Source organism: Roseivirga thermotolerans, assembly GCF_014653175.1.
GTDB classification, from domain to species: domain Bacteria; phylum Bacteroidota; class Bacteroidia; order Cytophagales; family Cyclobacteriaceae; genus Roseivirga; species Roseivirga thermotolerans.
Window position 1 is genome coordinate 1 of sequence record NZ_BNAG01000001.1, and the last position, 115343, is coordinate 115343.

Here is a 115343-nt window from a genome sequence, read left to right on the forward strand (position 1 = left end):
TCGCTGCCGGCATCGGCTGTTGTGCTGGCGGTGGGCTGGGTGATGGCTGTTTCATCGTCTCCGTTCACAAAGCCTGCATAGCTGATGCTCAGGGCTGGGTTTTCCTCGCCATAGGTTTTGGACTTGTGATCGGCTGTGGCTGTCAAGGTGGCCTTTTCGATGGTCAGGGTTCCGTTGACTGTTGCCAGCGTGTAGTTGTCTGCTGAACCTCCGCTTAGGCTGATGGCGTAGGCACCTACATCACTGCTAGCATCGGCTGTTGTGCTGGCGATGGGTTGGGTGATGGCTGTTTCATCATCTCCGTTCACAAAGCCTGTGTAGCTGATGGTGAGGGCTGGATTTTCATCGCCATAGGTTTTGGACTTGTCATCGGCTGTAGCCGTTAAAGTGGCTTTTTCGATGATCAGGGTTCCGTTCACTGTTGAGAGTGAATAGTTATTGGCTGATCCGCCCGATAGTACGATATCATAAACCCCTACATTGCTTGTCTCATCTGCTGTTGTTGAAGCTGTTGGCTCGGTTGCAACAGCAGTTTCATCATCCCCATTAACAAAGCCTGCATAGGTTATGGTAAAGGCCGGGTTGGCTTCGCCATAAGTTTTGCTCTTGTCATCGGCCGTAGCGGTGAGGGTAGCTTTCTCGATGGTGAGTGTTCCGTTCACTGTTACCAGCGTGTAGTTGTCGGCTGCGCCTCCGTTCAGGGTGATGGCATAAGTACCCGCATCGCTGCTGGCATCGGCTGTTGTACTGGCGGTGGGTTGGGTGATGGCTGTTTCGTCATCCCCGTTCACAAAGCCTGCATAGCTGATGCTGAGGGCTGGGTTGGCTTCACCGTAGGTCTTACTCTTGTCTTCAGCTGTGGCTGTCAAAGTAGCCTTGTTCACGGTCAGCGAACCGTTATTGCCGATCAGTGAATAGTTGTCGGCCGAGCCTCCACTTAATGTGATATCGTAAGTACCCACTTCTGAGGTGGCATCGGCTGTTGTGCTGGCGGTGGGCTGGGTGATGGCTGTTTCATCGTCTCCGTTCACAAAACCTGTGTAGCTGATGCTCAGGGTTGGATTTTCCTCACCATAGGTTTTGGACTTATCATCGGCTGTGGCGGTGAGAGTGGCCTTGTTTACGGTCAATACCTGAGTAACGTCAGTGGCCGCTGAGTAGCTATCATTGCCTGCCTGTGAGGCGGTAATGGTGGTTTCTCCTGCTCCTACTATCCTTACTGTACTGCCACTTACGGTGGCTACATTGGTATTGGAACTGGTGTAGGTCACCGTAAGGTTCGAGCTGGCTGTGCCGGTCAGCTCAAAGTCTTCATCACCATAGGTCTTAGCTTCCAGTACATTGAATGTAATGCTTTGGGCAATTTTGCTCACAGGGCCTTGCAGGCTACTTTCCTGAGCTGTGCCGAACAATTGCCCATCGCTTGGGGTCACTTCGAAGCTGATGTATTTACCTACATGGTCACTCGTCAGCGCATAGGTGTTGCTGGTGGCCCCGTTGATGGCTGCCTTATTATTGCCATTTGCATCATCGGCCATATACCATTGGTAAGTTGAACCACTTTCCGGGTCATTGTCTCCATCACTGAAGGTGTAGGTACCGGTCAAGGTTTGGCCAACGATCAGATCACCGGTAATCTCTACATCGGTAACTGTGGGGGCTACATTCGGAATAACCGATGAGCCGGTGATTTCGAAGGTGAATGGGTTTTCATCTAAATCATTATTGGCAATGGTAACCGTAGCTGATTTGCTGCCTTCAGTTGATGGATCGAAGGTAACATCGAAATACGTGTAGTCTGCAGCATCGATGCTCGATGCTGGTTGAAGGGCCACAGTGAAGTCGGCTGCATCTGTTCCCGAAATGGTCACTTTTGGATCATTGGTCAGGTTCAACACTTTAGTGCCTTCATTCTTTATGGCAAAAGTCTTAGTAGCATCACCTGACTCAGGGTCTACTGTTCCAAAATCGGTAGTTTCTCCAGCAACTGTTATTTCAGTGCTTCCAGCACTTTTGGAGTCCTCTGCTTCAATAATAGTGAGATTACAGGTGCCGAAACAGGTAAGCGACAGGGCTACTGCCAGTGCATCTCCTGATCCAGATTCTACACCTGTAAAAGCAGCTCCTCCACCTTGTTTGTCAAAGGAACCAGAGCCCGATTTTTGCAGTGAATAATTTAAAGACTGATCTGCCGCTTTATACTCCAGTAGGAGAACATCTCCTACGGCATAACCACTTCCAAATGCACTTAAGGTACCATCTGAAAATTTCTCCCCTGTAGTACTTATATAGCCATATTCATTGGTTTGCTGCCCAATGTCGTGTGCTAGATCACCAAATATCTCTCCGTTGTCTTTTACCCGCACCAATCCCAAAGAAATACCCTTGGAACCTGGGAAAATTGTCAACGATTCAATCTGAATTTTCATACTATAATCATAAGCAGGGTCTATGATCATATTGGTAAGGAAAATTCTTGGCTGGAAATCGAATCCTGCCGTGGCCGTAGCACCACCTGAAACAAACTGGTAATCGATCTCGCAGTTTTCTCCACCTTCCAGTGCATCGCAGGTAACAGGCAAACAGTCCTGACAAATTTCAGAGTCCTCTATATTAGTATCGGTATTAATGAATACAAAACCATCAGTAGAACCGGAATGGTCTGGGTTACTCACCGCTATACTTCCTGAATTACCGGCACCGACCACTGCGGTCAATTCGGTATCTGAAACCACATTGAAGCTAGTGGCTGCCACTCCACCAAAAGTCACCCCGGTTACTCCGGTGAAGCCCGTACCTGTGAGGGTCATGGTTCCTCCTTCTATGCCACGGGCCTGGTTAAATGCAGTAATCACAGGGGTTCCATAGCTTGCCAGTTGCAGAGCAGACTCTACTGCCGATCCGGCATGATAGGCATCAGATGGAGTAACTTCAAATGAAATGTACTTATTGGCATCGGCAACGGTGAGGCTATATTGATTAGAGGTTGCTCCCGCAATGGCCACTTTGCCAGTACCTCCCGCATCGTCAGCACGATACCATTTAAAAGTACTTCCTACCTCGGCATCGTTCTCATCATCATTAAAGTCGTAAGTTCCGGTAATTACCTGACCTATTTCCAGTGTACCTGAAATAGCTACATTGGTTGCATTAGGTGCATTGTTGATGGGGCCTTGCAGGGAGCTTTCTACCGCCACCCCGGCATACTTGCCATCGTTCGGTGTCACTTCAAAACTGAGGAACTTGTTGGTATCATCTATGGTAGTGGTATAGGTTTGAGCGGTTGCTCCGGCAATGGCTGTCTTGCCTGTTCCTGAAGCATCTTCCGATCTGTACCATTTAAAGGTGGTGCCACTTTCTGCATCATTATCAGGGTCAGTATAATTGTAGGTTCCTGAAAGCATTTCACCCACCTGAAGTTCTCCACTGAATACCACATTGCTGGCTACCGCCAACTGGTTGAGCGTTATGGTTACTCCTGTTGCATCATCGGCCAGATGATTGGAAGCCAGGTCACTGATGTTACCAGTGGTAGCCTCGTAAGTGATCACGAGTTCCAGAATGGCGGTACTTAGGTCATCAAAGCTGAGTATGAGTTGGTTATCACCCGCTGTGCCGTCTGAAATGGACGTTACGCTATAACTCTTATTGTCTTCGGCAGCCACGGTAAAGTTGCTGTTAGCGGCACCTGCCACTTCTACCACTTCACTGAAAGTGAGGGTAATTTGTGTGTCAGAATCTTTTGTAGCGCTCACCAAGGTTGGTAATGTTGCATCGTAGGTCAGGCTCAATTGGGTGGCCGAATTATTGAAGTTACCGGCAGCATCTGCTGCAATACTATGGGCTACATCTACAGTTACTTCCCCGTCACCATCGGGCGTAATGGTAGCGGTATAAGTAGTACCTGAACCACTGAAGTTACTGGCCGAGCCATTGCCTACACTAATATCATCCACTGTGAATCCGGTCACTGCTTCATCAAAGGCGAAGGTAGCTGTAAAAGCAGCATTGATTGGGTCATTGGCCGAAGTAGTAATGGTCAATGAAGGCGAAACGATATCGTTGAAAATACTAAACTGCGTGGCCGAAGTGTTGCCATTGCCCGCAGCATCTGTGGCTACATCAGCAACTATATCTACTGTTACGTTTCCATGGTTATTACCATTAATGGTGGCCGTATAGGTTGTTCCCGAACCACTGAATGAACCCGAAGCAATGGTTCCATTGCTCAATTGAAGGTCTGATGCTTCAAAGCCTGTCACGCTTTCACTAAAGGTGATGGTCACATCAAACTGACCTAAGACAGGCCCCGTAGAGCTGCTGCTGATTGTGACTGTAGGAACAGCTGTATCCACTCTTACATCGGCCTGGCCAGTATAGGATCCATTCAGTGAGGCATTATTACCGGCAGCATCAGCAATCACTCCTCCATTTAGCTCTATATTCCCCACAGTAACTCCATTGCTATCAGAGTCCCCGGCCAAAGTGGTATACCTAAATGTTAGGGTGGTGGTACCCGAACCACTTAAATAAGTAGCTGTCTTGTTCTGGCCTCCCATGGCGATGTTGATTGAAGGAGTTCCTCCGGAAGTTTCAACCACCACTGCTTCATCAAATTCTACGGTAATATCCATGTTCTGATTAAGGCCATAAGTTTTGCCTACAATGGAACCGGAAACTCTTGATGGTGCCGTTTCATCATTCGTAATGCTGAGTTGTGTGGCAGCACTGTTGTTATTACCCGCTGCATCAATGGCCTTGTTGGCGGCAACATCTATAGTAACTGCACCATCGGCAGCCGGAGTTATGGTGGCCGTGTAAACGCTGGCACTCGAAGTTTGGAAGTTACTGGCTGCACCGTTACCGACAGTGATATCGCCCACTTCAAAACCGGTTACATCTTCAGAGAAAGTAAAAGTGGCTGTAAACGCTCCGCTTTGTGGGTTATTGGCATCACTTGAGATCGTTACGGTAGGAGTTGTTTCATCATTGGTTAAACTCAATTGCGTGGCAGCAGTATTGTTATTACCGACAGCATCGGACGCTTTATCTGCTGCTACATTTATCGTTACCTCTCCATCGGCTGCCGGTGTTATGGTGGCTGTATACACGCTGGCACTGGTGGTCTGGAAATTACTGGCAGCTCCATTACCAACTGTGATATCGTCAATCGCAAAGCCTGTTACGTCTTCAGAGAAGGTAAAGGTTGCGGTGAATGCTCCACTTTGAGGATTGGATGCATTACTGCTAATAGTGACCGTTGGAGAAATATTATCGGCTTGCACAGTATAGCTTTCCTCGGTGCCAGGCGCCAAGTCGAGTAAGGCTTCTCCATCGGTTTGAGTACCCTCAAAGATATCTATCTTAAGATCGAAGGCACTATGGCTTCCGGAGTTGTAGCCTGTAAAAATCACGTGGCCATCTGCATAATTACCACTAGTAGAAGAGGAAAATGCATGGCTACCGCTACCCGAAAAATTCGTCAAAACTATACTGTAGGTCTCGCCTTGAGTAAGCTGTGGTGGATCAGACAATTGTATGGTTTGTCCTGCCGCATCGGTACTGGCCGTGAATTCTACGGTTTCAGTTTTAAGTACAGTTGAACCTCCTGCGCTCTCATCACCACTGTGAATTTCCAGCGTTACCGTTCCTGCAAAACCGTGTTGTCCTGCTTCTGGAAACAAAGTAAAGGCCGTTAGGAAATTGTTGGTGGTGGCTGTAAAAGTCTGCCCTAATTTTGACTGGTTGAGATAATCATTCACCCCAGTCTGCTGAATGGTAGCGACTCCATTACTATAGCCAATTCCTGTAATATTGTTGGTGCCTGCTGTTCCATCGATACCTTTCACCTTCAGGCTCAATGTGCCATCCACATTATTCAAATTGTTAACCGTTACATCGTAAATGCTGGCATCTACTGCGTTTACCGAAGAGACCGCTCCACCTGCTGTTGAGCTGAGGGTAAAATCATCGGCACTGACATTGCGAACATTTTCGCTGAAAGTGACCCTGAAAACAGGTTCGGTACCGGCATTGACATTCGCAGTACCAGGTGTTTGCCTGGCTATGGACTGAACGGTAATTGCTGCTGGCACCTCATAAGCTGCACTTTCTACGGCATCTCCGGTATCAGTTCCATCCGAGGGGGTTACTTCGAAGCTAATGAACTTGCCACCATCGGCTAGAGTCAGGGTATAGGTGGTACCTGTTGCCCCAGCTATAGCTGCCTTATTGGTTCCGGATGCATCGTCTGCCCTATACCATTTAAAAGAAGACCCACTTTCGGTATCCGATTGAGGGTCGCTAAAATCATAGGTACCTGTCAATTGCTGACCTACGTTCAATGTCCCGGTAATGTCAACATTACTGGCTACCGGAGGATTAGAGATGGTGTATGTTTCATCAGTGGCAGGCAATGTGCTACCAAGTGCTTCACTCGGGCCAGAAGAAACAAAGAGTTTGAAATATAAATCTGCACTTGAAAGAGCGGATGCCTGATAAAGAATTCCGCCTGAATAACCAGCCCCTACCTGTGCCGAAAATCCTATACTGTTCGATGGAGCTCCCGGAATATTGACCCTCAGAGTATAGGTTGTTCCGGCCGTTACACTTGGTGGACTACTGAATGAATAGGTCACCTCAGTCTGTGCGGAAGTAATTTGTATGTTTTCAGTAGCTAACACTGTTCCTCCGTAACCTTCACCTGAGATTAGCTCTAATGTACCCGCTCCACTGTAACTATGACCTGAGCCTTTTTTTAATACCACATCTAACAAAAGACCAGAGTTATTGGGCCTGAAAGACTGACCAAAAACCGGTGAGTCCGTAATCTGGAGATCAGCCGTAGAGTTGGCGTCTAATTGGGATGGGATTTTAGCAATATTGTTGCTTCCTGATGCATCTACCCCTTTCAGGTCAAGATTGATAGTTCCGATAGAGTTAGTAATGCCCGTGACTTTTATATCATAAACGCTTGAAGAAACAGCTGTAACTGAAGACACTGTGCCATCTGCTGCGGCAGTTCCGCTCAAAACAAAATCATCAGTACTGACATAGCGCACATCGTCACTGAAGGTCACTCTGAAAGTCACTTCATCTTCGCTTGTGGTGGCATCCGATGGTGTTTGACGTACAATTGAGGACACTTTCACAATTTCGAAAACCGGACTACTCTCTACCGGAGTACCTGCCTCAGTACCATCATTAGGGGTTACCTCAAAGCTGATGTATTTACCATCGTCATCGGCTACCAGGGTATATGTTTGGGCCGTGGCTCCTGCAATGGCCACTTTTCCGGTTCCTGAGGCATCATCGGACCTGTACCATTTGAATGTGGAACCACTTTCCGCATCACTGTCATCATCGGCATAGGTATAATTGCCTGTTAGTTGCTCCCCTAAAGCGAAAGTACCAGAAATACTTACATTGCTGGCTGTGGGAGCAGCATTTGGGACTACCGGAGCTTCCAGCACTATATTATTGAATATAGCTCCTTCAATACCGGGGACGCCACCATCAAAAAAGCCAGCTGTTTTCTGTCGTATTCTTACTTCATCGACATTTTCAAAGATGCTTGAACTCAAGGTAATACCAGTATTTACGCTTGACTTTGAAATAGATACTTCTTCGCTTACTACCTGGCTTCCATCTAAAAATCCCAGTATTTCTATATTGGCAATGTAATCATAGGTTTCTTGTATATCCAGACTGGCCAATTTAAACTCTGTTCCATTGTCGGTAGCAAATACAAACCATTGTCCATTCGCGCCATCCCCGGCATTTGATACATAGCCTAAACCATCTACCGCAGCATTACCGGCAATAACACTTCCATGTGCAAAACCTCTATTGAGGCTTGAACTAATACCTGTTAATGAAGCAAAAACTGTTCCTGTACCATCATCCGTTATTTTAAGGGTGACATCACCAAAGTCGACCGTAGATTTTTGAACTACTCCGTCCGTATCGTAACCACCAGAAAACTCATCGGTTGGAAAACTTAGGGTATTGGGTACGAATGCATCAACATCACCTGCCAGCGTTGGTGCAGGAGCTGTACCATTAGTCTCTACAGCCCAGCCTTCATTGGGAGGCTTAGGGGAGTCCATGGGGTTGCTGTAAATGAGTTGGTTGCTACTGTTTAGTATCTCCCAAGATGACCCGTTTTTACGAATGAGATAGGCGGAAGATGTAATGGGGTTGTCATCACAATCGAAGCTTGAATAATATGTAGAGCTCCCTGAACTCTGATAGATAATATTCGCATTACTATCTCCACCATTATTAACAGATACCATATTTTCTTGAGCCAACAAAAGCCCATAAAACATTACCAAACAAAATAGAATCAAACCTATCCTCAACATTCTAATAATCATTAGGTTACATATTGAAATTCACAGCTACCAAAGCAGGTTACGCTTAGCAACAAATAAAGAGATTCTCCATTTTCTGGAGTCGTAATGGTAAAGGCGGGGCCACTCCCTTGTGGAACAAATGCAGGAGTGCCCGCTTTCTGAACAGCATAACTAAGTTTATTATTAGGTGCGTCATATTCAATCAATATGGTATCTCCCACGCCATAAGCAGCACCAAACGCGGTCAGCGCATTATTACTAAACTTTTCTCCTGTTGTAGATAAAAAGCCATACTCATTGACATTGGCACCAATGTCATGTGCCATGTCGCTAGGCAAAGTCCCTAAACCTATAGAGATTCCTTTAGACCCAGGGAATATGGTTAGGCCATCAATTCGAATTTTAATACTATATACCTGATTGGGATCATTTAACTCAGGTCCTATAAAAATTCTAGGTGTAAAGTCGAAACCAGCCTTTGCCACTAAGGTACCATCACTCCATCTTATTGCCGTTTGACATTGAGTTCCGGTATATAAGGAAACACAAGAACATACATCATCCGCTAGGCAAGTGCCTTTTCCATTACATGCATTTGCATCATCTGCGAGCGTACCAAAGCACCTTAAAGAATTACATTCAATATTAAGAGCCCTAACAAAAAACCTAAAAGGGCCATTGGAATCATTACTTTCAATAATCACTTCTGCAAAGGCCAATCCGAAACTGTGACTTGTATAATTGATCGTAAGATTAGCCGATTCATTAGGTGCCAAAGTTCCTTCAGCATTAGTGGTTATCTCAAAAAAGTTCCTGTCGTCATCGAGTCTAATTTCCGAAATCACCAGATCAGAATTACCGGTATTAGTAAGCACAAAGGTTCTTTCAATCTGATTTTCATTCACTGAAACCGTCTTATTGTAGGTAATACCGAAATCGGTAAAGTTGGCTTGGCTTACAGTTCTAGAACCAGATGCAATAGATGCATTATTTCCTGCCAACTCTAGCTGAGGCTGAAACTCTTCTGTAAATGGAATTAGGAATACCGTGAAAACAAGGAGTTTATGTAGGATTTTCTTTTGGTTGGAAGACATGGCTGGCCTTGATTTTATAACTCACAATTTGCTGATTGCTAAAAGCTCAGATAAAAAAATGTGCGTGAACAGCAGATTTTTGGGCGTGAATGTGGTTCATTGGTGGTTCACGGTTTATTGTTCAAAGTTTGAAAGCTGGAGCTGCGAGCGGGGAGCATGAAGACGCAAGCAAGAGGCTGGCGGGGTCAAGAGCCGTTACTGCACCGCCAATACAAGGGAGTTGTGTTCGAAGTTTAAGATTTAAGGCTTAAAATAAAGACTCGCATCAATTACCTGTCATTGGTCAGTCTACTAATTCAAGCTCGCATTCACCAAAACAAGTCAGGCTCAGCATTAAATGAAGAGATTTCCCTGGCCTGGCTATTAGCCCGGTAAATGCTTCTCCTTGTGGAAGAAACTCATGAGTACCAGCCTTTTTTACAGCAAAACTCAGCTTGTTTTGAGGAAGGTCATATATAATGAGCACAACATCTCCTTCACCGTAGCCAATGCCGTAATCACTATGTACTCCGTTACTATATAATCGCCCTGAAGATAGATAACCATACTCTCTGTCTATCTGACCAATATCATGAGCTAAATCTCCTGGCGGAGAAGAACCAACACCAATAGACACTTCAGTATCTTGGAACAAAGACAACTTATTTATGGCGACTTTAATTCGATAGACTTCATTCGGATCAGTTAGTTCTGGCCCTATTGTTATTCTCGGAGAAAAATCATGACCAGCCTGCACCAGCGTATTACCATCGTTCCAGCGTATTGGTGTTTGACAGTTTGTACCCGCATATAACGGAGCACAAGAGCACGTATTTTGGCCAATGCAAGTTCCAAAAGAATTACACACGGTTGGGTCACTAGGTAATTTTCCAAAACATTTGGTCGAATTACACTCTACATTTTTGGCTCTAATAAAGAATCGGAAAGATCCGTTGGGATCGTTACTTTCAATAACTACTTCTGCGAAAGCCAATCCAAATGCCCTACTATTAAAATTAATGACCAGCTCGGCCGATTCATTGGGAGATAGTGTTCCCACTGCGCTAGTTGTAATGTCAAAAAAGTTTTGTTCATCTTCCAGCCTTATTTCTGAAATTACAAGATTGCTGCTTCCACCATTGACGAGCACAAACGTCCTACTTAACTGCGTATAATCTACGGAGGCCGTTCTGTTGAATACAGTCCCAAAATCGGTATAGTTATCGGCACTAAAAGAGGAGTTGTTAGCCGCAATAGTCAGGAAGTTACCATAGACTTCTAACCGCCCATCCACTTTGGTTTCAACCAATGGAATCAGCAGGGTTATTAAAAACAGTAGTTTTGGAAGGTGTGTTCTTCTACTGATACGCATAATGTTTTAAAATTTATTGTTTAATAAAAATGCCCAAGTGTTGTTGGGCGTATTCAGAATTGTGCGCGAGTGGCAGATTTTTGGGCGTGAATGTGGTTCATTGGTGGTTCATGGTCTATTGAAAGCTGGAGCGGGAAGACGGAAGACGGAAGCATGGAGTTGGGAGCTGGGAGCGGGCTGCTGATAAGCAAGACCAATTGCAGCGAAGAGCCTCCAATAAAGTTGATGTGGAATGTGTGGGGCTAGGGGTGGAATGAGACGGAAGCGAGAAGACAGAAGACAGAAGACGGAAGACGGGACTATGAAGCTGGAAGCCAGGAGTTGGAAGCCAGGAGCCGGAAACAACCAGCAGTCACCAATAGTTGGAAAATGAAAACTCCAGAGATACGATTCCTCTCAAAACGGAGACAAATTCTCAATAGCCTAAATGGCTCCTAAGCTTTATTTTTAAACATCACTTGAAGACCTAATTCGACCGAGAAAAGCACCCCACAAGTTCTACATCTGGAGATTCAAAAAGCTGTCGCGGAGTAATAATGGTTTCTTCAATTGGTGTGCGCTTGATCTCCGGAACTGACCCCGGAAGCTGTATTTCAGGTTGAACGGAACTTGCCATGAGTTGATCATCCAAAATAAGCTCGGGAGATTCAGTTAATGGCTCTACATGAATGGGATAACCAGCATTTTTTAAACACATAGCTACCAAGGTAGAACAGGCAATCATATCTTTTTGGTGCCCTTCACTGTATTCGTTAATGAGTAAAGTAATCGCCACAATGACCGACTCAGCAATAAACCTATTTGGAATTTTATCCAGAATAATCTTTCGGATTTCTCCATCCTTATAACGCATGGAGCAAATCACTGCCAACATCCAGGCTGTTGAATAGGAATATTTAATTGAACCATCATAGTAAAAATCGCTAATGGCTTTGTTGATTGTGTCAGTATCCAAATCACCTTTCCTTCGGTATACATAGAGTTTAGCCACCGAGTCTGCATTCAATGTCGATTCCAAAGTAGCTGCACCTATGCCATGACTTCCGGCCTGAACAACACAATCCATCACTTTTGGAAAGGTATTCTTGCCAAAATTAATATCTACATGCCCCCAAATAGCTGCATGATATATATTTCTGTAATTCTGCCCTTCTTTACCAGGATCAAACCAAGGAATAAGGTAAACCAGCAAATAGAATGCGGCTTTCTCTGCACCGTCCTCCTCCCAGGTTTTGAAAAATTTATCTAAACTAAAGTCGAAATTCTCAAAAATGAGAATGTCCCCTATTTGTAAATCACTTTTACTCATTGGTTGCATAGCATATTGATTTATAGTGGCCTAATTCATTGCAATAATCTTATCAAGCAGCCCGTCATCCGAAACAAAATCTAAAATAATCGTACCTACTCTCTTTTTTCCCCATTCAGGCAAACGCTCTTTTAGCCGATTGTTCATCCCTCCTTTGCCAATAGCAGTGGCCCTGGGGTTATTTAAATCTGGGGCACCTGGAGAGGTACCACTGGTAAAATTCCAGTACCAAACATTAGTACTCCCTTTGGCTGCCTCATTCAACAGTTTTTCAATATTATTCCATTTTTCATCATATCCATTGAAATACGCCACTTTGTAACAATCCTGAACCCTAATCTTGTTAGGTGCCGTTTCTGAAGGAGCATCATCATTCAACGAAAAGATGCTATCCCCTTTCCATCCATAGTAGGCTGGTATACCCAATTTACCCTCGAACCTACGAACAAGCACAATCTTGCCCCTAACTTCTTGCAGATTGGGGATAGTGTCTGCCACGTACCAACGGTTACCTGCCCCATGCATGTAGTGTTCAAGAGTGACTTCAAAACTGCGCGTGTTGCCTTCATCTTTACAGGCATCGATTTCCCAAAATTTAGGATCGTCCTTACACTCTCTTTTAACCCCCATTACAATGGTCTCACTCGGATTTTCTACCAGGAAATCTATACACTGCTGCACAACATCTCCGAAATTGATCTTTTGATATACAGATCCATGATGTATGGTGAACACATTGTTGAGATGTCTGCATCGGATATCCAGAAACCTCACGCCCAAAATGAGCTGAGCAGCTATCGACAACTCCTGGCATTGGGTCATAAAACCTCCGAAAAGAGCACATGAGTCATGGGTGCCGGGCATATTAATTTCCGACAATTTCCTGCTTCCGTTAATCCTGGACATCCAATTGGCGTTTGGGAAGCTAGCTATTGCAACAGTTTGATGCTCCTTACAAGCACCAGCCAATTTCACTCCGTTAAATGAATAATTAATAGCTAGGTGTTTGGTATGACCAGGGCTCGGGTCGCCAAACAACTTATTGGAAGCTGCTATCCTTGTCTCACCCTTATCAACCAACTGTTGAACCTTTTCAGTTACCACCAAAGCTGCATTTTTTGTCCCGTAAGCGGCCGATATAATTTTCACTTTGCTCATATCTGTGATTGAAAGGTGTCAGGAAAAATTTACACGTTGACCTTCTTTACAGGCCACCGCTTTCGTTTGTCCGTTGACCGTATAAACAGCTCCAAAATGTTTACTGTGACCTGGGCAGGGGTCATTAAACATATGGTTATCAACTTCCAAACTATCCCCAGAACGGGTAATCAGCTTTTGAACCTTTGAGGTTACATCAAAGGTTTTGGTAGCTTCGCCATAGGCACCATAGCAAGCACCAATTATACTAATTGAATTCATATTGTGTGTGTTTACTGCTTTGCACAGTTTAAAATTGAAAAACACCCGGATACTGAATGGTTAAAGGTGCACCAACTCGCTAGAAATGTGCGCCAACTACTTGATTATGTGCGCCAAAAAGGTCGAAGGGAGGGCAAAACCACATTAGAGAGTTTGCAAGCGGTGTATCAGGTTGTCTTTGTAGGATTTACCCAAGGGCACCTCTTCTCCATTTATTGCAATGGTAAACTGAGAAAGGTCTATATCTTCTACCTTTTTAATGTTTACGATGTGGGAACGATGGGTTTGTACAAACTCTTGAGGATTAAGCTTATCGGCCAACTCTTTGAGTGACTGACGAATGACAAACTTCTTGTTTTCTGTATGTAGTATGCAATACTTGTCTTCTACCGAAACCCATAGTATGTCTGTAATCATAAGTTTAACCAGCTTATTTCTCTCTTTTACAAAAAAGAAGTCTTTTGCCAACACCACATGCCTGTTGTCTTCAAAGACATCTTCTTCGTGAGAAGTGGTATAAGCTCTAAGGGTAGCCAATTCCATACTTCTTTCGAGCTGCACCGGGTCAAAAGGCTTAATAAGGTAAGCGCTGGGCACGGTTTCTTTGGCCTTATTGAAGGTATCTTTATCGTCATAGGAAGTAATAAAAATAACCGGGGTGGGTCTCTCGGCCTGAAAAATTCGAGCTAAGTCTATCCCCGACATCTCTCCTTCAATATTTATATCTAACAAAACCAGATCCGGCTGCTTGCTCCTAAAAAATTTGAGCGCTTTCTGACCTTCTTCTGCAATGCCAATGGTCTGATACCCCAACTCATCCACAAACATCTCGAGAGTGTCGGCATAATTGGGTTCATCTTCTACGATGAGTATATTCATTTTTACTTGGTATAAGGCCTGGGATTAAAACTAAGGTTATTTTTCATAGTCACAAGTCATTTCACTCGGTTTAGGCCAGTCTTCTATGAATTGCGGCCGGCATTACCGGAAAGGTCAAGACCACTCTGGTCCCCGAGCCTTCTTTACTTTCTATTTTTACTGAACCTTTATTCAGATGCATAAATTCAACACAAAGCTTTAGTCCCAGGCCAAAACCTTTCTCTCCTTTAGTTCCCAGTTGGCTGGATGACTCCCCTCTCAATACCCGATCCATTTGATGTGAAGGCATTCCCAACCCATTGTCAGAGACCATGATATCTACCTTATTTAAAGTAGTCGCGCTTGAAAATACCACCTTGCCTCTTTCCGGGCTAAACTTAATGGCATTGCTAAGCACATTGCGTAAAACGGTGCAAGAGGTGTTTACGTCCACATAGACATTTACATCCTCTACCTCATTGACAACATCTATTGATTTGCTTTGAGCCAGTGATTGGAAAAGAGCTATATTTTCATCGATTAGCTGTTTAATGCTGACCTGCCCAGGAGTATACGGAATACCATCCGTTTGTGACGCTGCCCAGCTAAGCAGGTTATTGAGTAAGTGATTTAACTGGTCTATGGACTGATCAATTTTACCACCTATTTCGAGCAGTTTTTCCTGCTTATCTTTTTTTATAAAATACTCCAACTTACGGCCAATACCTTGCAGGGCTACCATAGGACTTCTAAGGTCGTGAGCAATTATAGAAAAGAACTTATCTTTTGTTTTGTTAAGGGACTCCAACTCTGCCTTTTGGCTTTTGGCCAATTGATAAGCTGCTGTGAGCTCATTCTTGCGTTTTCTTAGCAAGAGAAACATGGAAGAAATTAGCAAAACCATGGCTACTAAAACCAACGAAGCAAGCGTAATTCGCCAGTTTCGTTGCTTTTCCGATATTAAAGCCCTGTTGGTTTCTGCTATAATCTTTTCTTTTTCCAGCGCGTCAAATTTGGCTTGTTGCTCCAATAGCTGATAGTCTTTTTGCTTTTTAAGTAAGTTGCGCTCTAGAATATTCTGCTGGGTTTGGGCGTTCAGGGCTTGTTCAAAATCACCAATACGTTTGTAGTAATCAACGGCCAATTCATAGGCAAGCATTTCTGTTTCGGGCATTGGGTATTCCTGCACTATAGCTAGAACTCTCAGCAACTGATCTTCAGCTAAATTTACGTTGCCCTTAGCCAATTCTAACCTATGCTTTAACAAGGTCCCTTGAGCCTGTGCCTCCAAAAACATTTGTTCTGAAGCCATTTCCAAACCTCTTTCCAATGCCTTCTCTCCATCGTTTAACAACCCTTGGGTAATAAAACAATCGGCTAATTGAATCCACAAAGAAGTTTGATCGTATTCTAATCCTAGTTTGCCAATTAGTTCAAGAGACTTTTCCGTGTAGAGCTTTGCCTTAGATGACTGTCCGCTTTTATTATAACTCCTACCAAGGTTACTGAACGCAAAAGCAAGCCGCAACTCATTACCTAATTTCAGGCATAGGGCAATTTCTTCCTGATAGAAAGTTTCTGCCCTATCATAGTCTCCAATATCCCGGTATCCTCCCGCCAAACTATGAAGCGATTGAAGCTCCTTTTCTTTGTCATTAATGGCTCTTGAAAGGTTCAGAGCCGTTAAATGATTTTGGATTACTCGGTCATGAGCATTTATTCTATTATAAACTGATGCTTCTTTATTCAGGCTTGACCAAATTCTGGCTGAATCGCCAATACTTTCTGAATAAATTTGAGCCTTCTCAAAATGATAAATGGCCGAATCCGGACTCACAAAATTGATGAAGTAGTCACCAAGGGAGAGATGCACATCTGCCAGGTTTTCAAGGCCAAAATCGAGGCTATTCCTTTGGGCCAATAGCTTCTCTAGCTTACGCGCAACCTGCCCGGCCTTTTCTGGCTCAAAAAATTCTGAGTGTACCTGAAGTTGCAACCGGTAAAGAGCTATTCGCTGGTTTTGAGAAAGCGGCAAGCTTCGAATTTCCGACTCCAACGAATCTAAAAGAGACCTTGCATTTGCCGGATTGAGCAGTATTAATGAAGGAGCATATTCTGTAGCAAAACTAAGTCTTTTGACACCTCTAGCTTCCAAAGCATACCGACTCCAAAACTCCTCCCAACCGGCAGTGGTAGAAGACTGTTGTGCGATACAATTTTTGCAACAGACTATGATGAACACACCAAACACCCATTGCCTCAATACTTTGCAGACATATTGATTATTTAAATTATCGAAAACCCGCACAACTAGTAACTCCAAATCAAAGATAAGCATTATGGCAATACTTGGTCTTCAACACAATATTCATTAGGCACTATCCAAACGTCTCTCCACTCCTTTGGCCTGAGATGGAAAACCAAGAACAAAGCATGTACCTTTGCCTGGCTCGCTGGTCACACTAATGGTTCCCTTATTTTGGTCTACAAATTCTTTAGTAAGCTTTAGCCCTAGCCCAAACCCTCTTTCACCCATTGACCCAAATGTACTGAAGGCACTATTGCCAAATAATGATTGAAGTTTAGCCTTTTCCATTCCCACACCTTCATCTTTTATGGTGAGCTTAACACCCGTGGTTTGTTCTTCCGCAAAAACTGTTATTGTTCCCCCCTCCAAGCTGAACTTTATAGCATTACTCAGGAGGTTCCTCACAATAGCAGATATTGTATTTCTATCCGCAAAGATCAATGCCTCTTTTTTCGAATGCTCAACCGTTATGCCTTTCGATTCCATTAAGCCCATATACAATTCGATATTTTCATTAACTACTTCCACTAAATCGATCCGCTCAGGCTTATAGGGCACCCCTTCTGTTTGAGAAGCAGCCCAATGCAGCAGGTTATTGAGTAGATGGTTCAACTGGTCTATTGATCGATCGATTTTCCCACCCATCTCGAGTATCTTCTCTTGCTTTTCTTTACGAATGAAATATTCCAGCTTTTGGCCTACACCCTGAAGGGCAATCATGGGGCTGCGCAAATCGTGAGCAATTATGGAAAAGAACTTGTCTTTGCTGGCATTTAGTTCTTCCAGCTTGTGGTTCTGAAGACTGATCTTACGGTTGTTTTTTCTAATCTGTATAAACAACAGAAGTACTATAACTAAAAATACAGCCACTACAATCAGTCCAATGAGGTAGAGTTTTTGCCTTTCTTTCTCTGCGGCCTGTTTGAGCAAAAGTCCCTCTATTTCTCGCTCCTTCTGGGCGGTTTTATATTGTGTTTCCAGCTCAACCACCTGCTTGGCTTGCTCTTCTTCGAACAACGTTTCCAGATAGTTTATATACAGGTTATAGTAGTGAGTGGCTTTCACATACTTGCCCATGTCTTGATAACTGTCGGCAATGATTTTGGTAGCATCAACTTTATAAGTGAGAATGTTCATTTCTTCGGCCAGAGCCAATGCTTCCAGGGCTCGGTCTACAGCCTCAGAGTACCTACCGAGGTCCCAGTCGAGCCGAGCAATGTTGTTAAGCGTGTTAATGCGGGTACTTTCATCGGGAGCCATTTGCAAAGCCCGCTCATACAAGTCGAGGCACTTTTCATATTCTTTAGTAGCAAAATACAGCTCTCCGAGATCGTTGAAATTACTGGCGGCTACTCCTTCCAAATTAGCGGCCTGGCAAATGTCTAGTGATTGCAGCAGCAATTTTTCGGCTATCTGATGCTCTTCCTTCTGGTAATAGACCACTCCGAGCCGGTTGAGCGTAGCAGCAACTCCTAGCGTATCCTGAGCGGCTTCACAAATCTCCAGTGCCTTTTCCAGGTTTTCCAAGGCCGGGTTAAGGTTTTCTGCTGCCCGGTATATTTCTCCCAACACCCTAAAGTATCGACCATGAAATTTAGGTTCGAGGGTGAGTTCCGGAGTATTTGCCGTGCTCAAAAATAAATCCACAGCAACAGAGTACTCGCCCAAGTAGTAATGTCCTACTCCTTTATAAAAGTTACGCTTAGCATAAGATAAACCGCTTGCCGCCTGCTCACCGCCTTTCCAGTTTTCCAGAACCACTATGGAAGAATCGTATTTACCCAGAGAAAATAAACTGGCTCCGAGCCACAACCTTGCTTCATTTTCCAGAGCACCCCTGCCCAACTCACGGGCATTTTCAATCAGAATTTCGCTTACCGATCTGGCTTGTTGTGGATCCGCATCCACCATTAGTTTTACTCTGGCCAGCTCAAGTTGCAACAACTCCACAGTGGTGGCTTGTCTGGCTCTGTGCAGGGCGTCCTGGCCGCTCAGGGAAAAAGAGAGACACAAGAGGAGAGTTAAAATCACTCCTTTGCACATTTCATAAGTAAAACATTTTAGCATTTTGGAATCCGAAGATTTCAGAGAGCTGTATTCAAAAAAATAGAATTAACGCTAACAGCCAACACATTAACCTAAAGGCAGATAGACCGAAAAAGTTGTTCCCTCAGAGACTCTTGAAGTTACTTCAAACCTACCTCTATTCAAATTTATAAATTCTTTGCTAAGTCGCAGCCCCAAGCCAAAGCCTTTCTCTCCCCTAACCCCAGCGGGAGAAATAAGCCTCTGCCCATTGAGTACTTCTCTAATTTTTTCATCAGACATGCCTACTCCCTGATCTTTCACCTGAAGTAATAGCATTTTATCAGCCTGCATAGACCTGCACCAAATGGTGCTGCCTTCCGGGCTAAATTTAATGGCATTGCTTAGCAAGTTTCTGACCACGGTGGCCATAGTGTTTACATCTACATAGGCCAGCGCTTCCTCACTCACCTCGTTCATCACCTCTATTTCTTTACTGATTGCCAGCGATTCATAAAGACGAATAGTCTCTTGCACCATTTCATAAAGAGACACTTTTTCCGGATGGTAAGGAATACTTCCTTTTTGAGTGGTTGCCCAATTCAGCAAGTTATTGAGCAGATGGTTTATATGATCGGTAGAGTTATCGATTTTGGTGCCCAGCTCCAGGAGTTTCTCCTGTCTGTTTTTGCGAATGTAGTACTCCAGTTTCTGCCCAACACCTTGAAGGGCTACCATAGGACTTCTCAAGTCGTGAGCGATGATGGAGAAAAACTTGTCTTTAGTCTCGTTGGCTTCTTGCAAAGCTTTGGTGCGCTCCTCCACGGTTTTTTCAAGCAGTAGTTTTTGTTCTTCGAGCAAACTCAGCTTAAACCTCTCCTTTTCTATTTCCTGCTGCCTGAGTTCTTTGCGCATACGCCTGATTCTATCGGCCAGGGCAAGCGAAAGCAGGGTAACTTCCATGGCACCACCTAGTTCTACAGCAGTTAGTGTAAAAAAATTGGTGGGCAAAAGTCCGGCTCCATGAATGGTTCGGATGAGCACACCCAAAATGTAAGGCACCCAGGCAATGATATAAAAGAGAGCCGGCTTAAACCCCTTTCGGTATACGAATATACCTGCAACCAAAAGTGTTGGAAAGGAGAGCAACACCAACCACCTGGCAAAACCGTAAATTGGGTTAACACCAAACAGAGCACAAAGAACAGACATGAGTAAGCTCAAGCCACATATGAGCCACAGAAGTCGGTCCATTGAGCGACTAAAACTAGCTACATTGAGAAACTCTGCCGCAAAGCGACTGGAGAATGCCATGCTGATTCCGGCAAATAGTACATATAGGTTTCCGTCTATACCCTCATGCTGAGGCCACAGGTACTGCTCTCCAAGTCCATTGGTCGAAACCGTGGTGAGCATAGCAAAGGTGGTAGAGAATACATAGAGTAGATATACCCTGTCTTTGAGCGAAAGGTAGATGAAGAAGTTATAGAGAATCATGACTACCATTAGCCCATAAAAACTACCCAGCAAAAGACTTCTAAGGTCAGTATCGCCTTGAAAGGCAAGTGTCTGTTGGTTGAGATAGGGTTCTTCAAAAGGCCCTATCGCAGTATAGGAAGTATCTTGCTGAACCTGAACTATAGAGTTTTGGGCAGGCGTTGGCTCAGAACCAGCCGATGCAAAATTTGGAAACGCCAGACACAGAAGAATGAAAAAAGGTAATGTGCTTTTAAAAAATGGGCTGGTACAGCTCATAACAGCCTTAAGTTAAATAAAAAACCCCGACCGGAGCCGGGGTTTATTGTTCGATTTATGATGATCACACACTAGCCCAAGACTTTTGCCCCGGCTCGTATGGAAGACATCCTTCGTATTTTACCGGAATGGGGTCATACGGCATAACCTCTTCCCCTACCAGTTCGCTGGTAAAGTAACTATAGAATGTAGAATCTACCACATTGGTAACGAAGTGGGTTTCTAAAAACTCATCGGTTTTTTCTCCCGGGTCGTTGAATGTACTTCTATAGCGTTTTAGTATATCCGGATTCTCATCGTACTTTTTAAAGTACTCGTTAATGGCCGCTGTTATTTGCTCGGTAGTGGCTTTGTTAAACTTCACATCCTGATTGGCATCGAAGTTCTTTACAAATACAGCCATTCCCCTTCTAAAGTAATCCGCCTCCTTATCAGTATTCAAAACAGATAAGGCCTGGTCGATATGGTTGGCAACTCCTGCCTCTGTTGCTCCCGGAGTTTCTGTTTTAGGACATATGCCTTCACATATTTTCTCCAATTGAGCCGCTTCTTCAGGGGTAAGCAACACAGGCACCCAATCTACCTTGGGCTGAGGAGAACAACTTTGCAGAGCACCAAACAGTAAACTGCTAGAAAACAGAGCTGCTGATCCAAAACCTATATTTTTTAGTGCTTCTCTTCTTTCCATGGTTTAAAGTTTTCCTTTTTTCAATTGATCTACTGCATAATTGGCTGCTCTTGCGGTAAAAGCCATGTAAGTAAGCGATGGGTTTACGCAAGAGGCCGAGGTCATAAATGCTCCGTCTGTCATGAACACGTTTTTACAAGCGTGCACCTGGTTCCATTTATTGGTTACTGAGGTCTTCGGATCTCTACCCATTCGGGCAGTACCCATTTCGTGAATACCCAAGCCCATGTTAGGCCCATTATCATACGTATACACGTTTTTGAAACCTGCAGCTTCAAGCATTTCGGCTCCTGCTGCGGCCATGTCTTTACGCATTTCGTATTCGTTTTCATGGAAGTTGCCGGCATCAAACCTCATTTGAGGTAGTCCCCACTGATCCAGGTTGTCATAATCCAGATACATGTAGTTCTTATGCTGCGGAAGCACCTCTCCAAAGCCCATAAAGCCCATGGTCCAGCCTCCTGGCTCCATCAAAGCATCTTTAATGTTGCCACCTACACGGCCTACTCTCATTTCGGCAATGTTACGACCCCATCCTTCTCTTGAAGCAGACCCTTGATAACCGTAGCCTCGCACAAAGTTTTTCATATTGGAGCTACCACCAAGATTTCGGAAGCGAGGAATGTAAATACCATTTGCTCTTCTTCCCTTGTAGTATTTGTCTTCGAACCCTTCTACTCTGGCACCGGCTCCAACTCCCAGGTGGTGATCCATTATATTATGTCCTAGTTCGCCACTATCGTTGCCGAGTCCGTTGGGGAAGCGCAACGACTTAGACTGTAGCAATATACCTGCCGAGGCAATGGCCGAAGCACAAAGGAAAATTACCTTGGCGTAGTATTCGGTAGACTCTTTGGTGTTCTGGTCTATGGCGCGAACGCCAATGGCTTTTCCGGTGCTGTCGTCATACATCACCTCATGCACTATAGCATCGGTCATTACCGTAGCATTGCCTGTGGCCACAGCAGCCGGCAGGGTAGAAGAAAGGCTGGAGAAATAACCTCCATAAGGGCACCCTCTCATGCATCGGTCTCTAAAAAGGCATTGGCTTCTCTGGCCCGGGTTTTTATGATCGGGATAGGCCTGATTTAACGGTTGGGTGAGGTGTGCGGTTCGGCCAATGGTTACCCAACGGTTGTTCCACTTACTCTCTACAGCTTTTTGGAAGTGCTGCTCTACGCAGTTCATTTCCATTGGGGGTAAAAACTGTCCGTCAGGCAACTGCTTAAACCCTCTGTTTTCGCCACTTACTCCTATGTACTTTTCCACATAGTCGTACCATGGTTTAATATCTGCGTATCGTACAGGCCAGTCTACCCCGAAGCCATCTTTGAGGTTGGCTTCAAAGTCTATATCGCTCCAGCGATAACTCTGGCGTCCCCATGTAATTGATCGTCCACCAAGGTGATAACCTCGCATCCAGTCGAAGCGGGTATCTTCCTGATAAGGGTGTTCACTGTCCTTCACAAAAAAATGCCTATGGGCTTCAGCGGTGGTGTATCCGGTACGGTTTTGTTTCGGATAGTCTTTTTCAATCACCTCTCTGGGTGTTCTGCCTCTGTTGGGCAAGTCCCAGGTGTCCATAGTAGCAGTATGATAGTCCTTAATGTGCTCAATCTTGCGGCCACGCTCAAGAACCAGTGTTTTCAGGCCGTTTTCGCTCAGCTCTTTGGCTGCCCAGCCTCCACTAATTCCTGAACCCACCACAATAGCATCGTAGGTTCTCTCCTGCTTTGCTCGTAGGTTTAAATTCATCGAATTACTCTTTAGAATGTCAACTAATTTTTCATACAATCCAGCGCGAAAGTGGATAGACGAGTAATATAGGGAGAATGGATTAAAAAAAATAGAATGGTGGTATCTCAGGTGAGATTTGCAGGAGAAGAGGCAATGAAAAAGCCCTGCGAAGTGGCAGGGCTTGAGTTCTTTTAATATTCGTCTTCGTTAAAGAAGAAATCTTCTTTGGTAGGATAATCTGGCCAAATCTCTTCTATGTTCTCGTACGGTTGGCCGTCATCTTCGAGCTCTTGCAGGTTTTCTACCACCTCTAAAGGAGCCCCTGAACGAATCGAAAAATCGATCAATTCATCTTTTGTGGCCGGCCAAGGTGCATCCTCCAAATATGATGCTAATTCTAGTGTCCAGTACATCTCTCTTTTTTTTATTGGCGTGCAAAAGAATAGAATAAAAATTTAAAATTCAAACGCTAACCGTCAATTTTTCAGAATACCATGATAATCAGCCAAATAGATACCCTAAGAGGCTTTTTTTGCATCTTTAAGCTGACTAAGTAAAGTTCTTTTTATGGCTACTTTCTCTTTTTGGTCGGCCAACTTTCGGTCTAGCAGTGAATCTAGCCCACTGGCTGTATTGAATTTGACCACGTTTTCTTCAAAAGTTTTCAGCTCGGTGGTATCTCTGTAAAGCAGGTCTTGTAAAAGCTTAATTCTCAAGCTTTCTCTCTCACCTTCGTTCATTCCTTTACGCGCCTTCTTATTTAACAGGCGGTCTAAGAACTGCTTCTCACCGATAAGCATGGTTAGCTTTCTATATTCAGTTTGAAGTTTTTTATTGGCCTCCTTTCCCGGAAAACCAATCGACTTCCACTCCCCCTGAATTTTTCTAAGTTCAACTTTAGGCACCAGCTCTTCACTATGCTGTCTCAACCTTTCCACAAGTGCCTCTTTGAGTTTTCGGCTCTCTTCCGGTGACTGCCCCGACTGCTGCTTTGCTTTTCTCAGAGAATCTTTCAAGAGCTTTTGAAATTTCTCCCAAAAAGCGGAGTGACTGTCGGGCTTAATCTTACCCAGTTCTTTCCATCTCTTTTTTAAATCTCCATGCACCGCCCGAAGCTTATGAGCTGGCGTTTCAGCAAGCTGCTTGGCAGCCTGATTCAGAAAAGCCTCATAGTCAGCCTCTTTTTCGATCATCATTTTCTCCAAATCGGCATAAAAGGCTGCCCTACGATCAAAGAAATTGCCTACCAACTGTTTAAACTCCCCCTCAATTCGTTCGCGGTGTTCTACTTCTACAGCTCCGGTTTTCATCCACCGCTGCTGCACATCCTTAATAGCCTCGGTAGCCGACTTCCATTCGTGGCTGGCCGCAACCACCCTAAGCTCCTCCAACAGAGCTGTTTTAATCTGTAAATTTTTATGCCGGTTTTGAGCAATGTATTCATTAAGTTCAGTCTCCAACTGTTCCAGCGCATGGTACAGTGCTTCAAAGTCGCCCAGTGCATCTACATTGCCAAGGCTCTCTTTCAGGTTAATTACCTTTATTAAGAATGAGCCTTTGTTGGCATGCTCCTCCACTTTAGACTTTACATCTTCTACCTCGCTAACAATGGCTTCAAACTTTTGTGTGAAGTATTGTATGGTTGCCTCTTCGCTTTCCTTAACTGTTCCTATCTCTCTTTCAGGAAAATCAAGGAAGCTCTTTCTGTAAACCTTTCCGTCTTTTATGTAACCGTATTCCACTTGAGATAACTATGGTACTTTAAAGTGGCCGAAAATAAGTAAATCAATCAAGAGCACTTCTATCGAGCTTAATTTTTAGCATATTTGAGCCAAAATTTCACACTATGAGTGACCAAAAGATCATCTTTTCAATGGCGGGAGTCAGCAAAATCTATCCGCCTCAGAAACAAGTTCTTAAAAATATATATCTGTCTTTTTTCTACGGTGCCAAAATTGGCGTACTCGGTTTAAACGGAGCCGGAAAGTCTTCTCTGCTGCGGATAATTGCCGGAGTAGATAAAAACTACCAGGGCGAAGTAGTCTTCTCGCCCGGATATACCGTGGGCATGTTGGAGCAAGAGCCACAGCTAGACCCGGAAAAAACGGTAAAGCAAGTGGTAGAAGAAGGTGCCGGTGAAGTGATAAAACTGCTTCAGGAGTTTGAAGAAATTAATTTGAAGTTTGCCGACCCAGCGGTTTTGGCCGATGGTGATGCCATGAATAAGCTTATTGAAGACCAGGGACGGGTACAAGAGCTACTGGATCAGCACAATGCCTGGGATCTGGATTCACGACTGGAGAGGGCTATGGATGCGCTGCGCACACCTCCGGCCGATGCCAAAATTGCCAACCTCTCTGGAGGAGAAAAACGAAGGGTGGCCCTTTGCAGGCTGCTTATTCAGGAGCCGGATGTTCTCCTGCTCGATGAGCCAACCAACCACCTCGATGCCGAATCGGTTCACTGGCTAGAGCAACATCTCAAGCAATACAAAGGAACAGTGATAGCGGTAACCCACGACCGTTACTTCCTCGATAACGTAGCGGGCTGGATTCTTGAGCTTGACAGGGGTGAGGGTATTCCATGGGAAGGCAACTACTCTTCCTGGTTGGAACAGAAGCAGAAGCGTTTGGCCGATGAGGAGAAAACAGAATCTAAGCGACAAAAAACCCTTCAGCGCGAGCTCGAATGGGTACGTATGTCTCCCAAAGGTCGCCAGGCCAAGGCCAAAGCCCGATTGAGTGCCTATGACAAACTGGTGAGCCAAGAAGGACGCGAAAAAGAAGAAAAACTGGAGCTTTACATTCCTCCGGGGCCCCGACTGGGTGCTAAGGTTATCGATGCCAAGGGAGTGAGCAAAGCGTTTGGCGATAAGCTGCTTTATGAAAACCTGGACTTCTCGTTGCCTCAAGGGGGAATTGTGGGAATAATTGGCCCCAACGGTGCAGGTAAAACCACACTATTCAATATGATCACCGGTAAAATTGAGCCGGATAGTGGCACTTTCGAAGTGGGCCCAACAGTAGAAATAGCCTATGTAGATCAGGAGCATACCAAGCTGGACCCCAACAAAACTGTGTGGGAGGTGATTTCTGAAGGCAACGAACTTATTAATCTTGGTGGAAAACAAATTAATTCGAGAGCCTATGTGAGTCGCTTTAATTTTGGCGGAAACGACCAAAACAAGAAGATTTCGGAACTTTCCGGAGGTATGCGCAACCGGGTGCACCTGGCATTAACCTTAAAGCAGGGTGCAAATTTATTGCTGCTAGATGAGCCAACTAACGATTTGGACGTTAATACTTTGAGAGCCCTGGAAGAGGGCTTGGAAAACTTTGGCGGATGTGCCGTAATTATTTCGCACGACCGTTGGTTCCTGGATCGTATTTGTACGCACATTCTAGCCTTTGAGGGCAACTCACAGGTTTACTGGTTTGAAGGCTCTTATACCGAGTATGAAGAAAACCGTAAAAAACGCATGGGCGATACTGAACCAAAGCGCATTCGCTACAAAAAGCTAGGCTAAATTGAAAAAAAGTATCAGAATAGTTAATTTATCAACCATGAAAGGATTTAAAAAACTCATGGCCTGCATGGTTATTTGTGCCGCTTTTGGAGCAAATGATCTGGCCGCTCAAATAACCCCGATAGACTACATTAGTGGGGCCGGTCGCTTTACCATAAGAAGCCGGGTTCCTATGAACATCATGATTCCATATGAACCACACCTGTATATGGATGAGCGCATGACTAAAATTGAGTTACTGGATGGCACAATGATAGAAGGCTTCTATAAATACAATGTAGAAAACGAAACCTTGGAGCACGCCAGCTCAGAACAGATTTACAGTCTGAAAGAAGTAAAGCGCTTTTGGTTTTTGCAATCGGGCGATAAGCCGGAAGAGGCCTTTGTAAACATTAGGTTGGTTTGGCCAAAGAGTGAGTATGGAGGGTTCTTTAAAACAGTAAAGAGCTCTGAATACGTATGGATAAAGTACTACCTGGAATTTAAACCAAGAGACTATGATCCGGTAATGGACATGGGTAACCCATACGACAGGGTAGAAATGGCCAACGAGTTCTATATTAATCTGAACGATGTGTGGACGGCCGTTCCTCAAACCAAAGGAGACTTTTTTAAACTTATGGCTCCCTATGCCGATGAGGCTCCCCTGAAGAAGTTCATGCGTAAAAACAAGATAAAACTCACCGAAGCCGAAGACCTCGGTAAGGTGATCAACTGGGTGGCTAAAAATGGAAAGTAATTTCCTGCTTTAGGTCAGGGTGGAGACTCAAAGCCACAGGACAATTGAGCCCTATTTCTTTGATCCATGAGCGATCTTCATCACTGACCGCACAATTATCCCAATAAAAATCTACTCTTAAGGCGGCTATTCTTCGCGGATTAGCCGCCATTATTTTTTGTGTAGCCAGGTGCATACCGCTCATATCCCATCCTTTCTTTTCACCTGCAATGGCCATAACGGTCATCATACAAGCGCCCAGAGCCGCAGCCACAGTGTCGGTTGGAGAAAAAGTCTCTCCTTTTCCGTTGTTATCTAGGGGAGCATCGGTGTGAAAAGTGTTCTTAGATTGAAGGTGTACTGAAGAGGTTCTAAGCCCTCCTTCATATTTGGTCTCAACTGTTTTCATAAACTATCGACAATAATTTTTCGTTACTTTAGCAACATTTCAAAGCCAGCTTCTAACTGATGCGCAACATACAAAAAGTCTTTCTTCTTCTGGTGACAATTTCCCTGAGCCATTTGGCCATTGGGCAACAGATACAACAGTTTATAGACGAGGATTACGAAACAGAAAATGTTTTCGGCATTGTGAAAGCAACTAATGGCGGACTCATTAGTGGGTTTTACTTCAGGCACTCCAGTTTTTTAGGCAATAATAATCTCTCGCACTGGGGCATTGAAATGGTGAATATTAAACATCCGCGAGAAGCCAAGCAAACCACTTTTACAGGAAGCTCCTATGTGTTTGGTAAGTCAAATTACTTCGTAAGCCTTCGGCCAACTTATGGAAGAGAAAAAATATTATTCAAAAAAGCCCCGCAGCAAGGAGCCCGTGTAACAGCTCTGGTGGCTGGTGGTCCTGCCATTGGTATGGAAATACCGTATTACATTGAGATAAGCCAAAACCAAAAAGAACAATACGACCCTCACAATAACCAACACGCCATTCCATTTATAGTAGGCAGTGCAGGCCCCTTCCGCGGCCTTGGCCAGACCAAATTTGTTTTAGGGCTACATGCCAAAGCCTCCCTCACCTTCGAAACCAATTCCACCAAAAAGAGAGTATTTGGTTTTGAAATGGGCTTTACTGCCGATGTTTATACCCGCGAAATAGAAATACTTCCGTTGGCCGACAACCAAAGCGTATACACAGCCGCCTTTATTGCCATCTATTTTGGTAAGAGAAGATAGTAGAGCACTCTCTTTTTATTTGGAACCTTTGCCTTACCTTTGTGTTCATATAGTCGGAGGAACGCCAGATGATTGAATTACCTGTAGTATCGAAACCCGCTGAAAATAAAAGGAGAAAGCCAGACTGGCTAAGGGTTAAGCTGCCTATTGGCCCTGAATATGCCAAAGTGCGCAAGCTGGTAGATAACCATAAACTGCACACCATTTGTGAAAGTGGAAACTGCCCAAACATGGGCGAGTGTTGGGGAGCCGGCACAGCCACTTTTATGATATTGGGTAATGTATGTACTCGTTCATGTACATTTTGCGCAGTAGCTACCGGTAGACCGCCTGAATACGATGCAGAGGAGCCTAAGCGGGTAGCAGAAGCCATTAAACTAATGGGAGTAAAGCATGCGGTGATCACATCGGTAAACCGCGATGAGCTGAAAGACCGTGGGGCAGAAATTTGGTATCAAACCGTGGTTGAAACCAAAAAACTAAGTCCGGAAACCACTATCGAAACGCTTATCCCCGATGTAAAAGGCAATTGGGATGCGCTATACCGAATGATTGATGGAGGTCAGGAGGTGGTTTCACACAATATGGAAACGGTGAAAGAACTGTATCGTCCGGTGCGACCACAAGCCAAATACGACAGAAGCCTGGAAGAGCTCAGAAGAATAAAGGAATATGGCAAGCGCTCAAAGTCAGGAGCTATGCTAGGACTGGGTGAAACCGATGAGCAGGTGTTCCGCCTAATGGACGATTTGGTAGAAGTAGGTCTCGATGTGCTCACCCTGGGCCAATACTTACAACCTACCAAGCGCCACCATGAAGTAATCGAGTATGTACACCCCGATAAATTTGCTTTCTTCAAAGAAGAGGGTGAAAAAAGAGGAATCAAGTACGTAGAGTCTGGCCCATTAGTAAGATCATCTTACCATGCAGAAAGACACGTGCATGTGTAGATGAGACAATTGACAACCGAATACAGCGCCAGGGTTACTTACTTAATGTATTTCTGAATCTTGCCTCCATTTGTGTCTTCACAAATGGTTGTTAAAAGACGCTGTGAGGTCACAGCTTGTGGCTAGAACACTGGAGCGATTTAAATGAAACCCTATACAAAGTATTGAGATATTAAGAAGCCGCTATTCTGCGGCTTTTTTTGTATTCAGAAATGGAATGAACCACACTTGAATGGCCCATCAATTGGATTAGCTCATGGATAAGAAAGAAAATAATTTGCAATACATAGAATTACAATGTATTATTGTTCTATGTATTCAAGAGAACTATTAAAAGGCATACTCAAACCTATTATTCTCAAGCTGCTTGCAGATAATGGAAAAATGTATGGTTATGAGATTGTACAGCACGTAAAGGCGAGTTCCGAAGGCAAAATACTCATTAAAGAAGGTTCACTTTATCCCAGCTTACATGCGCTGACCAAGGAAGGTTATCTACAAACAGAGTCCGTGAATGTGGGCAACAGGATCAGGAAATACTACAGTCTTACGGAGAAAGGTAAGACTGTAGTAAGCCCTGCCATTCAGGAAGTAATAGACTTTCAGAGCACTCTGGCCCTATTGTTCGGTAAATCTAAAACAGCATTATCATGACCGGGCCTCATGTAAACTACATCAAAGCCTACCTGAAATCTAAAGGCTTTACCGATCTGGAATTGATGGACGATTTGACCGATCATTTGGCAACGGAGATTGAATTCTCTATGGACAGCGAAAAGCTGGATTTTGAGACGAGTTTTGAAAGAGCCAAACAAAAACTTCTTCCAGACTCTCCCTACCAACTCGAAAGAGATTTAAAGATTTTAACCACCCCAAAACACAATATTATGATTAAGAAAATAGCTTATATAGGAGGATACCTGAGTGCCATGTGTCTAATGCTGGCCTTACTTTTAGGATCGCTAACATATCACGAAAAGATCAACTCCAACCTCAGTCGAGAATTAGCACAGTCGCAAAACGAACTTTCCATGATATTAGAAGATGAAGTGGACAGGACAGCAAATTACATCTCATATATGAAAGAAATGGAGATGTCCCAAATAGCGGTTATTCAAAACCTTGCTGCCGTACAAGCCTTAATCGTAGCCGCCATTGCCCTGTTCAGCATTACCTATTTACCTTATAGGTTCTACAACAGCTATCAGCGCAGCCAGTTGGAGTTGAATTCGCTCTGAGTAATATGATCTTATTGAACTCTGAACTCAATGAACCATGAACATATATTACTATTCAGCCTAACCTACCTCCCTTACCGATTCTTCAACGGTTACCAGAAAAGCGAGATGAAACTTACGGCATAAAAAAAGCTGTCCCAAATTCTCCGGACAGCCTTTCTGATATCTAATTTCTATTATCTAAAATCTCTATTAAGCCATTGCTTCCTCTTCCTGATAATCAGAAACAGGAATACAGCTACACATTAGGTTTCTGTCGCCATAGGCTGAATCGATTCTACCCACTGTTGGCCAGAACTTAGCCTCTTTTACATACTCTGCCGGATATACAGCCTTCTCTCTGGAGTAAGGCTTTTCCCACTGGCCTTCTAACACCATGCTGGCCGTGTGAGGTGCGTTCTTCAACACGTTTTGCTCTTCATCGGCCAAACCATCGGCAATTTCTCTAATTTCCTGACGAATACTGAGCATAGCTTCACAGAATCTGTCCAGTTCTACTTTAGACTCAGACTCGGTTGGCTCAATCATCACTGTACCAGCTACAGGAAATGAAACGGTTGGCGCATGGAAGCCATAGTCCATCAGGCGCTTGGCAATGTCTTCTACCTCTATCTTCTGGTTTTTAAATTCTCTGCAATCCACTATCATTTCGTGGGCACATCGGCCTTTGCTACCTGCGTAAAGGATCTTAAACTCCTTCTCAAGTTTAGCTTTAATGTAGTTGGCATTCAATATGGCCAATTTGGTAGCATTGGTTAAACCTTCGGCTCCCATCATGGCAATGTAGGCATAAGAAATAACCAAAATACTGGCACTACCCCATGGCGCTGCCGACACTGCAGTTATGGCCTGATCGCCACCGGTTTCTACCACCGGATTGCCCGGCAAGAAAGGCGCAAGGTGAGCCGCTACTCCAATGGGGCCCATTCCGGGGCCACCACCACCGTGAGGGATACAGAATGTCTTGTGCAGGTTGAGGTGACATACATCGGCACCAATAATACCAGGACTGGTAAGTCCCACCTGGGCATTCATGTTGGCACCATCCATATACACTTGCCCTCCATGCTCATGAATTAGCGCACAGATATCTTTGATACTTTCTTCAAACACTCCGTGGGTAGAAGGATAGGTAACCATTAGGCAGGCAAGGTTTTGGCTATGCTGCTCTACCTTGGCTTTCAGGTCGTCCAAATCAATATTTCCACGTTCATCACAAGCCACAATTACCACTTTCATACCTGCCATGACAGCCGAAGCCGGATTGGTTCCATGTGCAGAAGAAGGAATAATGGCAATATTTCTGTGCCCCTCTCCTCTACTCTCATGGTATGCTCGAATTACCATTAGGCCGGCATACTCTCCTTGCGCTCCTGAATTTGGCTGAAGCGAAACATCGGCAAAACCAGTGATTTCAGACAGCCAGTCTACCAGATCGTTGAACATCATGTGATAACCTCTGGTCTGATAAGTGGGTGCAAAGGGGTGTATATCTCCAAACTCTGGCCAGGTTACCGCCACCATTTCAGTAGTGGCATTGAGTTTCATGGTGCAAGAGCCCAGAGAAATCATGGAATGAACGAGCGACAAGTCTTTGTTTTCCAGTCGCTTAATATATCGAAGCATCTCGTGCTCAGAGTGGTATTGATTAAATACCGGGTGGGTCATAAAATCGGAAGTACGCTCCAGTTCTTTAGGAAGTTCAACTTCCAGATTGGCAGCCTCGCCATCTAAATCGAAAGCCATTACCTGTCCGGTGGCCTCTGCAAACACCTCTAAAATCACCTGTACATCTTCCACTCGGGTAGTTTCATCTACAGCAATTCCTATATCACCATCTTCAAAATATCTGAAGTTGGCCTGGTTTACTTCTGCAATGGTTCTGATTTTCTCTGAGAGCGAAGACTCACATTCAATTCTAAGGGTATCGAAATAGAACTCATTGAGTTGTTTGAAGCCCAAAGACTGCAAGCCCTTGTCTAAAAGCTTGGCAAAGCCATGAATTTTAAAGGCAATGTGCTTAATACCTTTAGAACCATGGTATACGCCATACATACCGGCCATTACGGCCAGTAGCACCTGGGCCGTACAAATGTTAGAGGTGGCCTTTTCTCTTCTAATATGCTGCTCGCGGGTCTGCAAAGCCATACGGTAGGCTTTATTGCCCTGGCTATCTACAGAAACCCCGATAATTCTACCCGGAATATGACGCTTAAACTCATCGCGTGTGGCAATATAAGCTGCATGAGGGCCACCATAACCCATAGGGACACCAAAACGCTGAGAAGTACCTACCACTGCATCGGCTCCCATTTCGCCCGGAGGTGTAAGCAGAGCCAAAGACATAAGATCTGCAGCCACTGTAACAAATACGTTGTTTTCGTGAGCCGACTCTATGAATGACCGATAGTTGAGTACTTTTCCGTCACCCGCAGGGTACTGAATCAACACCCCGAACAAGTCGTCACGGGTAATATCTAACTCGCTGAGCTTTCCTACCTCCAGCTGAATACCAACCGGAACCGATCGGGTTTTGAGCACATTGATGGTCTGCGGGAAAGTATTTTCATCGACAAAGAAGGTAGTAGCCTCTTTCTTATTTTTCTTACGCTGGCCGGCAAACATAAACATAGCCTCGGCCGCTGCAGTTGCTTCATCGAGCAAGGAAGCATTGGCAATTTCCATTCCGGTCAGGTCCATTACCATGGTTTGGAAATTGATGAGGGCCTCTAGTCTTCCCTGGGCTATTTCTGCCTGATATGGAGTGTAGGCTGTGTACCATCCCGGGTTTTCCAGAATATTGCGCTGAATAACTCCCGGAACAATGGTATTGTAATACCCCATACCGATGTATGACTTAAACATCTTGTTTTGGGCGGCAATATGTCTCAGGTCTTTCAGGAATTGAAATTCAGACTTAGGTAGGGGCAGATTCAAAGGTTCTTTCATTCTAATTCCTGCCGGCACTGTTTCATCGATCAGTGCATCCAGGCTAGGCGCACCCACCACCTTGAGCATTTCAGCAATCTCTTGCTCATCAGGCCCATTGTGGCGGTCTTCAAACCTTTGAGTCTTTCTTAAATCAATTTTTGTCATATCTCCAGTTCTAGTTCGATTTACTTCCTTGTAAATGTGCTGCAAATGTAAGCTACAACCCTCTGATTTCCTTACATATCAAAGGCAAAAAAAGCCGACCAAATACATAAGTCATGCAGGCTAGGTTTTAAAAAAACATTAGCTTTAGCCCTCTAAAAAAATGTAACCTAAAATTGTTTAGATAATGAGGAAATTAAAACTGTCCTTGTTCGGACTTTTAGTTTTGGGCCTAATTGCTAATGCCCAAGACAAAACAGCCGTGAAGTATGCCAACACCATCACGCCTGAAGATATGAGAAGCAAGCTTTCCATTTTAGCTTCTGACGAGTTTGGCGGTAGAGAAACCGGTACCGAGGGGCAAAAGAAAGCTTCCAGGTTTTTGGAGGAGTTCTACCAAAGAATTGGCCTTGAGGGCCCAGCCAATGGCACATACCGACAAAAATTTGATATGTACCAGTCTGACTGGTCTGATGTATACATCAAAACCCGGTCGGGCAAAAAAGCCAACGGAAAAGACATTATCTTTTTAGGCTATGCCAACATGGCCAAAGAGGAGAAGCTCGATGCCGTTTATGTAGGAAAGAAAACCGACTTTGCCGGAATGGACCTTAATGGAAAAGCTGTAGTAGCTATGGCCGGAGACAGAGCCACCGTAGGCAAGTTGATAGAAGCGGGCGCCAAAGCCGTAATGATGATGGCCAACGATGACGATCAGTTTACTCAAACTCTGCCAAGACAGGCCAGAGCGTTTATGATGGGCCGTCTGAGGTTTGACAAAGAATACAAAGGCGACCCAAGCATGACCTTTTACCTGACTCAGGCCATTGCAGCCGATATGTTCAAGGCTTCTATAGAAGACCTTAATGCCAATGCAGAAACCCCTGAAAAAATTAAAACAGGAACCGTAAGAGTTTTTGCTAAAGAGAAAATCAACACCATCAATACCGAAAACATGGTAGCCTTTTTGGAAGGTACCGATTTAAAAGATGAGGTGTTGGTGATATCTTCTCACTACGATCACATTGGCCAGAATGAGGATGGCACAGTGATTAATAATGGTGCCGATGATGATGGCTCAGGAACTACCGGTGTAATGGAGATTGCCGAAGCATTTGCTCAGGCTGCCAAAGAAGGCCACAGACCAAGAAGAAGCATTCTTTTCCTTAACGTAACGGGTGAAGAAAAAGGACTTTTGGGATCTGCTTATTATGCTGACAATCCGTTGTTCCCATTAGAAAACACGGTGAACAACCTGAATATAGACATGATTGGAAGAATTGATCCAGAGCACGAAAAGTCAGGCAATCGCGACTATGTATACGTAATCGGTTCTGAAAAACTATCGAGCCACTTGAAGGTGATCTCTGAGTTTGCCAATATTACATATACCAACCTGGATCTGGACTATCGTTATGACGATCCGAACGACAGAAACCGTTTCTACTATCGTTCCGACCACTACAACTTTGCCAAAAAAGGTATTCCAATTATCTTCTACTTTAACGGAACACATGCGGACTACCACAGACCAACCGACACTGTCGATAAAATTGCCTTCGATGTAATGGCGAAAAGAGCTCAGTTGGTATTCCATACCGCGTGGATTCTGGCCAACAGAGACCAAAGAACTCCGGTTGATCGTGAAGACGATATGGACTACGGTTCGAGAGACTAAGAATTAAGTACAGAAAGGGCCGTTTCGGAGCCTGCATGGGTACTTCTCACCGCATTTGGGTACTGAGAATAACCATAAGCTTTCGAAACAGCCCTTTTTTATTGGTATTACCCCAGACCCACCTCTAAATCCTCCCCTTATGAAAAACACCCTGCATATACTGAACGGAGATAGTACTCTTTCCATTTTTAACCAATGTTCAATTGCCGGAGACACCTTTGTATGGAGAGAAGTATTGGCTGAAGGACCGGTGAGCCACTTGATAGGATCAGACGCTTTTTGGTTGGAAAGAGAAGCGTTTATGACCAGCTTCTTTGAGCTAAAACCTAACCAATATAGAGAGGAAGTAAAGGCTCCATTTGAACAAATGGCCTCTCAAATTACCCACTATGAAGAAGTTGTGCTCTGGTTTGAATATGATTTGTTTTGTCAAATCAACATGTTGGCACTTATTGAGTGGCTGGGACAAAGGCGTGAAGCCGGACAGACTATTTCACTGGTTTGTGCAGGAAAAGTACCGGGCGAAGATCAACTGAAAGGGCTTGGCCAGTTAAACCCTGAGCATTATAATGAGCTGTTCAATAGCCGACTAAAACTCAATACCCGTGAGTTTGTGTTTGCAGCCGATGTATTTAAACTCTATTGCTCTCCACAGCACAATGAACTCTTTACTTACATTATTCTGCCTTCGCAGGAATTCCCCTATCTCTCAGAGGCCCTACAGGCACACTTCAGGCGATTTCCCTACCAGTCCATTGGACTGAACGAGATTGAACAGCAGATAATACGCCTCGCTCCTCAGTGCCAGTCGCAGCACCAGTTGGTGGGCAAATTGCTTCAATGGCAAACCACCTATGGCTTTGGCGACTCACAGTATTTTAGCTATCTCAATTACCTGTCTTCACTTTTTGAATCGACAGAGCCTCTAAAACTAAAAACAGAGCCCGAATTGAGCTCTGCTATAAATAAGCTTAATCGTAGTTCAGCCCTTGGTGGCACCTCATTAAATGATTGGATCTACGACCCGCAAGCAGAAGAACTGCTTAGCGCACCTTAGTATCGAGCCGTACCCGGCCATCATTGATTCTAATTTCTACATCGGCACTGCCTCCCGGCAACGACAAGCGCACCCGATTATCGGTTTCTTCTTGTACCGTAAAGCCCATGCCTGAGTTTACGCGGCCATCGTCTTTGCTAATGAGAAACTTTCCTCCCCCACTTAGCACGGTAAACTCTATATTGGCATCATCAGACCGAATGTCATATACGCCATTGTCGGCTAGGGTGGTTTCTAACGAAACATTCCCATCTTCTATGACAATTTCCAGTTCCGTAAAGGCTGCATTCCTAATGTCGAGGTCGCCATCCTCGCTATTGGCGTAAAAGCGCCCTGTTCCACCGGCCAATCGCAAGTCGCCATCTTCCAGACGCACATCTATATTGCTGCTTTTTGTATCGTAAATATCAATATCGCCATCCTCACTGCTTATGCTAATGGCCCCGTGTATACTTTTAATAATGTAGTCATCATCTTCGCCCCGCACACGCAGCGAACCATTGCTTGGCATTTCTATCACTATTTCGTATTCGGTACGAAAAGAGCCCATGCTAAAAGACACCGAACCAGAGCGTCTTTCTTCAATAAACAGATCACCTCCTTTTTCTTCTACTTCAACGCTAAACCTTCTTCGGCCGGAACGGATGCCATTCACCTGTTCAAACCGATCTATTTTCACGTGCACATCGCTTCTGTCGGTACCTGTAATCCGAACATCAGCATCTGACGAAACCAGGTGCACCGTTCCGTTGGCACCGAGGGCATAAACTTGATCCAGATGAAATTCGCCTTCTTTCTGGGCTTGAAGGTTATTAGTGGCCAGCAGCATCAGTACTATTCCACAAATACTAAACAGTTGTTTCATGCTATTTTGAGTTTGAGTTGAATGCTGAATTTAGCAAAATCCAACCACAGTAGCACTTCTACCGCTTTCTTCTGCCTCTCTTTTTGGGTTTCGAAGGGTTGGAAAACTTCTTCTTCTTTTCGTGAAAAGCCCCCTGAAACGTAGGATCCATCTTCTTTCTGTAAGTATCTAAAGCGCGGGCTATTTCCTGTTGCTCAGCAAAAGGAGTCTTTTCAATGGTTACTTGCGGAGGTATAGCAGCCCGTGGAATGTCTTGCCGAATGATCTTCTCAATTCTGGGCACATGTACCATTTCTATTTCATTGGCAAATGTAATCGCCTGCCCTTCTTGTTCGGCCCTTCCCGTTCGGCCAATGCGATGCACATAATCTTCATAAATAAGAGGCAGGTCGAAATTAATGACGTGAGACACCATTGAAATGTCCATTCCTCTAGCGGTAACATCGGTAGAAACCAACACGCGTATATCGCCTTCTTTAAACTCATTTACGGCATTGATCCTGCTATTCTGCCCTTTGTTGGCATGCACAACGCGTACGGGGCCAAGCTCCTTTCGTTCAATATACTTGGCAATGTTATCGGCACTCGACTTGGTTTTCACAAAAACAATGACCCGCGAGAAGTCGGGGCTCTCCAAAAAATGAATGAGCAAATTGATTTTTGTTTTGAAGTTGGGCACCTCATAGAGTACCTGATCTATGGTTTCGGCCACCGTGGCCTGAGGAGCCACTTCAATGCGCTCAGGAAATTCCAAAAATTCCTCGGTGAGTTTCACTACCTTATCGGCCATGGTAGCCGAAAACAACATGTTCTGCCGTTTGCGCGGAACCACCTCCAGTATTCTCCTGATCTGAGGTAGAAAACCCATGTCCATCATTTTATCGGCCTCATCCAGAATGAGAGTCTTTATACCCTTCGGCACTATATGCCCTTTGGAATAGATATCCAGAAAACGACCGGGGGTGCTGATGAGCACATCGACCCCTTTTTCCACTTCTTCAATCTGTGTCTTAGGCCCAACACCCCCATACAGGGCTGCCATTCTGAGGTCGGTATATTTGGCCAAAGCGCTAAAACTTTCAGCTATTTGTAAAACCAGCTCACGGGTAGGTGCAAGAATAAGAGCTCGTGGATGCTCTCCCTGAGCATATTTAACTTTCATTACCAGGGGCGCAACAAAAGCCAGGGTCTTTCCCGTGCCCGTTTGAGCAATACCAAACAAATCGTGTCCGGCCAGAGCCACAGGAATTACCTTAGACTGAATTTCTGTTGGTTTTTCAAACCCCAGGTCATCAATGGCGTTAAGTATTTGTCGATTTAACTTAAGGTCGTCAAATAAATGAGTTTCTGCTGCCATTTTCAGTCGATTCGTATTTGTTTTGCTCTGCAATTACGCTAAAAAACCCCAACTAAATAAAAAGCTTATGGCCTCTACCTTACTACTCAACGGAACCCTGGTAAATGAAGGAAAGATTTTTGAAGCGGATATTCTTATAGCCAACGGGCGAATAGAGCGGATTGGCAAGGACCTTCAGCATGTAGCGGCCGACCAAACCATTGACGCCACCGGCCTGCACATATTGCCGGGGCTTATCGATGATCAGGTGCATTTTCGCGAACCTGGCCTTACCCACAAAGCAGAAATTTATACTGAATCGCGTGCGGCTGTTGCCGGTGGTATTACCTCTTTTATGGAAATGCCCAACACCGTACCCAATACGCTGACACAAGAATTACTACAGCACAAATACGACATTGCCGCCAGAAACAGTATTGCCAATTATAGCTTTTTTATGGGTGCCTCTAACGACAATATCGATGAGGTACTCAAAACCAATCCTAAAAATGTTTGCGGAGTAAAGATTTTCATGGGTTCTTCTACAGGCAATATGCTGGTAGACAACCAAAAAACGCTGGAACATATCTTCAGCAACTCGCCCACGCTAATTGCCACACACTGCGAGTCTGAAGAAATTATAAGGGCCAACACGGCCAAAGCCCGGGAGCAGTATGGTGAGCAGGTACCCATGCACATGCACCCGGTAATTCGGAATGAAGAGGCTTGCTACGCTTCTTCATCGGCTGCCATAGCATTAGCCAAAAAGACAGGAGCGCGCTTGCATATTCTGCATATTTCTACCGGCAAAGAAACATTACAGTTCGACAATAGCATTCCGCTCAAAGAGAAGAAAATTACGGCAGAGGCCTGTGTACACCATTTGTGGTTTACAGACGCTGATTATGCGGAAAAGGGCAGCCTGATTAAGTGGAACCCGGCCGTAAAAACAGCTACAGACAGAGAAATGATTAGGAAAGCGGTGAATGAAAACCGCATAGATGTATTGGCCACAGACCATGCTCCTCACACTTTGGAAGAAAAGCAAAACAGCTACTTTTCAGCTCCTTCGGGTGGTCCTTTGGTGCAACATAACCTACCCGCTTTGCTAGACTTATACCATCAGGGAGTCTTCAGTCTGGAAAAGATAGTGGAGAAATCGGCCCATGCGGTAGCCGAATTGTTTGAGATAACGAACAGGGGCTACATTAGAGAAGGCTATCAGGCCGACCTTGTGGTGGTTAACCTGAACAAAGCCTGGGAGGTTCACCCATCGAACCTGCTGTATAAATGTGGCTGGTCGCCCTTCGAAGGCCACCAATTTAAAGCCAGTGTAGAAAAGACTTTTGTAAACGGACACCTGGTGTATAGTGACGGACAGGTAATTGAAGGCACTACGGGAGAAAGACTTTTATTTTCTCGATAATTTCAAAAGAGGTTATTTGCAAATTCGCATCTAACACTTACTTTTGCAGACCCAAACACCTACGGTGTTTAAACGGTGGTTGTAGTTCAGTTGGTTAGAACGCCTGATTGTGGTTCAGGAGGTCGTGGGTTCGAGTCCCATCTTCCACCCTTAAAAGCCAGTTACGCAAGTAGCTGGCTTTTTTTGTTTGCAGAAACATTTTTCATTTTGGAGATAGAAACAAACTCAATACACCAACCCATCAAAAGCTCTACGGCAACCTTGCTTTAATCCCCTTTGACTTCAGGTGTATATGCATCATCCTTCCCTACCGCTTTTTCGAAAATTTAAAGCTTCTTTGAACTATATGTACGTACATATAGTTTGATGACTATTACTTGAAAGAAAAGAAAAATGGAAACAGCAACTAAAACATTGTGGAAAATTGATCCAACGCATAGCGAGGTTCAGTTTAAAGTAAAACACCTGGTTATTTCAACCGTAACTGGGCAATTCAACCGTTTTGAAGGCAGCCTTGAGGCTGAGTCTGACGATTTTGATGGCGCCACTGCGGGGTTCACTCTGGAAACCACCAGCGTAGACACCAACCAATCCGATCGGGACAATCACCTAAAAAGTGTCGACTTCTTTGATGCAGAAAAATTCCCTCACATTACGTTTAAGGGCTCTTTGAAAAAAGTAGCCGATAACCAATACAAACTGGCCGGACCACTCACCATCAAGGGCATTACCAAAGAAGTGGAGCTCGATGTGGAACATGGAGGCACTATGGTAGACGGTTACGGACAAACCAAGGCCGGATTCGAGATTAGCGGATCTATTGACCGAAAAGAGTTTGGTTTAACCTGGAGCATGGTTACTGAGGCCGGTGGTGTAGTAGTTGGCGATCGGGTAAAGCTTCAGCTAAACATTCAGCTTACTCAAGCCTAAACACCTATGCTAGTCAATAAGCTACTGCCCTGCTCCCAACTTTTGGGACGGGGCTTTTCTATAGCCCCTTTAACACTGCCTGCCTTCTAAGCCCAACAGCCCCTGCTTGGTCTCTTGCAGATCGCTGGGGCTATGTTTATATCGCTTTATGCGACTAAAGGCATTGAACACTCCCTGATCGTTGAGTCGTACAATTCGCTCCGAATTAACAATGCACACAGATGCCACTGCCGGATCGATAGGCCGCAGGCCGCGAAGAGCCACGTTAGTAGATTCTCCATTGCAGTTGGAAAATAGTAGCAGGTTGGCCGAAAGGTTTTCCACTTCAAATTGGGCATGCTCACCAATGGTGCCAACATGCAATATTTCAGCGCAATTGTTTTTGAGCTTCAGGATATCGAACCTTTCCGGGCAAATAAATATGGTAGACTTAAACGAATTCTTCTGAATGTCTCCGTTGTAGCTCAGACTGGCTTGCATTATGTGGTTTTCACAACCTAACTCGATGGACTCAAACACCTCGTTGTGTTCAATGACCAGCGAATTAATGGCAGAGGCACCAATTGTCACCGACTTGGCCTGAACAGACTTCTTTACTTCGAACTGAAGCACCTCCGTCTGCTTTACAGACAGATGTCTAAAATCGCAGGCTCGAAGACTAAGCTTCCCAATTTTGGAACCTGAAAAACTCAGGTCGCCTGAAAAACGACAATTGCGAAAGCTCAACTCCTGGAAAACACTGTCTCTGAAATGAATGTCGTATGGAAAATGTAGACCCTCAAGCTTTACCTTGTCCACGAGCCGCACCGGGTATTGCGATATACGAAACTCCAGATCTTCACCTTTCAGTATTTTGAGAAATTGTCTGCTATTGATGGTCCTCATGCCAATGCCTTTTGCAACAAAAACAATGCCCCATAATTAGTCGGTCTGCCCGGACTTGACAATACCTAAATCTGGGTATATGTAGAAATAGCCCTTCTTTTGGGTCAAAGGTGTTGCAAGCAATTGTAATAAGCAACTTTTCCTTTCATCACACATATCGGACATTATGCGGAATTTAAGGGCTATATACTTGATTTTGTGCGCTTTAAATATTTCCTTCGTGTCGTTCCCTAATTCAGCGAACTTCTTGTAAAATTTAGTTTACTCACTAAAAACCAGACTTAACGAATGAAGACAACCTATGCATTGTCGCATGTAATAGAATATGACCCCACTGAAAAGACGCTCCTTGAGGAGATAAAAAAATGGGTCGACTCTAATATGATGATGATGGACAATAGGTTTATCTGGAAGGTGGGTCTTGCCACCAGTGAGGACATTGTAAAAGTTGCCGGTAAGGTACGGAGCGATTATGAATGTAAGCACTTTAAATACTGGCGTTGCGAATCTTTCCGGCTGGCTATACATACCCTGAGCAAGCTCACCAAGTATCCGTTCATTTTTAAGTCGAATCTTAACCAATATTCAGGCAAGGGTGTATATATATTCGTATACAAAGCCCCATGCCCTTCAAAAAATCTCTTTTATCACACGCTTCACTATTAGACTTTTTCTGATTTCCTTATCTTCATAAGGCAATGAACGAAGAGTTAGAGCACTTTTTTGAACAACCACTGAGCGAGCAGATTGAATATTTGTATAGAAATGGTGCCTTTCAATTGGCCATTCGTTACTATGGCTACAAAGTAAATCTCTATTTGCTGGAAAACATCTTTGTGGAAGTGTTCTACAATCACAAACTAGACCGCATAGAAAGCATTCAACCGTTAGACTACCAGCATTCGCGTATGAAGTTTTATGCCGATCAGATACAGATTGGAAGTTTGCTAAAGGCCTAGTAAACTTTTATGAATTTGAAGCACCTGTGGTATTACAAGTGCATTTCCCGAATTGTCTATCAGATAGTCGGCCAGTTTTTTCCGCTGAGCATCCCCCACCTGTCTCTCCATAATATCTTCTACCTGTTGCCTGTTGCGCTGTTCGTCTCTGAGTAACACACGTTCCAGCCGTACCGCCCTAGGTGCCATTACGCAAATGGTCTGATCCAACTGCTTGTAGCTCTCTGTTTCAAAAAGTAGTGCCGCTTCTTTGAGCACATAAGGCACCGACTGATAACCAGCCGCCCATTGATCGAAGTCCTGAGCCACAGCCGGGTGTACCAAACTATTGAGTATGGCCAGTTCTTGAGGGTTGGAGAATACTCTTGAAGCCAAATAGCTTCTATTCAATTCGCCATTTGGCAAATAACTCTCCGCACCAAAGGCTTCAGCAATGCCCTGTCTCAGGGTATCGCTCTCTATCATCAATTGTTTACCCCGATCGTCTGCATAATACACCGGCACACCCAACAGTTGAAACATTTTGGTCACGGTAGATTTTCCGGAACCTATGCCCCCGGTAATACCAATTAAGCGTGGCTTATTCATTTCGGGTTACTTTCACTGTTTGTGGCTCGGCACTCACCTGACGGTATGCCTTGTTCAAAACCTGTATTCTCAAGCGAATGGTAGAATCTGCCGACATTTCCCGATACCTGGCCTGTACCGTCATTGGCAATGAATCGGTGGCATCAAACGCTGTTTCGGGTACTTTAAAACGAACCCTTACTTTTTGAGGGCTTGGGCCATAACCCTGCGGAAATCCTCTTGTCTCAACAGCAAGCTCTGAGTCCATAGATAGCATGCGCACAACCAGAAAACTCACTTGTACCGAATTGGTAGAGGCCTCTACCCATTCCGGTAGTTGTGGCAGGTCTATATCATCTTCAAAGTCGGCCGAAACATCATCAATTGCTTTTCTGAGCCAAAGGGTATCCCCAATTTCTTCCAGAGCAGACTGTGGGCCTGTGAGCGTAATGGTAGACGGAGTCAAGACCATGTCTGAGCTCCTAATGTAGTTTTCGTTGAGCGATACAGCGGCCGTATCGTATTGCACAAAAACCTCACGGGTTACCTTCCGCTCTATTTTATAGCGTAGCGTATCACTTAAAAAATAGTTGACAGAAAGGGGCTCCAGTTCGGGCATAATTTCCGAGCGCAAACCGGCTGTGAGCAAATAGCCCGATTCTGTAGGGCGATCTATCCGAATTTGAACCGGCTTCATTTTGAAACCGAATGAACGCGTCATTAAATCCCAGCCTCCACCGGAAACCTCTATGGGAATTCGCGTAGGCAGGGGTTCTGTGGCTATGTATTGTGTTTGGTCGTATTCAATGGCCACTGGATAGTTGATCCTGGTTACGTAATCGTTCTTATTCAGGGCGTTGAAAAACCAAAAGGTGGTAGACAGCGCAAAGCATATCAGTACCACCTTTATTTTTTCGTCTTTCGTGCTCGGAGCGTTGAAAGACCTTCTGAGCTTATCGAGTATGTCTTCAGCCTTGCTCAAGACTATGCTTTTTCATTGGCTCTTTTACTAGCTTCTAAAGAAATGGAAGATTTCTCGAAAGTGATTTTCACTCCTTTATCTACCTCTAGTGTCACCGTATCGTCAGTAAGGGCATAAACCTTACCGTGCATACCTCCAATGGTCACTATGTTATCTCCCTTTTTTATCTCATTGATAAAATTCTTCTGATCTTTTTGCTTTTTCTGTTGCGGACGGATCATGAAGAAATAAAAAACAAGAGCAATTCCACCAAACAATACCAACTGCTGAATCCATCCACCACCTTGTGGAGCCGGTTGCTGTACTAAAATATTATGTATCATATTCTTTTAAGGATTATGGCACCGGAATGGCATTGGTTTCCACGAAACCTCTCAGGCTCAAACGAACCTGCCGTGGGTTAGTGTTGGCCACTACGGTAATTACCGGGCTCTGCTGCCCTGATTTTCCCTTGCTATCAAAGCGCACTACAATTTCTCCTGTACCTCCCGGAGGAATAGGCTCTTTGGTATGGTTAGGTACTGTACAACCGCAAGAGGCCGAAGTACTCTGAATTTGAAGATCTTCTGTGCCATTGTTAGTAAACTTGAAGGTATAGTTTACTACCTCGCCCTGCTTAATGGTTCCAAAATTATATACTGTGGTTTCCCAATCGAAAGAGGCATTGGAAGCCAGGTTGTTTTCTATGCCCTGGGCCGATCCGTTGGTATTTGGAGTAGATACCACCCCTCTGGACACGTTGCCATTTTCCAACTGATTCACCCTTCTTTCCAGATTGGCCAATCGCTTTTCCATTTCGGAATTTCCACAGCCGGACAGCAACAGTAAGAATGCCCCCAGGCTTAGAATAGAAACTTTAGTTTTCATGTGTAATCGTTTTAGTTTTTATTGATATAACGAAACTGAGTAAACTGAATTCCTGCTTCCTCCAACGTCACTGGTTTACTCTCAGGTTCTTTGATTATGCTTTTTCACCAGACTTAATCTGACCTATCAGGTCATCGACATCGGTCAGTAGTTGTTCGGCCTTTTTACGGGCATCAGAAACCACCTTCTTACCTTCTTCTTTGGCCGAAGAAGACACTTCTACCTTGCCATTGATAAGGTCTTCAAGCAAGTCTTCAAGCTGCTTTTTGTACTTATCTAACTGGTAGCTCAACTTGTCTCTGGTGTTGGAGCCCTTATCTGGAGCATATAAGATTCCAAGGATTGCTCCTGTGGCCGCTCCTAATACGAATGCTAATAAATTGCTCGACCCTCTATTCATACTATTTATTGTCTAATAATCCTCTTCCTGATTTTTTCAAGACCCCTTGCTCTTTTAGTTCGTTGGAAATCACATCCAGAATGCCATTTACGAACTGTTTGCTCTTTGGGGTACTATAATTTTTCGAAAGCTCAATATACTCATTAATGGTCACCTTAACAGGTATATTTCTGAAATTCAGCATTTCAGCAATGGCCATTTTCAGAATAATTTGATCGGTATTGGCTAAACGATCTACCTCCCAATTTTTAGTTTTGGCGGCAATCATTTGAGCATATTCCTCCTCGTTTTCTACTGTGCAATCGAGTATTTTCTCAAAAAACTCTTTGTCTTCCTCCCAGTTATTGGAGAAATCGGGTAAATCGAACCCTTTCGGATCTGAATCTTCTTCAACGTCCCGGATAGAACGGGTAACGAGACTCCTGACAATAGGTTTATTTTCTTTCCAGTGAATGTCTTTTTCTTCAAAAAACGACAGTATCACTTCTGCTTTAAACACCAGGTCTTTGATCAGGTGATCTACCACAGCTTTATCATCTTCGAAAGTCGGATTGGCGGTTCTTCTATACTCGCCAAAGGTTTCGTCTTTCTTAACGATTTCCTTATACCAGTTTTTGTAGTTGTCTTCTTCCTCCTCCCAGGAGATGTTTCGCTTTACCAGAGCCACCTGCACCTTGGAGCTATTTCGAAAGAAGTCGATCACCTTGTTTTTGGCAAGGTTAAAATCGCCACTTAACAGCCTTTCGGGTGAGAGCTTCTGTTTCTTATCGGCTTCCACTTTACTGTGGTCGGACCAGGTAACTAGCAAACTGATAATCCATAGAAAGTAATCGACCAAAGACTCTGCATCTATGATCATATCTTTCTTTAGTCTTTCCAGATCTTTGCGCGAATTTTCCAGATAGTTCTTATGAGCCAATTCTACCACCCGCTCTACTTCTGCAGAAAATGTTTCGGAAGTATTGAGTGGCGAACCGTATACTTTGTGCCTTAGCAAGCTCTTGGCTTGTTTGGCATCGGCCTTTAGTTTCACCTTGTCTTGTGGCTCCATAGAGTTGAGGTCTGGTTGAAAGGCCTCCTCTATTTCTGCTAAGCCAATGTTGTAATTGGCTTCTTTACATTGACCCAGAGCGAACAAGGTCTGCATTACTTTGACTCTAAGAGATCTCCTGTTGAGCATTTCAGAATGTATGAGAACGTTAAAATAAACAGCAGTGAATGGTTTTTCCAACCACTCACTGATTAATTAAAATGAAAGTTTTACGTTTCCTACGTCAGCAATTCGTTTTTCGGCTATTCTCATAGCGGCTTGCTGGGTAGGAATTCCTTCGTTTTCAGCAAGGCTAAAAATATTCAGGGTAGTGTCGTATATCTTCTCTGTCCAGCTGTAGGCTTGCTCTTTATTGTAAGCACCCTTTAGCTCGGAAGAAATATTTATAATTCCCCCTGCGTTGATCACAAAATCAGGAGCATAAACTATTCCCTTATCTACCAGCATGTGGCCGTGTTTAACCTCATCTTTCAACTGGTTGTTGGCAGCCCCTGCAATTACCTGCGCTTTTAGTCGGCCAATGGTTTCATCATTAATAGTGGCTCCCATGGCACAGGGCGCATAAATATCCACATCAAGATCGTAGATTTCGTCCATGCCCACAACTTGTGCTCCTTGTTCTTTGGCTATTTTAGCAAGCCTGGCTTCATTAATATCGGTTATAAAAACCTGAGCATTTTCTTTTACCAGATGCTCTACCAGATACATGCCTACCTGGCCTACTCCCTGAACAGAGACTTTTTTGCCATTCAGTGAGTCTGAACCGAATGCCCTTTTGGCTGCGGCCTTCATACCCATGTATACACCATAGGCTGTTACAGGCGATGGGTCTCCGCTTCCGCCCATTTCTACGGGCAAACCAGTAACGTGAGGAGTTTCCATATGGATGTACTCCATGTCGCTGGTTTTCATGTTCATGTCTTCAGCGGTAATGTATTTACCGTTGAGGCTATTCACAAACTTTCCAAACCTGCGAAGGAATGCTTCGTTTTTCAGTTGCTTCGGATCGCCAATGATTACGGCTTTTCCTCCTCCCAAATTGAGGCCGGAAACAGCCGCTTTGTATGTCATTCCTCTGGAAAGCCTAAGCACATCTATCACTGCTTCTTCTTCTGAGGCGTAGTTCCAGAAACGTGTTCCTCCCAGTGCAGGTCCCAGAACTGTATTGTGAATTCCAATGATGGCTTTCAGACCGGTAGCTTCATCGTTGCAAAACACCACTTGCTCGTGGCCCATACCAGCTACCTCTTCAAAAATTGAGACACTTTTGGTTTTACCCTCGGCCTTAACTTCTTCCATTACGTTCATAATATAGTTTACTTTATATTTGCCGCGGCTCCAACGAAATTGGATCACAGACCGCAAAAGTAACCAAAAGATCGACATCTTCTAAGGATAATGACGATGGCGGCAACCTTTAGCAAAGCACTGCTGTTTAGAATATCGTGAAAGAACTTAAGCACCTCAACAAATACCTTCTCAAGTACAAATGGCTACTCATACTTGGGTTTATTTTTTTGGTTATCTCCAATTATTTTGGTGTATGGCCGGCTAAAGTAGTACGTTATGCTATAGACTATGTGACCGATAGTTTTAGGGTATATCGTTTGTTCGAAGGTTCCGGACTCAGCGAATCGGTGTTCGATAAACTTGAGGTGGGAGTGCTTATTCTGGGTGGAATAATGATTTTAATGGCCTTTTTGAGAGGCTTTTTCCTCTTTTTGGTCAGGCAAACGATCATTGTAATGTCTCGGAAAATCGAGTATGACCTGAAAAACGAGGTTTTCGAGCAGTATCAGAACCTTCCACTAAGCTTTTACCGAAAGAATAATACGGGCGATTTAATGAACCGCATCTCTGAAGATGTGAGCCAGGTAAGAATGTATCTTGGTCCGGGCATTATGTATGGCATTAACCTACTGGTGCTGTTCCCAATGGTGATTTATGAGATGCTCAGAGTGAACGTGGAGCTTACGATTTATGCTCTTCTTCCGTTGCCTGTACTTTCATTGAGCATTTACTTTGTAAACAATGTCATCAACAAACGATCGGAAAAGATTCAGGAAAGTCTTTCCGACCTTTCTACCTCGGTGCAGGAAGCTTTTTCGGGCATTCGGGTACTCAAGGCTTTTGTACGAGAGAAAGACTCGGCTGCCAAATTTGCCAACGAGAGCGAAAAGTATAAACACCGTTCGCTAAAGCTCACTTTCGTCAACGCTCTTTTTTTTCCGCTCATAATGGCGCTCATTGGCCTTAGCGTTTTGCTGACTATTTATATTGGTGGAACCAAGGTTATTCAGGGGGAGATAACTTACGGCAATATTGCGGAGTTTGTGATTTATGTAAACATGCTCACCTGGCCGGTGACTGCTCTCGGTTGGATAACCAGCATTAATCAGCGGGCTGCTGCATCACAAAAACGAATCAATCAGTTTTTGCAGGAAACCAACCACATTCAAAGTACCGAAAACCTCCAACGCGACATTAAGGGAGATGTAAGCTTCGATAATGTGAGCTTTGTATATCCTGACTCGGGTATCCGGGCATTACAAAACGTTTCGTTCGATGTAAAGGCGGGACAATCTATCGCTATTATTGGCACTACGGGGTCAGGAAAAAGCACCATTGCTAACCTGATGCTGCGTTTGTACGATAGCTCATCAGGATCTATTACCATAGATGGGAAGGACATTAGGGCGTACAACATTTCCAATATGCGTGATCAAATGGGCTATGTTCCGCAAGATGTATTCCTGTTTTCTGACACTATTCAGAACAACATTGCTTTTGGCAGTAACAGTATTAGCTACGAGCAGGTGGTGCAGGCGGCCAAGGATGCTGATTTGTACGATAACATTACGGACTTTCCGAAAGGGTTGCAAACCATGTTGGGGGAGCGAGGCATAACCCTTTCCGGTGGGCAAAAGCAGAGGGCATCCATTGCCAGGGCCATAGTGCGCAACCCAAAGATTCTCATCTTAGACGATGCCCTCTCGGCCGTTGACACCAATACTGAAAACACCATCTTGAACAGCCTTTCGCGTATAATGAAGGGCCGAACTACGGTAATCATTTCTCACAGGGTATCTTCGGCCAAGCTGGCCGATAAGATCATTGTGCTAGACGATGGCAAAATCATAGAGCAAGGCACAAATGAGTCTTTACTGGCCTTGAATGGCGTTTATAAAGAGCTTTACGATAAGCAGCTTAAAGAAAAAGAATCGGTTGAATAGGCCATTGGCCATGCAAACCCTATAAACTCGTGACCTGAGGCTTTTGGTGGGCTATACCCCACTCTCCGGAGCAATGTGCTTGTTACTGTTTAACCGGCATATCGATTAGCAACAGGTTTTCTGACACGTACTGCTCCACGGTAAAATTCTGAAGCTCCAGCCCATTGTCTTTTGCTGTAGCTTTAATATTTCCTTCAATTGTAGAGGGGCTGGGCATAACCACATTATGGGCACTAATGGAAGCCCGCACCGCATTTGTGGCAGGGATGGTCATTCGCTGATAGTGCTCCGGAATGTCTGAGGCCCCTTCGTTTAGCTTCACCCCAATAAACATTTTCAACTCGCCTTCGGCAAGGGTAGTATCCTGATAGTGTACTATGGTGAGTATTCCGGATATGCTGCCCGACTCCACATAACCTCTTGCTTCAACAAAAGCAGCCTCTATCTCCGGGCTGTCGCCCTCGCCCTTAAAGGGGGTTCCTACCAGATGGTAATCGGCTACAGACTCTACGCTATATTCTACTGAATTGAGCCCTCCAAGGTATAGATAGAGTGAAACAACCGCTACAAAAGCAACTAATCCAATTACAATCTTTGTTTTTCTATTCATGGCGTAACTACCTCTTTGTATTGCATATTATACAGGCGGGCATAGAACCCACCTTTATCTAATAGTTCCTGATGTTTACCAATTTCTTTAATCTCACCTTTATCGAGTACAATAATTTTATCGGCACCCTGAATGGTCGATAATCGGTGAGCAATAACTATGGCTGTGCGACCTTTCATTAGCACCTCTATGGCCCGTTGAATCATCTCTTCCGTCTCAGTATCTACAGAAGATGTGGCTTCGTCTAGCACAATTATTTTGGGGTCATAAACCATTGCCCTAACAAAGGAAATAAGCTGTCTTTGCCCTACAGAGAGGGTAGAACCTCTTTCCATCACATTGTAATCGTAGCCTCCGGGTAGCCTTTCAATTATTTTCTTAACCCCAACCAAATCAGCCGCTTCGGCAATCTTGGCATCGCTTATATCGGGGTTACCGAGCGTAATGTTCTGTCTTATGGTGTCTGAAAAGAGAAAAACGTCTTGTTGAACAACCCCAATATGACTCCTCAGCGCACTCAGGTCATATTCTTCCAGGTTGACGCCATCAATGGCGATTTCTCCTTTGTTTATTTCATAGAAGCGCGAAAGCAGGTTAATCACAGAAGACTTTCCGGCTCCGGTGGCACCAACCAGGGCCACGGTTTCGCCCTCTTTCACCTCAAAAGAGATGTCTTTCAATACATAATCTTCGTCATTGTATGCAAACCATACATTCCTAAAGCTTACCTCTCCCCGAATCTCTCTGGGAGCATGTGCCCCTTCATTGGTCATGTGCTCATTATTATCGAGCAAATCGAAAATTCGGTTGGAGCTAACAATACCCATTTGCAGCGTATTGAAGCGGTCGGCAATCATACGTATGGGTCTAAAAAACATCTGAATGTACATAATGAAAGCAATGATAACCCCAGGTCCGGCACTGGTGTTGACCAATATACCTCTGGCTCCGTACCAAACGGCCATTCCTATGGCAATAGCCTGAATAATTTCGGCCACCGGAAAGTAAATAGAATAGTATAGTACAGAACGAATATGGGCCTTTCGATGCTCGGCATTAATGGTTTTGAACTTATCCATTTCGCGCTTTTCGGCATTAAATATCTGCACTATATTCATTCCTGTTACATGCTCTTGCACAAAGGAGTTGAGATTGGACACGGCATTGCGCACCTCATTGAAAGTAACTTTGATCTTCTCTTTGAAAACATAGGTGCTAAAAATCAGTAAGGGCAATGTGGAAAGGCTAACCAGGGTTAGGCGCCAATCGAGATAAAACATAAACCCTATAAGGAATACCAATTGCAACAGGTCTCCGATAAGTGCGGCCAGACCCTCACTAAATACATTGGAAAGTGTTTCTATATCTGACACATTTCGCGTAACCAGCCGGCCAATAGGTGTTTTATCGAAAAACTTTAGTTTTAGCCTGATGAGGTGATTGTATAGCTTTACGCGGATATCTTTAATGATTACCTGCCCTACCCAGCCAGATAAGTAGGTATGTGAATACTGCACAATGGCCAACACAATAAGGTGACCAATAAGAATGGTGATCATAAACACCAAACCATCGTAGTCGCCATTGGGTACATAATTATCAATAGCCCTTTGCACAATCATGGGCCTGATGGGCGTGAGAATGGCCAGAAATACGGTTAGAAAAACCAGTAAATAGAACTGCTTAATGTAGGGCTGTGCATACTGAAACAGGCGCTTAAGCACCTTAAAGTCTACAACATTTCCACTTTTTACCTTGGCCTGATCTTTTTCCAATGCTACAAATAGATATGGTTTGGATAGTTTACCTCCGAAAGGTATAGTCCATGCGGAGGAGCTGCTTTACCAGCCTTTGTGCGGTTTTTCGCTGCAATGATACTAACAAAATCTTCTATGGTAAGTTTCTTTCTACCTACTTCGAGCAAGGTACCCACCAGTGCCCTTACCATTCCGCGCAAAAACCTGTTTGCCCTAACGTTAAAAACCAATTGATCGTTCTGAAAATACCACAAGGCTTTAAATACCTCGCATTCAAAATGATTCACTTCTGTTTTTACACGGCTAAAACTTTCAAAATCCTGCCGACCCAACAGCTTATGAGCCGCCTCGTTCATTAAGTCTACATCGAGCGGACGAGAATAAAAATAGCTTTGTCCTCGTAGAAAAGGATTCTTTTTCTGATGAATAAAATAGTGGTACCCCCTTACCTCGGCATCGAATCGTGCATGGGCATCTTCTCTAACCGGCCGACAAGCGGCAATGGCTATGTCATCCGGCAAAACAGCATTTAGTTTATAGGCCAGCTGATCGGGCGGTAGCTGAGAAGACGTATCGAAATGCGCTACCTGAAAATGGGCATGAACACCTGCATCGGTTCGGCCACTGCCTGTAATGACTGTTTCCTGACCCAGTATTCTGGTTAGCCCTTCTTCTATTTCCTGCTGAACAGAATGGGCGTTTTGCTGGCGTTGCCAGCCATGGTAGTTTGCACCATGGTAAGAAAGTTCAAGAAAGTATCTCAATGCTCTTCTATCGGCAGCCTAACAGCGCCTCTTACTCTTTGTGGTTAACACTTTTCGTAAATAATAGCGGCTCCCTGCCCTACACCAATACACATGGTGGCCAGTCCGTACTTTACATTATTTCTCTTCTGCATTTCATGCAGTAGGGTAGCTGAAATTCTTGTTCCACTGGCTCCCAGAGGGTGTCCAATAGCAATTGACCCTCCATTTACATTGACCTTTTCAGGATCTAAGCCCAGCTCTTGCATGCAGGGAATAGATTGCGCTGCAAAAGCCTCATTCAACTCAATTAAATCCAGATCGTTTACGGTTAACCCAGCTCGTTTCAGTGCTTTTTGTGTAGCCGGAATGGGCCCGACACCCATTATATGTGGCGAAACACCGGCAATAGCCACCGCGGCTACTCTGGCCATTGGCTTAAGGTTAAACTGCTTTAGTGTGGCTTCGTTGACCATCAATGCTGCGGCCGCACCATCGTTAATTCCCGATGCATTTCCGGCTGTCACCGTACCGCCTTCTTTGAACGCTGGTCGCAAACCGGCCAATTTTTCTAACGAAGAAAGCCTGGGCTGTTCATCTTTGACAAACACAATCGGGTCGGACTTTCGTTGTGGCACTTCTACCGGCACAATTTCCTGAGCAAACTTTCCGGCTTCGTATGCCGCCTGGTATTTTAATTGAGAGCCGTGCGAGAACTCATCTTGTGCTTCGCGGCTAATCCCCCATTGCTCAGCCACATTTTCGGCTGTTTCTCCCATGGCAAAAGGGTAATGCAACTTGGCCAATTTGGGGTTTATAAACCTCCAGCCAATAGAGGTATCGTATATTTCGGCATTTCTGCCGTAGGCTGTTTCCGACTTGCCCATGACAAAGGGGGCACGTGTCATGCTTTCTACACCTCCGGCAATATAGGCCTGTCCTTCACCCAAAAGCAGGCCTCTGCTAGCATCCATAATAGACTGAAGACCCGAGGCACACAGGCGGTTAACTGTTACTCCACCCACCTCAAGGGGTAGACCAGCCAGCAATGCAGCCATACGGGCTACGTTCCGATTATCTTCTCCGGCCTGATTGGCGGCTCCAAAAATCACATCTTCTATGAGAGATATGTCGAACGATGGGTTTCGGTCTACCAGCGCCTTAATGACATGCGCTGCCAGGTCATCGGGCCGAACACTGGCCAATGAGCCTCCGAATTTTCCAATGGGTGTTCTTACTATATCGACTATATATGCTGATTCCATGGTGAGCTATATGAATTAGGGTGTTTGAATTTCGAATTGATATGCGAATTAACCGAATTTAGACCAAGCTGAAAAAGGCACGACCTTAAATCGTACATCTAACACTCACAATCGTAAATCGGTTTACTATATTTGCACCCAAATCAAGAAATCATGATTCAGCGTATACAAACACTCTTTTTGCTAGGTGTAGCCATCTTAATGGGAATAACCAATATCTACTATTTGTGGGGAGAAAAAACTGCCGATAACCAAACTGTGGCTATACTTACCACATTGAAAATGAAAGTAGTAGACACCGCAGGCACGCTGAACGATTTTTCTGACGACACCATTGTGAGAGAAGACTCTACCTGGTATTTGATGGCGCTAACCATTGCCGCCTCGCTGGTAGCCATATTTTCAATTTTGCAGTTTAAAAATAGACTGAACCAAATGAAACTGGGGGCTTTAAATGCCCTGATAATGGCCGCTACTCTTGGACTTAGCTACTATAAAATTTATCAGTATGAGGGTCTAATTGAAGGGCAGGGAGCCATTTCACTGGGATTTTACCTGCCGGCTGGAGCCATGTTCATGAATATTATTGCCAATCGCTTTATCCGCAAAGATGAAAAACTGGTAAAGAGTGTGGATAGAATAAGGTAGCTAACCTTTCTTTTCCTATTACTTTCTTAACCTCTCTCAATTTCCTAAGAATTGCTTCGCTTGCATTCACACCGGAGTTGACAAAGCTTTTCAGCACAAAGAGAATCGCTAGAATAAAAAACCACAATGGCTACGAGTGTTAAGAGCTCATTCATGGTTTATTGGTTATAAATTCATTTAAAATTGGCTCACAACAGAGGGCTTTAAAAACCAAAAAGGAGCCTCTGATATTCAAAAGCTCCTTTTTAGATGATAAGTTTTTTGCCTATTAATTAATCTCTATCAATTCAATCTTAAAGTTCAGGTTCTCGTTAGGGTAGATTTTACCTGCCCCAGCATTTCTATAGGCCAATACAGATGGAATGTAAAAGTCTCCCTCACCACCTTCTTTTAACAAATAGGTAGAAAGCTGAAAGCCCGGAATAATATCGGCATAGCCCAACTGAAACTCCAACGGTTTGTAGTCTCTTTGCGGGTTATAGATGTTTTTGTCTTTGGCTAATGACTCAATATTGGTATCGAGCAGCTCTCCACTAAAACGGTATAGTTTATAGTTCACCTTCACCCTTTCTCCCTGTTTGGGCAATTCGCCTGTTCCTTCGGTGGTTATGATGTACCGGATGCCGCTCTGCGATTTCTGAGCCTGTAGTCCTTTAGTACTGAGGTGGTGATCTATTTTTGCCCCGTCTATTTGTAGCTGCGCCTCGGCATCATAGGGCTCTACATCTTCATTGCATGCCATGGTACCCGTCAACACCAGGGTAACCATTATTCCTTTTATCCATTTCATAGGCTCTATTTTATTCTGTTACTATTCAACCCTAGCAATGACACGGCCTACAAGCGTTGAGTTGGAATAGACTTGCCACAAAACACCCGACAAGCCCAGAAACCTTATGGCTACTTTAAAACTGTCAGCCTGTCACCCTTTTTTGCTTGGTACGGCATTTGATTTTGCGGGGACTGAAACAAAAACTGACAAAACGTTATGCAAGAGAAAGGTACAATCTCGATACATACCGAGAACATATTTCCCATCATTAAGAAGTTCTTATACTCCGATCATGAAATATTTCTGAGAGAGCTGGTATCGAACGCAGTAGATGCTACACAAAAAATCAGGCGTTTGGCTTCGCTGGGAGAGTTCAAGGGAGAGCTGGGACAAACCCGGGTGGAAGTAGCTGTGAACAAAAAGAAAAAGACCATTACCATTAGCGATAGTGGTATTGGTATGACAGCCGAAGAAATCAAGAAATACATTAACCAAATCGCATTTTCAGGAGCCACCGAGTTTGTTGAAAAATTTAAAGATGCCGGGGATGCCAAAGAGATCATTGGTAAGTTTGGTTTGGGTTTTTACTCGGCCTTTATGGTTGCCGATAAGGTGGAGATTGATACCTTGAGTTATCAGGATGGAGCCGCTCCTGCTAAGTGGATTTGCGATGGTAGCACTGAGTTTGAAATTAAAGAAGGAAAGCGAAAAGAAAGAGGAACCACCGTTACACTGCACGTGAACAAGGACTCCGAAGAGTTTTTAGAAGACCACAGAATTCAGCAAATACTCGACAAGTATGCCAAGTTCTTACCGGTTGAGGTGAAGTTCGGTGAAAAAGAAGACTCGATTGAGGACGGTGAAGACAAAGACGGTAAGAAAAAGTGGAAGACCGTTAAAAAAGACAACATCATTAACAACACCGAGCCCATTTGGACCAAGTCTCCCTCAGACCTCACCGATGATGACTACCTGAAGTTCTACAAAGAGCTCTATCCATTCTCGGAAGATCCGTTGTTCTGGATTCACCTCAATGTAGACTACCCCTTTGAGCTCACCGGAATACTTTATTTCCCAAAAATCAAAAACGATTTCGAGCTACAGAAAAACAAAATACAGCTCTACTCTCGTCAGGTCTTCATTACCGATGAGGTGAAAGATGTGGTTCCTGAGTTTCTTATGCTCTTGCACGGAATCATAGATTCTCCTGACATTCCGCTCAACGTTTCAAGAAGCTACCTGCAATCTGACGGCAACGTGAAGAAAATCAACACCTACATTACCAAAAAGGTGGCCGACAAACTGGGTGAACTCTTTAAGAAAGAAAGAGAATCGTATGAGAAAAAGTGGGACGACATTGGCCTGTTTGTTAAGTATGGAATGATCTCGGAAGAAAAATTCTATGACAAGGCCAACGACTTTGCTCTTGTGAAAAACACGGAAGGCAAGTATTTCACCCTAAAGGAGTATGAAAAACACATAGAGGCCAACCAAACCGACAAAGACAAGAATAAGGTGTGGCTTTACTCCAACAATCCGGCTAAGCAAGATGCATTTATAGCGGCCGCACGAGACAAAGGCTATGATGTTTTGGTATTCGACACGCCAATTGACAGCCACTTCATTAACCATATGGAAATGAAGCTGGACAAGACACAGATTAAACGGGTAGATGCAGACAACCTGAACAAGCTCATCGACAAAGACGAAAAGCGGGAACTGGTGCTTACCGATGAGCAAAAGGAAAGTCTAAAAGGAGTCTTTACCAAAGCCATTGGCAAAGACAACTTTAAGGTAGAAGTAGAAGCACTTTCGCCAGACGATGCTCCGGTAACCATTACCATGTCTGAGTTTATGCGCAGAATGAAGGAAATGCAAGCCACCGGAGGCGGAGGGTTCAATATGTTTGGCAGCATGCCCGACACCTACGATGTCACAGTGAACGGCAACCATAAACTGGCCGATAAAATTTTAAAATCGGTAGCCGATGAAACTAAGGAAGGTCTTGCCAAGCAAGCGGTTGACTTAGCCATGTTGTCTCAAGGTCTACTAGAAGGCAAAGCCTTAACCGATTTTATTAAAAGAAGCACAGAGTTACTGGGTAAGTAACAGAGCCATATAATTCAACTCAATGCCACACCTTGTCAGGTGTGGCATTTTTGTTTTCTACAATTAGAACTAAATTCAAGAAGCGTTCATCATAATCTTAAACACGTGGTCATGAAAAGGTCAATTTCAATTCTACTCTTCTTTATCTCCTGCGTAGCCTTTTCCCAAAGTGCTAAAATCACTGTAAAGCAGGAAGGGTTTGGAGAGAATCACCAACTCCGACTCATCATCAACGGAAAAATGCTTGAAGTAAATCCTAATGGTGAGCTCATCTATTCAGGTGAAATAGACCTATCTAAGCCGGTTTATGGTATGGTTATTAACCCTGAAAGTAAATATTCAGGGTTTTATGTAGAGCATGGAGCTACTGAAGTTATTGTAAAGAAAAAGGGATTTCCATCGTCATTGGAGGTACCTGGTTCCAATTCACATGCCATCTACTCTTCTATTGCCCATGCTAAAAATGAAAAAGACTTTCTCACCAATACTTTGGCCAATATTGAAAACCCGGTAGCCTTAGACATATTCAACCAAAGGTTCAGATTTGAAAAACTCAGCCTGGAAGAATTGAAACAGGTTTATAATTCAGCTCCTGAAAAGCACAAAGATCTGTTGGCCGACTTGAGCGCATTTATAAACACTGCCGGGTTGAAAAAAGCAGAAGTTGGCGGCCAAATCATAGACTTTGAAGGACAAGATCAGCACGGAAAAACCTACTCTACCAAGCAATACAGAGGTAAATACTTACTTCTCGACTTCGCTTCCACCGGCTGCGGTCCCTGCTGGGCAGGCTATCCCGATATGCAAGTGCAAACCTCCGAGTATGATAATTTGCAAGTGATCACCTACAATCAGGACAATGCCATTGAAGGCTGGAACAAGCTGGCAGAACAAAGAGGCATTAAGCTACCTTGGCCTGTTTTATGGAAGGCAGAGAACAAGTTGGAAATCTTTGAACTCTATAATGTAGAAGGATGGCCTTTGCACTATTTAATTTCTCCGGATGGCGAAATTCTGGAGTCGTGGTATGGGTCTGGGGGTGATAGACTGGAGAAGATGCTTGCTAAGTATATTAAGGATTAACAACCGACCGCCAGCGAACACCAACGTCCCTGAAAGAACAATACACGGGTTCAATAGATGTAATATCTCTTGAATTAAAACGTCATTCAGAACTTACCTAAAAAGCATAACCTATTGACTAACAGTCAATTAAAATCTTAAAATAAATTCAGGGTGACGAAACAGGTTAAATGGCATACTCCTTGGCTAATGGTCGGTGAACTTTTAACTTGATTCCATGCTTCGCAACATGTTCATGCTAGCCTGGCGCAATGCAATTCGCCACAAGCAATTCGCTATTCTCAATATACTTGGCCTAACCATAGGCATTACCGGCACAGTAATTATTGCGCTATATGTCATGAACCAGTATAGCTATGACAATTTCCATAGCAAAGGAGACAGAATTTATAGGGTTAACCAGCCCATGATCTGGGGCGATTGGAATGAACCATTTGCTTCTACAGGTCCTAACTTAGCCATAGCCCTAAGGGCTGATGTTCCCGAATTTAAAGAGGTAACCCGGGTGCATACCCCGGGCGAAATGGCTGTTAGCTATCTGCCCGAAGGTGGCAATCCCATCTCATTCACAGAAAGCAGAGCTTTTGTGGCCGAACAGAATTTCTTTGAAATATTCGACTTTAAAGCCAAGACGGGAAGTTTAGAAACAGCTTTGGAGGTTCCCGGCAACGTGGTGATCACTCAAGAAACAGCCACTAAATATTTCGGCACAGAGGAAGCCATTGGCAAAACGCTTTTGATAAATCAGGGCACAGACAGCTTTGCTTTCAGGGTAGCTGCTGTATTAGAAGACATTCCTACCAACTCGCATATTCAGTTCAACATGCTACTTTCCATGGCCTCTTTCGATGATATAGAGCAAAGACAGCACCAATGGATTTGGACCACCTTTGTCACTTACGGACTAGTGGCAGAGGGGGTAGATATCGATAAACTGGAAGCCAAGATTCAATCTATTCCTCCAAAATGGGCAGAACAAGAGATACAGAATATCTTTGGGCAGAGCTACGTAGAATACATCAAAGACAGAACCTGGACACTCGAGCTTCAGCCATTAAGTGAGGTTTATTTGTACTCCCCGCCATCTGGCAACCGTATTGGCCCCAGTGGAAACATACTTTACATCCAGATTTTTTCTGCGGTAGGCGGCCTTATCTTACTCCTTTGCAGTATTAATTTTATGAACCTCTCCACTGCCAAATCGGCAAACCGAGCTAAGGAAGTGGGCATTAGAAAGGTATTGGGATCGGAAAAAAGGGCCCTCGTTCAGCAGTTCATCTTCGAATCAATTCTCTATGTTACGGTTAGTACCGTAATAGCCCTGGTTGTTACCGAAATATCTCTGGATGCTTTCAACCTGATAGCCAACACAGAATTGAGCCTTTATCGATACGCCACCAACCCTGCGGCCATCGGGTTAATTGCTGCTTTTGTGGTACTACTGGGCATAGCTGCCGGAAGTTATCCGGCCTTTTATCTTTCTTCCTTCAGCCCCATTAAAGTACTCAAAGGAAAATTAAGCTCCGGCTTTAAAGGAAGCATGCTGAGAAACACTCTAGTAGTGGTTCAGTTCACTATTTCCGTAGCGCTAATTATAGCCACCTTCTTTGTTCAGAAACAGCTCAACTTTGTTTTGAATATGAACTTGGGGTTCAATACCGAAAACATATTGCAAGTCCATAATATGGAAATGCTAACCAACGAGCAGCAGCAAACGCTGCAAGCCATGCTTGCTACCAATCCTGCTTTTGAACAGGTGGGAATTTCTGACCTTATTCCGCCTAATGTTTGGAACGAAGACAAGTACAAAGCATATGGCCCGGATACCGAGTCGGTAACACTCAACAGAATAAGATGTAATGAAGAGTATATCGATCTACTGGGCTTAAATTTTCTGGAAGGCAGAAATTTCGATAAGACCAGAGGCACAGACCAATACAAAGTAATATTGAATGAAGAGGCCGTTAAAGTTCTGGGGTGGGAATATCCCGTCAATCCTGAAAACTCTCCGGTAGGCCAATACATTACTTTTCCCAACAGCAATGAGGCGCTCTTTGAGGTAATTGGTATAGTCGAAAACTTTAACCACAACAGTGTACGCTATGAAATAGGCCCATTGCTACTCATTCATCAGGAAAATGATATCATGTGGAAACACAGCAATAACTACCTTTCCATTAGGTTGAACGGTGGGGCGATAGCCAGTAAAGCATCACTGGAAAGTAGCCTTAAGAACATTGAAGCAAGTGTGAAGGAAGTAGACGCTGCCATTCCGTTCGAATACTCATTTATGGATCAGATGTTTGAGGCAAACTTTAGAACAGAGCAGAGAATGGGGCAGGTTTTGAACATCTTTACCGCAATGGCCTTAACCATTGCTTGTCTGGGTCTATTTGGGCTCTCGGCTTTTGCTGCTGAACAAAGAAAAAAGGAACTAGGCATTAGAAAAGTACTGGGAGCCACTGCCAGACAAATCATAGCCTCTTTTACCAAAGAGTTCTCCATCCTGATCGTTCTTTCTATTGTTATAGCCAGCCCATTGGCCTATTTTTTCACAAAGAACTGGCTGTCTAACTTTGCCTACCAAACATCAATTGAAGTATGGGTGTTTATTCTGGTGGGGGGCGTATCCATAGTCATCGCATGGTTGACCATTGGCGTACACTCACTTAATGCGGCCAGGCAGAACCCTTCTGAAGTACTGCGCGATGAATAAATAGCTACGGCTGAGACTACGATGCCTTAGCTTGTTCTCTACTATACTTCCAACGTCTATGAGACCACAGATAATCGGCCGGATGGCGTCTTATGCTTGCTTCCAACATCCGGGTATACGTTTCGATAATTTTAGGATCATCACCATAGGGAGGTTTGGCTATCATTCGGAAGGTAAGAGAATAGTACCCTCGCTTCACCCTGTGTGTCTCCGCAAAAAATACCGGATACCCAACGGCTCTGGCAATTTTTTCGGCCCCAACATAAAAGGCCGATTCCTGGTTGAGGAAATTGACCCATTTTTTTTCAGTGCTTTTACTGGGTATCTGATCACCAATGATACCAATGACACGGGCTTCATTTTTTCGTTTCAGAATCTCTCTGATAGCTGAGTCTTTAGGAATGGGTTGGCCTCCGTGGCGTGTTCGCAACTGAAACATAATACGCTCATAGCGCTCGTTCTGAATGGGTTTGTAGAGAAACTCCATGGGTACGTTCAGCTGACTGACAATGGCATGTGCAGGCCACTCCCAGTTGCAGGTATGGCCGGAAAGAAGAATAATTGGCTGGCCGGCATCGAGCAAACTTTTTAACTCATGAGGGTTTGTAATGTGAAAGTGCTTTTCCCAGTCGGCCTTTGAAAAGCGGTAGGCAATGATTGATTCTGCAAACACCTCCATAAACTGATAGTAAAAGGCTTTGGCCGTAGCTTCTACCTGCTCTCTGCTGTATTCCGGAAAAGAGTTGCTGATGTTGGTGCGGATAACCTCGCCTCGGTACCTGGAAATATAATAGGCAAAATGAGCGGCTAGTCTAAACCAAAAGTAAATCCAACGGGCGGGAAACAGAGATACTATCCGTATGAGTGTCATTGATGATTAAAAATTGAAATAAGTGAACGGCTTTGCCGGGCATTTAGTTCGTAATGCTTTTATAGCCTAAGTGGCCGCAAAGATAGGCCAATAGCCTTTACAAAGGGCCACCAAAAAGCCAAAGAACAACCTCTTTGAACTCCCTTCTCCAGAACTGCTCGTTGTGCTCCCCTTCAGGCACCAGTTTACTCTTAAGCTGGCGCGAATAGCCTTTTTCATCAAGAAGCCTCAGCATTCGCTGAAAGCTATCGACCATTTGAGGCCCTTCTTTACCTCCCATGAGCAAATACAGTCTGGCTCCGCCCTGCAGTTCACCGGAATCCACCTGAATAAAGGGGCCTTCGCCCCACCAATAACTTGGCGACAAGATACCGGCTTTACCAAACACCTGAGGGTACTCAAAAATGGCATAGTGAGAAATGAGCCCTCCAAGCGAACTGCCAATAATGGCCGTGTTTTGCGGATTGTTTATGGTTCGATAGGTCTGGTCTATGTAGGGCTTCACTGTATGCACTATAAAATCCATGTAAGGTTTCCCTTCGGCCTTGCCATATTTGGGGTGATCCCAGGCGGTTAATTCATGAATTCTGTTGGCCTGACCATTGTCTATACCCACCACAATAAAGCTCATCCTTTTTTCGGCATAGAGCTCATTTAAAATTTCGTCTACTCCCCACTCTCCTACAAATGAGGTGGTGTCATCGAAAAGATTCTGACCATCGTGCATGTAAAGCACTGGATAGCGGTCGTTGGTAGTTTCATAATCGGGTGGAAGGTAAATGCGCACCTGCCGTTCTCTCTCAAGACCTTCTATAGTAAATACCGAATCGACTACATGTACATTGGCGGCTGCCGTAGAGGTGCTCTGCTGAGCATTGACCGAGATGGCCAGTGTTGTCATTAGTAGTGCTGTAAGTATTTTCATGATCTGAGTTTAACCTAAAAATTGATCACGAAAGTAAGGATAATCTAAAGAATGCACTCAAAAATCGTTATGGCTCTTACTTGTATATTCTACCCTTCTTCTGGTCTGAGAAAGTGAGGCTTTATATTCATCAGGCAGAGTTGCGCTCTGCCTGATGCTAAACTAGTAGTTGATCTTTATGCCGGCTCCAAACTTCATGTCGCTATCATAGTGGGTTGAAAGAGACAAGTATTTTGACAGTATGTAAGAGGCTCCAACAGCATACTCCAAATCGGTATTCCACATACCCCACAACCTTACTCTGGGGGTTAGGGGCAAATCATCTCTTAAAAACTGTACTCTTAACTTCCCTGTATGGTCTATCCTTACGTCTGACTCTATGAACCAGGGAAGGGTATATAGAACTCCTACACAAAGCACATTTCTCTCATTCTTTGTATTCTCCTGACCAAATAAGTTTTGGTCAGTTTCATGAGCATCTCTACTCCTTCCGTCCCACCCTATGTATGGCATTACAAACTGAGCACTGCCTACATATCGGCCAAAGTGCACTTCTGACTCGTAGCCTTTTTCATTGTTGATCCCAAGCCTCCACTCGCCAGAGAAACTCCAGCGTGTATTTGAAAAGGACACTTCACCATCGCTACCGTTGGTTTCCAAGCCAACTTCTCCACCCATATAAAACCTGCGATCGTCTTTATACACTTTCCTTAAGGCTTTACGTGGGTTGGTAAATTGAGGGTTGGGATTTGGAGTATCATAGGTAAAGATTCTGCCCATACCGGACATCATATGATAGAGGATATGACAATGAAAATACCAGTCACCATATTCTTCTGAGGCATGAAACTCAATGGTATCGGTTTCCATTGGCATCACGTCTAAAACCGTTTTGAGAGGAGCGTATTCACCCTGGCCGTTCAGTAGCCTGAAAAAGTGTCCGTGAAGGTGCATGGGATGTCTCATCATGGAGTTATTGTAAATCACAATTCTTAGGTTCTCCCCCTTTCGAATCAAGATTTTATCAGCTTCCGAAACTGTCTTATTATCGATGGTCCATACATACCTGTTCATATTGCCCGTAAGCTCAAACCTTAGCTCTCTGGTGGTTCCTTTTGGAAGCGTTGTTTCCACTGGCGACTTTAACATGGCGTAATTCAGGGTTACCAATGGCTCGGTGGCATCCATTACCTCCGGATACATGACACTATTCATGTCCATTTGCTGAAGGCTCATGTCCATTCCCATATCGTTCATTTTACCCCCCATAGTCATCATGGAATTCATCATAGACATCCCCTCAAAGTAGCGAAGCCTTGGTAACTCGTCTCCTTTTATTCTTTCGCCCTTGCCCAGCCAAAGTGAAGTGCTATTTGTTCGATCTTCAGAAGTGGCTTTTACTTCAAACTTCCCCTCGGCAGGAACAACTACTTTCACATCATAGGTTTCTGAAACCGCCACTATCAGCCTATCGACCAGAACCGGTTCAACATCTGCTCCATCGCTGGCAACCACTATCAATTGGCCTCCCGAATAGTCTATCCAAAAATATGTCGATGAACTGCCATTGATTATCCTAAGCCTGACGGTATCTCCCGGGTTAAACTCCGCTTCGTCCCATGGTCTTCCGTTTACCAAAAGCTTGTCGTAGTAGACATCGCTCACATCCATTGCCAGCATTCTCTTGGTTTCATTCATCAGCTTAGTGCCCGCTTTGCCAGCTACAATGGCCTCTGAATAGCTTTGAACTGCCCCTTTTTTTATTCCATACCAATCAGTCGCCTGATGCAATGATCGCTCTACCTGAATGGGATTTTCATCCGTCCAGTCAGATAGCAACATGGTGTATTCCGAGGCTACAGCTTCACCTCTTTTATGAATGATAAATGCCCCGTACATTCCTACCTGCTCCTGGAGCATAGTATGGGAATGATACCAATAGGTACCTGATTGTACGATTGGAAAACGGAAGACGTGCTTACCCATTGGTTTGATGGGCGTGGTGGTAAGATAAGGCACTCCATCTTGTTCGTTGGGAAGAATAAGCCCATGCCAATGAATTGATGTTTCGTGGTGCATTTTGTTGTAAACATGGATTTCAGCCGTATCTCCTTCCGTAAAATACAGTGTTGGTGCCGGCAGCTGACCGTTTATTGCAATGGCCTTGCGCGCCTTGCCTGTATAATTAACCAGTGTATCGCTTACCACAAGGTCATACTTTACCACTCTTTGGGCCAGCGCACAATAGGCCGTTATAGTGCCTAGAATAATGAGAAAGAATCGTTTCATCTTCTTTTCAATTATTTCCGGTTAATTCCACTTTTCCGCAAGACAGCATTTGTTTGCCGTAAAATGGATTTCTTATCGTGTTAGACTCACTGACCCAGTACCACTTCTTCATAGGACAATAGATGTAGTAATGAGCTTCCTTAAAGGACTGGTCTCCCTGCAGATACTGCCAAAAGCTTTCAGAGAGCTTTGCAAACTCTGCTCTTTGTGCTTCCAGTTTTTTTTCTTCCTTAATCTTACCCAACGACACCATGATGGTGGAAACCCTGCTTTTTTGGTCGTCCACTACGGTCATTGTCTCAAAAGACTTCAAAAGCGCGGAAGCTGAAACAGACGACTTTTTTGCATCACCATCTACCAAAGAGTTCTTTAAGCCCACATACTGCCCAAAGACCTCACTTGTGGTTTGTGCTAAAAGGCTGCCCCAACTCAGGGCAGCCAATAGCATTATTGCCAAGGTTTTCATGCATTAGTTTTTAATTGCTCTGCGGCATAACCAGCATCTTTAACAGCCTTGGTAATTTGATCTGCAGTTAAACCATTGGCCTTAACTGTTAGTACTTTATTGGGGTTTTTTAGATCAACCTCCCAATTGTCTGCTCCGGCTACCTCATCTAAAAATGGGGTTACTTTGGCCAAGCATCCTGTACATTTGATTGTTGAATTGAATTTTAGAGTTTCCATTATTTGAGTTTTTAACTTTTGTGTAAAATTATTTTAAAGTGAGCGCCAGCAGCTTACATGATTGCCGACTAGTATTTCAGAATTAGAGATAGGAAATGGTGAGTTCGTCTGTCACGGCAAGACCTGAGCATGGAAGCACAAATCCACTGTTTAACATTTCATCGGTTAAGGCATAGTTCTCGTTCATCACTAGCTTGCCAGAAACCAATTTGACCCTGCAGGTTCCGCACATGGCCTCCTTGCATGAGTATGGAAGCTCAATTCCTGCATTGAGTATCGCATTGAGCACCAATTGATTTTTGGGTATGGTGATTTGCTCACTGCCGTTTTCTTTGATTATGGTAACCCTGGCGACTCCCTCATTGATAGGTGCCGTGGTGGTGTTAAAAGCACTGAAAGACTCTTGATAAATCTGGGACGGATCAACTCCCAAGTCGTTCAGGCTTAAACAAGCACTCTCCATCATTCCCTGCGGACCGCATAGGTATACTGCCGAAAAAGATGGGACATCACCTAGCGCCTCTACTAAAACCTCTGCATTAACTCGCCCTTTCTTTGCTCCCAAAAGGTTTTCTGAAGCAAGTGTTTCGAGTAAATGAATAACCTCAAACTGACCGGATGACTCTTTGGCCAGCCGTTGAAGCTGATCCAGAAATATGATTGACTGCTCGTTCTTATTGGCATAAATCAGCTTGATTGACTTCTCTGGTTTAGTTTTCAAGACCGACTTAATCATGGAGAAAAGAGGGGTAATACCGCTTCCCCCGGCAATAAAAAGCAAGCCACCAGAGTGCTCCGCATCTTCTTTTAAAGCAAAGCGCCCCATAGGTTGACTCGTCTCCAGAAGCATTTCAGGCTTGAGGTTTTCTACCAATTGGGTAGAAAGGCGACCATTAGCCACTCTCTTTATGGTAATGGCCGGAAAGTCATCGACTCCCGGAGTTGAGGAGAAGGAATAAGACCTGCTTATTACTTCGCCAAGTACCTGAGCAGACACATTAATGAACTGCCCGGGTTTATAGTGGTCTATCCAGGGGTCTGGCTCAAGCACCACAGTTATGGCATCGGGTGTCTCTCTGATCACCCTCCGCACTTTAATTTGCTTGTTCATGAAAATTAACTCCGGCTATATTCTGGCACGCTTAAGACGCAGGCTGTTGGCTACAACCGAGACAGAACTAAAGGCCATTGCGGCTCCGGCAATCATAGGGTCCAGTAAAAATCCGTTGACCGGAAAAAGCACCCCAGCGGCCAAAGGAATACCAATCAGGTTATAGATAAAGGCCCAAAAGAGGTTTTGACGGATTCCTGAAACAGTACTTCGCGATAACCTTATGGCCTTAGGTATAGAGTTGAGGTCGGAAGTTATTAAGGTCATCTTTGCAACGTCCATCGCTATGTCAGATCCTTTTCCCATGGCTATGCTCACATCGGCCTGAGCCAGTGCGTGAGAGTCATTAATGCCATCGCCCACCATCGCCACAATTTTACCTTCCTCTTGCAGTTTTTGGGTAAATGCGGCTTTGTCGGATGGCAGCACTTCTGCTTTGAACTGCGACAGCCCCACTTCTTTAGCCACTGCGGTTGCCGTTTGCAGGTTGTCTCCTGTGAGCATATACACCTCAATGCCCATTTTTTGAAGCGTAGAAATAGCCTCTTTGGAGGTGGCTTTAATTTTATCGGCTATAGAAATGATTGCCAATACTCTATCCGTATTGGCAAAATACACTACCGTGTTGGCGGTCTTCTGCCATTCTTCGGCCTGACGGGAAAGCTCCGAAGCCAATTCAATTCTATTTTCCTCTAAGAGTCTCTTATTGCCTATAAAGTAGCTCTTGCCTTCATGAACACCTTTTACTCCACGGCCGGTAAGACTTTCAAAATAATCGATGGAAGTACTCTTAACTCCTTGTCCTTTCAACTTGCCCACTACGGCTTCGGCCAAGGGGTGCTCGCTTTGCATTTCCAAACTCAACAGAATCTCCTGATATGCCAGGGCGAAGTTTTCCTGTTGCCATTTTAAGCCATTAACCTCGGGTCTGCCTTCCGTAATGGTACCTGTCTTATCTAAGATCACGGCATTTACTTTGTGCCCCAGTTCAAGGCTTTCGGCATCCTTAATTAAAATATTGTTTTCAGCGCCTTTGCCCACACCAACCATTATGGCCGTTGGAGTTGCTAGCCCAAGGGCACAAGGGCAGGCAATAACCAACACCGACACAGACGACAGCAAAGCATAGGTAAAGGCATTGTCGCCTCCTAAAACCATCCACACCACAAAAGTGATTATCGAAATGGCAATCACAATAGGCACAAAAATGCCCGCAATTTTATCCACCAGCTTTTGAACGGGCGCTTTGCTCCCCTGGGCTTCCTGAACCATTCTGATGATTCCTGCCAGCACGGTGTCTCCGCCCACCTTTTTGGCCACCATCTGAAAGCTACCTTTCTGGTTTACGGTGCCGGCAAACACTTCAGCATCAACCGATTTGCTCACAGGAACAGACTCCCCCGTAATCATGCTCTCATCAACATAGGATTGACCGGAAGAGACTACACCATCTACCGGAATTTTCTCACCGGGTTTAACCATCAATATAAATCCCTCTTTAACAGCCGATATGGGTATTTCTACCTCCTCTCCTTCAACAATGGCTTTGACGGTTTTAGGCTGTAGCCCCATTAATTTCTTTATGGCTGAAGATGTATTTGATTTGGCCTTTTCTTCCAGCAGTTTGCCTAAAGAAATAAAGGTGATGATAACCACTGCTGCTTCATAGTATACATGGGCGTGTATGCCCCGTTGATGCCAGAAATCGGGGAAAAAAGTATTGAATACACTAAATATAAAGGCTATTGATGTGCTAAGAGCCACAAGCGTATCCATATTGGCCATGCCGTGCTTGGCCTGTTTCCATGCCGTGCTAAAGAAACTTCGGCCAATATAAAACAGCACAATGGCCGATAGAGGCATAGAAATCCATTTACCCGGCTCCCATTCCATGAAAAACATTCCGATAACAAAAACAGGAGCCGTTAGCAATGCAGACCAGATGAACCGACTCTTTATTTTTTTGTAATGCCTCATTTGCTCATCGGCCTGTGCCTGAGAAGCATCTTCTGTATCTACAATAAGGTCGTAGCCAATTTCCTGGACAGAACTCCTTAAATTTTCTACAGTTGCCTGCTCAGGGTTGAATTCGGCCCAGGCAGTTTGGGTAGCAAAGTTTACCCCAGCCTTCATAACTCCCGGTGTGTTTGCCAGCATAGACTCCACACTCACCGCACAGGCGGCACAGGTCATACCGGTTACGGGAAAAGTCTGTTTTACAATGTTTGCATTTACAGATAACCTTGCCTCTGTGTTCTGCTTAATTGATTGTTCCATTTTGAGTTTTTGTTTCAAAATTAGGAAGTGATACCCTCCTCTTCTTTACAAGATTACAGGCTAACATTATAGGTTTTCCGGTATGCGCCTTCTGTTCAACCTAAATTGAGAAGGACTGATACCGGTTACACTCTTGAATTGGTTAGAAAGATGCTGGGGACTGCTGAACCCTGTTCGGAAAGCTATCACTTCCAAGGTCTCCTCTGAATAAACCAGTAGTTCCCTAACTTTATCTACCCGACTAACGATGTAGTACCTCTCTAAAGTAATTCCTTCGTAGCGACTAAATACTTCAGCCAGCGAATCATAGTTTTTATGAAACCTCAATGACAAGAACTCCGAAAGTTTTATGGAAGACAAAGCCCCTGAATTTTGCTCTATCAGGCTTTTAATAGCTTCCTTGAGCTGCCTGAGGAGGCTCGTAGTTCGATCTTCCAAAAGCTCAAAACCAAGAGGTTTAAGAAGCTCCTTTATGGTCACCAGGCCTTCGGCAGGCAGTGGTTTTTCCAGCTCAACCTGACCAAGGCTCACCTTATTCACCCTAAAACCCCGGATCTCCAGCAGGTCGCGAATGGTGGTAATGCACCTGTTGCACACCATGCCTTTTATGTATATGCATTCCTGATCCATGATGTTAAAAAATAACTTTAGGCAAATATCCCTTTCTCGGCACATTCACCTGTTACATTATAATCAGGAAGTGTTACAAGATTTAGATCTGATCTAAAGGGTTCCTTTTTTGAATATCGTGAGTAGCCTTAAAAGCCGTTGGGGTTAGCCCGGTCACTTTTTTGAATTGACTCGACAGGTGTGCAACACTGCTATAACCAAGTTTATAGGCTATTTCCTTCACCGATAACTCATCGTAAAACAAGTGCTCCTTTACCTTCTCCACTTTCTGGCGGATTATATATTGCTCTAGCGTAATACCCACAACAGTAGAGAAAAGGTGGCTCAGGTACGCGTAGTCAACGCCAAGCTTCTCTGAGAGAAAATCGGACCAATTGGTTTTGAGATCGAACTCATCTTTGTGATGAATTACTTCAATGATAAGGGTTTTGGCTTTTTCGAGAAGTACACTCTTCTCATCACCTATTAACTCAAACCCCTTCTTTTTCAGCTTATCGTTAAGCTCCAAAAGCTCGGCTTCAGATATCGGTGCAGGCAACTTCACTTCTCCCAACGATACTGACATGGGCGTTATAGACATTGACTCAAAAACAGCCTCTACTGCAAGAATGCAGCGCCTGCAGACCATGTTTTTAATAAAAACCGATGTTTGTGTTCTCATGCCTATAAACCTGAAAAAGTTAACTAATTATTCTGTGAAAACACCACCTCTCAAAAACCCCGCTCCCATTTGCTAGCCTCCTGCTTACGCTTCATTTCTCCGGACGCTATCATCTCGGCAAGCCGGGGATTCTGTTCAGTGGCTTTTGAGGTAAGGTGCCAGTAACCGCAGACCTGACATTCGTAAACGTTCTGTGGCCCTTCATGCGGAAGAAATCCTTTGTAAATGTGTTGATCGATCAAGGCTGTTTCGGCCAAATCTTGAGACATATACTGATATTTACCGCTGCTGCAAGACATTGTGTAAAGTAAAGCATAGAATAGCGGAATTGGTTTGAAGCTTTGAACAAAAATTCATTCTTTTAACCAGCACCACAACCCATCTCATGAATTACCAACTGAACGAAATAGCCAAACTCACAGCCGATTTCATCAATACCACCGATAGGCACGTATTCCTAACAGGCAAAGCGGGAACAGGAAAAACCACCTTCCTCAAACATATCGTTCAGCATACACACAAGAAAACCATTGTGGCAGCTCCCACGGGAATTGCCGCCATCAATGCGCAGGGAGTTACCCTACATTCTCTTTTGCAACTTCCGTTTGGTGCATTTATTCCCGAAAGGGTGGTTCCACCTGATGTGAACACCCAATTCACCACACTGTACAATCTGTTTTCTAATCTGAGGTTCAATAGCTCCAAAAGGCAGCTCATTCGAGAAATGGAACTACTCATCATTGATGAAGTAAGTATGCTCCGTGCCGATTTGCTCGACTGCATAGACCACATGCTTCGCTACCTGAGAAAACGAAAGGATGTGCCCTTTGGAGGAGCTCAAATTCTTTTCATTGGCGACCTGCTTCAACTGCCTCCTGTGGTAAAAGACGATGAGTGGAACATCTTGAAGAGCTACTACAACTCCAGCTACTTTTTTGAAGCCAAGGCCCTTTCTGCGGCATCTCTAATTCATGTCGAATTGGAGAAAATCTATCGTCAAAGCGATGATCAGTTCATTGCTATTCTCAACCGATTTAGGGAGAACAAACAAACCAGAGAAGATATTGAATTCCTGAATCAGTATTACAAGCCGGAGATGAACGAAGCGGAAGCTGATGGCTACATTCACCTCACCACACACAACCGCAAAGCTGATAATATCAACTCCGAACGACTGCGGGCCTTAGACTCCAAAAGCTATTCCTTTCACGCAGAAATTGTCAACGACTTTCCGGAAAATTCTTACCCCATTCCGGAAGAGTTGGTCTTGAAAGAAGGAGCTCAGGTCATGTTCATTAAGAATGACCCAAGCGGTGAAGGCCAGTTTTTCAATGGAAAAATCGGTCATGTTTCTCACCTGTCTTCAGGAACTATAAAAGTGAAATTCAGCAATGGAGAGGAAGTAGATGTTCCGCAATATACCTGGGAGAACAAGCGATATTCCCTGAACAAAGACACCAACGAGATTGATGAGAAAGTTCTGGGAAGTTTCACTCACTTTCCACTCAAACTGGCCTGGGCTGTTACTGTGCACAAAAGTCAGGGACTTACCTTCGAAAAAGCCATTTTGGATCTTTCGGGGGCTTTTACCCAAGGTCAGGTCTATGTGGCCCTTTCCAGGCTAACTTCTTTAGACGGGCTGGTACTTTCATCCAAAATACCGACCGATGGTTTCGATATTTCCAGTTCCATGCGAGAGTTTTCGGCTGCCAAGCCTTCTCTCGATGAACTTTCAAGCAGACTTTCGCAAGACCGAAATAAGTACCTGTTCCAGCTCATCTCCCAGCATTTCGATTTTCAGGAGGTGGTCAGGAGTTTCCGAAGCCATATTTCCAGCTTCGATAAGCAGGAAAACCGTTCGCTCAAGCAGCAATTTCTGGAGTGGACCAATCAGTTGACAGACCCCATCTTCCCGCTCGAAAAAGTAGGCAAGAGTTTTCAGAGTCAAGCCTACTCGATCATCCATCAGGAACAAGACATTCAACAGCTTTCCGAACGTGTTAAAAAGGCCAAGGACTATTTCACTCCTATTCTAATGACGACCTATGATGCCATAAAGGAGCACGACAAAAACCTGAAGGATAAGACCAGGCTCAAAACCTACAGAAAGGAATTGAAGGAACTCTCCGAATTGCTCTTCAACAAGCAAATGGCCTTGTTAAGGGCCGGCCTGTATATTCAGTTTTTGGCCGAAGGCAAAACCCTCACTAAGCAAGATGTTCAGGATGTGCTGAAGGAACTGATTATACCCAAAACGGAAAAGAAGAAAGACAAAACACCCACCGCTGAAATCAGCTTTGCCTTATATAAAGAGGGTAAAACTGTGGAAGAAATCGCTAAGGAAAGAGGCTTTGTAACCTCCACTATTGAAGGCCATCTCTGCAAATACATAGAAACAGGAGATGTAAAAGCCACTGACCTGATTGAGGAAGAAAAGCTCAAAAACATCCTCAGCCTCATCACCCCAGAAACCACCAGCCTCACCGAAATCAAAAGCCAACTAGGCGATGAATACACTTATGGAGATGTGAGAGTGGCCATGACGGAGTGGAAGAGAATCAGGGTTAAGGATTAAACGTCATTCTGGGATTTTCCTTCCAACTTCAAAAAAGAAAAGAAAAATATCCGGAATCTTATTTAGTATCATAAAGCCAATCAGCCATTAGTACGGAACAAAAAAGCCCTTACATTTGTAATCCTTTTGCAAACGGCAAAATTGAAACTTATGGGGCCGACTGGAATTGACAGTAGGTGTAATGCAAGTGTAAGCATGCAGGGAGTTGTTAGTATTTCCCTTAAATAAAACTTTCATCATTTTAATTGGCGAAAGACAATACGCCCTTGCTGCCTAATCAGATTTAGATAGCAATGTGTCTCTCTCACCCCTCGTTCTGCCGGGTGGGAATATGAGACATCATCATGCAGAACTAGCGTAAGTGGATGTCGCGACACTTGCGTGAAATTAATCGCGGATAAGGTTTGGATTAGGGTGGTTGCTGTCCTTAACAAACTCGAAAACTAATCAGCAAATAAGCATGTAGAAGGCACTTAGTGTTCCTTATCTGGACGAGGGTTCGAATCCCTCCGGCTCCACCATAAAAAGAGGCCACACTTGTGGTCTTTTTTATTGTCCGATTTAGGGTTTTGAGAACCCGGGCAGAGGGCTTGAAACCTTATGGTTCGTTAGAGGATATACGGCATGCTTGTGCGTATGAGCCATCCACCGGTTCACATTTCCCCTCCGAAGCTTCGACATAGGCGGTCTTTTAAGTTTCCCATCTTGAGCGCAGCCGAAAGATCGGCCAAGCCTTCTTATTGGGCAGATCCCTCTGCTTCGGTCGGGATGGAAAACAAAGAACCCGCCTTTGTAAACTCCGGGCTCTTGGCAGTTCCTTGTTACTTTTTCCTCAAACTTTAAACTTTGAACTCTGAACATGTAACTCAAATTTATATCTTGCGGCAATGGAAAAATTCGTTGTCTCGGCAAGGAAGTACAGACCGGTTGGTTTTGAGGAAGTTGTGGGTCAGGAGCACATCACTACTACCCTAAAAAACGCAATTGATAATGAGCAACTGGCTCAAGCACTACTCTTTTGTGGTCCCAGAGGGGTTGGAAAAACCACCTGCGCCAGAATTGTAGCCAGACTCATCAACGAACAGTCTATAGATAATCCCCTATTAGGCAACGATTCCTTTAATATCTATGAACTCGATGCGGCCTCCAACAACTCGGTAGACGATATCCGAAACCTGATCGATCAGGTGCGTTATCCTCCGCAGCAGGGCAAATTCAAGGTCTACATCATAGATGAGGTTCACATGCTTTCGAACCAGGCCTTCAATGCATTTTTGAAGACCCTGGAAGAGCCGCCTTCTTACGCCATTTTTATTCTGGCGACAACAGAGAAACATAAAGTAATTCCTACTATACTTTCCCGTTGTCAGATTTTCGACTTCAACAGAATTGAGGTAAGTGATATCTCAGGTCAGCTGAAAATGATTGCTGAGAAAGAAGGCATTGAGGCAGAAGATGAAGCGCTGAACCTGATTGCTCAAAAGGCAGATGGAGCTATGCGTGACGCCCTCTCCCTCTTCGATCTGATTGTTACCTTCTCTCATGGCAAAAAGGTTACCTATCAGGCCACAATAGACAACCTTCACATTCTGGACTACGACTACTACTTTAGAATGACGGAAGCGTTGTTTAACGAAGACACCCCGGCTACTCTCTTGCTGTTTGATGAAATTTTGAAAAAAGGTTTTGACGGTCATAATTTCATTGTGGGACTAAGTGGTCATTTCAGAGACCTTATGGTGTGTAAAGACAATGCCACCATTCAATTATTGGAGGTTTCGGATACTGTAAAGGCTAAATATCAGGCCCAGGCCAACGAAGTGCCCATGTCGTTTTTACTCACCGCGCTGAACGTGGCCAACCAATGCGACATTCATTACAAAGCCAGTAAAAACCAGCGTTTACACGTGGAGCTTGCTCTCTTGAAAATGGCTCACCTAAAAAGAGCCATTCAGTTGGCCGAGGTGAGTGTTGCAGACGATTCATCAAAAAAAAAAGCCTAACGCAGCCTGAGGCTACCGAACCTCAAGACGAAACGCCCGATCGTTCCTCTTCACCATTAGTGCCGGAGACCAATGCCACTCAGGCACCCACCAGCGAAGCGATAACAGTTGCCGAAAAGGCCCCTTCTACCTCTAAAGCGGAGGTTGCTCAAGCCGCCAAACCCGAGCCTACTACTAGTCGCCCAAAGCTTAGAAAGCCTCTCAGCACCAAAACCATGGATATTCCAACGGACCTGAGTGCACTCAAGAAGGTGATTAGCAAGCCGAAAGAAGATATACAGGAAAAGGAAAAGGAGCCTACAGGACCTACTCGCCAGAAAAGCTTTGATGCGGCAACTCTGCAAAGGGAATGGATGGCTTTTGTAGAGCAACGACAGAAAATGGGGCTCACTCAGGAAGTACTCATTCTTAAAGAGCCTTATACTCTAAACGGAGAGCAAATTACCGTAACCATAGCCAATGAAGCCCTTGAACCAACCTTTGAGAAATTCAGAGGAGATCTTCTGCAATTTTTAAGAGACAGACTGGAAAACGACCTAATTACTGTTCGGTCTGAGGTAAGAGAAATGGAGCGGGAGAAAATGCTTTATACCGATAGAGAAAAGTTTGAACACCTCAAACGAAAATACCCTGCCTTGCGCGATCTTCAGGATAAACTGGGGTTAGACCCTGAATTTTAAGCAGCGGTTCCCCCGGGATTCCGGCTAAAACTTTAAGGTAAAGCCAACCGTTATCACGTTTTTCAACTGCACATCGCGCCCCCGGGTACCATCCGACCGTGTGACCTTTACATCATCATCATAGATGAGCTGCGTATTTACTTTTGACTGTATAAAATCGTTGACTTTCAGGTTTAAACCAGCTTCTATATTCACCACCGTGTTGGGGAATTTTTCATAGTTGGAGAAGAAGTTGTAATTGGTTTTGAGCTCTACATTCTTCATTAAAGTTCTCTCAAAAGTACCAATGAGAGATATTCCGGCCTCCGAACGTATTTTTTCTCCGGCAATAACTCCAAACGACCCGGCCCTTGATAACGAGTCGTTGAGCACAAAGGTAAATCGGCCGGTAAATGGGGCCAGTGTAGCCGATAAGCCGGCTTGCGGTCTGTAGGTCAAACCAAGAGAAGCCTGCAAATATCCAGGAGCCATGAAGTCCGATATGAGTACTCTGCGTTTCTCCGATTGGCCTGCCACATTTTCCAGCTTAACCCCTTCGTCCATCTGGGTTCTAAAATTAATGGCGGCAGACATCAGAATCATTTGGCTAAACTTCTGACTGTACTTACTGGAGAGAATAATGGCATCGTCTGTCTTTTCAAAGCGATTGGTATTATCTCCTTTTCGAATTACTCCGTAACCAAACTTGGCTCTGTTTTCCCATACCACCTCTTCGCGTTCGTAGTTGGCAAACCCCTCCAAGGTACCTCCAATGGCCAAAGAAGACTCACCACCGGCTGCCCAGTTGGTCAATCCCACTTGTTGAATGTTCAATGCGAAAGAGCCTCCGTTTTTCCAATACACCACCGAGTCGGCCGCTGCCTCGGAGGAAGCGTTCTGTGCCCAAACCTGTTGAATTGAAAAGAGGAATAAGAATAGAATAGTCTTTTGAGTCATTCCTATGATTCTGCTGCAAATGTACGGGAGTAATCCAACCCCTAAAAATTCAAGGAAGCTTTTTGTCCAAAATGGTATTGTGCGTTAATTGGGCTTTCTGATGATCAGTTTTTCTCCAAGAGACAACGTATGGTCTGCCTTGTTATTCCACCGTTTTATATCTTCTATTTCAACTTCATATTTTTTGGATATCGACCACATAGTTTCTCCTTTGGCCACTTGATGAGTAATGATTTGAGGCTCTTTTACTTTGGGAGCATACCTTTCTCTGGGAACGAGCAACTTTAACTCTTGCCCAATTTGCAGGCCATCGCTTAGTTTCAGATTATTCCATTCCAGAATTTCATCAATTTCTACTGCATATTCCTTGGCTATAGCAAAGAAGGTTTCCTGGTACCTGACCCGGTGAACAACCACCGTGTCCCGGGCCGTATTTGTGAGCGGTCTGATGGGTGTAGGTTCAATAAACACCTCATTATCATCGCGCAAAGGCAATTCAACGGTTTTTGGCCTCACGTTTTCCTGGATGGTCCTTTCAGGCTGAACAGGTTTTTCAGGCTCCGGCTCGGGGGTGCTCTCAGGTAACGAAACCCGACTGTACTCTACGGGAATATCTTTAGGCCTGATAAATCGGAGCCACAGCACACGCCCCACTTTCAATTGCTCCGCCTCTTTTATCCTGTTCTTTTGCATTAGCTTTTTCAGCTTTATGCCATAGTCTTGCGATATGCCCCACAGGGTTTCTCCGGGCTGTACAATATGGTAATGAACCTTACCCTTGTTGCGCTTTTTCTTTAGGTAGTAGTACCTGTCGGCTCTCACATTGCCTCTTTCACCAATGTCATTGAACTTCATCAGCCTTTCCGTTTTTACCCCCGTGCGGGCCGAAAGGCTTTGCAGATTGTCATTGCTTTTAGCTCGAACTGCAGGTATTCCGTTCAGCTCAATATTTCCGGGCTCATAGGCCTTGGCGGTGTTTCCCGTAATCTGCGGAAAAGCTCCTACGTTGCCAGCAATTGGCCTGAAGCGCATGCGTCTGGTTTCGGCCTTTGTGGTACTTTCCGAACGGTTATTCGAAGAGGCAGAACGCGACTTGTCTGCTTCATTAGTTTTCTGCGGTTCATCGCGCCTTACCACTACAGGTCCGCCTTTTTTAGCATCGGGATAGAATACCAGATAAGACTTATCGTCCGGAATCTGAGATTGGTTGAGCCATTTATTATAAGCCCTCAACTCATTGAAATCGGTACCTGTTGCCTGGCTCACCTGCCGCAAGGTTTTCCCTCGGCCTTCATAGCTGTGTAAACTCATATCGCTACGATACTTACCGTTGCCCACATAATCTTTAAAGGCCAGGTAATGAGCTATGAATTTCTTTATGTACCAGTGCGTTTTGCCATCAATTACCATCGACTTTGCTCCGTACAACTTATCGTCAACAGAGCGCTGGGTACCGGTGAGCCCCTGTAAATACGACTGAAGCGAAAGCACCCAGTTATCGAACACAAAGTTGCTTCGCTTAAAATATTTGGTAGCTCCAACGGTTGCTGCCACAATGTGCTTCCGTTCGTCTACCACGTTGTCTACCCGTAAGCCTAATTCCTGAGCCGATGCTTTTTTGAACTGCCAGAAACCCACGGCATTGGAAGATGATACTGTATCGGATACAAACTGACTCTCTTGAATGGGCAGGTATTTAAAATCTTCCGGAATTCCTTCCTGGCGAAGCACCTCTTCTACATAAGGCATATACAGGCGAGACCTGTCTACAAGGCGCTGAAAATGGTACTGACTGCGGGTAAGCAGGTCTAAGGTTTGCTCAATTTCCTTCTTGGCATCGGACTGTATTTTGAGCCTGACCCCGGCAAATTCCATTTCATTGGGGACAGTGATTGGAGCTTGCGCTAATGAACGTAGCGAAGCCAGCAGGAGAATGAGTAGTGCGGTGAAAGTCTTTCTCACTGTATTCTTCTTACCACCATCAGGCCATCTCTAATGGGGAACAAAACGTTTTCAACTCGATCATCTTCGTGAACAGAACGATTAAAATCGAGTATGGCTTGCGTATCGGCATCAATTTTCTTGTCAGTTTTTACCACTTTGCCACTCCACAAAACGTTGTCGGCTATGATAAAACCACCAATACGCACTTTTTGCAACACTAAGTTAAAGTAATTCAGGTAATTTTTCTTGTCGGCATCTATGAAAACTAAATCGAAAGGTCCCTCAATTTCAGGGATTAGCTGCATGGCATCGCCAATTCTAAAGTCAATACTATCGGTGAGGCCGGCTTCAGAAAAATAAGCTCTTACAGAAGCCTCCAGTTCCTCATTCTTATCTATGGTGATCAATTTTCCACCGGCCACCAGCCCTTCTGCCATGCAAATGGCCGAATACCCCGTATAAGTGCCAATTTCCAGAATTCTTTGCGGTTGGATCATATGACTAAGCATAGAAAGTACCCGGCCTTGCAAATGCCCTGAAAGCATGCGTGGCATGAGCACTTTTTGATGGGTTTCTCTATTCACCCTGCTCAGTAGTTCACTTTCCTTATCAGTATGCTCTTCTACATACCTTTGTATGTCTTCGGGAATAAAATCCATTAGTTTTCGGGTAATAGGGTTAAATAACTCAATCGGTTTTCGTCAAACATCTCATTGGCAATATCCATGAGCTCAGCACCGGAGATTTGGCGAATACGCTGAAAGACATCTTCCAGAGAATCTACCTTTTCCATATCAAGAATGCTTTTTCCCAACATCAACATAAGGCTGGTGTTGTTTTCTTCGGCCATGGCCAGTTGTCCAATAAGTTGCTCCTTAGCTTTGTGCAATTGAAGCACCCCCAACGGTTTTTCGCGCAGCTGTCTGAGCTCTTTGGCTATAATGCGGTGGCTGCGTTCTACCTGGCTTTTTTCGGTTCCAAAGTATATGCCGAATAAACCGGTATCGGCAAATGGATGATATGCGGCCTCCACACTGTATACAAATCCATACTTTTCTCTCAATGCCAGGTTGAGCCGGGAATTCATTCCCGGTCCGCCCAATATGTTCACCAACATAAAAAACGGTAGTCGTTTCTCATCAGCCAGGGCATAGCCTGTAGCCCCAATAGCACAGTGTGCCTGGGTAATGTTTCGTCTGATAATCTCTCGATCGGGCCGGTAAAATTCAAACGGTTTGCGCTGCCGGGAGGCCTGTAAAAGGGGAATTTGGCCAAAGTACTTTTCGGCCAGCCTCTTCACTTTCTTAAACGGCACATTGCCCACACATGAAAACACCACCCGCTCTGTACTAAGATTTGTTTTTAGAAATTCCTGAAAATCTTCTCGGTGAAAAGACCGCACACTTTTGGGGGTTCCCAGAATGTTTTGACCCAGAGGATGTTCTTTAAAAACTACACGATCGAACTCGTCCTGAAGAGCATCTTCAGGGTTGTCATGATATAGCGCCATCTCTTCTAAAATGACCCCTCTTTCATTTTCAATTTGCTTTTCAGGAAAAACCGAATCGAAAGTAATATCCTGCAAAAGCTCAAAGGCACTCTCCATGTGCTTATCGAGCGCTGAGGCGTAGAAGCAGATTTTCTCTTTGGTTGTGTAGGCATTCAGCTCTCCCCCTACCGAATCGAGTTTATTGAGAATATGGAAAGCTTTGCGTTTTTTGGTTCCTTTAAAAGCCATGTGCTCCCAAAAGTGGGCAATACCCAATTGTTCCTCGGTTTCATCGCGACTCCCAATATCCAATATGAAGCCGCAGTGCACAATTTTAGTACTGGGAACTTCTTTGTGGATTACTCTGATGCCGTTGGGTAAAGAAATAAGATTGTAGTCGACCATGCTTTTTTTGGAACGGCTGCAAAGTTAAGGCTTTATTGAGCAGAATAAGAACACTTTACATGTAAGATAATCACTCCGCCCCCTCCCTACCGTCATTCCCGCGCAGGCGGGAATCCCCATATCAAACAGACGGATTCTCGTTTTCACGGGAATGGCGAAATGAACTGTTTTTCTATCTTTGAACTGCCTATGACAAAGCCATTTCAGAAAATACTGGTAATACAAACTGCCTTTATTGGCGATGTAATTTTGGCCACTGGTGTTTTAGAAAAGCTTCACCAGCACTACCCTAAGGCTCGGCTCGATTTTTTGGTTCGCAAAGGCAATGAGGGATTGGTAAAAAACCACCCTTTCCTTAACCAAACCCTTATTTGGGATAAAAAGGCCGGCAAATACAGAAACCTGCTGAAAATGTTGAAGGTCATTCGTGCGGAACGCTACGATCTGGTAGTGAACATTCAACGATTTGCCAACTCAGGTTTTCTCACTGCTTTTTCAGGAGCTAAAATCAAAGTTGGTTTTGACAAGAATCCATTCAGCTGGGCTTTCGGCAAGAAAGTGCCACATGAAATCAATAATGGCAAGCACGAAATTGAGCGGAACCATGATCTGATTGCTGAGTTTACTGATGGCACTCCATCCAAACCAAAACTTTATCCGTCAAATCAAGACTTTGAGAAGGTCGCTTCGCTTAAAGCCGCTCCATTTATTTGCTTTGCCCCGGCTTCTGTTTGGTTTACCAAGCAATTTCCGAAAGAGAAGTGGATCGAATTCCTTTCCACCACAGATTTCCAAGGAAAAATTTACGCTCTGGGTGCTCCTTCCGATCATGCCCTTTGCGATGAAATTATTCAGAAAAGTGGCCACCCGAATGCTGAGAATTTGTGTGGTAAGCTAAGCCTTTTGGAGTCGGCCGCTCTTATGCAGGCTGCTCAAATGAACTATGTGAACGACAGTGCGCCTATGCATTTGGCTGGTGCCATGAATGCACCGACCGCAGCCATCTTCTGTTCTACTATTCCAGAATTTGGTTTCGGGCCTCTTTCTGATCATTCAAGCGTAATACAAATCGAAGAGCCTCTCACCTGCAGACCCTGCGGACTGCATGGCAAAAAAGCTTGCCCGGAAGGACATTTTAAGTGTGGTTTTGAGGTTAAAACCGATAGTTTAACCGGTGCTGCGTACAATACCCCTTAAAGGCTGGTTTCGCTAAAACCACTTATAGGGTTACTCATTTAGATCCCACTTGTTAGATCCAGCATACTAGCCACAAGCTGTGCCCTTACCGTGTCTTTTAATAATTTGTGAAGACACAAATGGAGGCAAGGTTCATAAATACACTTCTTGCGACTTAAGTGAGTAACCCTAACCTCTTATTAAATTGATGCTACAGATATTCAGTCAGAAAAACTCGATTTAATTGGGTGGCTCGCGGGGCTTGATGATTTAAAAGTGATCAAACCGGTCAGTTCAGTTAAATAGGGTTAAGGGCCTCCGTCCAAAGATTTAAAGCAGACCAGTCATTTCTGCAATAACCAATCTTCTAAGGTTCCGAAACATTGGCCAAAATGCTGAATCTATCTCGTTCTGACTTAACTCCTCTCACTTCTCTTTATTTTCTCCCTGTTTCCTGCTTACTTCGCTACAAACGAAAATGAGCTTATGAGATACGAACACATCGGTAAAGAACTTTTCATAAAAAACAGAGAAAAGCTAAAGGCCAGACTCAAGCCGAATTCGGCAGTCATAGTCTGCTCAAATGATATTATGCCCACCAATGCCGATGGCACCATGCCCTTTAGGCAAAACAGTAATATGCTTTATCTATCAGGAATAGATCAGGAAGAGTCTACCCTCATTATAGCCCCTGACTTTCCTGATGAACGCATGAAAGAGGTACTGTTTCTTCGCGAAACCAACGAACACATTGCCGTATGGGAAGGCCACAAATACACCCAGGAGGAAGCCGAAAACACTTCTGGCATAAAAACCATAATGTGGAACGATAAATTTGAGCAAACTCTTAAAACCATATTAGCCGAAACCGAGCATATATACCTATACCATAACGAACACATTAGAAACTCAACCGAGGTAGAAACCCGAAGCGACCGCTTTAGTCAGTGGATACGCAAAACATACCCTACCTATGAATACGAGCGTCTGGCTCCTGTAATTTACGACCTGCGCACTGTAAAGGAGCCTCGCGAAATAGAGCTAATGCAAAAGGCCTGTGACATTACCGAAAAAGGTTTTAGAAGGGCAATGGCTTTTACCAAACCGGGGGCTTGGGAGTTTGAGGTTGAAGCAGAAATACTTCACGAGTTTGTAAGAAACCGATCAAAAGGTTTTGCCTATACGCCCATCATAGCCGGAGGGGCCAATGCCTGTGTATTGCACTACATTGAGAACAAAGATCAACTAAAAGACGGTGACCTGCTGCTTATGGACATTGGAGCAGAATATGCCAACTATGCTTCAGATCTTACCCGAACCATTCCCGTAAACGGAAAATTCAGCAAAAGACAAAGGGAGGTATATAATGCTGTACTTCGGGTAAAAAAAGCAGCCACAGAAATGTTGGTTCCCGGCAATAGAATTCCCCAATATCACAAAGAGGTTGGCAAAATAATGACCAGCGAACTCATTGGCCTGGGCCTTCTCGACCAAACAGATGTAAAGAATGAAGACCCCAACTGGCCGGCCTACAAGAAATACTTTATGCATGGAACCTCTCACCACATTGGCTTAGACGTACACGATGTCGCCAGTATTTACACCGAATTCAAACCCGGTATGGTGTTCACTGTAGAACCCGGCATTTACATTCCGCAAGAAGGAATTGGCATTCGCCTGGAAGATGACATTCAGATTACAGAGAATGGTCAGTTCAACCTTATGCGAAACATACCTATTGAAGCTGAGGAGATTGAAGATATAATGAATCAGTAAATGATTGAGATTATAGAAGGTAGTTTGCCCGATGCCCTGCAAGTGCTGGGCAAATTACCTGAATTTGACCCTTTGCTCTCTACAGAACATTACCTTGAGCGGGTAAAAAACAAGCAGCAACTCACTCTACTAGCCAAAGTAAATGGCGAGTTGGCCGGATGTAAAGTGGCCTATAACAGAGACAACGATGGCATGCTGTACAGCTGGCTGGGAGGTGTAGCACCGCAGCATAGAAAAAAGGGCCTGGCCAGGCGCATGGCCGACTATCAGGAAAGCTGGGCGTTGAAAAATGGCTACAGGGGCATTAGGTTTAAAACCCTCAATCGCCACAAAGCCATGCTAACTTTTGCCATAAACAATGGCTTTCAAATAAGCCAGGTAAAGCCTAAAGACGAACTGGAAAATTATCGGATAATACTTATTAAACACCTGCTATGAGCCAACATTTTAATAGTGAACAAGCCCCTGAGCCTGTAGGACTTTACCCTCATGCCCGAAAAGTAGGCAACCTGCTCTTTCTTTCCGGAGTAGGCCCCAGAGAACGCGGATCTTCCAAAATTCCTGGAGTTCAGTTGTCAGAAGATGGAGAAATTCTGTCTTACGATATTGAAGAACAATGCCACTCGGTGTTTAAAAATGTTCGACTTATACTAGAGGCATCGGGAAGCAGCTGGGATCAATTGGTTGATGTGACCGTTTTTCTCACCAATATGAAGGCCGACTTCCCCATTTACAACAAAATTTACGCGGAGTATTTCAAAGACAATCAACCGTGCCGTACGACCGTAGAAATAAGCTCTCTCCCTACCCCAATTGCCATTGAGTTAAAGTGTATTGCTACTATTTAGCCGTGCATTGACTATATTCAGGAAACACTTTTTAGCTGATTTCCATGAATTTAGGAAAAAACCATCTCGCCTTAGCCGTCAAAGACATTGCGGCTTCCTATGCCTTTTATCAAAAACTCGGCTTTGAAGCACTCCCTAATTGCGGAAGCATAGAAGATAAATGGCTCATTGTTCGAAACGGAAACATTCAACTGGGCCTTTATCAGGACATGTTTAGTAAAAACGTGATCACCTTCAATCCTCCCGATGTTCGGGCGGTGCAACAAGCCCTTCAGAGCCGAGGCATTACCCTTAGCCGCACCTGCGATGAAAATAGCAGCGGGCCGGCCTATATTATGCTCAAAGACCCGGATGGCAATGAAATATTGATGGACCAGCACTAACACCCACAACACTCAACCACCTTCTACCATGAAACGACTTTTTAAAAACCTCTGGAATCGTATCATCCGATTCTTTCAAACTATAAAACCGGGCCCAATAGCCCAAGATGGTGCATTTAAGGCCATTGCCACAACAGCCATTGTTATTTGGCTCATTACATCGCTTTTGGTGTTTGTATTGGACGGCAATACCTACTTTGGCCTTGCACCCGTGGTTCTGGGGCTTATTCTTGCTTTTTTGGTAAGTGCAAGCACTGTTTTAGTAGTAAACTTGCTAAAGCTTCTTCCAAAGAAATTTTTCTGGTATGTGCCGGGAGCTTTTTTTCTTGGCACATTTATTTTCAATGGTGGTAGCCTCAGCATTCAATTTCCTCTGTTCATCATACTTTTTGCAGGCCTCTCCGGGGCCGGGCTATACACTTTGCTTAAAAAAACGAGGAAGCACAACACAAAAGCCCAAACCATAGTGGCTGCACTAGGCCTATTGGCCGGACTGGCCGGACTGGTTTGGGGCATAATATGGGTAGCCGACACGGGCTTTAAACCAGAAGTTGAACATATTAATGCCGCACTAAAATCAGACTATCGCCCAAAGCCTATCGAACTAAACAACCCTGCAGAAGCTGGTCCATACCCGGTAGAATTTCTTACCTATGGCAGCGGCAAAGACAAACACCGCCCGGAATTTGGAGAAAATGTAAATATAGTGACTGACTCGGTTGATGGTTCAAGACTAATAGACGACTGGAATAAGCTCTCCGGGAAAATAAGAAGCTGGTATTGGGGCCACGATGACAAAGCCCTGCCCATAAATGGCCGAGTATGGTATCCTCAAGGCGATGGCCCTTTTCCAATTGCACTAATTGTACATGGCAATCATTCCATGTTCGACTACTCCGATCCCGGCTATGAATACCTTGGCCAACTATTGGCAAGCCAGGGAATAATTTTAGCCAGTGTAGACGAAAACTTTATAAACAGTGGCTGGCCCGATATTTTTGGAAATGGACTGGATGAGGAAAATGATGCTCGGGGCTGGTTATTGCTAGAGCACCTCAGAAACTGGAGAAAATGGAATGAAGACCCCGAAAATCCTTTTTTTGGCAAAGTAGATATGAACAATGTGGCTGTAATGGGTCACTCCCGTGGGGGTGAAGCAGCCGCCATTGCCGGATTTTTCAACACCCTGGATTACTATCCGGACAATGCCAATCAGAAATTCGACTTTGGTTTTAACATCAAAGCAGTGGTGGCCATTGCTCCCGTAGATGGCCAATACAAGCCGGGAGAAACAAGTACCCCACTAAAAGATGTGAACTATCTGGTAATTCACGGAGCTAATGACGGAGACGTTCAGTCATTTGCGGGCTTGAGGCAGTATGAGCGGGTTGAGTTTTCCGATAGTTCCGACTTCTTTAAATCGGCCATTTATGTATATGGAGCCAACCATGGGCAGTTTAATACGTCTTGGGGCAATAGGGATGCTGGTTACCCTTATGGTTCGCTGCTTAATGTAGATGCCCTGATGCCCATGGAAGAGCAACTCACCGTGGGCAAAGTCTATATCAGTGCTTTTCTGCAAGCCACATTACTCGGTAAGAATGAATACCGCTCCCTGTTTAAAGACTTTCGCAGTGGCTTGGAATGGTTACCTCAAACCATTTACCTCAATCAATATGAAGACAGCAACTGGCAACCCATTGCCGATTTTGAAGAAGACCTAGACCTTACTACTACTTCAGAAGGCGGTAAAATAACTACCCAAAACCTAACCGTTTGGAGAGAACAACTGGTAAGCATGAAGTGGGGAAACCGGGGAACCCGGGCCGTCTATATTGGATGGGATAGCCTGGCTCACCCTGTAGATACAGCCCGATACACAATAGCACTGGCCAAACCTCTATCGACTCAGAGTGCCTCATACCTCACTTTTGAGCTTTCTGAGTCTAAAGAAAACACCTACCCCGAGAAAGATCGCGACAAAGAAAAAGAAGACGAATCGGCAAAAGACGAGCAGAATAATAATGAAACGAATAACGCAGAGGAACCCGAAGCGGAAGAACAGGCCGATGACAAAGAAGAAGAACCCAAAGCCAAGGAACCCATTGACTTTAGCATTGAATTCCAGGACTCCAACGGACAAATGGTGAGAATTAAGTTGAGCGATTACAGCTACCTTCAGAGACAGCTCACGGTAGATGTATTCAAAAATCCTGAACTTCAGGACAACAAAACATCGGAAGCTGTTTATAACACCTTCTTTATTTCGCTAAGCGACCTTCAGAAAGTGAATAGCCAATTCAACACAGAGTCTATACAATCATTAAGCTTCATCTTCGATCAGTCGCCTCAAGGGGTAATCATAATGGATAAAATAAGCTATCATAAGTAAAGAAATTCCTCCAACAATTAGACCGTCTTCCCATAATGGGACAACACAACTGTTGTTCACATCTTTTTTTTTGCCGTTGGTAGGGTATTATAGGCGAAATACGTAGTTGGTATGTGGATTGAACTAAATCCACCAAACAACCTAACTACTATGGGGCAAATAGAATCGAAAATCAGAAAAGCACTACAGCCAATGCTCGAAGTGTTTAGCGGGTTGCTCATTAGAGCTACGAGCCCGTTTAGAAAAGGCGATTTTATCGAAATTGATGGTCGTCTCGGTTCCGTTGAACACAAGGGAATTAGGTTCACTATCCTGAGAAGCATCGATGGCGAACCCGTTCACGTTCCCAACACCCTCTTCTTCACCAAGCATCTACACAATTTAAGCCATCAGAATATTGTGAATGTAGACCTCGAAACTAAAGTCTGCTATTCAGAAAACATGGCTAAAATCAAAAAGCTCATCAACGATTATCTGAGCAACAATAAGCTTGTGCTCAGAAATCCTTCGCCAAAAGTAGTGGTAAAGAAAATGAAGAATAGCCACGTAGAGCTGGGAGTGAAAGTATGGTGCTCATTAGAAAAATACTTAGAAGTAGATGCAGAAACTGAGCTCCTTCTTAATCAATTTCTAATAAGCCAGGGAGTGAAAGTTGCGAGCGAAAACACTGCTGCTGCCAAGTTAATGGCATAGAGAAAGCATGGTTTATATTTGTTGCAAAACAACAGGTAAACCATGGAAATACTCTGGTTAATTACGGGCACAGTATTAGGAATAATAATAGGCTGGTTGCTGACTAAACAGACTGCATCTAAGCCAAACCAAAACATTGACCAACTAAAGAATCAGCTTCAATTAGCTGAGGAACGAAATAAAATGCTGATAACTGAATTGCAAGAGTTAAAACCTACGCTATCTCAAGAAAGAGAGAAGAGGGTTGACTTGAGCAAGCAGTTGGCCACCTCACAGGCAGAGTTTAAGAACCTGCAACAACGACTGGCTGAACAAAAACTTGAAATGGAGCAAATGAATGAGCGTTTCTCTATTCAGTTTAAAAATTTGGCCAATGAAATTCTGGAAGAAAAAAGCAGAAAGTTTACTGAACAAAACAAGCTGAATCTGTCAGAAATTCTGATCCCACTAAAAGAACGCATTTCTGACTTTCAGAAGAAGGTAGAAGACTCCAATAAAGAAGGGGCCGAACGCAACGCTACCCTTCTTCAGCAAATACAGCACCTTAGTGAACTGAACAAACAAATAACCAAAGAAGCAGAAAATCTCACCAGAGCACTGAAAGGCGACACCAAAACCCAGGGCAACTGGGGGGAAGTAATTCTGGAAAGAATTCTGGAAAAATCAGGTTTGGAAAAGGGCCGGGAGTACGAAACTCAGGTGTCTGAAATAGGAAATGACGGACGCAGATATCAGCCCGATGTGGTGGTCAGGCTCCCTGAAAACAAACACATTATAATAGACTCCAAAGTTAGCCTTACGGCCTATGAACGCTACACTACTGCAAGTTCAGAAACCGAAAGAGCTGGTGAGCTCAAAGCCCACATCAATTCAGTGAGAGCCCATGTAAAGGGTCTGGGAGAAAAAAACTATCAAAACCTCTATGGCTTTGACGGTTTAGACTTTGTGCTTCTGTTCATACCCATTGAACCAGCCTTTACACTGGCTGTTCAACACGACCAGGAGTTGTTCAATGATGCCTACAGCAAAAACATTGTGGTAGTTAGTCCTACCACACTCATTGCAACACTGAGAACAATCTCAAGCATCTGGAAGCAAGAATATCAGAATAAAAATGCAATAGAAATAGCGCAACAAAGCGGAGCGCTATACGACAAGTTTCAGGCGTTTACCGAAGATTTGATGAATGTTGGTAAACATCTGGCAGGTACTCAAAAGGCTTATCAGGAATCGATGAAAAAGCTGGCTGAGGGGAGCGGCAACCTCATTAGGAGGGCCGAAAAGCTTAAAAAATTAGGGGCGAAGGCCAGTAAACAAATAGACAACCGTCTGCTCGACCGATCTGAGGATTAGTTTGAATCTCTCCTTTGGTCAAATAGACTTAACATATTTGATTACAGCTACTTGAAAGGAAATAAAAAGCATAAAATTGACCACGAAATGCAATTTTATGTATATTTGCAGTCCTTTCACCAAGTCCTATCACCTAAACCTAATTTAGAAACCGCGTGCATTGTGGTCATAAATAAGGTGTATGCTAAACCATTTACAGGTTTAGGTGAGCATTAAGCTAACTACATCTTTGACCAAAACACGAGAGTGATGCAACAACCTATTGGCAAGCTATTGAAGGTTGCCACACATTTTTTTTCTATTGGCCTGGTTGCCTTTGTGCTCAACTGGCCTGCCAGTGCTATTGCTCAAACACAAGAGCTTTTCTTAGATGCCAATGGTGAAGCTACCCTTGACTTCAGCAATTTAAATTTAGATTGCTTCGAAGACAACGGAGCTTGCACTCCTTCTGCCGCTACAGGCGATGGCCATGCCATGTGGTTAAGCGTCAACCCTTTTCCCGGCAGCTCCACTGATTTTATTTTTGCCGAAGGTGCAGAATTCAATGAATTCGAAGACGGATCGGCCATGCTCTCCGGTATTCTCTACAACACTTCTAACCCAACGGATAAATGGCAGGCAATCGTATATCTTTCTTCAAAAATGGACTGGACTACCTGGAGCTCCCTAGGTAGAGATTATAAAAACGAAAAAGGTTTAGCCGGAGACCACTACAAAGACTGGAGCTACTACATCATGGATCCGTCTCAAACAAGCCAGATTATTGGGCTTGAAGCCAATGCCGGAAAAACAGTCACCATTAGCCACATGCCTGCCAACTATAACTTTGGCTTTCAGGTAGGAAATGCCGCTAACAATAAGAACTCTAAATACGGCCTGTCCGGTTGGTTTTCCTACAGCTGGGATGGAGTGAACTACCATCAGGGCGACTTCAATCTTGACCTTAGCAACTGTGGGCCGGCCGATATTGCCGACTGCCAGTGCGAAGGTAAAATGCAGAACTTTACCTTTACATACGCGGGTGAGTCTGGAGCAACCGTAAAGGCCTACGACCAGAACAATAACCTTTTGGAAACCAACACCAATGTCCAGAATGGTGACAAAATAACCATAGAAGGTTTTGACTTTAAGGGAAGACTAGGTCCAAAAACATACATTCAGCTCAACAATGGTGCCTTACATCAGGTACACACCTCTTGCTCAGAGCAGATTATAGGTAATGTATATGGCCCTTTTACTGTGATTAGCTATACCGATGGGGAAGGCAACTTCTGTGGTGAACAGTCTAATATACCTGTAGGAGAAGTTACTTATACAGCTTCTCAAACCAATTTTAGTTGCTCCGATCTGGGTGAAAAAACTATTACCGTAACTGCAACTGACAGCGAAGGCAACACCTGCTCAAAAGATATTACGGTCAATGTTCAGGACACTATTGCGCCTGTGGTAGTCACTAAAGACATTTATAAAGTAATCACCTCAGGAAGTACAGTTACCATTACCCCGCAGGATGTGTTGGTTATGAACTGTGCCGGAGGCGGAATTTCCGAACCTGAGCCTGTTCCAGGAAGTGGAGACAATACACTATGGATAGGTAGTGACTGTACTTATGATAACTGTTCCATTGTTACTTATGAAATAGACAAAGAAACCTTTACCTGTGAAGACGCAGGGCAACATGTAGTAACCGTAACAGTAACCGATCAGAGTGGTAATAGCACCTCAGCTACTGCCATCGTAACCATTATGGACAGTGCCAAACCAATTGCACTTACTCAAAACATTACTGTTTACCTTGACGAGACAGGCAACGTGAACATCACCCCTGAAATGGTTGATAACGGCTCCTACGATGCCTGCAGCCCGGTAAGCCTGGAACTCTCCAAAACAGCATTCGACTGCTCCAACCTGGGGAGTAATTCGGTTACACTCATTGTAAAAGACGCCTCTGGCAATACCACTACAAAAACAGCCTCTGTAACGGTTAAAGACAATACTGCCCCACCGGTAGTAGCCCAAAACATTAGAGTATATCTGGATGAAAACGGTAATGCCAAGATTCACCATAAAGACGTACTGTACATATGCGAAGACGCAGTAATTGAAGACGCTCCTGATAGCGGAGGTGGTTTGGGTGGCGGCCTGGGCGGTGGCTTAGGTGGCGGACTCGGAGGAGGCCTTGGTGGTGGACTCGGGGGAGGCTTGGGTGGCGGCCTGAGCTCATTCAGTACCACATCTACAACTGTTAACACAGAAGAAATCCCTTATGCCGATTTCGATGTAACCTCTGACCTCAGCCAGTTTACCTCTTGTACTACAGACAACTGCAAGATTATTTCGATAAAAACCTCTAAAACAGTTTTCAACTGTTCTGATCTTGGTGAAAACACAGTAACCGTTACCGTAAGAGATGCTTCTGGCAATACCACAACCACCACAGCCATTGTAGAAGTGGTAGATAATGCCGCTCCTGTAGTGGAAGTTCAGGATGTAGCTCTTACTCTCGATGCTTCGGGCAATGCCACGCTTTCAATGGCTCAGGCAGAGGTATCTAGCTCTGACAACTGTGGAATTGCTTCTAAGGTGCTGAGCAAAACAGCTTTCGATTGCTCCAACGTGGGCACCAACCCGGTGACTCTTACCGTAACTGACGTGAACGGTAACGTAACCACTAAAACATTTAACGTAACCATTACGGATAACATCGCTCCTACGGTGCTGGCTAAAAACCTTACTGTGGCCCTCGATGCTAATGGTCAGGCTTCTGTTTCTATACCGCAGGTAGACAATGGTTCTTTCAACAATTGTGGCCTTACCCTGAGCCTCGACAAACTCAACTTCGATTGTTCTAACGTGGGGGTTAATACGGTTACTCTTACCGGCACAGACCCTAGCGGAAACTCTGCTTCGGCCACAGCCACTGTAACAGTGATCGATAATACCGCGCCTACTGCATTGGCTAAAAACTTTGAAGTGTTCCTTAATGCCAGCGGGCAGGCTGTGATTACCGCTGAGCAGGTGAACAACGGCTCTTTCGACAACTGCGGCATTGCTTCTTACACCATCGACAGAACTTCTTTCGGTTGTGGAGATTTGGGCGCTCAAACCGTTACACTTACGGTAACTGACGTGAATGGCAACGTAAGCACAGCAACAGCAACTATTACAGTAAAAGACATCATCCCTCCGGTAGTAGTTACCCGAAACATTACCAAGATTATCTCTACAGGTAGTACGGTGACCGTAACTCCGCAAGAAGTTCTAGTACTCAACTGCTCAGGAGGAGGAATCTCCGAACCACAGCCAGTACCGGGCAGCTCATCTGTTGAAGGTGAGTATGTAGCTACTTGTACTTCAGATAACTGTGGTATTGGCTCTTACCAGATCAGCAAAACTTCATTTACCTGTAACGATCTGGGACAAAACATTGTAACGGTTACAGTAACTGACGTGAGTGGTAATTCTACCACCGCCACAGCGGTGGTAACTATTCTGGACAACACCAAACCCATTGCCTTAACCAAGAACATTACCGTTAACCTGGATGCTAACGGACAGGCCTCTATCACTCCTCAAATGATTGATAATGGTTCGTACGATGCATGTGGAACGGTGACTCTGGAGCTCTCCAAGTCTTCTTTCGACTGCTCTAACCAAGGTGCCAATACGGTAACGCTTATTGTAAAAGACCGTGCCGGAAACACTCAAACCAAAACGGCAACTGTTACAGTTGTAGACAACATCGCTCCTACGGTACAAACACAAGACATTCTGGTTTATCTGGATGCTAGCGGAAACGCTCGAATCAAAGCTTCCGATTTACTCTATGCTTGTAGCGGGGTCACTCTGCCTTCGAATGGAAATGGCGGTGGCCTTGGTGGTGGCCTGGGCGGAGGCGGATCTACTACTTTCTCTGATTATACTGTACTGAGTGATGTGTCTCAGTTCACAACCTGCACCAAAGACAACTGTTCTATCACATCGGTTTCGGCTTCTAAAACAACATTCAACTGCTCAAACATTGGCGACAACACAGTAACTATTACCGTAAGAGATGCCAAAGGAAACACGACCATCAAAACCGCGAAAGTCAGAATTCTTGACAATAGAGCTCCGGTAGTACAAACCAGAGATGCAGCTCTTACTCTCGATGCTTCGGGCAATGCTACGCTTTCAATGGCTCAGGCAGAGGTGTCTAGCTCTGACAACTGTGGAATTGCTTCTAAGGTGCTGAGCAAAACAGCTTTCGATTGCTCCAACGTGGGCACCAACCCGGTGACTCTTACCGTAACTGACGTGAACGGTAACGTAACCACTAAAACATTTAACGTAACCATTACGGACAACATCGCTCCTACGGTGCTGGCTAAAAACCTTACTGTGGCCCTCGATGCCAATGGTCAGGCTTCTGTTTCTATACCGCAGGTAGACAATGGTTCTTTCGACAATTGTGGCCTTACCCTGAGCCTGGACAAACTCAACTTCGATTGTTCTAACGTGGGGGTTAATACGGTTACTCTTACCGGCACAGACCCTAGCGGAAACTCTGCTTCGGCCACAGCCACTGTAACGGTGATCGATAACACTGCGCCCCAGGTAATTACTCAGAATGCTACGCTCCAGATAGATACCAACGGCCAGGCTACCCTGAGTTTGGAGGATGTAGTAGTTAGTGAGTCAGACAACTGCGGTATAGCCAATCGATCCTTATCTAAAACCTCATTCGATTGTTCTAACCTGGGAGAAAATACCGTGACTCTTACGGTAACAGATATTCATGGAAACAACTTCGAAACCGATATTATAATCACTGTTGAGGATTTGGTTGCCCCTACGGTTATCACCAAAAACGCAACGGTTAATCTCGATGCCAACGGTCAGGCTACCATTACCGTAGCCGATATTGACAACGGGTCGTCAGATAATTGCTCACTTACACTGTCGCTCGACAAGCTTAGCTTCGACTGTTCTGACCTGGGTGAAAACACTGTAACCCTTACCGGTACAGACAACTCCGGCAATACTGCTTCGGCCACTGCCATTGTCACAGTAGTTGATCCAATTGCTCCATCAGCAATTACTAAAAATATTACCCTGCAACTAGATGCCAATGGTCAGGCAAGCCTTACGGCAAGCATGATAAACAATGGTAGCACTGATAATTGCGGAAATGTTTCGCTTGCCGTTGACAAAGCTTCTTTCGATTGCTCCAACCTTGGCGAAAATACCGTAACACTTACCGTAACCGATGCCAGTGGAAACACCGCTACGGCTACAGCTATAGTGACTGTTGTCGATCAGGTTGCCCCTACGGTTATCACCAAAAACGCAACCGTTAATCTCGATGCCAATGGCCAGGCTACCATTACCATAGCCGATGTTGACAACGGGTCATCAGATAATTGTTCACTCACACTGTCGCTCGACAAGCTTAGCTTCGACTGTTCTGACCTGGGTGAAAACACTGTAACCCTTACCGGTACAGACAACTCCGGCAATACTGCTTCGGCCACTGCCATTGTCACAGTAGTTGATCCAATTGCTCCATCAGCAATTACTAAAAATATTACCCTGCAACTAGATGCCAATGGTCAGGCAAGCCTTACGGCAAGCATGATAAACAATGGTAGCACTGATAATTGCGGAAATGTTTCGCTTGCCGTTGACAAAGCTTCTTTTGATTGCTCCAACCTTGGCGAAAATACCGTAACACTTACCGTAACCGATGCCAGTGGAAACACCGCTACGGCTACAGCTATAGTGACTGTTGTCGATCAGGTTGCCCCTACGGTTATCACCAAAAACGTAACGGTTAATCTTGATGCCAATGGCCAGGCGACCATTACCATAGCCGATGTTGACAACGGGTCGTCAGATAATTGTTCACTCACACTGTCGCTCGACAAGCTTAGCTTCGACTGTTCTGACCTGGGTGAGAACACTGTAACCCTTACCGGTACAGACAACTCCGGCAATACTGCTTCGGCCACTGCCATTGTAACGGTGGTAGACAGTACCAACCCCGTTATCATTGGTTTACCTCAAGACATTGTTTATCAAATAACTGACAATACCTGTGAAGCAGTTATTAACTGGTCAGTTCCTTCAGTTCAAGACAACTGTTCGGCCAGCGTGTCGACTACTCATCAACCCGGTGCTTCTTTCCCTGTTGGCACTACCCAGGTTACCTATACGGCTATCGATGCCTCGGGTAACCAAACCACCGCTAGCTTCAACGTGGTTGTAAAGGCCAGTCCTATTGTCATTACTCTGGAACCATTGGTGTATAACCAAATTGATGAGTACAATGTATCGTGCTATGGTGCAGCCGATGGTGAAATTACCGTAGCCGCTGAAGGTGGATGTGGCAACTACACTTACTTGTGGAGTAACGGAGCCACAACGGCCGACATTAGTGGCCTGACAGCCGGAGTATACTCGCTTACGGTAACCGATGAGCATGGGAACTCGACCACCAAGAGTGTTGAGCTGCGTCAACCAAGCCCATTAGAAGTAGAAACCTTCGTAACTCCTGAATATCCGGCTGGTAGCGGCACCGACCAACACACCATATACCTTGGCTATGGTGAGCAAACTGTGACCCTAACTGCCAGTGCAACCGGTGGCAACGGAGACTATACCTACACCTGGCTCCCGGAAAACGAAATTGCCTGTAGTTCGCTAAACTCTGTGGTAGTAGCACCAGAAGTAACTACTACCTATGAAGTAATAGTTACAGATGTAGCAGGCTGCTCGGTTTCTAAAACCATTACGGTTAACGTGATTGATGTACGCTGCGAAGGTGGCAACAATGGTGGCGGTAATAATGGTGGTGGAAACAACGGTGGCGGCAATAATGGTGGCCAATCATGTGATTGTGAAGGTAAAATGAAAAACTTCACAGTAATCTATAATGGTCTTTCAGGCACTACTGTTAAAGCCTATAAAAAGAACAAGAGCAGTATTATTGAAACCTTCTACAATGTTCAAAATGGCGACCGTCTCACAGTAAGTGGTTTCGACCATAAAGGAAGGCTCGATGCTAAAACCTATTTGAAAGTTGGTTCAGTATACTATGAAATTCATACCTCTTGCTCTGAAGACATTATGGGTATTACAGTTGGTCCGTTTACAGTTATAGAATATACGGATGGAGAAGGCAGCACATGTACCATGGATAGCTATAACCCTGGTGATGGTGGTGGCACTGGAGACAGTGACGATGACGATAGCCATGATTCGGATGATGATGACAATGGAGGAGACTCTGATGATGACGATGATGATTCGGACGATGACGACAATGGAAAAGGAAAAGGTAAGGGTAAAGGCAAGGGCAAAGGTAATGTAAGCAGCGGCTTTACTTATGGTAGTACTGCCAGTGGTTATCGTTGGGGCTCAAACTGGTGGGGCAGCGACAATGACAATGACGATGATGACGATGATGATGACGACAGTCATGATTCAGACGATGATGATGACGATGGTGGCTCTGGCAACGACAATGGCTCTGGAGACAACAATTGTCAGTGTGAAGGTAGAATGAGAAACTTCACAGTCGTTTACAACGGAACTTCAGGAGTCACTGTTAAAGCATATAACAAGAAGAAAACCTATCTCATTGATGAATTCTACGATGTACAGAGTGGCGATGTGCTCTTTGTAGAAGGGTTCGATTCAAAAGGAAGACTGGAATCTAAAACCTTCCTTAAGATCAACGGGTTCTCCTATGAAATACATACCTCATGCTCTATTGACATACTAGGACAAACCTACGGACCATTTACTGTGGTAGGTTATACTGATGGTGAAGGTAGCAGTTGTTCCATAGTAACGGGTGAACCTCCGGTGGCCGAAGAAGAATCTTCTTGTGAGGCTACTGCGGCTCAAGATGGCGGACACGCCATGTGGCTAAGCGAATACTACAGAAATGGAAGTAATGCCAAGTATGTTTTCGAAAACATAAATGGTGACTTTGTGCGCTACACCGATGGTTCTGCCAAGCTCACAGGCCGACTGGTGAACATCTATGATACCAATGACATTTGGGAAATAGATTTCATACTCGAAGGAGGACACGACTGGAGCGAATGGTCTGGCTTAGGTAGAAGCTACAAGGACGAAAAGTCACTAGCCGGCAATAACTACCAGAACTGGACTTACTTTACTCTAAGCAGCGACAGCCGACTGAAGGGCAAGGGCTCTAATCAGGGCAAAGTGGTAAAAGTGAGCCACATGCCATCTAATTACCAATTTGGATTCCAACTGGGTAATGCAGCCAACAACAAAAACTCGAACTACGGTCTTTCCGGTTGGTTCTACTATAAGAACTACTGCAACCAGTGGGAGCAAGGAGATATTAACATCGACCTGATCAATTGTCAGGACGAAGAGCCGGGCGAACCAGGCGGTTGCCAGGTGAACACAATTGAATGGAATGGAAAAATAACCGTTTGTTACAATGGTTCGCCAATGTGCGTAAGTAAGGCACAAGCCGAGCAGCTCTTAGCTCAAGGAGCTACCTTAGGAAGCTGTAGCAATATTAATGGTGTGGTAAATACTAACCCGGGAGAGTCTAATCAGGAAGTAACCATCAACAATGAGCCTCCTGTAAGAATAGAGGTGAGCGCTTTCCCTAACCCGGCCAAAGATTTTACAACCATTACCTTTAAGGTGCTTGAAGCAGGTCCGGTTAAAGTGGGCATCTACACCTCGCAAGGTATGCCTGTAGGCCAGCTGTATGAAGACATGGCCGAGGCTGACAAAACCTACGAAATTGAGTTCAATGCTTCCGGTTTGCTCGATGGAATTTACCTCATCAGGGTGAACACAATGGATATTGTAGAAACCAAGAAGCTGATCATTAAACGATAAGAATTATCAAACCCAATAAAATGGCCGGCCAACACCGGCCATTTTCGTTTGTTCTTTCTGTCCTATATTTGCATACCCTTAACAGCTATGGAACTTACAGCAGACAACAAATTGAGAAAGCTTATTGTAGTGGGAGATCGACTGTTGATCAGACCCAAAAAACAGCCTGAGAAAACAGAAAGTGGACTTTATCTGCCTCCTGGCGTTCAGGAAAAAGAGAAAGTTCAATCAGGCTTTGTCATTAAAGTAGGCCCCGGCTATCCCATTCCTATGCCTACCGATGAAGACGAACCCTGGAAAGAAAGCGAAGAAAAAATTAAATACGTACCTTTACAGGCGCAAGAAGGCGATCTTGCTATCTTTCTTCAAAAAGGAGCCGTTGAGATCGTTTATCAGGGAGAAAAACTCTTTATTGTTCCCCAGTCTTCCGTTTTAATGTTAGAACGAGAACAGGATCTTTAACCAAAGTCTTTCTTTTGCCGTTGAAGGAAAAATACAAGATGGCTATTTCGTCATATTTGACTAAAAAGTTATCTTGCTACTAATATTATTTATTGAATGCAATACAAAACAATTAGGTTCTCAAGAACCAACCAAGCTGAATTCATCAGCGATTTAAAATCTCAGGTCAAAGCATATTTTGAAGCAAACAATATTTCCACTTATGGAAATTGGAAAATGGTGCTCAAGACCGTGTTTATGTTTACCCTATATTTTGCCCCATACATACTGATGCTTTGTGGAGTAATTACCAATGTATGGGTTATTTTAGGTATGTGGGCCCTTATGGGTTTTGGAAAAAGCGGTATTGGTCTTTCTGTAATGCACGATGCCAACCATGGAGCCTATTCCAGAAATCAAACCGTAAATAAATATCTGAGTTACGTCATGAACATGATTGGCGCCAACTCTTACATTTGGAAAATTCAGCACAATGTACTCCACCATACCTTCACCAATATTGAAGGAATGGATGAAGACATTGACCCTGGAAAACTAATGCGCCTGTCCCCTCATGCCCCCCGGCTTAAAGCCCACAGGCATCAGCATATTTATGGCTGGTTTCTCTATGGCATGATGACTTTCTTGTGGCTAACCACCAAAGATTTTAAGCAACTGGTACGCTACAAAAAAATGGGCCTCATGAAAGCCCACAAACGTTCGTTTAGTGGTGTACTCACCGAAGCCATTGTTTCCAAAGTACTCTATTATGCCTATGCTTTGGCATTGCCTCTATGGCTTATTCCTGCACCTTGGTATGTAATACTCATAGGTTTCTTCATTATGCACTTTATTACTGGCCTTATGTTGGGACTCATATTCCAGCCGGCTCACGTAATGCCTACCTCAGAGTTTCCTGTGCCGGACAACTCAGGAAGTGTAGAAAACAACTGGGCTGTTCATCAGCTGTTTACCACCACTAACTTTGCTCCGGGAAGTAAAATTTTCTCATGGTTTGTAGGTGGCCTCAATTACCAGATAGAACACCACTTGTTTCCGAACATTTGTCATGTGCACTACAAGAAGATTTCTGAAATTGTGAGAGCAAAAGCACAAGAATACGGGCTACCTTACCATTGCCAGAAAACTTTCTTTGATGCCGTTTACGAGCATGCGCGCATGCTCAAGCAATTAGGTAGAAACGATCAGTATGCAGCCTAAGCCCTAGCGATTGAGCAGGGCAAATTCCTTGGCATGATAAGTTAAAATAACATCGGCCCCGGCCCTCTTAATGCTCATTAGGGTTTCCTGCATTACCCGGTCATAATCCAACCAGCCTTTAGAAGAAGCTGCCTTTAGCATAGAATACTCACCACTTACGTTATAGGCAGCTATAGGCTGAGGGTAGCTATCTTTCAGCAGTTTAATAACATCCAGATAAGCCAAAGCAGGTTTTACCATCAGAAAGTCTGCCCCCTCTTCTACATCAAGGTCTGCCTCAATGAGTGCCTCTTGCTGATTGGCAGGATTCATCTGGTACGTTTTCTTATCGCCACTTTTCGGTGCAGAATCGAGCGCATCGCGGAAGGGACCATAAAATGCACTGGCGTATTTGGCCGTATAAGACATAATGGACACCTCCGTAAAGCCGTTTGAGTCCAGAACTTCGCGTATATAGCCTACCCTTCCGTCCATCATATCTGAAGGGCCTATAATATCAATTCCACAGGCCGCCTGAGAGAGTGCTTGTTTTCCCAGTACCTCCAGGGTTTCATCGTTCAGAATTCTACCGTCTTTCACTAAGCCATCATGTCCGTCCGAGCTATACGGATCAAGCGCTACGTCTGTCATAATGCATGCTTCCGGAAACTCTTTTTTTATTCGTCTTAAAGCCTGCTGGTAGAAGAAACCATCATCATAGCAGCGAGTGGCTGCGCTGTCTTTATAATGCTCCGGGACCACAGGAAAAATATCGAAGGCCTTAATTCCCAAGGAAAGGCAAGTCTCTATTTCTTTTAGCATTTTCTCCAGACCAAGTCGGTAAATACCAGGCATAGAGTCTACCGCTATACTATCATTTACCCCTTCCAGCAAAAACAACGGAAAAATAAAATCGCTGGTGGTTACCCGGGTTTCCTGAATTAAAGACCTTATAGCTTCAGATTTTCTGTTTCTTCTCGGACGAATGTTCATGGTAGAAATTTTGGCAAAGATAACACACCCTTTTTTCTATTCCTCTATTCCGGCCGGTAGTCTAAGGAGCTTAAGCTCAAACCCCTCAACATTCTAACAAACACCATTGGTGTAGATGCACCATAAAAGCCTGAGTCTATGCTCGCCTGTAAAACAAGCCGGTTAAAAAGTAAACTTATCTGAGGGTCAGGCATATGGGAGCCGTTAAACCTTCTGAGACCTTTGTAGGTCTAACCGGCACTATGAAAACAAAGGTCATCACTTTTTGGGTTGGACTGCTGCTCAGCGGCTTTTCTGCCACCGCACAATACTGGGTTGTAAAAGGTACTGTTTTAGACAGTGCCGAAAACTTACCGCTGCCATCGGCCACTGTGGTTCTCACCAAAATGGCTGATTCTACCAAGCGGGCCTTTTCTACAACAGAATTGGGTGAGTTTCGAATAACGGGAGTAACCAATGGTCAGTATGAGCTTTCCATAAGCTTTGTGGGTTTCAAATCTTTCCGAAAGAAGCTCGACATAAAAGACGCATCTGCAGATGTGGGGCAGGTAATTCTTGCTCTTGACACAAAGTCGCTAAACGATGTAACCGTAGAAGCACTGGCCGAGCGGGTAAGGCAAAATGGAGATACCACTGAGTTTAATGCCGCAGCCTTTAAAGTAAACCCCGATGCCACTGCCGAAACACTACTGGAAAAACTCCCCGGAGTAGTTATTCAGAATGGCCAGGTTCAGGCCCAAGGTGAAACTGTTCGCAGAGTGTTGGTAGACGGTCGTGAGTTTTTCGGTGACGATCCTAATGCCGCCCTACGCAATCTTCCGGCCGAAATCATTGAACGCATTCAGGTATATGATCAGGCCAGCGATCAGGCCCAATTCACCGGTTTCATGGATGGTGAAACCTCAAAAACCCTTAACATTATTACACGAGCCAGTATGCGAAATGGTGAATTTGGAAACGTTTATGCAGGAGCGGGCACCAACAATACATACAACGCAGGAGGAAGCATAAACCTGTTTCGTGAAAAGTCGCGCACCACAATTCTCGGACACGTTAATAACATTAACATTCAGAACTTTTCTACCAGCGACTTGCTGGGAATTACTGCCGGTGGTGGCCGAAGAGGCGCCATGGGCGCTCGTGGTGGTGGTGGCCGAGGAGGAGCCGGTGGCGGCTTTAGTGGTGGCTTTGGAGGCGATGCCGGTGGTTTTGGAGGAGGCGGAGGCGCTTCCAATTTTCTGGTAGGCCAGCAAGGAGGAATTTCTGAAACCAAAGCCTTGGGAATAAACTATTCCTATCAGGACAAAGGCCCATTGAAGTTTAGTGGAAGCTACTTCTTCAATCAATCAGACAACCAGTCAGACGAATCGGTATTCAGGCAATTTACCTTACCTCAAAATGAAGGGCAGGTATACACAGAAAATAGTTACTCACCCAGCCGCAACATAAACCATCGTTTTAGTGGCGAACTGGAGTATACCATTAACCCCAAAAACTCTCTCATCATCAGACCAAGAATTACCCTGCAGGATAACTCCGGGTCGGGCATAGTCGATGGAGCCACTTATATGGGAACCAATCTGCTCAATACAGCTTACACAGAAAACACTTCTATATTAGAGGCACTAAGCTTTAACAACAACCTCCTCTACAGGCATTCATTCGAAAAAAGAGGACGTACTTTCTCCATCAACTTAAATACCGGACTTAATGAAAGCACAGGAGACAGTTACCTGATTTCAGAAAACATATTCTATGGCCGCAATCCTAATACGGTTGAGCTCAACCAGTTTGGAGATCAGGATACTAAAGGCTTTAACATGACCGCCAATGCCACATATACAGAACCACTAACTGACAAAACCCAACTCTTGGTTTCTTACCGCTACGGCTATCAATTCAACGACTCCAAAAGAGAAAGCTTTGACTATGAAGAAGCCACAGGCCAATACAGCAACCTTAATATGCCTTTGAGCAACACGTTCGAAAACGACTACATTACGCATCAAAGCACGGTGGGGTATAACGTAAGGGGTCAAAAGGCAAACCTCACACTTAGGGGCACCTATCAATGGGCCTTACTGGACAACGACCAAACCTTTCCTATTCAAGACAACGTGGACCGGAAGTTTGGCAACTTCATACCTTCTGTGGTATATCGATATAGGTTCGAAAACGGGCGCAGCCTCAATATTAACTACCGGGCCAGCACCGATGCGCCCAGTGTGAGTCAATTGCAAAGTGTTATTAACAACACTGATCCACTCAACATTTCGGCCGGAAACCCTCAATTAGATCAAAGCTATCAACACTCGGCCACTATTCGGTACAACAAAGTTGATATGAGTTCGAACCGAACCTTCTTTACTTTGCTGAGTGGTAGTTTTTCCAACAACCAAATAAGCACCAGTTCCTATGTTGCCGGAGGCGATGGTGCCACTGTAGACGGCATACGCCTGGAGCCTGGAGCGCGCTACTCTAAGCCTGTTAATCTGGACGGTTACTGGAACCTCAGGAGTTTTCTTTCTTACGGAGTTCCGCTTGGCTTTATAAAATCTAACCTCAACTTTACGGGCACACTGGCCTATTCGCAGTCTCCTGAGCTGATCAATAACCAATTGAACTATGCCAAAACACCTACAGCCGGACTAGGATTGGTTTTAAGCAGCAATATCAGCGAAAAAGTAGATTTTACGATTTCCAGCAACAGCAGCTTTAGCTGGGTAGAAAACTCACTCCAGAGCCAGGCCAACGTAAATTACTTCAACCAATCGACCAGACTTAGGCTCAACTGGATTTTTGGTGACGGCTTAGTTTACCGAACAACTCTGAGTCATACAGCCAACTCGGGTCTTTCCGATGGGTTCAACCAAAATTTTGTACTCTGGAATATGGAGGTAGGTAAAAAGATGCTTCAGCAAAAGGCCGAAGTAAAACTAGCGGTGTTCGACTTACTCAAGCAAAATCAGAACATCAGACGCAACGTTACCGGATCCTATATTGAAGACAACCAAACCCAAATTCTAACACAGTACTTTATGGTGTCTTTCATTTACAATATTAGAAGCTTTGGAACGGGCAATGCTATTCCAGACGATCGTATGGAACGTTTTCAGCAAATGAGGGAGCGTTTTGGAAGGGGTGGCAATGGAGGTTAATCCAATTTCATCACGTTTTTTGAATATTTAACAACTAATGCTTTAGGTTTCATTGCGGAATGGTTAGTTTCATGGTCAACACACCATACATGAGACTGACCATTTCTATTTTTTTCTTCTTTCTAGTCACTTTTTGGTGCCAGGCTCAGCAAACCTATTCCCTTAAAGGCACGGTCTATGACTCTGCATCGCGGGAGTCTCTGCCTTTTGCCAATGTGGTACTCAAAACCCCGAAAGACTCTGTTTTAAAAGCAACCGTTACGGACTCGCTGGGACGATTTAAACTAGACCAACTGACTAAGGGAGATTACCTGTTGCAAGTCTCTTTTATAGGATTTACTCCCTATGAAAAAAGTATAGAATTAAATGACCAGCTTGACATGGGAGCCATCTGGCTTAGCGAAAAGCCCATGGGACTTGCTGATGTAACCATTGAAGCAGAAGCTGAACCGGTGGTAGTGAAAGAAGACACGCTTGAATTTAACGCCAGAAGTTACCCCGTGCCTGAAGGAGCCGAACTGGAAGAGCTACTAAAGAAGCTACCGGGAGCGGAGATCAAAGATGGTGCGCTCATAATCAATGGAAAGCGAATAGAAAAAGTGTTGGTAGATGGCAAGCCCTTCTTTTCCACACAAATAAACGTGGCGATGAAAGATCTTCCGGCAGACCTGGTTAAGAAAATTCAGGTGATCGATGAAAAGTCTGAAGAAGCCCAGTTTACGGGTCATGACGATGGCAAAAGGACTCCGGTTCTGAACGTGGTGAGCAAGCCGGAAAAAAAGAAAGGCTACTTTGGCTCTCTCTCTTCGACCTATAGTCCCCCCGGCAGGGCAAGTACAGGGGGCAATGCCGGTATTTTTAAAGGAGATACACGGTTTGGGATAAATGCCCGATACAATAATTTAGGAGGAGGGAGTCCGGGGGCTGTTATGGCAATGTCAGAAATGGGCTCCGAGTCCATACCTGTCTCCATTAGCGAAGGTTCCAGTGGCATTAGTACAGATAAGTCGGCCGGTGCCTCATATTCAACCTCCATAAAGAATAAACTCGATATTAATTCCAGCTTTAGTTGGAGTAATAGTGAAACGGTCTCTTCTTCGTCCATCAGCCGTAAATACCTGCAGGCTGTAGACAAGGGACGAACCTATGAGCAACAGTCGGAGAGAGAAAACAGCCGAAGCCGTTATTCGGGCAATATTAAGTTGAGATATAAGCCCAACGACAACAATCATTTTTCTTTTTCGCAATATGTTTCACAGAGCCAAGCATTTACGAATAGTGATTTAGAAGGCATCACTTTTCAGGAAGGTAAAGTTTTAAACACTACCGAAAACCGCAACTACAGCAACAGCATTAGTACGGCCTGGAGAAACCAGGCCTCCTGGCGACATAAGTTCAGCAAAGAAGGCAGAACACTTTCAATTGCCTTGAACTTCAGCGAAAACACCAGTGAGGGGCAAGACTCTGTTCGGTCTGTAAACACATTTACTGATGGCACTATTACCGAACAACGGTTCGACCAGGTGAGCAGCCCAACAGATAGAAGTCGCAATTCTGGCATATCGGTTACAGTCACCGAGAAAACCGGAGAAAAATCCAGTCTACGCTTCGGCTACCAATACACGCACAGCCTCAGTCAAACCGAGAGGTTATTGCTAGACTATACGCCCTCCTCGGGAGGTTATGATGAGCTAGACCCACTCCGATCTAGTGATTTTTCGCTCGTTCAGACAGTACAGGAATTCAACAGCGGGTATAGTGTAAACACTAAGAAACTGCGCATATCTCCTAACCTGTCGTATGAAACCATTCTCATTAACAACGATCAGACCTACCCACGCGAGGTACAAACAGATAAAAGGTTCAGCGGGCTTATACCTCGCCTCTCTATAATCTCATACCCAAAAGAGGGCAAACAAATCAGAGTAAATTTGAGCCGATCCATGAAAGCTCCCAGGGCCACGCAGCTACAGGATGTATTGGACAATTCGAACCCTCTCTTTCTAAGACAAGGTAATCCCGATTTAAAGGCCGGTTTTTCGAATCATTTTTCGGTTAATCTGCACAATGTGAATTCCGAAACAGGCGCTTATTCGTCTATGCGTTTTGCCTCCTCATTGTGGGAGAATGCCATAACAAATTACACCATTGTAGGAGATGGCTCCAATGCTCCGGAAGGTTTGGATCTGCCGATTGGAGCCCGGTATACCCGGCCGGTAAATATTTCAGGAGCGAAGTCACTCTCAGCCGACTATAGTAAAAACCACAAGGTATTGAAAGGCAAAATGAGAATGGGCTATGGACTGGGGTTATCCCACTCCTATAGCCCACAATTCATTAACGAGAGCCTGCAATCGGTGCGTACCACTTCATACAATGTTTCAATGAATTTCACGAGTAATTTCTCTAAAGAGATAACCCTTCAGATGACGGCACTTCCAAGATACTCGAGAGTACGCAACTCTAACCCAGAGCAAGACAACTCCAGCTACTTTTCCTGGTCAGGGCAATTCCGAGCACACTGGAACTCAAAAAAGGGGTATGTATTATCTACCAATGTAGCCTACACATATAATAGCGGGGTGAATGAATTGGGCAGCTTTAGCCGATTCATATGGAATGCTTCGGTCAAGCGGCAACTCTTCAAAAAGAAGCTTTCTGTTGGGGTTACAGCCAATGATATATTGCGCCAGTTGTCTGATCAGAACAGAAACGTATCGTCTGAGTACATTCAGAATTCCAGCACCGAACTCTTGCGGCAGGTATTTCGGTTTAGCCTAAGTTACCGATTCAGCAAATTTGGCTAAGCCCCTGTTGGTTACCGACCATATACTCTCAGGGTATTGAATCGGTTGTCGCAAGCCTCTAACTGTACCGGTGCTTTGTTGAAAGCATTGTACGAAAGGGTTACGGCCATGGCCTCAAAGGTTAGGTCGTTAGTGCTGTCTTTGGTTACTCCCTCCATTACCACCATTCTAAAAAGGTATACAGAATCTCTTTTTGCTAGCTGCACAGATTTTTCGCGACCATCGGCAAACCCGGTTTGCACCAAGTACTCTCCCAATCTTTGGGCCTCCTCTTCCGTAACCTCTTCGGTATAGTACACATCGGTTCCCTCGAAAGACAGTTTGCTGCCATAACCGGGTTGACTGATGTACCAAACCAGTAGCATCAGGGCCATAATGGCCATTGCGGTAAATACTTTTTTCATAGGTAATTATAGTTTAGAAACGGTAAAAAAGAGAGGCCTTCCAGAATCAGTTATTGCTTAAAGCTTACACAAAGCCCAACATTGACCGACCTGGGATACGGCCTCTCGGTAAAATTTGATTGAGGTTTTATTTATTTACTTTCATAAGCTTCCAAAAAGCCATTCAGTGAGTTTTTCACATAGCCGGAAATTACCTGCCCTACTCCACTGAGGTATTTCTGCGGATCGCATGGAATGGCTTGCGTTTTTTCGAGTTCTCTGTCGTCATAGCTAAACACAGTGTAGAAACCATTGCCAGAGCCCCATAAGTCCTGATCTGCTTTTTGCGTGGCCTTATACTTTTTGTCTTCAAAGACTCCTCCTATTTCAACATCTTTTTTCAAAGCATGCTGAACTTGTGCCTGATCTTTTAAACTTTCCATGTAAATGTAGCTGCTGTTGGTTTGTATTGTAAGCGTATTTGTTTGGCTCACCTGAACAGACTCATAGTTAGCCAACCTAAAGTTGGGTTTTACCACCACCTTGGCAAGGCCCCCAATGGTTTTTCTTAAACTTTTACTCACACCCCCTTCGGCTTCTTCAACAAAAGGAATGGCCAGATTCATTTTCACTATTATGGCTCCATCGAGTTGTTTAGATAGTTTGGTTGCGTATTCGAAAACACCATTTTTGGTTCTACCCTTCTTGGTTATTCGTCTCACAAAGAAGTCTCTGCCGGAAGGCATTGTGGCTATATAGCCCGGAAACTGAGCCTCACTGATCTGACCTCCCGGAAGTCTTTCCCAATCGGACAGGAGCTCTGTCTGAGCGGCCACATCGGGCTCAACAATTTCAAAGCCTTTTGCCTTTAGGGTACTAACAAAGTCCTCATAAGCCCGATCCGTAATCTTCTGAAGTTCATTGAGGTCGATGTCCGGAATGGCAACACTCAACGAGGCCGTGGCATCTCCCCGATACCCACCACCAAGCTCTCGCCCTCCTCTGGCAATGGATGTTTGACTATAGGCCAACTGATAGTTGATATTGAATTCGGAAATGAAAATTTTCTTAGGAGCCTTTGACAGCTTTTTCTGTCCGAAGCCAGATTCCTTGAGTTCTATCTCTCCTATTTGCTGCGCATGCACTGGCATGCTCAAAGACAGCAACAAAACGATTAAGGTTAAATACTTGCTCATAACGCTTGATTTTGAATGAGTTATTTTTGGGTAAACTGACCATAGAAGCCCGGGCCACTGGCTAGTTCCAGATTGATTTCATTAAGGCTACCATCACTGTTTTGTGACACATTGAAGGCGATGTCTTCTATGCAGGCTGCTTTAAAAGTGTAGTTTCCTGAAGTGGCTCCGAAACGCGCCACTGGATTCTCTACAGAAAAACAGTCTCTTCCTTCTATAGATACCACCAGTGTGTTGGCCGAAATTGTAAAGGTGGCTTCAGTGCCCTGCGCAATGGGAGAGTTGGGTTCTGCGTAGGTAAATTCCATTTCGAATGTGCCATGAATTGCAGCAGGAACGGAAGTAGCCGTCTCGTCTTGTCCTGCGCTTGCCTGGCAAACCTCTCCGGAACAATCGTTGGCGGTAGGCTCTGTGTCTTCGCCACAGGCTGTTATCATAAACAGCCCGAGCAATACCATCATTGTTGTAGCTTTTTTCATTGTTTAAGGATTAAAAAGTTGATTATGCAAAACCAAAGCTCCATAAACCCGGGGCTCGAACACATCCCGTCTAAAGGGTGAATTTACCTCCGTACCAGTACGTAGTGCCGGCATGGCGGCTATAGACTAGTTACCCACCTGTTGGAGGAGCACGTTCACCTCTGCCGAAGGGATTATCTCTGCAGCAATGACATCTAAATACCCGGCATTGCTAAAACCTTTGAAACGATAGGCACTCAGTTTGCCTCCCGGTGGAGTGAAAAAGCGAAGAATATCGCCATTGTGGTTATAAGACCGCGCTCCGTCATCTTTTATGCGATCTCCTTTTACTACCAGATCGAAGGAGTTGTCGCTTACCTTTATCAGATAAGCAGCATCGGCATTCTTTGGGAGTTTTTCTATGGGCAAAATCTTAAAGGCGGAGTCGTTTTTATACTCGAATTTGTAAGTCTCTCCGCTAGATTGGTCGTATATAAGTTCTTTCCAAACAGGATCTTGACCATTTACCGTAATGTACTCTCTGTTGACATCGGTTTGTAGTTGTCCGGCAATGGCCAGCAGAGCTTTATTCTTCCCCCACCGTATTACCCCATTTTGCTCATTGGAAATCAACACTTCCACTTTTCCTTTCTCTATAGTTTCAGATAACTGATAGTCTTCCAGGCGGTATAGAAAATGATCGACCGTGTCGTAGGTTATCAGATGAGCTGTGCCAAATGAGTCGAACCAACCTAATCTGCTCTGGATGTAAATTCCGTTGGCGTTGGTCATATAGAACTGTCCATCACTCTTGGAAAACCGTAGATTCCCCAGTTCAGCCTCATCCGATTTGGGTGTCAAGTCCGGGTCAATGCTCAGTTCGGTAAGCTGCTTTCTCACCTCATCGGCTCCCAAATTATAGGCATATATAAACTGCCCCGGCTCTGCGGTATCGAAATCCGGAAAACGATAGGCTTGCACTTTGTTCTTTTCATCTTTATAAAAATGAACAACTTCTTTGTCGTCTTCTGTCAAAACGCTGAAATCATAGTCCGATACCTTGGCTCCTTTTTCAAAAATCACCCATCGGCTAGCCTCTAGCTTTAGTAAGTATACATTGCCTTGGGTATAGGGGAGTCTGCTCATGGGGCCCATGACCTCCGGCTGTTCCAAATCGTAGTTCATGGAGTAGCTGGCATTGGTTAGGGAGTCGTACAACAGAGCACCATACTTGCGCTTGTTGTTATCAAGTTTGTGGGAGTTGAACTGATAGCTCGTAAACCGCACTCCGGGCTTGTAGAAAACTATGCTTTTGCCCTCGTTGTGTAAGTAGTAGCCATAGGGGCTACCCTCTAGCAGCGGAGTTATTTTTCTGTTGAGGTGTTCCTTGCCATTTTCAAGTGCATAGTACCCGTCCATTCTAAGATACTGTTGAGTTAAAGGATAGTACACAATCAGCTCATTATCAGGAGTCTTCACAGGCTTACTGGAAATATTGGTCACCACATCGCCCTTCCAGGTTTTTATGCGATAGTTACCATTGGCCAGCTTATCGAACAGAAAATTTGAAAAGTCTATACTCAAAAGGTTGTTCTCCTTAATTTCCTCAATGGGTTTGCTCAGGTAAACAGCAGGAAAAACATCTCCTTTTTGTCCATTATCGAAGTTTTTGCGGAAATCGGGCAAATAGTACCAGTAAAAGCCCGACCCCACCTGATCGAACACCAACTTGTGGCCATTGGAATCTTCCAACTGCCTTTCCACCGAGATAGACCGCCCATAACCCGTTAGCACATACGTGGAGTCTGTGGCTTTTCCCCAATAGTAATGGTTGTCCAATAGCTCTGCGACTCCTACTTTTCCGCCCAGTTTATTCGCATGTTGAACCACCAGGCTCTTGTTAATATCAGCCCGTAGATAGGCTATAGCGCTAGAGCCAACCTCATATTTGGTGTAATCTGTAAAGGTGGAAGTTCCGCTGGTAAGCTTTTTACCTTCCTGATACAACTCTATTGCTCCACTGAAGCCTTCTGAATAGAGAATGGCCTTGGGTGTATTGGTAATTATTTGAGCTTCCCCCCATGAGGTCATATTGGATGTGGCATCATAATCTTTGAGCAGGTACCAGGCCTTCTCTGAAGCAACATAGGTTAACCTGTCTTTAGAATTGGGAATGTCATGAACATACCCCTGGCTTACCACCCTGCCATTCACAACCAACTGCATTTGCGAATACTTTCTCATGAACTGTCCTCGGTCGTCCAACGGACTCTCCATTTGGGTTCTGCCCGTTTCGGAGCCATCGGCATATATGATTTTCCGAAGAATTAAAGCAGACCGGCCAAACTGATCGTCTATTACCTCGCCCTTTATCCAGTTGCCCAAGGAGTCATCTTCAAAGAGCTGACGCTTGAATCCCTGCTGTGCGGTACTCACTTTCTTGGTTTCTTCACGAACATCTCTGTTGAGCGATTTATCGGTATACTTAGTGATTTCAAAGACACCCTGATCCGTATTTCTTTTTTCTCTGGTAATAAGCCGATCATTGTCGGTTTCGTAGGTATATGTAGAAATTACCTCAACCTCTGCCTGATTGGGCAGCTTTCTGCTCAGCTTGGTTCTTCTACCTTCCTGGTCTACCTCATAGTACTCTGTAAGTTGCTGCGTTCCATTTTGTATTACTTCCACGGCAATCAGGTGATTGTCTTTGTTGTAGGTATAATTCCTCTCCACCGTATTGGGGCCTTGGACCTGCGTGGTTTTGGTGACTAAACTTTTCTTGTATTCATAAGAAGTGGTTTGCAGGGCCAGGTTGTTGGCTGGGTTCACCACCTTTATTTCTGTAAGCAAACCCTTTTTATCTACCGTATATACATACTTATAGGTTTGATTATTGGCTATGAGATGACTTGAGATAGTGGTCAATCGCCCGGATTCATCATAACTCTCCACATCTTTTTTCACATAGGTAAGGCCTTTGTCGTTGACAAACTGATAGGTATGCCACTCAATGGCCTTTACCTTTCCGTTTATCCCTTTGCTTTCGAGTGTGGGCACTTGCAGATCTTGTGCAATGCCCAAAGTGGCCAGCAACCACAAACAGGATGTAATGAATGCTTTCATGGCTTATTTCTTAAAGTGAGTAAATACTGCTTCAGGAATAAATGTGCTGATGATCACCTTCATACCTTCTTCAAAATCGAGCACTTTCCAGGTGGAATAGTCTTTGGCGTTTACCGCAAACATTTCGCGTTTTATGGCAATCCGATAGCTATCGGGTTGTTGAAACTTCACATTCTCCTTACCAAATTGCTTTTGGTAGTTGCTCAATAGCAGGCTCTTTAACTGGCCTTCTTTGTCGTTCGAAAGATCAACTTTAAAGGTCATGGCGAAGGCGTAGCTCACCAAGGCATACTCATGTTCGCTGTGGTTAAATACCGGGCTAATGCTGTTTATTTTGAACTCGTCCATACTCATGCTCATGCCCGGGGTGTTAAACATTTGCCTGTACTGAGCTACAAAGGTCTCTTTGCCCAGCATGGCCAATAGTTGCGGATGAACCATGTCCAGGGCCTCTTCTATTTTCTGACTGCTCAGCAGGTTAAAATAGGTCCGCACATCGCTCTCAATGGTTTGGCTCTGGCCTTTCAACTTTGATGTTGATAGCAGTAAACAGAGACCAATAACTAATGGAAAACTTTTCATTTCAGTTGATTTTTGATAGCTGAAAGTTCAGTGGAATAAGCCTTGGAGGGAATCCCCTAAGCCCAGTAATTAGGCCTCCGTGCCAGCACGTACTCACCCAACGTAAAAAACTGATGCACAAAAGATTACAAAAGAGCCGAGCGGTATTGGCCTTCGCTTTTGCGAACCAGACCAATAGGCCCGGCAAAGTAGATTCAAAGCAGTAAAGTAATGCCTACCAGTTAAGGTGCAGGCTCCACTTTAGGGTGAATGAATCGGTGTCGTCTGCCTCGTTGATCATGGTTAGGGCGTTCAAGTCGGAGGTAAGTACTCCATCGGCAATAGATACATCTACAGTTGTCCCGCCCACAGAAAGGTAATTTTTGTCTTCTCTAGAGTGGCCTGTGTTCACAAAAAAGGTTTGATAAAGGTTCAGCTCTCCCGTATTAATAGTAAACCGCTCATTGGTAAAGGTAAATGTACCCGTTGCCGTAGGTCGGGCTTCAAAAGCCAGCTGAATAGCAAATGTACTGGCCGTACCGCCATCGTTATTGCTTTGGCTCAACTGTGCTCTTGTGGCAAAGTTTATTTGGTACCGGAAGGGTCCCGACCCACCGGGAAGTGCAGTGGCAGAAGCCACAAAAAAAGAGTCGGTATCTACCAATACCCAACTTTCAGGCTCACCTGTCAGGTCTTCTTCCACATCTTCTTCGGGAGTTGTGCCCTCGTCATTATCGCAACTGGCAATGCCTGCAAAAAGTAGCAAAGCCAACAGCATTAGTAATACGTTTTTTGTTTTCATAGCTGCTTTTTTTGAATCTAAATTGGCCTGTTAAGCAGCCTTAAAACATCCCAACCCATGGGTAAATGTGCTTCAGTGCCAGCACTGATTGACTGAAAGAATACCCACCGGCACGGATGTTTTGCCATAGAAATATTCAACAGCTTTGAGGCAAGACAAGCAATTGTCTTTACTGGTTAACTGAGTAGTGTCAGTTCCTTAGTTGATTTTTGGGGCCACCTTAGTAAGGTGGCTCTTTGTTTGAGCAGGTATAAGAACCCTCTTTGTGTTGGAGTGCAAGCCGAAACTTTGGCTATTAATGAAATCCAAAAGGCTAAATCAGATTGTTAGCGTAGGCAAACTTAATGAGCCCCACAATGGAGTTGGTTTTGGTTTTTCGGAAAATATTCTTTCTGTGCGTTTCAACCGTTCGTTCGCTAATAAACAGTTCTTCGGCAATGTTTTTATTAGAATATTCTTTGGCTATAAGTTGAAGAATTTCGCGCTCTCTGGAGGTAAGGAGTTTGCCTTCATCGGGTTCATAAAGGCTCTTCACCAACATGGCATTGATGTCGCTGGAAAGATACATTTTACCGGCCCTTACGGAGTATATGGCTTCTAGCAACTCTGCCTTTGTATCTTTTTTGAGCACATAGCCGTTTATGCCCTCTTTCAAAATCTCTTTAACCAGATGCGACTCATCGTGCATACTGAGCACAATGAAACGGGTTTCCGGCAGAATACGCTTTACTTTCTGAACGAGAGAAAGGCCATCGTCTTCCCCCAAATTGTAGTCAGTAATTACCAGTTCGGGTTTGTGCTTGTCTATAGACCGGATGGCATCGGGCAGGTTATCAACAGCATCGACCACGGTGAGCATATCATCTTCCTGAATCAGCTTCTTAAGCCCATCCAGTAAAATGGAATGATCATCGACAAGGACTATTTTCATTTTATTTGTTAATTCTACCTTGCCTGTAAAACCGGTTAGCCATTTCATGCCTGCAAGGTATTTACCCTAATCTATCAAAAATATCCGATTAAGAGGTCAATTGCTTCTCCGTGCTGGTGGGTATGTCCGAATGCTTTTTACGGGTTTCAACAACAACCGTCATCATAGTACCCCGAACTCCCGGACGAGAATCTATATCGAATTCACCCTTAATTTGATTAAGCCTGGTTTGAATGTTTTTCCAGCCATTACCACTTCCCCGGTAGAATATCTGAGGGTCGAAACCATTGCCATTGTCTTCTACAGTAAGCGTCACCTCACCATCTTGGTGAATGAGCTGAATAGTAATGTGGTCGGCCTGAGCATATTTCAGAATATTGTTTACCCATTCCTGGGTAATTCTAAACAGCGATATTTCTACCAATTCATTGAGCCGTTCGTTATTGGCAAACACAAGCACCTCGCAATTTACCTGATCGGTCTGATTGAGCCTGGAGCCAAACTCCTTTAATGCCGGCATTAAGCCTCTCTTTACCAGGGTTTGGGGCATAAGGTCGAAGCATATATTGCGTAACTCGGCATACATTTCGTTAATTACAGACTCGCCATTTTTAAAGACTTCGTAACGCTTTTCTGCCTCTTTGGCAGAGGTTTCATTTAGCTGAGACAGGTTTAGCTTGAGGACCGAAATGAGCTGACCGAAACCATCGTGTAAATCACGGGCAAAGCGGTTTCTTTCCTTCTCCTGAGACGCAA

The 115343-nt window shown here is 44.5% G+C and carries 87 protein-coding genes, 1 tRNA gene and 1 other RNA gene (1 of these 89 running past the window's edge); 35 read left to right on the plus strand and 54 right to left on the minus strand.

Annotated features, from left to right (window positions below; translation table 11 throughout):
• The 14 genes from IE164_RS00005 to IE164_RS00070 form a co-directional block, all read right to left on the minus strand.
• The coding region (locus tag IE164_RS00005; RefSeq protein ID WP_189628132.1) for an MBG domain-containing protein at positions 1-8297 on the minus strand (8297 nt) is incomplete at its 3' end.
• 80 nt (positions 8298-8377) lie between these two features.
• Positions 8378-9451 carry an Ig-like domain-containing protein gene (locus IE164_RS00010; protein WP_189628133.1) on the minus strand — a complete coding sequence of 358 codons (1074 nt, stop codon included), beginning with the start codon at positions 9449-9451 and terminating at the stop codon, positions 8378-8380.
• A gap of 283 nt (positions 9452-9734) precedes the next feature.
• Positions 9735-10802 (minus strand): Ig-like domain-containing protein, encoded by a 1068-nt coding sequence (locus IE164_RS00015; RefSeq protein ID WP_189628134.1) that lies wholly within the window; start codon positions 10800-10802, stop codon positions 9735-9737.
• Positions 10803-11268: 466 nt separating this feature from the next.
• On the minus strand, positions 11269-12111 hold the full coding sequence (locus IE164_RS00020; RefSeq protein ID WP_189628135.1) for a hypothetical protein: 843 nt from the start codon (positions 12109-12111) through the stop codon (positions 11269-11271).
• A gap of 30 nt (positions 12112-12141) precedes the next feature.
• Entirely contained in the window at positions 12142-13269 is a 1128-nt protein-coding gene (locus IE164_RS00025) for a phosphatidylinositol-specific phospholipase C domain-containing protein (RefSeq protein ID WP_189628136.1), read from the minus strand.
• Positions 13270-13287: 18 nt separating this feature from the next.
• Complete coding sequence (locus tag IE164_RS00030) at positions 13288-13530, minus strand: hypothetical protein (RefSeq protein ID WP_189628137.1); 243 nt, start codon at positions 13528-13530, stop codon at positions 13288-13290.
• Positions 13531-13674: 144 nt separating this feature from the next.
• Positions 13675-14409, minus strand: coding sequence for a LytR/AlgR family response regulator transcription factor (locus IE164_RS00035; protein WP_189628138.1), 735 nt, complete (start codon positions 14407-14409; stop codon positions 13675-13677).
• Between the two features lie 70 nt (positions 14410-14479).
• Positions 14480-16726, minus strand: coding sequence for a tetratricopeptide repeat-containing sensor histidine kinase (locus IE164_RS00040; RefSeq protein WP_189628139.1), 2247 nt, complete (start codon positions 16724-16726; stop codon positions 14480-14482).
• Between the two features lie 33 nt (positions 16727-16759).
• Positions 16760-18727, minus strand: coding sequence for an ATP-binding protein (locus tag IE164_RS00045; RefSeq protein WP_229838464.1), 1968 nt, complete (start codon positions 18725-18727; stop codon positions 16760-16762).
• Between the two features lie 102 nt (positions 18728-18829).
• Positions 18830-20476, minus strand: coding sequence for a sensor histidine kinase (locus tag IE164_RS00050; RefSeq protein WP_189628141.1), 1647 nt, complete (start codon positions 20474-20476; stop codon positions 18830-18832).
• A 64-nt stretch (positions 20477-20540) separates the two neighbouring features.
• Complete coding sequence (locus tag IE164_RS00055) at positions 20541-21164, minus strand: gluconate 2-dehydrogenase subunit 3 family protein (protein ID WP_189628142.1); 624 nt, start codon at positions 21162-21164, stop codon at positions 20541-20543.
• Positions 21165-21167: 3 nt separating this feature from the next.
• Positions 21168-22919: a GMC oxidoreductase gene (locus tag IE164_RS00060; protein WP_189628143.1), complete on the minus strand. Its 1752-nt coding sequence runs from the start codon at positions 22917-22919 to the stop codon at positions 21168-21170.
• Positions 22920-23092: 173 nt separating this feature from the next.
• Positions 23093-23314 (minus strand): DUF2795 domain-containing protein, encoded by a 222-nt coding sequence (locus IE164_RS00065; RefSeq protein WP_090257868.1) that lies wholly within the window; start codon positions 23312-23314, stop codon positions 23093-23095.
• Between the two features lie 105 nt (positions 23315-23419).
• The gene (locus tag IE164_RS00070) at positions 23420-24643 is read right to left on the minus strand and encodes a DUF349 domain-containing protein (protein WP_189628144.1); all 1224 of its coding nucleotides are present in this window, start codon (positions 24641-24643) and stop codon (positions 23420-23422) included.
• Positions 24644-24747: 104 nt separating this feature from the next.
• Between IE164_RS00070 and ettA the strand changes: the two genes are divergently transcribed.
• Both ettA and IE164_RS00080 read left to right on the plus strand, forming a co-directional pair.
• A complete protein-coding gene (ettA, locus tag IE164_RS00075; RefSeq protein ID WP_189628145.1) occupies positions 24748-26427 on the plus strand; it encodes an energy-dependent translational throttle protein EttA in 1680 nt (559 codons plus the stop codon).
• A 37-nt stretch (positions 26428-26464) separates the two neighbouring features.
• Positions 26465-27166: a hypothetical protein gene (locus tag IE164_RS00080; protein WP_189628146.1), complete on the plus strand. Its 702-nt coding sequence runs from the start codon at positions 26465-26467 to the stop codon at positions 27164-27166.
• Here IE164_RS00080 and IE164_RS00085 read toward each other — a convergent pair.
• The gene (locus IE164_RS00085; protein WP_189628147.1) at positions 27150-27554 is read right to left on the minus strand and encodes an OsmC family protein; all 405 of its coding nucleotides are present in this window, start codon (positions 27552-27554) and stop codon (positions 27150-27152) included. The genes IE164_RS00080 and IE164_RS00085 overlap by 17 nt on opposite strands.
• 59 nt (positions 27555-27613) lie before the next feature.
• Between IE164_RS00085 and IE164_RS00090 the strand changes: the two genes are divergently transcribed.
• From IE164_RS00090 to IE164_RS00105, 4 genes are all read left to right on the plus strand, one after another.
• The gene (locus IE164_RS00090; protein WP_189628148.1) at positions 27614-28339 is read left to right on the plus strand and encodes a hypothetical protein; all 726 of its coding nucleotides are present in this window, start codon (positions 27614-27616) and stop codon (positions 28337-28339) included.
• A 68-nt stretch (positions 28340-28407) separates the two neighbouring features.
• The gene (lipA, locus tag IE164_RS00095; protein WP_189628149.1) at positions 28408-29289 is read left to right on the plus strand and encodes a lipoyl synthase; all 882 of its coding nucleotides are present in this window, start codon (positions 28408-28410) and stop codon (positions 29287-29289) included.
• 312 nt (positions 29290-29601) lie between these two features.
• Positions 29602-29943, plus strand: a complete 342-nt coding sequence (locus tag IE164_RS00100) for a PadR family transcriptional regulator (protein ID WP_189628150.1) — start codon at positions 29602-29604, stop codon at positions 29941-29943.
• Positions 29940-30527, plus strand: coding sequence for a hypothetical protein (locus IE164_RS00105; RefSeq protein ID WP_189628151.1), 588 nt, complete (start codon positions 29940-29942; stop codon positions 30525-30527). The genes IE164_RS00100 and IE164_RS00105 overlap by 4 nt, the downstream gene beginning before the upstream one ends.
• A gap of 192 nt (positions 30528-30719) precedes the next feature.
• On the opposite strand, the gene gcvP is transcribed toward IE164_RS00105, so the two are convergent.
• Positions 30720-33623, minus strand: coding sequence for an aminomethyl-transferring glycine dehydrogenase (gene gcvP, locus IE164_RS00110; protein WP_189628152.1), 2904 nt, complete (start codon positions 33621-33623; stop codon positions 30720-30722).
• 184 nt (positions 33624-33807) lie between these two features.
• Here gcvP and IE164_RS00115 point away from each other — a divergent pair, with 184 nt between their 5' ends.
• Positions 33808-35298, plus strand: coding sequence for a M28 family peptidase (locus IE164_RS00115; protein WP_189628153.1), 1491 nt, complete (start codon positions 33808-33810; stop codon positions 35296-35298).
• A gap of 139 nt (positions 35299-35437) precedes the next feature.
• On the plus strand, positions 35438-36355 hold the full coding sequence (locus tag IE164_RS00120) for a hypothetical protein (RefSeq protein WP_189628154.1): 918 nt from the start codon (positions 35438-35440) through the stop codon (positions 36353-36355).
• On the opposite strand, the gene IE164_RS00125 is transcribed toward IE164_RS00120, so the two are convergent.
• Positions 36342-37220, minus strand: a complete 879-nt coding sequence (locus tag IE164_RS00125) for a DUF4097 family beta strand repeat-containing protein (RefSeq protein WP_189628155.1) — start codon at positions 37218-37220, stop codon at positions 36342-36344. The two genes, IE164_RS00120 and IE164_RS00125, sit on opposite strands and share 14 nt — an antisense overlap.
• Before the next feature lie 58 nt (positions 37221-37278).
• Positions 37279-38577 carry a DEAD/DEAH box helicase gene (locus IE164_RS00130; RefSeq protein ID WP_189628156.1) on the minus strand — a complete coding sequence of 433 codons (1299 nt, stop codon included), beginning with the start codon at positions 38575-38577 and terminating at the stop codon, positions 37279-37281.
• Positions 38578-38644: 67 nt separating this feature from the next.
• Between IE164_RS00130 and IE164_RS00135 the strand changes: the two genes are divergently transcribed.
• The 3 genes from IE164_RS00135 (at position 38645) to IE164_RS00145 (ending at position 40912) form a co-directional block, all read left to right on the plus strand.
• On the plus strand, positions 38645-39982 hold the full coding sequence (locus tag IE164_RS00135) for a dihydroorotase (RefSeq protein WP_189628157.1): 1338 nt from the start codon (positions 38645-38647) through the stop codon (positions 39980-39982).
• 74 nt (positions 39983-40056) lie between these two features.
• Positions 40057-40132, plus strand: a tRNA-His gene (locus IE164_RS00140).
• 243 nt (positions 40133-40375) lie between these two features.
• On the plus strand, positions 40376-40912 hold the full coding sequence (locus IE164_RS00145; protein WP_189628158.1) for a YceI family protein: 537 nt from the start codon (positions 40376-40378) through the stop codon (positions 40910-40912).
• A 69-nt stretch (positions 40913-40981) separates the two neighbouring features.
• On the opposite strand, the gene IE164_RS00150 is transcribed toward IE164_RS00145, so the two are convergent.
• Entirely contained in the window at positions 40982-41797 is an 816-nt protein-coding gene (locus IE164_RS00150; protein ID WP_189628159.1) for a pentapeptide repeat-containing protein, read from the minus strand.
• A gap of 288 nt (positions 41798-42085) precedes the next feature.
• Here IE164_RS00150 and IE164_RS00155 point away from each other — a divergent pair, with 288 nt between their 5' ends.
• On the plus strand, positions 42086-42463 hold the full coding sequence (locus IE164_RS00155; RefSeq protein WP_189628160.1) for a hypothetical protein: 378 nt from the start codon (positions 42086-42088) through the stop codon (positions 42461-42463).
• A 32-nt stretch (positions 42464-42495) separates the two neighbouring features.
• The gene (locus IE164_RS00160) at positions 42496-42756 is read left to right on the plus strand and encodes a hypothetical protein (RefSeq protein WP_189628161.1); all 261 of its coding nucleotides are present in this window, start codon (positions 42496-42498) and stop codon (positions 42754-42756) included.
• Here the strand turns inward: IE164_RS00160 and coaE are convergent.
• From coaE to IE164_RS00195, 7 genes are all read right to left on the minus strand, one after another.
• Positions 42745-43344, minus strand: a complete 600-nt coding sequence (coaE, locus tag IE164_RS00165) for a dephospho-CoA kinase (protein ID WP_189628162.1) — start codon at positions 43342-43344, stop codon at positions 42745-42747. The genes IE164_RS00160 and coaE overlap by 12 nt on opposite strands.
• A complete protein-coding gene (locus tag IE164_RS00170; RefSeq protein WP_189628163.1) occupies positions 43337-44305 on the minus strand; it encodes a YbbR-like domain-containing protein in 969 nt (322 codons plus the stop codon). The genes coaE and IE164_RS00170 overlap by 8 nt, the downstream gene beginning before the upstream one ends.
• A gap of 2 nt (positions 44306-44307) precedes the next feature.
• Positions 44308-44628 (minus strand): preprotein translocase subunit YajC, encoded by a 321-nt coding sequence (yajC, locus tag IE164_RS00175; protein WP_189628164.1) that lies wholly within the window; start codon positions 44626-44628, stop codon positions 44308-44310.
• Positions 44629-44641: 13 nt separating this feature from the next.
• Positions 44642-45172, minus strand: coding sequence for a DUF1573 domain-containing protein (locus IE164_RS00180; protein WP_189628165.1), 531 nt, complete (start codon positions 45170-45172; stop codon positions 44642-44644).
• A 94-nt stretch (positions 45173-45266) separates the two neighbouring features.
• Positions 45267-45572, minus strand: a complete 306-nt coding sequence (locus tag IE164_RS00185; protein WP_189628166.1) for a YtxH domain-containing protein — start codon at positions 45570-45572, stop codon at positions 45267-45269.
• Between the two features lies 1 nt (position 45573).
• Entirely contained in the window at positions 45574-46719 is a 1146-nt protein-coding gene (gene nusB / locus IE164_RS00190; protein WP_189628167.1) for a transcription antitermination factor NusB, read from the minus strand.
• 99 nt (positions 46720-46818) lie between these two features.
• Positions 46819-47922 carry a Glu/Leu/Phe/Val family dehydrogenase gene (locus IE164_RS00195; protein WP_189628168.1) on the minus strand — a complete coding sequence of 368 codons (1104 nt, stop codon included), beginning with the start codon at positions 47920-47922 and terminating at the stop codon, positions 46819-46821.
• Positions 47923-48068: 146 nt separating this feature from the next.
• Between IE164_RS00195 and IE164_RS00200 the strand changes: the two genes are divergently transcribed.
• On the plus strand, positions 48069-49856 hold the full coding sequence (locus tag IE164_RS00200) for an ABC transporter ATP-binding protein (RefSeq protein WP_189628169.1): 1788 nt from the start codon (positions 48069-48071) through the stop codon (positions 49854-49856).
• An 82-nt stretch (positions 49857-49938) separates the two neighbouring features.
• On the opposite strand, the gene IE164_RS00205 is transcribed toward IE164_RS00200, so the two are convergent.
• Genes IE164_RS00205 through IE164_RS00220 form a run of 4 tightly spaced genes read right to left on the minus strand, consistent with a single transcriptional unit; the run spans position 49939 to position 54231 of the window.
• Positions 49939-50466 carry a hypothetical protein gene (locus IE164_RS00205; RefSeq protein WP_189628170.1) on the minus strand — a complete coding sequence of 176 codons (528 nt, stop codon included), beginning with the start codon at positions 50464-50466 and terminating at the stop codon, positions 49939-49941.
• On the minus strand, positions 50463-52241 hold the full coding sequence (locus tag IE164_RS00210; RefSeq protein ID WP_189628171.1) for an ABC transporter ATP-binding protein: 1779 nt from the start codon (positions 52239-52241) through the stop codon (positions 50463-50465). The genes IE164_RS00205 and IE164_RS00210 overlap by 4 nt, the downstream gene beginning before the upstream one ends.
• Before the next feature lie 2 nt (positions 52242-52243).
• Positions 52244-52987 carry a tRNA pseudouridine(38-40) synthase TruA gene (gene truA, locus IE164_RS00215; RefSeq protein ID WP_189628172.1) on the minus strand — a complete coding sequence of 248 codons (744 nt, stop codon included), beginning with the start codon at positions 52985-52987 and terminating at the stop codon, positions 52244-52246.
• Between the two features lie 44 nt (positions 52988-53031).
• Positions 53032-54231: an acetyl-CoA C-acyltransferase gene (locus IE164_RS00220; RefSeq protein WP_189628173.1), complete on the minus strand. Its 1200-nt coding sequence runs from the start codon at positions 54229-54231 to the stop codon at positions 53032-53034.
• A 153-nt stretch (positions 54232-54384) separates the two neighbouring features.
• Here IE164_RS00220 and IE164_RS00225 point away from each other — a divergent pair, with 153 nt between their 5' ends.
• Positions 54385-54879, plus strand: a complete 495-nt coding sequence (locus IE164_RS00225; RefSeq protein ID WP_189628174.1) for a DUF4293 domain-containing protein — start codon at positions 54385-54387, stop codon at positions 54877-54879.
• Between the two features lie 268 nt (positions 54880-55147).
• On the opposite strand, the gene IE164_RS00230 is transcribed toward IE164_RS00225, so the two are convergent.
• Complete coding sequence (locus IE164_RS00230) at positions 55148-55669, minus strand: FKBP-type peptidyl-prolyl cis-trans isomerase (RefSeq protein WP_189628175.1); 522 nt, start codon at positions 55667-55669, stop codon at positions 55148-55150.
• 198 nt (positions 55670-55867) lie between these two features.
• On the opposite strand from IE164_RS00230, the gene htpG reads away from it, so the two are divergent.
• From htpG to IE164_RS00245, 3 genes are all read left to right on the plus strand, one after another.
• Positions 55868-57760, plus strand: coding sequence for a molecular chaperone HtpG (htpG, locus tag IE164_RS00235; protein ID WP_189628176.1), 1893 nt, complete (start codon positions 55868-55870; stop codon positions 57758-57760).
• 111 nt (positions 57761-57871) lie between these two features.
• Complete coding sequence (locus IE164_RS00240; RefSeq protein ID WP_189628177.1) at positions 57872-58843, plus strand: TlpA family protein disulfide reductase; 972 nt, start codon at positions 57872-57874, stop codon at positions 58841-58843.
• A gap of 217 nt (positions 58844-59060) precedes the next feature.
• Positions 59061-61559, plus strand: a complete 2499-nt coding sequence (locus tag IE164_RS00245) for an ABC transporter permease (protein ID WP_189628178.1) — start codon at positions 59061-59063, stop codon at positions 61557-61559.
• A 16-nt stretch (positions 61560-61575) separates the two neighbouring features.
• Here the strand turns inward: IE164_RS00245 and IE164_RS00250 are convergent, their stop codons facing one another.
• From IE164_RS00250 to IE164_RS00295, 10 genes are all read right to left on the minus strand, one after another.
• Positions 61576-62430, minus strand: a complete 855-nt coding sequence (locus IE164_RS00250; protein ID WP_189628179.1) for a lysophospholipid acyltransferase family protein — start codon at positions 62428-62430, stop codon at positions 61576-61578.
• A gap of 97 nt (positions 62431-62527) precedes the next feature.
• Positions 62528-63355: an alpha/beta hydrolase gene (locus IE164_RS00255; RefSeq protein ID WP_189628180.1), complete on the minus strand. Its 828-nt coding sequence runs from the start codon at positions 63353-63355 to the stop codon at positions 62528-62530.
• A 162-nt stretch (positions 63356-63517) separates the two neighbouring features.
• Positions 63518-65644 (minus strand): multicopper oxidase domain-containing protein, encoded by a 2127-nt coding sequence (locus tag IE164_RS00260; RefSeq protein ID WP_189628181.1) that lies wholly within the window; start codon positions 65642-65644, stop codon positions 63518-63520.
• Between the two features lie 7 nt (positions 65645-65651).
• A complete protein-coding gene (locus IE164_RS00265; protein ID WP_189628182.1) occupies positions 65652-66110 on the minus strand; it encodes a DUF3347 domain-containing protein in 459 nt (152 codons plus the stop codon).
• The gene (locus tag IE164_RS00270; protein WP_189628183.1) at positions 66107-66328 is read right to left on the minus strand and encodes a heavy-metal-associated domain-containing protein; all 222 of its coding nucleotides are present in this window, start codon (positions 66326-66328) and stop codon (positions 66107-66109) included. Before IE164_RS00270 ends, IE164_RS00265 begins: the two co-directional genes overlap by 4 nt.
• A gap of 82 nt (positions 66329-66410) precedes the next feature.
• Positions 66411-67439 (minus strand): ferredoxin--NADP reductase, encoded by a 1029-nt coding sequence (locus tag IE164_RS00275; RefSeq protein WP_189628184.1) that lies wholly within the window; start codon positions 67437-67439, stop codon positions 66411-66413.
• Positions 67440-67454: 15 nt separating this feature from the next.
• On the minus strand, positions 67455-69716 hold the full coding sequence (locus IE164_RS00280; RefSeq protein WP_189628185.1) for a heavy metal translocating P-type ATPase: 2262 nt from the start codon (positions 69714-69716) through the stop codon (positions 67455-67457).
• 66 nt (positions 69717-69782) lie between these two features.
• Positions 69783-70346: a helix-turn-helix domain-containing protein gene (locus IE164_RS00285; RefSeq protein ID WP_189628186.1), complete on the minus strand. Its 564-nt coding sequence runs from the start codon at positions 70344-70346 to the stop codon at positions 69783-69785.
• A gap of 82 nt (positions 70347-70428) precedes the next feature.
• Entirely contained in the window at positions 70429-71007 is a 579-nt protein-coding gene (locus IE164_RS00290; protein ID WP_189628187.1) for a helix-turn-helix domain-containing protein, read from the minus strand.
• A gap of 50 nt (positions 71008-71057) precedes the next feature.
• Positions 71058-71276, minus strand: a complete 219-nt coding sequence (locus IE164_RS00295; RefSeq protein WP_189628188.1) for a hypothetical protein — start codon at positions 71274-71276, stop codon at positions 71058-71060.
• Between the two features lie 116 nt (positions 71277-71392).
• On the opposite strand from IE164_RS00295, the gene IE164_RS00300 reads away from it, so the two are divergent.
• The 4 genes from IE164_RS00300 (at position 71393) to IE164_RS00315 (ending at position 76265) form a co-directional block, all read left to right on the plus strand.
• Positions 71393-73582 (plus strand): helix-turn-helix domain-containing protein, encoded by a 2190-nt coding sequence (locus IE164_RS00300; RefSeq protein WP_189628189.1) that lies wholly within the window; start codon positions 71393-71395, stop codon positions 73580-73582.
• 152 nt (positions 73583-73734) lie between these two features.
• Positions 73735-74103: a transfer-messenger RNA gene (gene ssrA, locus IE164_RS00305) on the plus strand.
• Positions 74104-74469: 366 nt separating this feature from the next.
• Entirely contained in the window at positions 74470-75585 is a 1116-nt protein-coding gene (gene dnaX / locus IE164_RS00310) for a DNA polymerase III subunit gamma/tau (RefSeq protein WP_189628190.1), read from the plus strand.
• A 59-nt stretch (positions 75586-75644) separates the two neighbouring features.
• Positions 75645-76265 (plus strand): DUF8439 domain-containing protein, encoded by a 621-nt coding sequence (locus IE164_RS00315; protein WP_189628191.1) that lies wholly within the window; start codon positions 75645-75647, stop codon positions 76263-76265.
• 24 nt (positions 76266-76289) lie between these two features.
• On the opposite strand, the gene IE164_RS00320 is transcribed toward IE164_RS00315, so the two are convergent.
• From IE164_RS00320 to IE164_RS00335, 4 genes are all read right to left on the minus strand, one after another.
• Positions 76290-77201: a DUF3078 domain-containing protein gene (locus IE164_RS00320; protein ID WP_189628192.1), complete on the minus strand. Its 912-nt coding sequence runs from the start codon at positions 77199-77201 to the stop codon at positions 76290-76292.
• An 84-nt stretch (positions 77202-77285) separates the two neighbouring features.
• A complete protein-coding gene (locus tag IE164_RS00325; RefSeq protein WP_189628193.1) occupies positions 77286-79163 on the minus strand; it encodes a LysM peptidoglycan-binding domain-containing protein in 1878 nt (625 codons plus the stop codon).
• Entirely contained in the window at positions 79160-79804 is a 645-nt protein-coding gene (locus IE164_RS00330) for an O-methyltransferase (protein ID WP_189628194.1), read from the minus strand. The genes IE164_RS00325 and IE164_RS00330 overlap by 4 nt, the downstream gene beginning before the upstream one ends.
• A complete protein-coding gene (locus tag IE164_RS00335; protein WP_189628195.1) occupies positions 79804-81039 on the minus strand; it encodes a M16 family metallopeptidase in 1236 nt (411 codons plus the stop codon). Before IE164_RS00335 ends, IE164_RS00330 begins: the two co-directional genes overlap by 1 nt.
• Positions 81040-81228: 189 nt before the next feature.
• Here IE164_RS00335 and IE164_RS00340 point away from each other — a divergent pair, with 189 nt between their 5' ends.
• The 11 genes from IE164_RS00340 to IE164_RS00390 all read left to right on the plus strand — a co-directional run bounded on the left by IE164_RS00340 (position 81229) and on the right by IE164_RS00390 (position 100196).
• On the plus strand, positions 81229-82236 hold the full coding sequence (locus IE164_RS00340) for a glycosyltransferase family 9 protein (protein ID WP_189628196.1): 1008 nt from the start codon (positions 81229-81231) through the stop codon (positions 82234-82236).
• Positions 82237-82701: 465 nt separating this feature from the next.
• A complete protein-coding gene (locus IE164_RS00345) occupies positions 82702-83991 on the plus strand; it encodes an aminopeptidase P N-terminal domain-containing protein (RefSeq protein ID WP_189628197.1) in 1290 nt (429 codons plus the stop codon).
• Positions 83992-84429, plus strand: coding sequence for a GNAT family N-acetyltransferase (locus IE164_RS00350; RefSeq protein ID WP_189628198.1), 438 nt, complete (start codon positions 83992-83994; stop codon positions 84427-84429).
• Entirely contained in the window at positions 84426-84839 is a 414-nt protein-coding gene (locus IE164_RS00355; protein ID WP_189628199.1) for a RidA family protein, read from the plus strand. Before IE164_RS00350 ends, IE164_RS00355 begins: the two co-directional genes overlap by 4 nt.
• A 44-nt stretch (positions 84840-84883) precedes the next feature.
• Positions 84884-85222, plus strand: a complete 339-nt coding sequence (locus IE164_RS00360; protein ID WP_189628200.1) for a VOC family protein — start codon at positions 84884-84886, stop codon at positions 85220-85222.
• A 28-nt stretch (positions 85223-85250) separates the two neighbouring features.
• Entirely contained in the window at positions 85251-87614 is a 2364-nt protein-coding gene (locus IE164_RS00365) for a hypothetical protein (RefSeq protein ID WP_189628201.1), read from the plus strand.
• A 111-nt stretch (positions 87615-87725) separates the two neighbouring features.
• The gene (locus IE164_RS00370; RefSeq protein ID WP_189628202.1) at positions 87726-88307 is read left to right on the plus strand and encodes a mechanosensitive ion channel family protein; all 582 of its coding nucleotides are present in this window, start codon (positions 87726-87728) and stop codon (positions 88305-88307) included.
• A gap of 42 nt (positions 88308-88349) precedes the next feature.
• The gene (locus tag IE164_RS00375; RefSeq protein ID WP_189628203.1) at positions 88350-89660 is read left to right on the plus strand and encodes a DNA recombination protein RmuC; all 1311 of its coding nucleotides are present in this window, start codon (positions 88350-88352) and stop codon (positions 89658-89660) included.
• A 249-nt stretch (positions 89661-89909) separates the two neighbouring features.
• Positions 89910-98534 carry an SP85-like N-terminal domain-containing protein gene (locus IE164_RS00380; RefSeq protein ID WP_189628204.1) on the plus strand — a complete coding sequence of 2875 codons (8625 nt, stop codon included), beginning with the start codon at positions 89910-89912 and terminating at the stop codon, positions 98532-98534.
• An 87-nt stretch (positions 98535-98621) separates the two neighbouring features.
• Positions 98622-98996, plus strand: a complete 375-nt coding sequence (locus IE164_RS00385) for a co-chaperone GroES (RefSeq protein WP_189628205.1) — start codon at positions 98622-98624, stop codon at positions 98994-98996.
• Between the two features lie 96 nt (positions 98997-99092).
• On the plus strand, positions 99093-100196 hold the full coding sequence (locus tag IE164_RS00390) for a fatty acid desaturase family protein (protein ID WP_189628206.1): 1104 nt from the start codon (positions 99093-99095) through the stop codon (positions 100194-100196).
• Between the two features lie 3 nt (positions 100197-100199).
• On the opposite strand, the gene hemB is transcribed toward IE164_RS00390, so the two are convergent.
• Positions 100200-101168: a porphobilinogen synthase gene (hemB, locus tag IE164_RS00395; protein ID WP_189628207.1), complete on the minus strand. Its 969-nt coding sequence runs from the start codon at positions 101166-101168 to the stop codon at positions 100200-100202.
• Positions 101169-101410: 242 nt separating this feature from the next.
• On the opposite strand from hemB, the gene IE164_RS00400 reads away from it, so the two are divergent.
• Both IE164_RS00400 and IE164_RS00405 read left to right on the plus strand, forming a co-directional pair.
• On the plus strand, positions 101411-104326 hold the full coding sequence (locus IE164_RS00400; RefSeq protein ID WP_189628208.1) for an outer membrane beta-barrel protein: 2916 nt from the start codon (positions 101411-101413) through the stop codon (positions 104324-104326).
• Between the two features lie 89 nt (positions 104327-104415).
• Positions 104416-107133, plus strand: coding sequence for a TonB-dependent receptor (locus tag IE164_RS00405; protein WP_189628209.1), 2718 nt, complete (start codon positions 104416-104418; stop codon positions 107131-107133).
• Positions 107134-107144: 11 nt separating this feature from the next.
• On the opposite strand, the gene IE164_RS00410 is transcribed toward IE164_RS00405, so the two are convergent.
• The 8 genes from IE164_RS00410 to IE164_RS00445 form a co-directional block, all read right to left on the minus strand.
• Positions 107145-107537 carry a hypothetical protein gene (locus IE164_RS00410; protein ID WP_189628210.1) on the minus strand — a complete coding sequence of 131 codons (393 nt, stop codon included), beginning with the start codon at positions 107535-107537 and terminating at the stop codon, positions 107145-107147.
• Positions 107538-107668: 131 nt separating this feature from the next.
• Positions 107669-108712 (minus strand): hypothetical protein, encoded by a 1044-nt coding sequence (locus IE164_RS00415; protein WP_189628211.1) that lies wholly within the window; start codon positions 108710-108712, stop codon positions 107669-107671.
• A gap of 20 nt (positions 108713-108732) precedes the next feature.
• The gene (locus tag IE164_RS00420) at positions 108733-109191 is read right to left on the minus strand and encodes a hypothetical protein (RefSeq protein ID WP_189628212.1); all 459 of its coding nucleotides are present in this window, start codon (positions 109189-109191) and stop codon (positions 108733-108735) included.
• Positions 109192-109317: 126 nt separating this feature from the next.
• A complete protein-coding gene (locus IE164_RS00425; protein ID WP_189628213.1) occupies positions 109318-112293 on the minus strand; it encodes a hypothetical protein in 2976 nt (991 codons plus the stop codon).
• 3 nt (positions 112294-112296) lie between these two features.
• A complete protein-coding gene (locus tag IE164_RS00430; protein WP_189628214.1) occupies positions 112297-112875 on the minus strand; it encodes a hypothetical protein in 579 nt (192 codons plus the stop codon).
• 214 nt (positions 112876-113089) lie between these two features.
• Complete coding sequence (locus tag IE164_RS00435) at positions 113090-113656, minus strand: hypothetical protein (RefSeq protein WP_189628215.1); 567 nt, start codon at positions 113654-113656, stop codon at positions 113090-113092.
• A 313-nt stretch (positions 113657-113969) separates the two neighbouring features.
• Complete coding sequence (locus tag IE164_RS00440) at positions 113970-114635, minus strand: response regulator (protein WP_189628216.1); 666 nt, start codon at positions 114633-114635, stop codon at positions 113970-113972.
• A gap of 40 nt (positions 114636-114675) precedes the next feature.
• On the minus strand, positions 114676-115343 hold the 3' portion of the coding sequence (locus tag IE164_RS00445) for an ATP-binding protein (protein ID WP_189628217.1). The gene runs 1576 nt beyond the window's last position; 668 of the gene's 2244 nt are visible here — the last part of the coding sequence; its start codon lies beyond the right edge, outside the window — the gene reads right to left on this strand; its stop codon occupies positions 114676-114678.

Bases quoted from the DNA above. Each gene is read 5' to 3' on its own strand.
- IE164_RS00135 (WP_189628157.1), top strand. From the start codon at position 38,645: ATGGCCTCTACCTTACTACTCAACGGAACCCTGGTAAATGAAGGAAAG.
- IE164_RS00335 (WP_189628195.1), bottom strand. From the start codon at position 81,039: ATGGTCGACTACAATCTTATTTCTTTACCCAACGGCATCAGAGTAATC.
- IE164_RS00440 (WP_189628216.1), bottom strand. From the start codon at position 114,635: ATGAAATGGCTAACCGGTTTTACAGGCAAGGTAGAATTAACAAATAAA.
- IE164_RS00025 (WP_189628136.1), bottom strand. From the start codon at position 13,269: ATGAGCAAAGTGAAAATTATATCGGCCGCTTACGGGACAAAAAATGCA.
- IE164_RS00365 (WP_189628201.1), top strand. From the start codon at position 85,251: ATGAAACGACTTTTTAAAAACCTCTGGAATCGTATCATCCGATTCTTT.
- IE164_RS00090 (WP_189628148.1), top strand. From the start codon at position 27,614: ATGCGCAACATACAAAAAGTCTTTCTTCTTCTGGTGACAATTTCCCTG.
- IE164_RS00040 (WP_189628139.1), bottom strand. From the start codon at position 16,726: ATGCTTATCTTTGATTTGGAGTTACTAGTTGTGCGGGTTTTCGATAAT.
- IE164_RS00405 (WP_189628209.1), top strand. From the start codon at position 104,416: ATGAGACTGACCATTTCTATTTTTTTCTTCTTTCTAGTCACTTTTTGG.
- IE164_RS00435 (WP_189628215.1), bottom strand. From the start codon at position 113,656: ATGAAAACAAAAAACGTATTACTAATGCTGTTGGCTTTGCTACTTTTT.
- IE164_RS00130 (WP_189628156.1), bottom strand. From the start codon at position 38,577: ATGGCAGCAGAAACTCATTTATTTGACGACCTTAAGTTAAATCGACAA.
- IE164_RS00370 (WP_189628202.1), top strand. From the start codon at position 87,726: ATGTGGATTGAACTAAATCCACCAAACAACCTAACTACTATGGGGCAA.
- IE164_RS00115 (WP_189628153.1), top strand. From the start codon at position 33,808: ATGAGGAAATTAAAACTGTCCTTGTTCGGACTTTTAGTTTTGGGCCTA.
- IE164_RS00205 (WP_189628170.1), bottom strand. From the start codon at position 50,466: ATGAATAGAAAAACAAAGATTGTAATTGGATTAGTTGCTTTTGTAGCG.
- IE164_RS00230 (WP_189628175.1), bottom strand. From the start codon at position 55,669: ATGAAATGGATAAAAGGAATAATGGTTACCCTGGTGTTGACGGGTACC.
- IE164_RS00035 (WP_189628138.1), bottom strand. From the start codon at position 14,409: ATGAATATACTCATCGTAGAAGATGAACCCAATTATGCCGACACTCTC.
- dnaX (WP_189628190.1), top strand. From the start codon at position 74,470: ATGGAAAAATTCGTTGTCTCGGCAAGGAAGTACAGACCGGTTGGTTTT.
- IE164_RS00100 (WP_189628150.1), top strand. From the start codon at position 29,602: ATGTATTCAAGAGAACTATTAAAAGGCATACTCAAACCTATTATTCTC.
- IE164_RS00085 (WP_189628147.1), bottom strand. From the start codon at position 27,554: ATGAAAACAGTTGAGACCAAATATGAAGGAGGGCTTAGAACCTCTTCA.
- IE164_RS00185 (WP_189628166.1), bottom strand. From the start codon at position 45,572: ATGAATAGAGGGTCGAGCAATTTATTAGCATTCGTATTAGGAGCGGCC.
- IE164_RS00380 (WP_189628204.1), top strand. From the start codon at position 89,910: ATGCAACAACCTATTGGCAAGCTATTGAAGGTTGCCACACATTTTTTT.
- gcvP (WP_189628152.1), bottom strand. From the start codon at position 33,623: ATGACAAAAATTGATTTAAGAAAGACTCAAAGGTTTGAAGACCGCCAC.
- yajC (WP_189628164.1), bottom strand. From the start codon at position 44,628: ATGATACATAATATTTTAGTACAGCAACCGGCTCCACAAGGTGGTGGA.
- IE164_RS00255 (WP_189628180.1), bottom strand. From the start codon at position 63,355: ATGAAAATACTTACAGCACTACTAATGACAACACTGGCCATCTCGGTC.
- IE164_RS00415 (WP_189628211.1), bottom strand. From the start codon at position 108,712: ATGAGCAAGTATTTAACCTTAATCGTTTTGTTGCTGTCTTTGAGCATG.
- IE164_RS00265 (WP_189628182.1), bottom strand. From the start codon at position 66,110: ATGAAAACCTTGGCAATAATGCTATTGGCTGCCCTGAGTTGGGGCAGC.
- IE164_RS00400 (WP_189628208.1), top strand. From the start codon at position 101,411: ATGAAAACAAAGGTCATCACTTTTTGGGTTGGACTGCTGCTCAGCGGC.
- IE164_RS00145 (WP_189628158.1), top strand. From the start codon at position 40,376: ATGGAAACAGCAACTAAAACATTGTGGAAAATTGATCCAACGCATAGC.
- nusB (WP_189628167.1), bottom strand. From the start codon at position 46,719: ATGCAGACCTTGTTCGCTCTGGGTCAATGTAAAGAAGCCAATTACAAC.
- IE164_RS00105 (WP_189628151.1), top strand. From the start codon at position 29,940: ATGACCGGGCCTCATGTAAACTACATCAAAGCCTACCTGAAATCTAAA.
- IE164_RS00430 (WP_189628214.1), bottom strand. From the start codon at position 112,875: ATGAAAAGTTTTCCATTAGTTATTGGTCTCTGTTTACTGCTATCAACA.
- IE164_RS00150 (WP_189628159.1), bottom strand. From the start codon at position 41,797: ATGAGGACCATCAATAGCAGACAATTTCTCAAAATACTGAAAGGTGAA.
- IE164_RS00410 (WP_189628210.1), bottom strand. From the start codon at position 107,537: ATGAAAAAAGTATTTACCGCAATGGCCATTATGGCCCTGATGCTACTG.
- IE164_RS00055 (WP_189628142.1), bottom strand. From the start codon at position 21,164: ATGGAAAGAAGAGAAGCACTAAAAAATATAGGTTTTGGATCAGCAGCT.
- IE164_RS00420 (WP_189628212.1), bottom strand. From the start codon at position 109,191: ATGAAAAAAGCTACAACAATGATGGTATTGCTCGGGCTGTTTATGATA.
- IE164_RS00285 (WP_189628186.1), bottom strand. From the start codon at position 70,346: ATGGATCAGGAATGCATATACATAAAAGGCATGGTGTGCAACAGGTGC.
- IE164_RS00385 (WP_189628205.1), top strand. From the start codon at position 98,622: ATGGAACTTACAGCAGACAACAAATTGAGAAAGCTTATTGTAGTGGGA.
- hemB (WP_189628207.1), bottom strand. From the start codon at position 101,168: ATGAACATTCGTCCGAGAAGAAACAGAAAATCTGAAGCTATAAGGTCT.
- IE164_RS00270 (WP_189628183.1), bottom strand. From the start codon at position 66,328: ATGGAAACTCTAAAATTCAATTCAACAATCAAATGTACAGGATGCTTG.
- IE164_RS00425 (WP_189628213.1), bottom strand. From the start codon at position 112,293: ATGAAAGCATTCATTACATCCTGTTTGTGGTTGCTGGCCACTTTGGGC.
- IE164_RS00220 (WP_189628173.1), bottom strand. From the start codon at position 54,231: ATGGAATCAGCATATATAGTCGATATAGTAAGAACACCCATTGGAAAA.
- IE164_RS00050 (WP_189628141.1), bottom strand. From the start codon at position 20,476: ATGAGCTGTACCAGCCCATTTTTTAAAAGCACATTACCTTTTTTCATT.
- IE164_RS00295 (WP_189628188.1), bottom strand. From the start codon at position 71,276: ATGTCTCAAGATTTGGCCGAAACAGCCTTGATCGATCAACACATTTAC.
- IE164_RS00355 (WP_189628199.1), top strand. From the start codon at position 84,426: ATGAGCCAACATTTTAATAGTGAACAAGCCCCTGAGCCTGTAGGACTT.
- IE164_RS00240 (WP_189628177.1), top strand. From the start codon at position 57,872: ATGAAAAGGTCAATTTCAATTCTACTCTTCTTTATCTCCTGCGTAGCC.
- IE164_RS00125 (WP_189628155.1), bottom strand. From the start codon at position 37,220: ATGAAACAACTGTTTAGTATTTGTGGAATAGTACTGATGCTGCTGGCC.
- IE164_RS00320 (WP_189628192.1), bottom strand. From the start codon at position 77,201: ATGACTCAAAAGACTATTCTATTCTTATTCCTCTTTTCAATTCAACAG.
- IE164_RS00065 (WP_090257868.1), bottom strand. From the start codon at position 23,314: ATGTACTGGACACTAGAATTAGCATCATATTTGGAGGATGCACCTTGG.
- IE164_RS00260 (WP_189628181.1), bottom strand. From the start codon at position 65,644: ATGAAACGATTCTTTCTCATTATTCTAGGCACTATAACGGCCTATTGT.
- IE164_RS00300 (WP_189628189.1), top strand. From the start codon at position 71,393: ATGAATTACCAACTGAACGAAATAGCCAAACTCACAGCCGATTTCATC.
- IE164_RS00060 (WP_189628143.1), bottom strand. From the start codon at position 22,919: ATGAATTTAAACCTACGAGCAAAGCAGGAGAGAACCTACGATGCTATT.
- IE164_RS00080 (WP_189628146.1), top strand. From the start codon at position 26,465: ATGAAAGGATTTAAAAAACTCATGGCCTGCATGGTTATTTGTGCCGCT.
- IE164_RS00345 (WP_189628197.1), top strand. From the start codon at position 82,702: ATGAGATACGAACACATCGGTAAAGAACTTTTCATAAAAAACAGAGAA.
- IE164_RS00155 (WP_189628160.1), top strand. From the start codon at position 42,086: ATGAAGACAACCTATGCATTGTCGCATGTAATAGAATATGACCCCACT.
- IE164_RS00010 (WP_189628133.1), bottom strand. From the start codon at position 9,451: ATGTCTTCCAACCAAAAGAAAATCCTACATAAACTCCTTGTTTTCACG.
- IE164_RS00390 (WP_189628206.1), top strand. From the start codon at position 99,093: ATGCAATACAAAACAATTAGGTTCTCAAGAACCAACCAAGCTGAATTC.
- IE164_RS00120 (WP_189628154.1), top strand. From the start codon at position 35,438: ATGAAAAACACCCTGCATATACTGAACGGAGATAGTACTCTTTCCATT.
- IE164_RS00225 (WP_189628174.1), top strand. From the start codon at position 54,385: ATGATTCAGCGTATACAAACACTCTTTTTGCTAGGTGTAGCCATCTTA.
- IE164_RS00360 (WP_189628200.1), top strand. From the start codon at position 84,884: ATGAATTTAGGAAAAAACCATCTCGCCTTAGCCGTCAAAGACATTGCG.
- IE164_RS00330 (WP_189628194.1), bottom strand. From the start codon at position 79,804: ATGGATTTTATTCCCGAAGACATACAAAGGTATGTAGAAGAGCATACT.
- IE164_RS00290 (WP_189628187.1), bottom strand. From the start codon at position 71,007: ATGAGAACACAAACATCGGTTTTTATTAAAAACATGGTCTGCAGGCGC.
- lipA (WP_189628149.1), top strand. From the start codon at position 28,408: ATGATTGAATTACCTGTAGTATCGAAACCCGCTGAAAATAAAAGGAGA.
- htpG (WP_189628176.1), top strand. From the start codon at position 55,868: ATGCAAGAGAAAGGTACAATCTCGATACATACCGAGAACATATTTCCC.
- IE164_RS00275 (WP_189628184.1), bottom strand. From the start codon at position 67,439: ATGAACAAGCAAATTAAAGTGCGGAGGGTGATCAGAGAGACACCCGAT.
- IE164_RS00020 (WP_189628135.1), bottom strand. From the start codon at position 12,111: ATGAGTAAAAGTGATTTACAAATAGGGGACATTCTCATTTTTGAGAAT.
- IE164_RS00375 (WP_189628203.1), top strand. From the start codon at position 88,350: ATGGAAATACTCTGGTTAATTACGGGCACAGTATTAGGAATAATAATA.
- ettA (WP_189628145.1), top strand. From the start codon at position 24,748: ATGAGTGACCAAAAGATCATCTTTTCAATGGCGGGAGTCAGCAAAATC.
- IE164_RS00350 (WP_189628198.1), top strand. From the start codon at position 83,992: ATGATTGAGATTATAGAAGGTAGTTTGCCCGATGCCCTGCAAGTGCTG.
- IE164_RS00015 (WP_189628134.1), bottom strand. From the start codon at position 10,802: ATGCGTATCAGTAGAAGAACACACCTTCCAAAACTACTGTTTTTAATA.
- IE164_RS00030 (WP_189628137.1), bottom strand. From the start codon at position 13,530: ATGAATTCAATTAGTATAATTGGTGCTTGCTATGGTGCCTATGGCGAA.
- IE164_RS00195 (WP_189628168.1), bottom strand. From the start codon at position 47,922: ATGGAAGAAGTTAAGGCCGAGGGTAAAACCAAAAGTGTCTCAATTTTT.
- IE164_RS00245 (WP_189628178.1), top strand. From the start codon at position 59,061: ATGCTTCGCAACATGTTCATGCTAGCCTGGCGCAATGCAATTCGCCAC.
- coaE (WP_189628162.1), bottom strand. From the start codon at position 43,344: ATGAATAAGCCACGCTTAATTGGTATTACCGGGGGCATAGGTTCCGGA.
- IE164_RS00250 (WP_189628179.1), bottom strand. From the start codon at position 62,430: ATGACACTCATACGGATAGTATCTCTGTTTCCCGCCCGTTGGATTTAC.
- IE164_RS00180 (WP_189628165.1), bottom strand. From the start codon at position 45,172: ATGAAAACTAAAGTTTCTATTCTAAGCCTGGGGGCATTCTTACTGTTG.
- IE164_RS00160 (WP_189628161.1), top strand. From the start codon at position 42,496: ATGAACGAAGAGTTAGAGCACTTTTTTGAACAACCACTGAGCGAGCAG.
- IE164_RS00340 (WP_189628196.1), top strand. From the start codon at position 81,229: ATGACAAAGCCATTTCAGAAAATACTGGTAATACAAACTGCCTTTATT.
- IE164_RS00280 (WP_189628185.1), bottom strand. From the start codon at position 69,716: ATGGAACAATCAATTAAGCAGAACACAGAGGCAAGGTTATCTGTAAAT.